Genomic DNA, 112,610 nt, shown 5'->3' on the forward strand with positions numbered 1-112,610 from the left:
TGGTCTTTGCCGAGATGACCTGCCCCTCGGCCGATGGCCGCATCACGCCGGGCTGCCCTGGCCTCTACACCGACGAGCAGGGCCTGGCTTGGCAGCGCATCGTGGATTTTGTGCACACGCACAGCAGCGCCAAGATCGCCATGCAGCTGGGCCATGCCGGCGCCAAGGGCTCGACCCGGCGCGGCTGGGAGGGCATCGACCAGCCGCTGGAAACCGGCAACTGGCCCTTGATCTCGGCCTCGCCCCAACAGTACCTGGCCGGCGTGAGCCAGACCTCGCGCGCCATGGACCGCGCCGATATGGACCGGGTGCGCGATGACTTTGTCGCCGCCGCCCGCCGCGCGGCCGCGGCCGGTTTCGACTGGCTGGAGCTGCACTGCGCCCACGGCTATCTGCTGTCCAGCTTCCTCTCGCCGCTGACCAACCACCGCGAGGACGAATACGGCGGTTCGCTGGAGAACCGCCTGCGCTATCCGCTCGAGGTCTTCCGCGCCTTGCGTGCGGTCTGGCCGGAGGAGCGGCCGATGTCGGTGCGCATCTCCGCCCATGACTGGGTGCCCGGCGGCAACACGCCGGAAGACGCGGTGCTGATCGCGGCGGCCTTCAAGGCGGCCGGCGCCGACCTGATCGATGTGTCCTCGGGCCAGGTCAGCAAGCAGGAGAAGCCCACCTACGGCCGCATGTGGCAGACCCCGTTCTCGGAAAGCATCCGCAACCGCGTCGGCATCGCCACCATGGCCGTGGGCGCCATCTCCGAGGCCGACCATGTCAACAGCATCATCGCTGCCGGCCGAGCCGACCTCTGCGCCATCGCCCGCCCGCATCTGGCCAACCCGGCCTGGACGCTCAGCGAAGCGGCCCGCATCGGCTACCAAGCGGGGCCCGGCCTCGACTGGCCGCGCGCCTACCTCTCGGCCAAGCCGCAGCTGGAAAAAGAGTTCGAGCGCCAGCGCGCGCAAGCCTCGGCCAGCGCGGGCTTGAGCGCACAAGAGCAGGCCAACAAGGCCTTGGGGGTCTGAGCCATGGCTGGCAACTTTCCGCCTCTGGTCCAGGAGCCTTTGCCAGGCCTGCATGCCGTGGTCACCGGCGGTGGCAGCGGCATCGGCGCGGCCATTGCGCAAAGCCTGCTGCAAGCCGGCGCCCGCGTTACCTTGATGGGCCGCAACCGCGAGCGCCTGCAGGTGCAGCAGCTGGCCCTGGCGGCCCTGGGTGAGGTGGGGTTTCAGATCGTCGATGTCGGGGATGAGGTCAGTGTGCAGCGCGGCTTCGCCGCCGCTACGGCGTTGGCGCCGGTGGACATCCTGGTCAACAACGCGGGGCAGGTGGAAACCGCGCCGATCTCGCGCACCTCGCTGGAGCTCTGGCAGCGCATGCTGCAGGTCAATCTGACCGGTACGTTTTTGTGCAGCCGCGAGGTCTTGCCGGTGATGACGGCGCGCGGCTTCGGCCGCATCATCAATGTGGCCAGCACCGCTGCGCTGACCGGTTATGCCTATGTGGCGGCCTACTGCGCCGCCAAGCATGGCGTGCTGGGCCTGACCCGCGCCATGGCCCAGGAAACAGCCAAGAAGGGCGTCACCGTCAACGCCGTCTGCCCCGGCTACACCGAGACCGACATCGTCGACCGGGCGGTGCAGACCATCATGCAAAAGACCGGCCGCAGCGCTGAAGAGGCCCGCGCCGAGCTGGCCGCCGGCAACCCGCTGGGCCGCCTGATCCAGCCGCAGGAAGTGGCGGCCACGGTGCTCTGGCTGTCGCGGCGCGACAGCGCGGCCATCAACGGCCAGGCGATCTCGGTCTGCGGGGGCGAGCTGCCATGACAAGCATGACAAGCGCCCTCGGTCCGGCCGAGCTGGACCCGGGCCTGGACCTGGGGCCGGACCTGGAATCGCGGGTGATCGACGACCACCACCAGGCGCTCAAGCTCTGGCTGCGCCTGCTGGCCTGCACCAACCGGGTGGAGGGGGTGATCCGCAAGCGCCTGAGCCAGGACTTCGCCACCACCTTGCCGCGCTTCGACCTGCTGGCCCAGCTGGAGCGTCACCCCGAAGGCCTGGCCATGCGCGAGCTCTCGCAGCGCCTGATGGTGACCGGTGGCAACATCACCGGCATCACCGACCAGCTCGAATCCGAAGGCCTGGTGGTGCGTGAGGCCCACCCCAGCGACCGTCGCTCCTTCACTGTCAAGCTCACGCCGCAAGGCCGGCGCCAGTTCAAGCGCATGGCGGCCACGCATGAGCAATGGGTGGTGGAGCTGCTGGGCGGCTGGTCGGCCGAGCAGAAGACGGAGCTCTACGGCCTGATGGCCGTCTTGAAAAATCACCTGGGGGCGCTGGACGCCGCCTCGGCTGCGACCACCGCGGCCACCAGCCCCGTGAGCAAGGAGAAAAAGAAATGACGGAACGCGCCATGAGCGAACACCTGCGCGAGGGCAACCGCCAGAGCCTGCAGGGCTACACGCCCCAACACTTCAGCTGGGCCCAGCACGGCGATGTGGGCCTGATCACCCTGAACCGGCCCGAGCGCAAGAACCCGCTGACCTTCGAGAGCTATGCCGAGCTGCGGGATCTGTTCCGCCGCCTGAGCTATGTCGATGAGGTGCGCGCCATCGTCGTGCAGGGCGCTGGCGACAACTTCTGCAGCGGCGGCGATGTGCACGAGATCATCGGCCCGCTGACCCAAATGAGCATGCCCGACCTGCTGGCCTTCACCCGCATGACGGGCGATCTGGTCAAGGCCATGCGCGCCTGCCCGCAGCCGGTGATCGCTGCCATCGACGGCGTCTGCGCCGGTGCCGGCGCCATCATGGCCATGGCCTCGGACCTGCGCGTCGGCACGGCGCGCAGCAAGACCGCGTTCCTGTTCACCCGCGTCGGCCTGGCCGGCTGCGATATGGGCGCCTGCTCCATCCTGCCGCGCATCGTCGGCCAGGGTCGCGCCTCGGACCTGCTCTACAGCGGCCGCAGCCTCGGTGGCGAGGAGGGCTTGAGCTGGGGCTTCATGAACCGCCTGGTCGAGCCCGAGCGTCTGCTGCCCGAGGCCCTGGAATGGGCGCAGCAGATCGCCGGTGGCCCGGCCTTTGCCCACGCCATGACCAAGAAGATGCTGCACCAGGAATGGGCCATGGGCGTGGACGAGGCCATCGAGGCCGAAGCCCAGGCCCAGGCCATTTGCATGATGACGCAAGACTTCCACCGCGCGTATCACGCCTTCGTGGCCAAGCAGCGGCCCGAGTTTCAGGGAGACTGAGCGATGAGCGAGCCCATGATGAACCCGGCCCTCAAGCATCTGGAGTGGCCATTTTTTGAACCGCGCCACCGCGAGCTGGCGGCGCATCTGGACGCCTGGTGCGCCGAATTTCTGCACAGCGGCCATGGTGCCGATGTGGATGCCGAGTGCATCAGCCTGGTGCGCGCGCTGGGCCAGGGTGGCTGGCTGCGCCATGCGGTGGCCGGCACGGCGCTCGGTGGCGCGGCCGAGGTGATCGACACCCGCGCCATCTGCCTGCTGCGTGAAACCTTGGCTCGCTACAACGGCCTGGCCGATTTCGCCTTTGCCATGCAGGGCCTGGGCTCAGGCGCGATCTCGCTGGCGGGCACGCCCGAGCAAAGAGAGCGTTATCTGCCGGCCGTGGCGCGCGGCGAGAAGCTGGCGGCCTTTGCCCTGTCCGAGCCGCAAGCCGGCTCCGATGTGGCGGCCCTGCAGTGCAGCGCTCGGCTGGACGGTGACAGCTATGTCTTGAACGGTGAGAAGACCTGGATCTCCAACGGGGGCATTGCCGATTTCTACGTGGTGTTTGCTCGCACCGGCGAAGCGCTGGGTTCGCGCGGCATCAGCGCCTTCATCGTCGATGCTGGCACGCCGGGCTTCGAGATTGCCGAGCGCATCGAGGTGATCGCGCCGCACCCGCTGGCGCGGCTGAAATTCAGCGACTGCCGCATCCCGGCCAGCCAGCGCATCGGCGCGCCGGCCGAAGGCTTCAAGATCGCCATGCGAACGCTCGACGTCTTCCGCACCTCGGTGGCTGCCGCCGCCCTGGGCTTTGCGCGGCGCGGCCTGCAAGAGGGCCTGGCCCAGGCCAAAAGCCGGGCCATGTTCGGTGCCCATCTGGCCGATCTGCCCCTGGCCCAGGCCAAGCTGGCCGAGATGGCCTGCACGGTGGACAGCTCGGCCTTGCTGGTCTACCGCGCCGCCTGGCAGCGCGACCAGGGTCAGACAGTCACGCGCGAGGCGGCGATGGCCAAGCTCATGGCCACCGAGGGCGCGCAGCAGGTGATCGATGCCGCGCTGCAACTGCATGGCGGCCGCGGCGTGCGCAGCGGCGAAATCGTGGAATCGCTGTACCGGGAAATCCGTGCCCTGCGCATTTACGAGGGCGCGAGCGAGGTGCAGCAGCTGATCATCGGACGGGACTTGCTGAAATGAACGCTTCTGCCTCCAGCACTGCCATGACCTACACCTCGCACCAGGATCGCTTTGCCTTCGAGCACCTGCCGCCGCGCGAGCAGTGGCCCGAGCTGATCTTCGAGCTGCCCGAGCTGCAGTTCCCCGAACGCCTGAACTGCGCGCATGAGCTGCTGGACGCCTGGGTCGAGCGCGGCCAGGGCGAGCGCCTTTGCGTGCAAGGCCTGGGTGTCGGCGGTGAGCCGCTGCGCTGGAGCTATGCCCAGCTGCAGGCCGAGGCCAACCGCATCGCCCATGTGCTGGTCGATGAGCTGGGCGTGGTGCCGGGCAACCGGGTGCTGCTGCGCGGTGCCAACACGCCGGCCATGGCGGCCTGCTGGTTCGCGGTGATGAAGGTGGGCGCCATCGCCGTGGCCACCATGCCCCTGCTGCGCGCGGTGGAGCTGGAACAGATCATCCAGAAAGCCGAGATCCGCCACGCCCTGTGCGACGAGCGCCTGGCCGAGGAACTGAGCCTGGCGCGCGAGCGCTGCCCGGGTCTGACCCAGGCCCTGCTGTTCCACAGCGCAGCGCCTGAAGGCCTGGAGGCGCGCGCCGCGGCCAAGCCGGCGCAGTTCAGCCACCGTGGACACCGCCGCCGAGGACTGCTGCATCATCGCCTTCACCTCGGGCACCACCGGCCAGCCCAAAGGCACCATGCATTTCCACCGCGATGTGATGGCCATCTGCCGCTGCTGGCCGCCGCATCTGCTGCGCCCGCAGGCCGACGATGTCTTCATCGGCAGCCCGCCGCTGGCCTTCACCTTTGGCCTGGGCGGCCTGCTGCTGTTCCCGATGACGGTCGGCGCCTCGACCGTGCTGCTGGAAAAAGCCTCGCCCGAGGCCTTGCTGCCGGCCGTGGCCCGCTACGGCGCCACCGTCTTGTTCACCGCGCCCACGTCTTACCGGGTGATGGCCCCTCTGTTGGGCGAGTATGAGCTGAGCAGCCTGCGCAAATGCGTCAGCGCCGGCGAGGCCTTGCCCGCTGCCACGCGCCAGCTCTGGAAAGAAGCGACCCGCGGCCGCACAGCAGCGGGCGAGGGCGGCATCGAGCTGATCGACGGCATTGGTGCCACCGAGCTGCTGCATATTTTTATCTCGCACGACGAGGCCACGGCCCGGCCCGGTGCCACCGGTCGGCCCGTGCCGGGTTACCGCGCCTGCGTGCTGGGCGAGGAGGGTCAGGTCTTGCCTCCCGGTCAGGTGGGTCGTCTGGCCGTCAAGGGCCCGACCGGCTGCCGCTACCTGGCCGACGAGCGCCAGAAGAACTATGTGCTGAACGGCTGGAACCTGACCGGCGATGCCTACCTCGTCGACGAGCAGGGTTTCTTCGTCTACCAGGCGCGCACCGACGACATGATCATCTCCGGCGGCTACAACATCGCCGGCCCCGAAGTGGAAGCGGCCCTGCTGCTGCATCCGGCCGTGGCCGAGTGCGGGGTGGTGGGGCAGGCCGATGAAGAGCGCGGCCAGATCGTCAAGGCCGTGGTGGTGCTGCGCCCCGGCTTCGAGGCCGGGCCCGAGCTGTGCAAGACCTTGCAGGATTTCGTCAAGGCCACCATTGCCCCGTACAAATACCCGCGCGCCATCGAGTTCCGCGAGCGCCTGCCGCGGACCGAGACCGGCAAGCTGCAACGCTTCCGCCTGCGCCAACCGGCCTAGAGCTTGTGAATTTTCTACTGCGCGACTGCCATGCGTCGTTGGTCCGGTGCTCGGAATCCTCACGTACAGGAAGTACGTTCCGGTTCCTGCGCTCCGTCCGCCTAGCCTGACAGCCGCTCGCTACGAAAATTCCCAAGCTAACAGTTCCATTCCTCGTGTTGTGATTTGCTGATTGCCCCATTCACCCCCGCCCTGGAGACCCTTGCCATGAAGACCAAGCGCTCAATGATGATGAAGCTCGTGCCCGCCGCCTTGAACTCAGCTGCGATGGCTTGCGTGTTGCTCGGCGCCAGCGGCTCCGCTTTGGCGGCCGACAAGGTCAAGGTCGGCCTGCTCAGCACCTTGTCCGGCCCCGGCGCTGGCCTGGGCGTGGACATCCGCGATGGCTTTCAGCTGGGGCTCAAGCATGCGGGCGGCAAGTTCGGCGGCCTGCCGGTCGAGCTGATCACGGCGGACGACCAGCAGAACCCCGAGGTCGCCAAGCAGACCTCGGACCGCCTGATCAAGCGCGACAAGGTCGACTTCATGACCGGCATCGTGTTTTCCAACCTGATGCTGGCCGTGGGCCCCAGCGTGTTCGAGAGCAAGACGCCCTACATCAGCGCCAATGCCGGCCCCTCGCAATACGCCGGTGAGCAGTGCAACCCATTCTTCTTCAACGTGGCCTGGCAGAACGACAACCTGCATGAGGCCGTGGGCAAGACGGTGATGGACAAGGGCTTCAAGAAGCTGGTGCTGCTGGCGCCCAACTACCCGGCCGGCAAGGATGCGCTGACCGGCTTCAAGCGCTTCTACAAGGGCGCGGTGGTCGAGGAGATCTACACCAAGCTCGGCCAGCTGGACTACGCCGCCGAGCTGGCGCAGGCGCGCGCCGCCAAGCCCGATGCCATGTACATCTTCCTGCCCGGCGGCATGGGCATCAACTTCATCAAGCAGTTTGTCGGCGCCGGCCTGTCCAAGGACGTGACGCTGTTCGGCCCCGGCTTCTCGGCCGACGAGGATGTGATCAAGGCCGTGGGTGAGCCCATGCTGGGCATGTTCAACAGCTCGCACTGGGCGCATGACATGGACAACGCCGCCAACAAGAAGTTCGTGGCCGACTTCCAGAAAGACTATGGCCGCCTGCCTTCGCTCTACGCCAGCCAGGGCTATGACGCGGCCTTGCTGATGAATGCCGCGGTGCGCGATGTGAAGGGCAAGATCGAGGACAAGGATGCCGTGCTCAAGGCCATCAAGGCCGCCAAGTTCGAGTCCGTGCGCGGTGCCTTCAAGTTCAACAACAACCAGTACCCGATTCAGGACTACTACCTGCGTGTGATCGGCAAGGACGCCCAGGGCCGCGTCACCAACAAGACCCTGGGCAAGATCTTCAGCAACCATGCAGACGCCTACGCGGCGTCTTGCAAGATGAAGTGAGTGGTGTGAATGGTGAATGGTGAATGGTGAATGGTGAATGGTGAATGGTGAATCGAGGGGCATGGTTTTTCCACGCGTTCATGGCACACGGTGCTTGGCAAGTCGACGGTTGAGGTGCGTATGCAGCGAGGACATCGAGATCTGCTGGCGTGGCAAGAGGCCATGAAGCTGGTTGAGGCTGTGTATGCCCTCGATTTGCCCAAGGAGGAGCGATTTGGTTTGCTTGGGCAGATGCGCCGCGCTGCGGTCTCGGTGCCATCAAACATCGCCGAAGGTGCCGCCAAGGGCAGTACGCGAGAGTTCTACAGATCCTTGAATATCTCGAGAGGCTCACTGGCCGAACTGGACACTCAAATCGAGCTCGCAGCGAGGATTTATCAGGTGGACTGCACGGCAACACGGTTACAGCTAGAACGCGTCGCCAAACTCGTTTCGGCATTGACCCTCTCCATCCGCTCAAAGCTCAATCCCCCAGCCACCTAAGCCACCCGCCACCACTCACCGGTCACGACTCACGACTCACGATTCACTCCAACACCCACCCATGTCCCCCATCCTCCTCGCAGAACAAGCCCTCAACGGCCTGCAGTTCGGACTCATGCTGTTTTTGCTGGCCGCCGGGCTGACCCTGGTGTTCGGCATCATGGACATGATCAATCTGGCCCATGGCTCGCTGTACATGGTGGGCGCCTACCTGGCGGCCGCCGTGGCGCAGGCCACGGGTTCCTTCGGCCTGGCGGTGCTGGGTTCGCTCTTGGGCACGGCGGTGTTCGGCATGCTGCTCGAGATGAGCGTGCTGCGCCGGCTCTATGCGCGCGACCATCTGTCCCAGGTGCTGGCGACCTTTGCCCTGATCCTGATCTGCAACGAGGGCGTGCGCATGATCTGGGGCGAGCAGCCGGTGATGCTGAACACGCCGGCGGCGCTGTCCGGGCCGGTGGAGCTGCTGCCGGGCCTTTATTACCCGGCCTACCGCCTGCTCATCATCGGTGTCGGTCTGGCCGTGGCACTGTTGCTCTACGTGCTGGTGACGCGCAGCCGCATCGGCATGTGGGTGCGGGCCGGCGCCTCGAACCGGCCCATGGCCACGGCCTTGGGCGTGAACATCCGCTGGTTGTTCACGGCGGTGTTCGGCTTCGGCGCGGCGCTGTGCGCGCTGGCCGGCTCGCTGCTGGGCCCGCTGCTGGCGGTGCAGGTGGGCATGGGCGAGAGCATCCTGATCCTGGCCTTTGTGGTGGTGGTGATCGGTGGCATCGGCTCTATCCGCGGTGCCCTGGTCGGCGCGCTCTTGGTGGGCGTGGTGGACACCTGCAGCCGCAGCCTGCTGCCCGCCGCCTTGCGCCAGCTGGCCTCGCCCGAACTGGCCGCCAATCTGGGCCCGGCGCTGGCCTCCATCCTGATCTATGTCTTGATGGCGGCCGTGCTGTTCTGGAAACCGCAGGGCCTGTTCCCGGCGCGCGGTTGAGATGCGATGCGGACCCACAGGCACAATTCCATGAAGCACAACAGCACCGTCTCTGCAGCGCCCGCGCTCAGCCGCCTGGACCACCGCGGCCTTGGGCCTTGGGCCTGGCCGCTGCTGGCGGCCCTGGCCGCCTTGCCGCCGCTGCTCACAGCCCTGGGCCTGGAGTTCTACACCGGCGTGGCCAGCCGGGCGCTGATCTTTGTGATCGCAGCGTCCAGCCTGAACCTGATCCTCGGTTTCGGCGGCATGGTCAGCTTTGGCCACGCGGCCTTTGTCGGCCTGGGTGCGTACACCGTGGGCATCTTGATGGACGCGGGCATCAGCTCGGCCTGGATCGCCTGGCCGGTGGCCATGTTGGTCAGCGGCCTGGCGGCGGGCTTGATTGGCGCCATCAGCCTGCGCACACGCGGGGTCTACTTCATCATGATCACGCTGGCCTTCGCGCAGATGTTCTATTACCTGGCCGTGTCCTTGAAGGCCTACGGCGGCGAGGACGGCCTGCCACTGGTCCAGCGCTCGCAGCTCAGCGGCCTGGTCAATTTGCAGAACGATGCGCAGATGTACTGGCTGCTGCTGGCCTTGGCGGCGGCGGTGATGTGGGGCTTGCAGCGCCTGATCAACTCGCCCTTTGGCCACCTGCTGCAGGGCATCAAGGAGAACGAGGCACGCATGCATGCCCTGGGCGCGCGGGTGTTTGCCCTGCAGTGGCAGGCCTTTGTGCTGGCCGGGGCGATCGCCGGCCTGGCCGGGGCGCTGCTGGCGAACCTGAACGGCCTGGTCACGCCGCACACCTTGCACTGGTCGCAGTCGGGCCAGCTGATGATCATGGTCATCATCGGCGGCGCCGGCTCGCTCTGGGGCGGGGCCCTGGGTGCTGTGGTGCTCTTGCTGCTAGAGGAACTGCTCAGCGGCTACACCTTGCATTGGCAGATGGCCCTGGGCCTGCTGCTGCTGGCCGTGGTGATGCTGGCGCCGCAAGGCCTGGCCGGCCTGGCCGCACGCTGGAGGGCACGGGCATGAGCGCGGAACTGCAGAACACCGGGCCCATGCTGCAGGTCGAGCGCCTGTGCAAGCGCTTCGGCGCCCTGGCTGCCACGGATGAAGCCAGCTTTGCACTGCACCGCGGCGAGATCCATGCCTTGATCGGCCCCAATGGCGCCGGGAAGACCACGTTGATCCACCAGCTCTCGGGCGCGTTGCGGCCGGACAGCGGCCGGGTGCTGCTCGATGGGCAAGACCTGACCCCATTGGGCATGGCCGGCCGCGTCGCCGCCGGCCTGGTGCGCTCCTTCCAGATCACCAGCATCTTCAAACGCCTGAGCGTGCGCGACAACATCGCCCTGGGCTTGCAGGCGCGTCGGCCCGGCTTGCCCAACCTCTGGCGCCGCGCCTCGGCCGAGCGGGCCTTGCAGGAGCAGGCGGCCGCCTTGCTGGAGCTGTGCGGCCTGGCGGCGCGGGCCGACGAGCTGGCGGGCAGCCTGGCCCATGGCGAGCAGCGGCAGCTGGAGGTGGGCCTGGCCCTGGCGGCGCAGCCGCGCCTGCTGCTGCTGGACGAGCCCATGGCCGGCATGGGCCCCGATGAATCCGAGCGCATGGTGCTGCTGCTGCAGCGCCTGCGTGCCGAGCAAGGCCTGACCCTGCTGCTGGTGGAGCATGACATGGACGCGGTGTTCCGCCTGGCCGACCGCATCTCCACCCTGGTGTTCGGCCGCATCATCGCCAGCGGCACGCCGCAGGAGATTCGCGAACACCCCGAGGTGCGCCGCGCCTATCTGGGCGACGAGGCCAGTGACGAGATGGAGGCCGCGCTGTGAGCACAGGAACTGGCGTGCAAGCCTCGGGCGGCGAAGCCCTCTTGGAAGTGAGCGGTCTGCAGGCCGCTTACGGCAGCAGCCAGGTGCTGTTCGGCCTGGACCTGCGTTTGCAGGCCGGCGAGGTGCTGACCCTGCTGGGCCGCAATGGCATGGGCAAGAGCACGACGCTGCGCTGCCTGTGCGGATGGATGGCGCCCACGGCCGGGCGCATTCGCTTCTGTGGCGAGGACGTGACCGGCTGGTCGGCCGACCGCATCGCCCGCCTGGGCCTGGGCCTGGTGCCGGAAGGGCGGCAGATCTTCCCCAACCTCAGCGTGCGCGAGAACCTCACGGCCTTTGCCGCCAACCGCTGCGCCGCGCGCGAGCCCTGGACCGAGGAGCGGGTGTTCCACCTGTTCCCACGCCTGCAGGAGCGCGCCGCCAATATGGGCAACCAGCTCTCGGGCGGCGAGCAGCAGATGCTGGCGATTGCGCGCGCCCTGATGGGCAACCCGCGCCTCTTGGTGCTGGATGAGGCCAGCGAGGGCCTGGCGCCCCTGGTGCGCGAGGAGATCTGGCGCTGCCTCGATCACCTGCGCGCGGCGGGGCAGACGATTCTGGTGGTGGACAAATACGTGCGGCGCCTGATCCGCCTGGCCGACCGGCACCACATCCTGGAGCGCGGCCGCATGGTCTGGTCGGGCGACTCGGCCGAGCTGGCCGCGCAGCCCGAGCTCTGGCAGCGTTATCTTGGGGTGTGATTGGTGAGCACGAATATGAACGCAAACATGAATCTCAGCGAGCCCGCCCCCCGCTGGGTGTTCGAGCGCCGCGAGCGGGTGCGTTTCGGCCATTGCGACCCGGCCGGCATCGTCTTCTACCCGCGCTATTTCGAGATGCTCAACGCCTTGATCGAAGACTGGGTCAGCGAGGGCCTGGGCGTCGATTTTTCGCAGCTGCTGGGCCCGCGCCGCGTGGGCCTGCCGACCGTGCACCTGGCCACCGATTTCCGGCGCATCAGCCGCATGGGCGACACTCTGATCCAGCGCATCGCCATCACCCGGCTGGGCCGCAGCTCGCTGGGGCTGACGGTGCATTTTGAGGGTGAGGGTGATGATGAGGGCAGGGCGCCTGAGTCGAGTGAGCCCCATCCCGGCCCTCGCGTGGTGTTTCAGCAGGTGCTGGTCTGCACCTCGCTGGACACCCACCGCCCCCAAGCCTTTCCCGATGATTTGCGCGCAGCCTTGACTTTGGCCTTGACGCTGCGCGCGCCAGGCCCGCAAGACGGGCCCAAGGAGTGAACTCACCATGAGCAGTACCGATCACAACCAGAACCCGTCATCGCTCGACAAACAAATTCTGCAACCGGCCGGCTGGGCCGCGCCACGCGGCTATGCCAATGGCGTGGCGGCCACGGGCCGCCAGGTCTTTGTGGCCGGCCAGATCGGCTGGAACGCGCAATGCCAGTTCGAGAGCGATGACTTCATCGCCCAGGTGCGCCAGTCGCTGATCAACATCAAGGCCGTGCTGGCCGAGGCCGGCGCCACGCCCGCCCACATCACCCGCATGACCTGGTACCTGCTGGACAAGCGCGAGTACCTGGCCCGCGGCCGCGAGGTGGGCCAGGCCTACCGCGAGGTGCTGGGGCATGAGTACCAGATCGCCATGTCGGCGGTGCAGGTGGCGGGCCTGATGGAAGACCGGGCCAAGGTCGAGATCGAGGTCACCGCCGTCATACCTTGAACGCCAACCCGGACTTTGCGCTGCCTCAGCCGGGCTGAGGTTCCGGCTGGTTACAGTGGCGTTACTTGCAATGGCCTGGGCCGCAGGCCGCGATGAGATCCACAAGCGCGGCCGGTGCCAACCGGCCGCACTTTCAGAGACCACGAACGAAGAAAACAGATCGAGAGACACACCATGAGCAAGAGCAACAAGGCACCTTCTCCTTCATTCCACTGGGACGACCCCCTGCTGCTGAACGAGCAGCTCAGCGACGACGAGCGCATGGTGCGCGACGCCGCGGCGGCCTACTGCCAGGAGCGGCTGGCGCCGCGCGTGCTCGAGGCCTTCCGCCATGAGCGCACCGATCTGGCCATCTTCCGCGAGATGGGCGAGATCGGCCTCTTGGGCCCCACCATCGCGCCCGAGTACGGCGGCCCTGGCCTCAACTACGTGGCTTACGGCTTGATCGCCCGCGAGGTGGAGCGCGTGGATTCGGGCTACCGCTCGATGATGAGCGTGCAGAGCTCGCTGGTCATGGTGCCGATCAACGACTTCGGCAACGAAGCCACCAAGCAGAAATACCTGCCCAAGCTGGCCACCGGCGAATGGATCGGCTGCTTCGGCTTGACCGAACCGAACCACGGCTCCGACCCGGGCTCCATGGTCACCCGCGCCAAGAAGGTGGACGGCGGCTACAGCCTGACGGGATCCAAGATGTGGATCACCAACAGCCCGGTGGCCGATGTCTTCGTGGTCTGGGCCAAGGACGACGAAGGCGCCATCCGCGGCTTCGTGCTGGAGAAGGGCTGGAAGGGTCTGAGCGCCCCGGCCATCCACGGCAAGGTCGGCCTGCGTGCGTCGATCACCGGCGAAATCGTCATGGACGGCGTGTTCTGCCCCGAAGAAAACGCCTTCCCCGAGGTGCGCGGCCTGAAAGGCCCCTTCACCTGCCTGAACAGCGCCCGCTACGGCATCGCCTGGGGCGCGCTGGGCGCGGCCGAAGACTGCTGGCACACCGCCCGCCAGTACGTGCTGGACCGCCAGCAGTTCGGCAAGCCCCTGGCCGCCAACCAGCTGATCCAGAAAAAGCTGGCCGATATGCAGACCGAGATCACCCTGGGCCTGCAAGGCTGCCTGCGCCTGGGCCGCATGAAGGACGAGGGCACGGCCGCAGTGGAGATCACCTCCATCATGAAACGCAACAGCTGCGGCAAGAGCCTGGACATCGCCCGCATGGCCCGCGACATGCTGGGCGGCAACGGCATCAGCGATGAATTCGGCATCGCCCGCCATCTGGTGAACCTCGAGGTGGTCAACACCTATGAAGGCACCCACGACATCCACGCCCTGATCCTGGGCCGGGCGCAGACGGGGATTGCTGCGTTTTGAGCCGCCCGCGGGTCGCCGCCGCACCTACTCAGCCTTTGGAGCGCGAGTCTTGGGGCGCGAGTAGGGTCAATGTTGCAAAGCCGGCTTGTGAATAGGAAGGCGGTACTTTGCCTGCGGCTCGCGCAGCAGGCGAGGCAGGCTGTCTACCGGGCTGCGCACCGCGCCACCGCCGACATTGAGAACATGGGTGTAAATCATCGTGGTGGCCACGTCCGCGTGGCCCAGTAAGTCCTGGACGGTGCGGATGTCATAGCCTGCCTGCAGCAGGTGTGTGGCGAAGGAGTGTCGCAGGGTGTGGGGCGTGGCCGGCCGTTGGATTCCGGCTTCGAACACCGCCTTTTTGAAGGCGCGTTGGAACGTTTGGTCGTACATGTGATGCCGACGGATCAGCCCACTGCGAGGATCTATGGAGTGCGTGGACTGCGGAAACACCCAGAACCATGCCCAGGTGTGACCGGCTCTCGGATACTTGCGCTCCAAAGCGTCAGGCATCTCCACCCCACCTTTGCCCTGGGCTTGATCTGCAGCCCACCACTGATGTGAGCGTGCCAGTTGTTCGCGCAGTGCGGGTATCAAACTCTCGGGCAGCATCAAGAGACGGTCCTTGCCTCCCTTGCCGGCGCGCACGATCAAACTGCGATGCGCAAAGTCCACATCCTTCACGCGCAGTTGCAGGCCTTCGGTCAGCCGCATGCCGGTGCCATAGAGCAGTTGAGCGAACAGGCGCTGTTCGCCCTGTAGCCGCAACAGGATTTGCGCGACCTCATCCTTCGAGAGCACCACGGGCAATCGCCTGTTCGCTTTGGGCCGGCCAATTTCCTTCAACCATGGCAGCGAGACACCCAAGACCTTGCCGTAGAAAAACAGCAGGGCTGACAAGGCTTGCTTGTGCGTAGATGCTGCCACCGAACGTTCGCAGGCCAGCCAGGTGAGAAAGGCCTCGACTTCGGCCTGACCCATGTCTGTCGGGTGCCGTAGCTTGTGAAAGCGGATGTAGGCCTTGCACCAATGAACGTAGCTTTCCTCTGTTCGCCGGCTGTAATGCAAAAAACGAATACGCTCCCGTAACTGGTCAATCACTTTGACCGATTTGAGCGGCGGTAAAGCTGGCGCCGCAACGGGAGGCCGCAGGGCAGAGCGGGGAGGTCGTGCGCCAACATGGTTGTTGTCAGAAACGGTTGCGGCCATGACAGGCTCCTGAAACAGCAACAAGTCCCCGTTTCAGCATCTGACTGTGACGCTTGCCAAGGCTTGAACGGCCCGGCAAAGTGCGGCTCACGGGGAGTGCCGCTTTTGTCGGCAATTTAATACTGTATGTATAAACAGTCAATTGATCTTTGCGGCAATGTTCTAGAGGACTTAGGCGAGTACTCGCAGCCAGAGTTGGGGCGACAGCTGCTAGAGTTCGGGCGCAGTTTTGTCGCTCCAAATTAACGCTATGCAGCAGGCTAAGAAAATCTCGAAGATCCGTTTTCGGTTCCGCGTTCGCGGCGGCCACGCGGTGCAACGGACCGAGGTTTTCTCGTGTTCGGGCTGGGCGCGAACGGCACCAGCTTTCGGTTGCGAGGATCTTGCCGGTTCAAGCCAAGCTGGCCGTACGCTTTCCTCGGTTCGCAGCCTGCCGCATGATGCGGATGCAGCCTGTCGCCTCAGCCGCCTGCGGCGTGGGTACCGCTTCGGTATGCTCTCGGCCACCTCCACCGCACTGCCTCCGAAGGTGGCTCTGCATAGCCGGTCGTTGCAGCGGACCGCCTGCGGCGTCCGCTGACCTTTACGTTATAGCGCTCGCCATGAGTGAAGAGTCCTTCCCTTGCCCAAGCTGCGGGTTCCTCGTCTTTGGCGAGCCGCCTGGCAGTTACGAGATCTGCGATTTGTGCGGCTGGGAAGATGATCACGTGCAGCTTGCCCACCCGGCAATGGGCGGCGGAGCTAACAAGCAAAGCCTCGTCCAAAGCCAGTTGCTTGCTCTTCAAAGATTTCCCGTGGGTGTTTCCGTTGTCGGCACCATCCTTCGCGCTCCGGGCTGGCGGCCATTGCGCCCCGAAGAGATCGAGCCTGCGCAATCACCAGCGAATGGGCTTGCATACTTCGACGCCGCTGCGGGCGATGCCAAAAACTACTACTGGGTTCGCGATGCAGCGCTATAACCTTTTGGTCAAGCGGACCTGCGCCAGCTACGCTGGCTGGTCCGCTTACCGCCAACGTTAGGCTCCGCAAGTGAGAGTCAGAGTTGTCCATATCGTAGTTCTCGCGGGAATTGCTACCCTGTTGACCGCTGCAGTCGTTTTGAATCGGCGCCCGGCCCCTCAACAGACCTTCGCCTGTGTGGAATCCCATTCATGCCGTCCAAGTTATGCGAACACCAGCATTTGCGAGGCACTGCCCGTCGGCTCAAATGAACGCGAATTGCTCGTCCGGTTGGGGCAGCCAGTTCGCAGGAATGGCGCCTCGCTCTATTTCCAAGCGAGCCCCACCGAGCGAGGTCCTGTGGAAGTCGAACTGGATGAATCCCGGAACGCGAGACGGTTCTTCTGTCGCGGCCGCGCCTAACCACTCCATCGAGGGGACAAACAACGGCGGCCCAGGTTCTGGCTCCTCGCCCACGCCTGTGCCGCCGTCGTTTGCCCCTCATGTCAAACGTTAGGCCTCAACTGCTATGCCGATGTTCGAGTCTGAGCAAGATCTCATGCTGGCACTGGATCGACACGATGATCTAGTGCGGCAATGCGTTTCAGGGACCATTTCATTCGATAAGTTCTGCGCGGAATACAAAGACTTCTATGCCTTCTATGCCTTCTATGCTCTCGATGGGCACGAATCCGACCTGGATGAGCAGACACTCTTCGAGAAGCATGAACAAAGAATTCAACCTCACGAATTCATCGCGTACCAAATACTTGGTCGCGTATGCGCTGACGCCGATGCTGAGCTCGAAAGCTACAAGAAGGCTGGCCGCTTTGGTTCGCGAGTGGCAATCGAGATGCTCGCCCGGGTCGAGTTCCCTGGCAATGCGTAGGCTAAGGCCTAACCATTCGCTCGAGTGGACCTCCGCCAGCTGGCCGCGCTATGCTGCCTGTATATTTTCAGCTCCGCGCGGCCAGCTGGCTGCGGCCCCTCAGCTCGAACGTTATGGCGCAATATGATTCAGCGCGAGATCATTCTTGAGAACATTGCAGAAGCAAGGCAGCAACTCGAGGCGATCGAGAAGTCAATGCTCGACGCCCAGTACGAGGAATGCGAGTTGAGGCTTGATCTGGAGCATGCGTATCACCACATAAACTACGCTTGGAATATTCGCAACGAATCTGACGCTGCGCTTGTTCGGCACTCAGACGAGGATTTCGTTAAATGGTCGAAGTACCCAGTCGGCGAGATCCGAGAGTATGAATAGCAACGAGCGCCATAACCAGTCGCTCAACCGGACCTGCAACGGCACGCCGCCTTCGGGCCTCATTTCATTCTGGCCCTTCGGCGTCCTGCCGTCGCGGGCCGGTTAGCTCGAACGTTAGGCCTCACAAATGAGACCTTCGCGCTCTTCAACCGCTGCGCTCTTGTTCGCAGCATTCGCCCTAAAGACTATGGCAGAAGACCTCTCAACACCGGAAACTGCACTTCGCTCCCTGGAAGCAGCCTATTCGCAAAAGAACATAGAGGCTGCTGTTGCGGCGAGAGACTTCAAGTTCGAAGCGAGAGAACTTCTAGTGAATTTGAAAGGTATCAAAGATCCTGAACAGAACCTCGTTGATGAGACGTCGCACGTGCTCGAATTGAGTTTCAGAAAGCAGATGCGGGATTCTGGATTTCCGAACTTTAGCTATCTTAGTTGCGTAGTCGTCGCAAAGAAGGTGCTGAGAGAGGACCTCGTGGAACTCATAGAAGAGTGTGTGTTCCCGGACGGCGGAAAGTCGCGGGATACCGTGCATGCGGCCAAATCTCCAGCGGGCTGGCGCATAGTGATTCTCCCCCAGTGAGGCCTAACCCTGCGCTCGAGTGGACCTTCGCCAGCTGGCCGCGCTACGCTGCCTGTATATTTTCAGCTCCGCGCGGCCAGCTGGCTCCGGCCCCTCAGCTTCAACGTTCAACCGCAAGAGGCCATGCCGTAGGCAGCATCGCGCTATGAAACCACTAGTCATTCCCCCTGCCGCGCAGCGTGATGAGAATTCCGTGCAAATGCTTAGCGCATGGATTGCCGAGCGAGGGCTACATTGCACCTTGAACATCGGTTTTTTTGAAGCCGCAGGGCACACAGAGGCGAAAGCTTGGGGGATCCTTCTGGCCGATCTCGTAAGGCACATTGGCAATGCCGTCGCGGAAGAGCGCGGCACGCCAGCGAATGAAACGGTCACGGCTGTCTTCGCCGCGATTCATTCAGAGCTGGACATGCCTACATCGAACGCCGTTGGCGAATTTCATGTGGGTCACGCTTAATCCTGCATCGCCCTCGCCGCACGCCTTGCGGTTGAACCAGTCATTGGAGCGGACCGCCTTCGGCGTCCGCTCACTTTCACGTTATGCATGAGGAACGACAAGGAAGGATGGGCGATGGATTTGAGTAACGCGAACGGATCGAGAACGTTGAGGTACTGTTTGTCCGTTCTTATCTTCGTTGCGATAGTCTCGACAGTAATTTTTGGCGAGTACCTCCCGAAATGGGTGTTCGTTCTGATTGTTCTTGCAGGAATATTCGGTGGGTGGGCGAGCTTCTTCTTGGCCCTTGGTGAGATCAAGGAACGCAAGCGGCTTGCAGCCACGAAGACGGAAACCACAGCCGGCGACGAGAGCGCTGAGCTGGGGCGAGATCATGCATAACCAGTCGCTCGAGTGGACCTCTGCCAGCTGGCCGCGCTATGCTGTCTTTCCATTTTCAGCTCCGCGCGGCCAGCTGGCTCCGGCCCCTCAGCTTCAACGTTATGCCTCGCCATGAATCTCCGGCAGTCTGAGTATTCCGAGAACCGGCTTTCTGCACATTGGCTGGACAAAGCGCGCGCCAAGAACGCATACGATTACGCACTTCAGTTCAGTGCCAAGACCCATTACGGCCTGAGCAGTACGACCGTCAGTCAGATCGAGCATCTCGACATTGAGAGCTACTCCGTGGCGGACGCATGGCTGAAGGACCGGATTTCGGCCGAATGGACCGTTCAAATTGTCTACGGTGACAACGACGTTTGCGTGCTTCCAGCCAACGAGTTCCTGGCGAAGTGGCAAGACATCTTCGTACCTGCCAGGGATGACGCTGTTGTGCTGCACAACCTGAGCCCCGATGTGCTCTTCTACTGCCACGAGGAGGAACTAGAGTATGGCCAGCGCAAGGCATAACCCTACGCTCGATCCGACTCGCAACGGCTGGTCACTACAGGCCCGCCATTTCATTCTGGGCCTTCCGTACCCAGCCGCCGCTCGCGGCTCAGCTTGAACGTTAGACGCCTCCGAATGCCCCGTACCCAAGCGTCAGATTCAGGCGAGCAAAAGCTGCTGGATGACATCCGCGCCTTCGGATGGCATTGCTTGAGTGTTTCCGGAGACGCCGAACACGAGCCGTTCTCCTACACGGTCGGACTATTTCAGACCTACGGCTGTCCGGAGCTCTTGATCTACGGCCTCCGGCGAGACACCGCCCACTCAGTCCTATGCATCGCCGCTGCCGCTGCGGCCCGCGGCCAACCCTTGAAGCCTGACGAACCAACGGATGAGCTGCTCGAAGGCTATGCCTGCGTGGTTGTGCCGGTCCCTAGGGGGGAGTACCAAGAGCATTTTGGCTTCGCAATTTGGTACTACGAAGGCTATGACTTCCCTGTCCAACAGATCGTTTGGCCGTCACGTGCAGGGCATCTTCCATGGCACGCAGAAGCGACCGATTCATTTCGAGCAGCACAACCCGTACTTGGTCAGCATGAAAGAGGCGCCTAACCGGTCGCTCGAGTGGACCTCCGCCAGCTAGCCGCGCTACGCTGCCTGTATATTTTCAGCTTCGCGCGGCCAGCTGGCTCCGGCCCCTCAGCTTCAACGTTATCCCGCATGGCTAAGCTGATTCTCCGCCTAGCATTTGGTCTAGTCGTCGCCACAGCATTTTTGGCCGCCGCTGGGTCGATGGCGCTCTACTGGCTTGGACTCGGCGCAATTGATACCCTGCCAATTCCGCCATCTGCGGTCGCGACTACAGAGCAGCAAGCCCTATCCTGGCAACGTGTGCGAGGTGTAGGAACGCCAAAGGTCCCGAGGCTCAATCCCTACTCGTATCTCTTGTCTACGGTCCGGGGTGCACCGCAAGATCCAGGAGTGCTTGCCGCGTGGCAAGTTGCTTCGGGCCATCTCCTGGTTCATCGACGTACGTCGGGCATGTTCTGGTGGCACCTTTCAGGTGCTGCGCTCACAATCTGGATAACCCGTAATTGGTCAGTCCAGCAGATACTGAGCCAATCAAGCGAACACGGGGTGCGCGGTGCGGGATAACCAGTCGCTCAACCGGACCCGCAACGGTATGCCGCCTACGGGCCTCATTTCATTCTGGCCCTCCGGCAGCATGCCGTCGCGGGCCAGTTAGCTTCAACGCTATGCAGCAGGCTAAGCAAATCTCGAAGATCCGTTTTCGGTTGCGCGTTCGCTGCGATCACGCTGGGCAATGGGCTGAGGCTTTCTCGTGTTCGGGCTGGGCGCAAGCAGCCCCAGCTTTCGGTCGCCGTGATCTTGCCGGGTCAAGCCAAGCTGGCCTTTCGCTTTCCTCAGTTCTCCGCCTGCCGCATGGTACGGATGCAGCCTGTCGCCTCAGCCGACTGCAGCGTGGGTACAGCTTCGGTATGCTCTCGGCCACTTTCACCGCAGTGCCTCCGAAGGTGGCTCTGCATAGCCGGTCGTTGCAGCGGACCGCCTGCGGCGTCCGCTGACCTTTACGCTATGCAGCAGGCTAAGCAAATCTCGAAGATCCGTTTTCGGTTGCGCGTTCGCTGCGATCACGCTGGGCAATGGGCTGAGGCTTTCTCGTGTTCGGGCTGGGCGCAAGCAGCCCCAGCTTTCGGTCGCCGTGATCTTGCCGGGTCAAGCCAAGCTGGCCTTTCGCTTTCCTCAGTTCTCCGCCTGCCGCATGGTACGGATGCAGCCTGTCGCCTCAGCCGACTGCAGCGTGGGTACAGCTTCGGTATGCTCTCGGCCACTTTCACCGCAGTGCCTCCGAAGGTGGCTCTGCATAGCCGGTCGTTGCAGCGGACCGCCTGCGGCGTCCGCTGACCTTTACGTTATGCAGCAAGCTAAGAAGCGCTTGAAGGCCCGTTGTCGGTCTGGCGACCGCCACGAATGCGCTGCGCGTTGCGCCGTGATTTTCTCGGAGGCAGGGGCTTCCCGCATATTGCCAGCCTCCGGCCGCCGTGATCTCGCCGGTCTTGGCCAGGCTGCTCGTACTCTCTTCTTGGTTCGCTGGCGGCCCGCAGAAGAACAACGCGCTTGCCGCCTCAGCCGTGCGCCTCATGGGTACAGCTTCGGTATGCTGTCGGCCACCTCCACCGCAGTGCCTTCGAAATGGCTCTGCATAACTGGTCGCTCGAGCCGATCGCCTGCGGCTCCGGCTCAGCTTCAACGTTAGGCCTTTCATTCAACTCCCATGAAACTGCTGCTCAAACTTGCCGACGAGACGCTGGGATTCGCGGAGACCGCGGAAGCGCTTACTGATCCACCGATGGGATGTGGTGACGTTGCGTTTCAGCCATTGGATGCGTACTCGACGGTCGAGAGTCTCTTTAGAAGTCGAAGCGTTTGTATCGGTGGACTCGGCGACCAAGGCACAGAATCCCTGGAAACTATTGATCGCAAGTTGTCCGAATTTAACTTGGTCCTCGTCGCAGAAACTGGCGAGCCACTGGACATCATGGGATTCTCCATTCAGGACTTCAGACCTGAGTTTCCTGAAGAGGGATTGCACCTTGAATTTGTCGGAATGCACCAGGAGCAGTTTGGGCGGCTCTTTCCCGGGCACTATGCAAAATACGAGGCTGCTTGTGCATCCAAGGCCTAACCGGTCGCTCAACCTGACCCGCAACGGCAAGCCGCCTTCGGGCCTCATTTCATTCTGGCCCTGCGGTGTCCTGCCGTCGCGGGCCGGTTAGCTTCAACGTTAGACCGCAATGAGGAAGTCCTGTGCTTGATCCCAACGTCGTACTCGCCGGAGCCCGAACTACGGTCAGTTTTCAACCTGCGTCGATGGTACGGGAGTTGATGGCTTATGGTGAATTTGAAGCAGCCGAGCAAATCATGCAGCTCGACTCTCAGGCTATTGCGGCTATCGGCGTTCTCGCTTCTCAGCACTATTCGACTCCATCTAGCCCAATGCTCGACACGGCAATCTGCATGGGTGTCGTCGAGTTCTTGGAGGAGAAGTCACGTCCTCTTAAGCGTAGGCGACGCAGCTACAGGGAATGGGAGAGGATGAATGCGGTCTAACCTGTCGCTCGAGTGGACCTTCACCAGCTGGCCGCGCTACGCTGCCTGTATATTTTCAGCTCCGCGCGGCCAGCTGGCTCCGGCCCCTCAGCTTCAACGTTAGGCCTCACAAATGAGACCTTCGCGCTCTTCAACCGCTGCGCTCTTGTTCGCAGCATTCGCCCTAAAGACTATGGCAGCAGACCTCTCAACACCGGAAACTGCACTTCGCTCCCTGGAAGCAGCCTATTCGCAAAAGAACATAGAGGCTGCTGTTGCGGCGAGAGACTTCAAGTTCGAAGCGAGAGAACTTCTAGTGAATTTGAAAGGTATCAAAGATCCTGAACAGAACCTCGTTGATGAGACGTCGCACGTGCTCGAATTGAGTTTCAGAAAGCAGATGCGGGATTCTGGATTTCCGAACTTTAGCTATCTTAGTTGCGTAGTCGTCGCAAAGAAGGTGCTGAGAGAGGACCTCGTGGAACTCATAGAAGAGTGTGTGTTCCCGGACGGCGGAAAGTCGCGGGATACCGTGCATGCGGCCAAATCTCCAGCGGGCTGGCGCATAGTGATTCTCCCCCAGTGAGGCCTAACCCTGCGCTCGAGTGGACCTTCGCCAGCTGGCCGCGCTACGCTGCCTGTATATTTTCAGCTCCGCGCGGCCAGCTGGCTCCGGCCCCTCAGCTTCAACGTTATGCATGAGGAACGACAAGGAAGGATGGGCGATGGATTTGAGTAACGCGAACGGATCGAGAACGTTGAGGTACTGTTTGTCCGTTCTTATCTTCGTTGCGATAGTCTCGACAGTAATTTTTGGCGAGTACCTCCCGAAATGGGTGTTCGTTCTGATTGTTCTTGCAGGAATATTCGGTGGGTGGGCGAGCTTCTTCTTGGCCCTTGGTGAGATCAAGGAACGCAAGCGGCTTGCAGCCACGAAGACGGAAACCACAGCCGGCGACGAGAGCGCTGAGCTGGGGCGAGATCATGCATAACCAGTCGCTCGAGTGGACCTCTGCCAGCTGGCCGCGCTATGCTGTCTTTCCATTTTCAGCTCCGCGCGGCCAGCTGGCTCCGGCCCCTCAGCTTCAACGTTATGCCTCGCCATGAATCTCCGGCAGTCTGAGTATTCCGAGAACCGGCTTTCTGCACATTGGCTGGACAAAGCGCGCGCCAAGAACGCATACGATTACGCACTTCAGTTCAGTGCCAAGACCCATTACGGCCTGAGCAGTACGACCGTCAGTCAGATCGAGCATCTCGACATTGAGAGCTACTCCGTGGCGGACGCATGGCTGAAGGACCGGATTTCGGCCGAATGGACCGTTCAAATTGTCTACGGTGACAACGACGTTTGCGTGCTTCCAGCCAACGAGTTCCTGGCGAAGTGGCAAGACATCTTCGTACCTGCCAGGGATGACGCTGTTGTGCTGCACAACCTGAGCCCCGATGTGCTCTTCTACTGCCACGAGGAGGAACTAGAGTATGGCCAGCGCAAGGCATAACCCTACGCTCGATCCGACTCGCAACGGCTGGTCACTACAGGCCCGCCATTTCATTCTGGGCCTTCCGTACCCAGCCGCCGCTCGCGGCTCAGCTTGAACGTTAGGCCTCAAGAATGAAGATCGCATTGACGCATCGATTGATTCATGGCGTTGGTATAGCCGGGATGTTGGCTCTGCTGCAGAGCTGCGCATTCGTGTCGCATGCGGTCGACCCGGAAGTCGTCGCGTGTATTGACGAAAAGGGCAAGGTGCATCTGATGGTCCAGAACGTCGAAACAGTGAGAGGAAGCCTCCACACTCCGTTCGACTATGGGAACAAGTCTGTGCACCGGATTGCATATGAGGTGGTTGTTCCGTTGGCTAACGGTCAATGGACCGAGGTAGATATCGAAGTTTTTGCTGCCAAGTTTCGGCAGGAGAAGAAGCGAGGAACTGTGACCATCTCGAAGAACGACTTGGCATTCGATCTTTACGTTGCGGCTCGCGATTTACCGAACTACTCGCTGGTGCCGATTCAGGGCGTGGCATCAGGTCGTGGAGAGGCCTACCTTCGGTCAGCGCCGCTGTGCGCTGCTGGCACGTGAGGCCTAACAGGTCGCTCGAGTGGACCTACGCCAGCTGGCCGCGCTACGCTGCCTGTATATTTTCAGCTCCGCGCGGCCAACTGGCTCCGGCCCCTCAGCTTCAACGTTAGGCATCTGCAAATGAAGCGAATCGGTTTACCGATGGCGGTAGCTGCGTTGGCCGGGGTCACTTGTGTTTATGCCTTCCCGCCTAGTTGGCTCGCGCCAGTCTCGGCCGCAGCGGCCGTGATCGGCATAGTCTTTTGCATCATTGTGCGTGTTGGCACAAAGACTGAACCGAATGCCAATCCGGCAGTAGGGCTCTTGCTTTCAGTGGCAAACCTGCCTGAGCAGCCGCTTGCGGAAGCCAAGCCTTGTTGGGCGTTAACCGGCTTCCTAGCGTCAGCGTCATTTCTTGTGGCGCTCGGCTTAGCAGTAATGGCGCGAGCATATGCCTAACCTGTCGCTCGAGTGGACCTCCGCCAGCTGGCCGCGCTATGCTGCCAGCTTATTTTCAGCTCCGCGCGGCCAGCTGGCTCTGGCCCCTCAGCTTCAACGTTAACCCGCACAATAATGAGCGCTGCCTTTCCGCTTCGGGGCTTGCCTCCATTCATCTTCGGGATGCGCCGAGATGAGGTGCTTTCTGCGGCGGGCGAACCGGACGCTATTGAAGCGATTGAGTCTGAGTTCACTGGCGCCGCAGAACGGTGGATCTATCTAGACCGCGGCATACAAATATCGTTCGGCGAAGAGGAACAATGGCGGTTGGAGGCAATCGACGTTGAGGATCTCAGCGTGACTATTGAAGGTGTTCGGCTTCTGGGAGTAGAGGCCATCAAGCTTGCTCAGCATGCTGCGCACATGGGCATTCCAGATGTACACGTGACCGACGACCACGGAGAGTTCGGCAAGTGCTACGAAAGCACCAGAGCTGGCTTGCTCTTTTGGGCGGTAGATGGCGTCATCGTCAACTTCACCATGTTTCCGGAGTACGACGAAGGCGGGGAGGTCGTGCTTTGGCCTGGCACACAGTGAGTGGTATCCCTGGCATGAGGTTTCAAGCAGTGTGCACTGCGGAGCGGGTTAACCAGTCGCTGGAGTGGACCTACGCCAGCTGGCCGCGCTACGCTGCCTGTATATTTTCAGCTCCGCGCGGCCAGCTGGCTGCGGCCCCTCAGCTCGAACGTTAGCCATCAAATGAATCAGCCGCGCTGGCTCGTAGAGATTACGGGCGACAAGTTCCACCTCGAGGATCTTCCGGCGTACTTTCCAGACGGAGACATGTACGTCGTGTTGGAGGGCGAGCGGTACTACATTGTTGGCTCCGCGCTAGAGGTGACAGCCGACCACGCGGAAGTTCGCGCGCTAGCCCTGGCTCGGCTAGAAATCTTTGCAGCGGCGATGAAGCTTATCTTCGGCCACTACAAGACTCCTGCTCTTGCTGGAACTTACAGGGAGCATCCCGATGGAAGGCGTGATGCTTTTGCATCCGGCGTGGTCGCTGAACTGACAATCGTCTCGAAAATTCGGGCCAATCTGGACGGAGTTGCTGGTCCCACGCAGGCGCAAATGCTAGCGACAGCCTCAATGAAGAATAGGGCGCTCACAACCGCAATGATCCTGTGGGCAGACGAGGCCAGAACCTGGCCTCGTCTGTATCGCATACTTGATGAGGTTGAAGAGGGCCTCGGGAATACGGTGAGCAACCTTGACCTTTGTTCGGACAATCAGCGAGAGCGCTTCATGCGCTCGGCAAATAGCCCGTCTGTTGCTGGGCTTGACGCACGGCATTCCGCCGGTAACAAGATTCCGCCGGCAAAGCCCATGACGCTCGTCGAGGCCACGAAGTTCATGCAAGGCGTAATGCTGAAAGCCCTTTCTTCGGCTAGCAGTCGGGGCGCTGATGGCTAACCAGTCGCTCGAGCCGACTCGCGTCGGCAAGCCGCCGCTCGCGGCTCAGCTTCAACGTTATGCCTCATGATCTTCGTCGTAGAAACTCAAGAGCGCGCAATTTACGTCTTCTCTGACGAGAACGAGGCCATTGCACACTGCGAAGGCTTGGACGTTGAAGCTGCGGTTTGGCTGTTCTGGGATGACGCAGGGCGTCCGCTTGAACCTCACTTCACCGTCCCAAATCAACGTGGATTCTTTGGTTCAAAGAATGGTGTCTACACCCTTGTGCCCTCATCGACAGACCACCATGCCGTCCTCGACGAAGCGTTAGAAGAGATACTCAATTTCGAGGGCAAGGCGCCGCTCAACTCCTTGGCTGGTGTGCGGGCGCACATCAACTCTAGTGCTCGTGCCGGAAATGATGCATAACCTTTCGCTGAACTGGACCTGCAACGGCATCCCGCCTTCGGGCCTCATTTCATTCTGGCCCTTCGGCGTCCTGCCGTCGCGGGCCAGTTAGCTCGAACGTTAGACCTCAGTCCATGCCAATCGATCTTCGCGAGTTTTGGGGAACCAATTACTACAACCATCCGCCGCTGACGGACGAAATGGTTGCTATCGCAGAGGCCAGGCTGGGTGTGACACTCCCGGTCCTTCTTGTTGACCTTCTTCGTATGCAGAACGGCGGGTACACAAAGGGCTTCGCACATCCAATGACCGAGCGAACGACTTGGTCTGACGATCATGTCCCGCTTGACGACCTTGCCGGGATAGTCATCGGAGCAGCGGCAGGGACACCCCAGAATCTACTGCACTCGGAAACCATGAGAGCTGAGTGGGGCATACCGCCGAAGCAGGTATTGCTATCTGGCGACGGGCACTACTGGCTAACGTTGGATTACCGATCAGGTCCTGCCCCTGTAGTTTCATGGATCGACGTTGAGTGCGGTGAAGATCTGCGGGTTGCAAGTTCGTTTGAAGAGTTTGTCAATGGGCTAGTGCCAGCGGAGAGCTATGAGGTCTAACCGGTCGCTCGAGTGGACCTCCGCCAGCTGGCCGCGCTACGCTGCCTGTATATTTTCAGCTCCGCGCGGCCAGCTGGCTGCGGCCCCTCAGCTCGAACGTTAGGTGTCACAGGACGAGTCACATGCCACTTCCACTAATCCCGATCATCTCAGCACTTGCCGCCGGCGGTACTCTGGTCCCACATGCAGCCGGCGGAATGATCGTGACCTCCGCGGCGGGGTATGTTGCAGGCACGTACCTGAGCACCATGACTATTACCGCACTTCTCGTGGGCGGTGCCACGGCTCTAGGGACCGGGGCTGCCGTTGTCTCTGGTGCTGCAGCTGCAGTAATTGGAAGTGCAGGAATCTTCGGAACAACGATTGGCGCCTCAGGCATCACAGGAATGCTCATGTCTGCCGGCCTAATCGCCTCCACCCCTGTTTGGGCCCCAGTGGGCGTCGCGGGAGCGGGGATCGGTGTCGGGTATGGAGCCTTTCGCTATTACAAGCTGCGCAAGAAACTGGTTGCTACGCCAGAGGGAGAGGAGGCGCAGTTTTCTGAAGGTGAAGCAAAAGTAGTTGAGTGGCTGCTTCGCAGAATTGCCAAGACCTCGAGTGGGCAATGACACCTAACCTTTCGCTCGAGTGGACCTCCGCCAGCTGGCCGCGCTGCGCTGCCTGTATATTTTCAGCTCCACGCGGCCAGCTGGCTGCGACCCCTCAGCTCGAACGTTCAACCGCAAGAGGCCATGCCGTAGGCAGCATCGCGCTATGAAACCACTAGTCATTCCCCCTGCCGCGCAGCGTGATGAGAATTCCGTGCAAATGCTTAGCGCATGGATTGCCGAGCGAGGGCTACATTGCACCTTGAACATCGGTTTTTTTGAAGCCGCAGGGCACACAGAGGCGAAAGCTTGGGGGATCCTTCTGGCCGATCTCGTAAGGCACATTGGCAATGCCGTCGCGGAAGAGCGCGGCACGCCAGCGAATGAAACGGTCACGGCTGTCTTCGCCGCGATTCATTCAGAGCTGGACATGCCTACATCGAACGCCGTTGGCGAATTTCATGTGGGTCACGCTTAATCCTGCATCGCCCTCGCCGCACGCCTTGCGGTTGAACCAGTCATTGGAGCGGACCGCCTTCGGCGTCCGCTCACTTTCACGTTGGACGTCAATACAGCCGCTGCAATGACGCTCAGCTCACCGATTCCATTGCCGTTCGTCCCCGAGTCTGTAGCTCGGGTCTTGGCCTGGGGCGCATCGCCTGATGCCGCGCCGTATTCGCACAAGCAGATCGCTGAATGGTGCGATGCGTTCTGGTGTTGCTACTTAGAAGTTGACGCGCCGGCGGAGATCGAGCGCCTGCTGCCGCTGCTCACGGACGTCGAAACTCAATGGGACTTGTACCTTGCGAACACCTATTCGTTGGATCAGCTTCGGACTCGTTCTTTCGAGAGCGAGCGGATGCCAACAGAGTGGTTTGAAGAGTGGCTCAAGGCGCTGGAGGCTCAGTCGTGACGTCCAACCAGTCATTGCAGCGGACGCCTTCGGCGCCCGCTGAACTCGCACGTTAGAGCGCAATGTCAGCAGATTAACAGCGAGCCATCATGCAAGCACCCGTAACGTCTGGCGCTGTCCTCTACGCGAAAGACCTCGGCTTGGTCAGCGAGTTCTACTCTGCAGTCGTTGGACTTAAAGTCACTGAATCAGAATCTGGTCACGTAGCCTTGGAGGCCAATGGCTTCCAGTTGGTGATCGTTGCTGTTCCGCAGCACATTGCTGCAACCATTGAAATTCAATCACCTCCGGTCCGTCGCGAAGGCACGCCCATCAAGCTGGTCTTCTTTGTCCGCAGCATTGAAGACGCAGCATCCAAAGTAGCCCAGCTGGGTGGTCAAATGAACCCCGCCGAGCGATCGTGGCAGTTTCAAGATAGCGCCGTCCTCGACGGTCATGATCCTGAAGGTAATGTGTTTCAGCTTCGGCAAGGTGCGCTCTAACAGGTCGCTCGAGTGGACCTCCGCCAGCTGGCCGCGCTACGCTGCTTGTACATTTTCAGCTACGCGCGGCCAGCTGGCTGCGGCCCCTCAGCTCGAACGTTATGCAGCAAGCTAAGAAGCGCTTGAAGGCCCGTTGTCGGTCTGGCGACCGCCACGAATGCGCTGCGCGTTGCGCCGTGATTTTCTCGGAGGCAGGGGCTTCCCGCATATTGCCAGCCTCCGGCCGCCGTGATCTCGCCGGTCTTGGCCAGGCTGCTCGTACTCTCTTCTTGGTTCGCTGGCGGCCCGCAGAAGAACAACGCGCTTGCCGCCTCAGCCGTGCGCCTCATGGGTACAGCTTCGGTATGCTGTCGGCCACCTCCACCGCAGTGCCTTCGAAATGGCTCTGCATAACTGGTCGCTCGAGCCGATCGCCTGCGGCTCCGGCTCAGCTTCAACGTTGAGCGTCAAGCATGCAGTCGCTTTCAGAACTACTTCCGCGCTGGACGGCAGAGGCCGCTGAACCACTGCCGCCGCCACCTGCGGCGTCGGTAAGACAAGCCTTCGCCAAACTTGGCTCCATTGCCACCAGAGACGTTCTTTCCCTATACGGCGCGCTTGGTGGCATGCGCATGATGGACAACGAGTACTGGCGCTTGTGGTCGTTGAACGAAATTGAAGGACAAACGCCTTCCGAATTCGGTGTGCTGTTCTCCGACTACTGCATCTCGTGCTGGGTGTACCGGCTCAAACCAGTGAATTTGGAGCACAGCGCGGTTTACGTTGATTACTTCGACGGCTGCGCTCCCAAGCTGGTAGCAGCGACGCTTAAGGAGTTCTTTGAACGCTACACAACTTCAGCTCGGGCGCTCCTGGATGAAGGCTCGATCAGGGCAGAAGATGCCGCTCAACCCGTTGCTGCAGCGGACGGCTTCGCCGCCCGCTGAGCGCGAACGTTAGCCGTCAGCCCAATTGTCGCCATCACATGAAAGCGCAAAGGATGAGTCTTCCATCACTGCTCTTCGCGGCAGCATTCGTTTTTGTGGGCGTCTTTTTGCTAGCGTCAGCGATCAGCGGCCTCTTGCACGCGACCAAAGCGTCTGCGTGGCCGACGGTGCCAGCAGTTCTACAGTCCGTTGATTTGAAGCAGGAGTCCGACTCGGACGGCACGGTGTACCAGGCCGCGGTCAGCTACAGCTACCGAGTGAGCGGATCTACGTACACCGGCTCAACGGTATCTTTCGGCTACATGGCCACCAGTGGCAAAGAAGCTCACCAAGAGATCTTTAAGAAGCTCAAGTCGGCCAAGATCGTCGAAGCCCGTTACAACCCCGGAGACCCAGGCGAATCGTGCCTTGCATACGGGATAAGTCGATCGCACCAGATTCACATGGCCTTCGCCGTGACGTGGGTGCTCTTCGCATTTGGCTTCTTTGCGACGACCTTCCTGTTTGGGCAAAGTGATTCTCGTCTGCTCAATCGTATCGTTGTAGTTGAGAAAGCCGGCTAACCATTCATTCGAGCCGACGCCTTTCGGCGCGGCTCAATTCAAACGTTAGACATCGAATACACCGATGACAGTTCTTCGATTTCCGCCTGACTTCCCTCCGACGGACCGTTGGGGCAAGCTCTTCATTGGGGTTCGCTGGCTGGGGCCCGATCTTTCATTTTTCAAGGAACTCAAGAATCTCCAAGCGCGTAGACCGCAAACGGCAATGGCGCAGTGGGGAGGCGGTGAGCGGCAGGTGCTTGCCGAGGCTATCGCTGAAGTGCTTGCTATTCAACTACAGTGGAAGTCAAAGGTATTCCTTCCAGACGACGCGGCCATGGCTGCATTTCACGGACCGAGTTTTGACTTCAGTGATCCTGTAGGCGCATTCGATGCCGTTGTTGAACTTGTAGGCCGCGACTTCGGCATTCAAGTGTCGGCAGCGTTCTGGCAGTCGCACGGCGACAGCTTGATGGGCGCGCTGGTTGATGCGCTGCTTCGGAGCCGCGATGTCTAACCGGTCGCTCGAATGGACCTCCGCCAGCTGGCCGCGCTACGCTGCCTGTATATTTTCAGCTCCGCGCAGCCAGCTGGCTCCGGCCACTCAGCTTCAACGTTATGCCGCATGAACCAAGCCCCCGCTACCTCATCGAAATTCCGACGCACCTGGCTAGCAATCGTCGTCGGAACAGTCGGGCTGATAGTCTTATTCTTGTCCTCGGTCGTGGCAGAGCCATATCTGATTGCACTAGCAAGTGATACCAAGATTGCTGAGCCGAGGTCAAGCGCTGGCGGCTGGGCAAACAGCAATACATGGCTGATTGCTACTCTCGCTTGTTGCATCGCCTTAGCGCTGATAGGTTGGATCGCAAATCGCCTTAGTCCAAGGCGGTCACGACTTGCCGTGCTTTCAGTGTTCGCAATGGTTGTCGGGTACATCGTCTTTGCGCAGTTCCCGGCCACGAGATCGCTGGCTCGCATAGGGTTTTGGGCCGTTGGGCTGCCAGCGAGTATGGCCATTGGCGCTTGGCTGGAATCTCGGTGTCAAAATGCGGCATAACCGGTCGTTCGAGCCGACTCGCAACGGCTGGTCACTCCAGGCCCCCATTTCATTCTGGGCCTTCCGTACCCAGCCGCCGCTCGCGGCTCAACTTCGACGTTAACCAGCATGCAAATTCGCCCGGTGCTTATCCACGTTGTGTTTGCCGCGCTCGTCGGAGCGGCGATTTCCGCCTTCACCCCAGCACGTTGGTTGGCTGCATCGCTATGGGTGTCCGCTGCAATGTTGTTGAATGGCGCTGCTGCCACCGTTGAAGATTCCCAGCCGGGCGCCCTAGACAACCCAGATGGATCTATTCCGCGGCCTGGTTTGGGCGTGCTCGCGGCCAAGCTCGTCGCTGTCGCGATTGGGCTGACGTGCCTCGGCTTCTGGGTCCAGTTCGCTTGGCACGCGTCGGCATGATGGTTAACCGGTCGCTCGAGCGGACCTCCGCTAGCTGGCCGCGCTATGCTGCCTTTGTATTCTCAGCTCCGCGCGGCCAGCTAGCTGCGGCCCCTCAGCTTCAACGTTAGGCCTCACAGCACCACTTTTTGCAGCACTCCCAGGGAAACTAGCGTCTTATGGTCCTCGATCAATGCCCGCACTGCGGCGTACGCCACGTACAAACGACTCATGTATTCGATCAACCGCTAAAGGCGGGGGATGGCGCCCGCTTCTGGTACGTCGAGCGATGTCAGAATCACCAGTGTCAGAAGCTCGTGCTGGTCTCCCTTCGCAACGGAGGCGGCGTGGATTACATCTACCCCTTTGCAAACTACGAACTTGACAGTACGGCGCCTGTACCTGATGCCGTACGGGAAGATTTCAGAGAGGCAGGCATCTGCTTAGGCGCATCGTGCCACAAGGCGAGCCTAGTCATGAGCCGCCGAGTCTTGCAACGTTGCCTGGCCGACCAAGGGTGTGCACAGAACAAACTTGTTGATGCCATCAACGCGGCGATTGCCGGTGGGATCCTGCGAAAAGCATTCCATCCGCTCGCGGAAGAGATTCGGCAGTACGGCAACCTCGGTGCCCACCCAGACGATGACAACCTTGCAGCAGCCAATCAAGAGACCGCGCTTCAGGTTCTAGAGTTTGCTCGTTTGCTCATTCATGAGTTCTACGAACTTCCGGCGTCTGCAGCCGCGCTGAGAACGCTACGCAAGAAGTGAGTCGAGTGAGGCCTAACCCCTCGTTCGAGGCGAGGCCCAACGGCAAACCACCAGGCCCGGCTCCTGGTGATGGTTATCATCCCTCCGCCGGGCCTGGCGCTTTACCGTCGGTCCCGCCTCAACTCGAACGTTATGCAGCAGGCTAAGCAAAGCTCGAAGTTTCTTTTCTGGATGCTCGCTCGGGGCAAGCTACCGGGTCAACTCGCCTCGCCGAAAGTTGCACCAGGCCGAGCGCCAGCGGTTTCAGGCTCCGGCCACCATGATCTTGCCTGTCTTAGCGAAGGCTACGTTTTGCCTTCCTCGGTTCGCGCCGAGCCGCATGGCAAAGAATCAGCCTGCCGCCTTAGCCAGCCGAGCGCCGAAAGAGTACAGCGTCGGGTTGCTATCGGCCACTGCCACGTTAGTGCCTTCGAGGCGGCTCTGCATAACCGGTCGCTCGAGTGGACCTCCGCCAGCTGGCCGCGCTATGCTGGCTCTGTATTTTCAGCTCCGCGCGGCCAGCTGGCTGCGGCCCCTCAGCTCGAACGCTATGCAGCAGGCTAAGAAAATCTCGAAGATCCGTTTTCGGTTCCGCGTTCGCGGCGGCCACGCGGTGCAACGGACCGAGGTTTTCTCGTGTTCGGGCTGGGCGCGAACGGCACCAGCTTTCGGTTGCGAGGATCTTGCCGGTTCAAGCCAAGCTGGCCGTACGCTTTCCTCGGTTCGCAGCCTGCCGCATGATGCGGATGCAGCCTGTCGCCTCAGCCGCCTGCGGCGTGGGTACCGCTTCGGTATGCTCTCGGCCACCTCCACCGCACTGCCTCCGAAGGTGGCTCTGCATAGCCGGTCGTTGCAGCGGACCGCCTGCGGCGTCCGCTGACCTTTACGTTATGCAGCAGGCTAAACAGAACTCCATCGCTCGCTTCAGGCAGGGCTTGTGCGGCGGGCATGCCGCGAAGGCGGCCTTGGCGCTTGCAGCGAAGTCTGGCGAGCACGTTGCGGCGCCAGGTCTTGCCAGCGCCCAGGTTTCGGGTTTGCGCCGCGCTGCGGTTGCGGCTAGTCCAGCAAGCCTGCTCGCCTCAGCCTTCGGCGGCCTTCAGCTTCGGCAGCGCTGCGCTGCCGCCGTCGCCGTGGCTTCGAAAAACGAGGCTCGGCATAACCGGTCGCTCCAGCGGACGGCTTCGCCGCCCGCTGAGCTTTCACGTTAGCCATCGCAAAGACATGCGCCTCATCATCCTTTCTCTTGCTCTTGCTTCAACGCTCTGCGCTGCGGAGCCAAGACCCGCGCCGGATCGTGGGTACGTGCCGCCCAGCGGAATGGTGCCGGATGCGGAGACAGCAATTGCGATCGCGGTGGCCATCTGGAAGCCGATCTACGGCGCCGAAGAAATTCAGGCGCAACGCCCGTTCAAAGCCAAGCTCACCAAGGGGGTCTGGCACGTAGAGGGCTCACTTCCGCCTGGCATTCCAGGAGGAGTGGCGGAGGCGAGAATCTCAAAGACGGACGGTAGAGTCCTCTACGTACTTCACGGCCAATGAGCACCACGATGGCTAACCGGTCGCTCGAGCGGACCTACGCCAGCTGGCCGCGCTACGCTGCCTGTATATTTTCAGCTCCGCGCGGCCAGCTGGCTGCGGCCCCTCAGCTCGAACGTTGGGCGTCATGTCGTTGCGTTCCTTCCTAAGTAAAGAGCGCTCTCGTGATCGCACGCTGTTCGTCGCTTGTGGCATCGGCTTCGTCGCCTACGCTGCCTGGCACTTTTGGCGTGGTAGCTGGGGTGTTGCTTGCTTTCTTGGGGGCTTCGGCTTGCTCTCCCTTGCCGCTGGCGCATTGCTGAGCGAACAGCGCCTCAATACACTGGCCACGGTACTCTTGCTCATCAATTTCGTAGCTGCCGCGGCAGCACTTGTCGCAGGAGTGGGCGTCCAATGAGGCCTTGTATGTACCGAGTCGCGATGACGCCCAACCAGTCGCTCGAGTGGACCTCCGCCAGCTGGCCGCGCTACGCTGCCTGTATATTTTCAGCTCCGCGCGGCCAGCTGGCTCCGGCCCCTCAGCTTCAACGTTAGGCGTCAGAAAGCATGCACCCCTTCGAAGGCTTCCTAGACCGCGTCCGGCGCGATGGCGGCACTATCGTCGCCCGCATCGTTACTGGCGGTTTCGATCCAAAACCCGATATCCATCCGGTGCTCCTTGTCACGGTGGAGGAGCCAGTTGAAGTGGAGGCTCTCTATGCAGAGCTTCTCCGTGCCAAGGACCTCGATGACGGTTGCCACTTCGCCCTGAATTCTGGTACGGAAGCAGTGCTCACCACCGATCATGGCAACGAGATCGTCCTGCGCGGCGTCAGAGTGACGGTCATGGAATGTCAATACGACGAAAATGATTTTGAACGCCTTGCCAAGCAGAACCACGAGTGGGGCATGTCTCAGCACAAAGCCCTCGCAAAGGAGTCCGCGCGCCTGCTAAGGGTTCGTCAGTTGCTTCAGGATCAGCATTCGCGCATATCGGTCAAGATCCAAGGGCACGAGGCGGGCACAACGGCCCATACACTCTATGAACAGCATCTTTCGTTCTTGGCTCGGGTTCTCGCAGAACCTGACGCCTAACCCGTCGCTCGAGTGGACCTCCGCCAGCTGGCCGCGCTACGCTGCTTGTGTATTTTCAGCTCCGCGCGGCCAGCTGGCTCCGGCCCCTCAGCTCCAACGTTAGCCGTCACATGAAGCGCTTTCTCGCTGTCCTCGTCTCCTTGCTCTCCCTTTCTGCCTCGTCGGCTGAAATCACGGAGTGGGCAACCGCCGTCTCCAAGCAACAGGGTACCGATCGCACAATCGTGTTTCGCTACGCCAAGTCGTTCCGTCAGGGGTTTCAGCGGTCGGCCTTCCCTGACCGAGTGATCATCGTGTGGAAGTACAAATCCGATTCGGGCATGCCGGTGCCCAAAGAGCGGGAAGCGATGGACCGCATGGAAGACCTACTTGAACCACTCGTCGAGAAGTCTGGAGCCAGCGTTCTTGCGCTCGTGTCAACCGGCGAAAACCTGCGCGAATGGACGTTCTATTCGAAATCGGAGGAAGCCTTCTTTGCCGCGCTCAACGAGGCTCTCGCAGGTCAGCCTCGGTTCCCAATTGAAATCCACGCTGGCCCTGACGCCGCATGGTCTACATATGAGCAATTTCGCAAAGGCGTTCGCGAGTGAATGCGACGGCTAACCCCTCCGTCAAGGTGACGCCTTGCGGCAAGCCGCAAGCCGCCCCTTACGTCGAACGTTCAACCGCAAGAGGCCATGCCGTAGGCAGCATCGCGCTATGAAACCACTAGTCATTCCCCCTGCCGCGCAGCGTGATGAGAATTCCGTGCAAATGCTTAGCGCATGGATTGCCGAGCGAGGGCTACATTGCACCTTGAACATCGGTTTTTTTGAAGCCGCAGGGCACACAGAGGCGAAAGCTTGGGGGATCCTTCTGGCCGATCTCGTAAGGCACATTGGCAATGCCGTCGCGGAAGAGCGCGGCACGCCAGCGAATGAAACGGTCACGGCTGTCTTCGCCGCGATTCATTCAGAGCTGGACATGCCTACATCGAACGCCGTTGGCGAATTTCATGTGGGTCACGCTTAATCCTGCATCGCCCTCGCCGCACGCCTTGCGGTTGAACCAGTCATTGGAGCGGACCGCCTTCGGCGTCCGCTCACTTTCACGTTATGCCGCTTGAAAACTTTCACCATGGATGAAGCCAGTCTCAAATACTTCGGGGAATTCCTCGCCGAGTTTCAGAAAGAGTCGGACCGCGGCGCTGCCCTCGTCGGCGCGGCACTTCTAGACACCCGGCTTGAGCGTCTACTTATCTCGCACATGCTGCCTGGGAAGGTCACCAATGACTTGGTTCTAGGCGGCAACGCGCCGTTGGGAACGTTTTCCTCTCGAATCAACGTATGCCTTTCGCTTGGCCTAATCACATCTGCAGAGCGGCATGACATCAATCTTGTTAGAAGCATTCGCAATGAGTTCGCGCATCGCGAGCACGGATTGACGTTCGAGGACGAACGAATTGCTGGCCTGTGTAGCTCCTTGACGTCTCGGAGGCCGCCAGAAATGGTCGCCGACCGCGGCTACCCTCCGAGGCAAAGGTTCAACGATGCCGTCACATTCAACGCACTTCAGCTCTGGTATCGCCCTGAACATGCTGCCGCCCTTAAAGCCAAAGAAAGGACGTGGCCATACTAGCCTGCGGCCTAACCCTTCCATGGAGGGGACGGCCAACGGCGGGCATGGTTTATGCTGTTTGCCAAAAGTGTTGCCGCCCCTGTCCGCCCCTCATGTCAAACGTTATAGCGCTCGCCATGAATGAAGCGTCTTTCCCTTGCCCAAGCTGCGGATTTCTCGTCTTCGGCGAGCCGCCTGGCAGCTATGAGATTTGCGAATTGTGCGGCTGGGAAGATGATCATGTACAACTCGCAAACCCAGCAATGGGCGGCGGGGCGAACAAGCGGAGCCTGGTCCAAAGCCAGTTGCTTGCTCTTCAGAGATTTCCCGCAGGCGTTTCCGTTTGCGGCAGCATTCTTCGCGCTCCAGGGTGGCGACCATTGAGGACCGAAGAAGTTGAGCCCGCGAGATCACCAGCGAATGGTTCCGAATACTTCGTCGCCGCTGCGGGTGAGGCCCCCAGCTACTACTGGACTCTCGATGAAGCGCCATAACATTTTGGTCAAGCGGACCTGCGCCAGCTACGCTGGCTGGCCCGCTTACCGCACACGTTAACCAGCATGCAAATTCGCCCGGTGCTCATCCACGTTGTGTTTGCCTCGTTTGTCGGGGCGGCGATTTCCGCCTTCACCCCAGCACGCTGGTTGGCAGCATCGCTGTGGGTGTCCGCTGCAATGTTGTTGAACGGCGCTGCTGCCACCGTTGAAGATTCCCAACCAGGCGCCTTAGACAACCCAGATGGATCTATTCCGCAGCCTGATTTTGGCGTGCTCGCGGCCAAGCTCGCTGCTATTGCGCTTGGGCTGGCGTCTCTCGGCTTCTGGGTCCAATTCATTTGGCTCGCGACGGCATGATGGTTAACCGGTCGCTCGAGCGGACCTCCGCCAGCTGGCCGCGCTGCGCTGCCTGTCTATTTTCAGTTGCGCGCGGCCAGCTGGCTGCGGCCGTTCAGCTCGAACGTTAGGGCACAAGAATGAGCGTTTCCACAGAAGCCTTGCAAATCATCGGAGCCGTCACGGTTGCAATGATCGCGGGTCTTGCGTCCTTTATCGTCACAATTCTCACCAAGGAGCAGAAGACCTCCGAGTTCCGTCAGTCGTGGATAGATTCCTTGCGCCAAGAGCTGTCTGACTTTGCAGCCATCTTGATTTCAATTGCTGATGCAATTCAAATCAGGTCAGAACGAGGTGAATCCGGGCGAGAGATCTCTGACCAAATTCACAATGAGCGCTTTGGCGACATCAGGCAACTTGAGGGGTTACGGGTCCGCATTCTTTTGCGGCTGAATCCGGACGAGCATCAGGATCTCATTGCACTCGTTGACAAGGCCTATCTCTATAACCAAACCATCCGAACCCAGGATGAGGATGGCGGCAGTCTTATCAAGTCCTTTACGTCGGAGTCGCAGCGGGTTCTCAAAGAGGAGTGGCGCCGCGTTAAGCGTGGCGAACTAGCCTTTCTTCTTACCAAGTGGGGCTCATTTGGCTTCTTCATGGCTGCGACCGCTGTCACTGTTGTCTACGCAACCGGGCATCTCTATGTGGCCTATGTGCCCTAGCCGGTCGCTTGAGCGGACGTCCCTCAGCAAGCCTCGGTCCGCCGCACAGCTTCAACGTTAGACATCAAAGACAAATGCCTCGTATCACTGGCGGTCAAGTCCTCTCTTTCCTCGGCTTCCTTGTGCTCGTTGGGGTTTGGACGATCATCGACCGCGTCTTTGGTCAGCGCGAGGCTTTTCGCTTTTGGGGTCTCATGCTCCTGGTCACATCTCTGGCGTTCACATTCATGAAGCGCATCCCGGTAACGGTCGGGAACACCGAGCTGAAGCCGCTCGAGGGCTGGCGGAAGGCCTACGTCCTGATTCCGACCTATGCGATCGGACTGGCCGTGACCACCTTCCCGCACGAGGTCGCTTGCGCTGTCCATCTCAAGGGGTATGTGTGCGGCTGAGGTCTAACAGAACGGTCGACTCGGACACGTTGCGGCAAGGGACCGCACGGCGCCGTTGGAAATCGTGCGCCGTGCGGTCCCTTGCCTCAACGTGCCGGTCACCTTCACGTTAGCCCGCATGAGCCTACTTGTCCCCACATCCCGCGCAGAGGTCCTTCGAGCCAGTTGGATGTTTTTTCCATTCATGGTCATTCCGCCGGTCTTACTCATTAGTTTTTGGTGGAGTGTCTACTTCTCGATCGATGCGCATCGCCAAGCGGCACTTTTCGCGGTCGTTGCCAGTCTGCCCGGAATTTTTCTGCTGCACCGGCGGGTAACGAAACACGTCTCTCAGGGAATTCATCCGTACTTTCACAGTTCCCGTCGGATTTCTTTGGGAACGTATTTTTCTGGTTGGCTAGGTATCTTCCTGCTGCTGTATGGCTGGGTTCTTGTAATCTTTGCGCTTGCGTTGCTGCTATCTCGCAGTCAATCAACCGAGTACTCATACTTGGTGCTGGAGGCCGAGAGTTGCACCAAAAAGTGCCTGGGCTGTCCGTCCCGCGTCAAACTTTCAGGCTGGCCAGGGCTGTCCGAGTCAAGCCTCTGTGTTAGCGGCATGGAACCTTCTGTTCATGTAGGCCAACTCCTGCTTGTCCGGGGCTACTTCTCCAGCCACGCAATCTATGTCAAAGGCCTGCTTTACGTCAAAGCAGGCTAACCGGTATTTCGAGCGGACTGCCTTCGACGCCCGCTCGCTTTCGCCTTGTGCGTCATCGTGATCCGCGCACTGCTGTTCCTGGCCGTCTCCCCGAGTCCCGTGAACTGCTCGATCCCCATTCAAGCGCAAGTAGGATCGACTGGCGAGACAATCCGTCGAGTTTGAGAATAGAGAGCCTGAGCAAGCGATGGGACAAACTATTGGGAGTCAAGTATTCGGGCTCTGGTACGACGTGGCGGGTTGGGCTTTGGGTGCCGCCGTTTTCGCGTACTTCGCTGTTTGTGGACGCAACAACTTGCCTGAGCAACTCAAGGCGTCGCTTCCCGCGTTCTTGCAAGACCGTGTTGCGAATATCGTGTTGTCAGGGGCTTTCTTGCTGGCAGCGCTTGGAAAGCTGCTTCTGTGGTGGTGAGGCGTCCAGTGAAAATTGGCATAACCATTCACTCAAGCTGATATGGTGCGTCAGTTGGATTTTGGTATTCGTTTCGTTTTTTTGTTTTGTTTCAATCCACACCAAAAGTGGCCGACCCCAAGGCGCAGGTCAGCGCGAACCTTGCACGGCACACCGAAGCTCTCCCCCTGACTACCGTTCCAAATGCAAGTCGAACATCGCATCACCGTTTCTGCTTCACCTGAGGCGATCTTCCGTATCTATCAGGACGTTCAGAACTGGCACACCTGGGATCCGGACACGAAGCAAGCCAGTCTTGAAGGCCCGTTCGCGGTGGGAAGCAGGGGCCGGCTGACGCCGATGAAGGGCAACACGGTCCCCATGCTGCTGACGCAAGTGGTTCCGGGGCGGTGCTTCACGGTCGAGTCCAAGATTCCGCTCTTTCGCATGCTCTTCGAGCACGAGTTGATCCAAGGGTCAGAAGGCACGGAGGTGGTCCACAGAGTCACGTTCTCCGGTCTGCTGTCCGTCGTACTGGGGCCCATGCTTTCAAAGCAGTTGAACACGGGGCTTCCCATCACTCTGGCTCGGCTCAAGGCGCTGGCAGAAGAAGAACAAGAACAAGAAGAAAAACGCAGTGCGGCCTAGCCCGGCGTTCGCGCCCATTCGCTTCGGTGGGTCTTTCCAGGTTTGTTTTTCATTCTGGGCCTTCCGTGCCCAGCCGCCGCTGGCGGCTCAGCTTCAACTTCAGTCATCACAGGAGACTTCAGTGCCCCGAACCTTCATGCTTGTCGTCGCGTGCGCCGCATTCACCTGCTTGCCCGCAATTGCTTCTCAGCAATGCGAAGGCCCGCTCCAGCGAGATGCCACCGATTTCTCTGCTGTCGGGGACGGTTCACAGGTCTACGACAAGCGCACCCAGCTGATCTGGATGCGCTGCGTCGAGGATCAACGTTGGAATGGTTCGGTGTGTGTGGCCAATGACCCAGAGGCAGTCAACCCGGGCCCGCGACTGAGCTTTCAGCAAGCGAAGGCGCTCGCCGCGAGCAAGTCCACCAGTGAGGAGCAGTGGCGGCTTCCCACCCGCAAAGAGCTGCTCTCGCTGCGCGAGCCGAATTGCTACAACCCGTCGCTCAGCCTGACGGTGTTTCCAACGAAGCCAGCGTGGAGCTCCGATGGTGCGTTCTGGACGTCGACCCGGGAAGCCAAGGGCGTATCGCTGGTGTCGGCCATCGGTACGAGCGATGCGTGGGCGACCACGGACGAAGGGAACACGAATCATGTTCGTCTTGTTCGTACGCCTCCGAGGCCGAGCAAGAAGTAGGGTCTCGCCGTTATGAAGCGCCCGGCCGCTCGGCGGCTTGGAAAGTCAAACCGTCGACCTCAAAGGTAAGGACGCATGCCAAAGAAGACACGATTCGCGAGCTGGCTTTGCCGCTTGGCTACGTCGACGTCAAGGTTTGCGCGGTCACGGAAGTCGGGTCGGGGCTCAAGTTGGTGGTTCGCAAAGAGCTTCGCTGAGAATGCGGCTTGAGTCTTCCAAGTGGCAACTGCTCTCGTGTGCTCGCAGGCTTGGACCTTGAGTTCCCGAAGCCAGCCATTGGTGGACCTTGGCCTTTTATGCCGGGACTGAAGAGCCGCATGTCAAGGCCTCGCAAGATGTCTCGAGACACCTCACCACAGGACTTGAAAGCATGACGACGACCTACCTCGGAACCTGTCTTTGCGCGGCCGTGGCCTTGGAGGTGGAGGGCGGCATTGAGGCCATCATCCACTGCCATTGCTCCAAGTGCCGCAAGGCCAGCGGAACAGCTTTCGCCACCAATGGATTCATCCAGGCCAGCGGTCTGCGCATCACGCGCGGTGAGCAGAGCATTCGCACCTATGAATCCGCACCGGGGCGGCGGCGGCATTTTTGCGGCATCTGCGCGGCGCCGCTGTTCAGTTCGAACGCCAGCGACCCCAGCCGGCTGCGGCTTCGTCTCGGCATCCTGGATTCCGAGATCCGCGAGCGGCCCGTCTCGCACAACTTTGTCAGCTCCCGTGCCTCCTGGGAGGACCTGGATGCGACGCTGCCGCGCTACGAAGGCCATGAGCCGGGGCGCTGACGCCCCTGGGCCCGGCGCTGTGGGCGCCCGGGCTTCGTTCAATCGTTGACTTCGGCCTCGTCGGCGCCGGTGGCCGGGCGGGGGCGGCGCACGCCAGGCTTGGCGAGCAGCTCCACATAGAAGCTGTCGGCCTTCTCGGCCGCATAGGCATTGATGCGCTCGGTCAGGGCGGCCATGGGGATCACCTCGGCGGTGGCCGGGCTGCTGCCGAAGCGGCAGTCGAAGTCCCAAAAATCCACGCCGGCCGGGCGCGGCTTGTTTTGCTCGCGCTTGATGTATTTGCGGATTTCGTGCTTGGTGGCTTCGAGCAGGCGGTCGGGGTGCTTGCCTTCGACGTGGAGGGGGTAGGTCTTCTTCAAGAGGGCTTTCTGGGCAGTGGCGTCGGCGGGCGTGGCGCAGGGCGTCCAAGAAGGGACAAACAGCTGCGGCGCCGAAGGACGTAGGCGGCAATTATCGCCCCGATGGCGTCGGCACGGCGTCCGGCGGCCCCGCGCTGCTGGCTCGGGTGTCTGAGTCCGCCCTAAGTTTGGCCCGGGCTTTCCCCCTGAATTGCCCATTGGGCCGCCGCGTTTGGGTTGATACTGAGCTGTATATGGTCTGCCTCGTTGTCCGCTATCCCCAGGCTTTCGCCAGCGGCCGCGCGGCTTGGGCCGGGTTTGCGGACCGCAGGCGGCGGCAGCGGCAGGGATGCGGGCAATCCAGGTGCTTCGATGGGACGATGCATGGCCATAGGCGGTGACAGCTCAATGCGTGGGGCAGACAGGCTCGGCCAGCCAGGCCCGGCCCGTGTTGGGTCTGCTGAGAGCCGCTGGCGGGCCTTGTGCCCGCTGGCCTGCGTGTTCCTGACCTGGGCCGCCGCTGGATTTCAGGTGCATGCCCAGACCACGGCTGCGCTTGCGCCGCTGACTCCAGTGGCCTCCGCGGCTTCGGCCGCTGTCGTGCCTGATGTGTGGGCCCAGTTGGAGCGCATCGAGCGCGGTGGTGCCGCGCGGGCGGCTGCCAATCTGCTGGTGCTCGACACCTTGCTGCCGGCCAGCGCGCCGGGCAGTCTGGAGCGGCTGGAAATGCTGGCCTTGCGCGGCGCCGCCCTGGTTGAGCGCAATGAGGGCCCGGCCTTGCAGCGCTTGCTGGACAGCCTGCAGAACTGGCCGGACCCGCGCTTGCGCAGCGCCGCGCAGCTGGCCGAGGCCGTGGTCCGGGCTCAGCAGCTGACGCGTGAAGGCAAATCGGACCAGGCTTTCAAGGCCATGGCCGTGCTGCCGGCCCAGCTCAGCGCCGATATACCGCTGAGCCTGATGTTTCGCGCCCTGGTGCAGCTCTGCATCGCTGAGTCCGAGGCCGGGCGCGTGGAGTTGGCCTTGGGCCACGCCAATCAGGCCTTGCAACTGGCCGAGCGCTCGCAGGCTTCATGGCGCCGGGCTGCGGCGCTGTCGGTGCTGGCCTACGCCTTGCTGCGTGCCCAGCAATATGAGCGCGCGGCCAGTGCCATCGAGGAGGCGCTGCAGGAGGCCACACGCGACCCCGACCCCATGCTGCTCTACCGGGTCCACAACACGCGCGCTGTGATCCTGGGCGTCCTGAAGCGCTTTGACCGCGCCCAGGCTTCCATGCAGTTGGCCTTGAACGCGGCCCGCGACAGCGGCTCACCGACCCTGCAATCGCTGGCCCTGGCCAACTCGGCCGATTTCTATTTGCGCCAGGGCAATTTCGCCAAGGCGCGCCAGATGTCTGAAGAAGGGTTGGCCCTGGCCCGCCGGCATGGGGACAGCTCCAACGAAGCCTTGGCGCTGCACAACCTCGGCATCGCCCTGATCCAGCTGCGCCAGATCGAGTTGGGCAAGTCTCATGTGATGCAGTCCATCACCATGAGCCAGGCCGAGGGCTTGAACGGCCAGGTGGCGGACAGCTTCAATGAGCTCGGCGAAGCGCTCGAGCGCATGGGCGACCTGGCCGGGGCGGCGCGCGCGTTTCAGCAGTACCGGCGCATGATCGACCAGCAGCTGCGCGAGGAAACGCGCAGCGCGGTGCTGGAGTTGCAGGCCCAGTACGACGACGACCGGCGCGGCAAGGAGATGGCCTTGCTGGCCCGCGACCGCAGCCTGAAGCTGGAGCAGTTGCGTGCCCGCGACCTGCAGCTGCAGCTCTGGGCCGCCGTGGGCGCCTGTGTCGTGCTTTCGGCGCTGCTGCTGGGCCTGGCCTACCAGCGCATACGCAAAACCAACCAGGCGCTGGCGCACAGCAATGCGGCGCTCAAGGTCCAGGGCGAGCGCGACCCGCTCACCGGTCTGGCCAACCGGCGTCATTTCCAGTCGGCCATCGTGCGGCTGGCCGAACATGGCCGATTGCAAGCCTCGGTTTTCTTGATCGACATCGACCACTTCAAGCGCATCAATGACAGCCACGGCCATGCGGTCGGGGATGCGGTGCTGGTGGAGGTGGCGCAGCGCCTGCGCAGCTGCTTGCGCGACGAGGACTTGCTGGTGCGCTGGGGCGGCGAGGAGTTCCTGATCGTCATCGACATCCGTCACCCGGCCCAGATCGAGAGCCTGGCCCAGCGCCTGCTCGATCAGATCGCGTCGACGCCGGTGCGGCACGGGCCGGCCGGCGCACAGGGCTTGAACGTCAGTGCCTCCATGGGCTTTTGCAGTTTTCCGGTCGCGCCCCATGGCTGGAGTGTCGATTGGGAGCGCGCCATCGCCCTGGTCGATACCTTGATGTACATGGCCAAGGCCCACGGCCGCAACCGCGCCTTCGGGCTCAAGGCCATGGCCCCGCATCAGGCCGAGCTGGACGCTGCGGCCTTCCTGGCGTTGAGCGAGCGCATGGAAGAGGCCTGGCGCGCCGGTGAGCTGGAGCTGGTGCAGCTGCAGGGGCCGGTGTGGGCGGCAGGCGAGGGTCGATCATGAGCGGCACGCGCATCCGGGTAGGCTGGCGCCGCTGCGCCGGGCTTTTGACTGTGGCGGCCGGGCTGGTCCACGCTCAGCCTCAGCCCACCGTGGCTGCAACAGCCGCCTCGGCCGCCCCGGCGCTGCCTGCTGTCGCCTGGCCGGTCGAGCGCAAGCTGAGCGAGCAGCTGGAGTTGCTGCTGCGCCAGGGCTTTGATCGCCCGGAGCAGGCCTTGCGCCGGCTGCGCGAGCAGCAGCAAACCGACCCGCCCGCGCCAGCTCTGCAGCTGCTGCTGGCTGAGGGCCGGCTGCTGGTGCTCAGCGGAGACTTCGAGCAGGCCGAACAGGTGGCCGAGCGCCTGGCGCGCCAGCCCGAGGCGCGCGACGCGGCGCTGCTGCTGCGCGCCGAACGGGCCGACCGCATGGGCGCCGGAGAGCAAGCTCAGAAGCTGGCGCATCAAGCCCTGGCCGGCCTGAGTCAGGCCTGTCCCAGCGCCGCCAGCTTGCAGGCCCAGACCCCCAGCACGCTGCCTGCGGCCTGCGACTTCCGCCTCGTCTGGGTGGCGCTGCGCCTGATCGAGCGCAGCCAGATCCGCGCCGGCACCTTGCCCCTGGCCGAGGCCTCGGCGCAGACAGCCCTGGCCTTGGCCCAGGCCGGCGGAGACCGCCATCTGGCGGCCAGCAGCCTCGGTTCCCTGGCCATGATCGCTCAGCTTCAGGAGCAGCCCGAGGCGGCCAGCCGCTGGTTGAGCCAGGCCCGCCAGCAGGCCCAGGGTGACACCTTGGCGCTCTTCAAGATCAAGAGCTACGAGGCCTATGTGGCTGGCCTGCGCCAGGACGGCCCGGCCAAGCTGCGCGCCATGGAGGAATGCGTGGAACTGGCCCGTCAGGCCGACGCACCGCGCTGGTTGGCGCAGTCGCAGAGCAATCTGGCTGACGCGTATTTGCAGCTCAAGCAACCGGGGCGGGCGCTGGACGTGGCACGCCAGGCCTTGCCGCTGTTCGAGCAGCGCGGCGATCTCCGCATCCAGCGTGCCATTCGCCACAATATGGCCGTGGCCTATGTGCAGCTGGGCGACTTCGAGCAGGCGCGGCGCGAAATCGCCCGCATCGAGCAGATGAGCCTGGGCCAGGTCGACCAGGGTTTGCGCACCCAGGAGCTGCGCGAGCTCGGCGAGGCCTGGACCGCCGCAGGCCAGTTCAAGGAGGGCCTGGCGGCCTACCACCTGGAGCGCCGCCTCAGCGCCGAGCTGGTCGAGCGCAACCGGGCCAGTGCCTTGCAGCAGTTGCAGCTCAAGTACGACAGCGAGCGCAAGCAGCGCGATCTGGAGCTGCTGCAGCGCGACCAGGCCCTGGTCGACCACCAGCTCGGCAACCGCCAGCGGGTGCAGCAGGTCGGCGTGGCCGTGGCCTTGCTGCTGGGGCTGTCCCTGCTGCTGGTGGCTTTGATGGTGCAGCGCGTGCGTGCCGCCCACAAGCGCTTGCGCGCCAACGAGCAGATGCTCAAGGCCCAGAGCGAGCGCGACCCCCTGACCGAGCTGGCCAATCGCCGCCATTTCCTGGCCGTGATGCAGCAGCAGCCTCGCGCCGAATTCAATGGGGCGCTGCTGATGGTGGACATCGACCACTTCAAGCATGTCAACGACCAGCATGGCCACGGCATCGGCGATGTGGTGATCTGCGAGGTGGCCCGACGTCTGAGCCTGGCGGTGCGCGCCGAGGACCTGGTGGTGCGCTGGGGCGGCGAGGAGTTCCTGGTGTTTGCGCCGGATATTGCACCGGAGCGGCTGCTGCAGCTGGCCGAGCGCATCTTGTTCGGCATCGGCGGCGAGCCGGTGCCCGGCAGCGATGGCCCGCTGCGCGTCACCGTGTCCATCGGCTGTGCCCATTTCCCGTTGCAGCCCAGCGCCTTGCCCCAGCATTGGGAGCAGGCGGTCAACTGGGCCGATATGGCGCTCTACACGGCCAAGGCGCGCGGCCGCAACCGGGCCGCTGCCATCGTCACCGTCAAGGCCGGCGACCGTCAGGCCCTGCAGCAGATCGAGGCCGATTTCGACGCGGCCTGTTCCAGCGAGCGGGTGCAGCTGCAGCAGGTGCTGGGCCCGGGCGTTTGACGCTGGTCCGGCGCGATCACTGGTACAGCTTGAGGATGGTGGCCAAGCGGCCCGATTTGTGCAAATGCTCCATGGCCCGGCGCAGCGCGCGTACCTGATCTTCCGGCAGATCGCGGCGGGCGTAGAGGCTGTAGTTCTTTTCGTTCACGACAAAGGGCGGTGCGAAGGCTTGCGGATCGATGCCGGTTTGCCGCAGGGCGTAGCTGAGCAGGTAGTCCGAGGAGATCACCGCATCCAGGCGGTCGACGGCCAACATGCGCACGCCCTGGAAGGGGTCGGCCATGGGGAATTTCTGGATCGCCTCGTCCTTGTTGATGCTGTCGTCATAGAAGGCGCCTCGGGCCACGCCGAGCAGGCGGCCGCGCAGCTGGCTGACCTGGCTGATGCCGGCGGCTTTGCGCGTCAGCACCACGAACTTGAAGCTGTGAAAGGGTGCCACCCGCTGGGCCAGCGCGTCCAGCTCCGGCCCTTCGACACCCACCACCAGGTCGGCGCTGCCGTCCTTCAGCCCCATGGCCAGGCGCACGTAAACGGCCGAGTTCAGGCTGACGGCCAGCTCGGCCTGTTGGGCCAAGGCGTTCATGATCTCGATGTGCATGCCCGGGCGCTGAGCCTCGCCGCGCAAGGTGTAGGGCGCGACATCGTTGATCAGCACGCGCAAGGGCGCGGCGGTGGAGCCGGGCGTAGAAGTTTGCGCCGCTGCACCGGCGCCGGCCCAGAGCAAGCAAAGCGCCAGCAGCGTGGCCGGCCATGAGGGTCGCAAGACAAGCATGCGGCAGTTTAGTGCCGCCGCCGTATCGAGCCTTGGCGCCTACTCGCTCAGCAGCAGCACGCTGGCCCGAACCGGCAGCTGCAGGCGCAGGCGGTGGCCGCCGTCCAGCGTCTCGAAGGCGGCGGGACCGTGGCCGGGCTGCAAGCCGCGCCATTGCTGCACCTGCAGGGGCAGCTGCCAGACGGGCAGGTCCAGGCTCAGGGCCTGGTCGCCGCGGTTCACGGCCACGACCGTGGCTTCCCAATCGGTGTAGCGTGCAAATACCAGGGCCTGCTCGCTCACGGCCAGGGTCTGCACCGCGCCGTGGCGCCATTCGCCGCGGCTCTGGCGCAGCGCGATCAGCTCGCGGTAGTGCTGGAACAGGGGCTGCTTCCACTGCGCGCGGTCCCAGGGGAAGGGGCGGCGGCAGTCGGGGTCCTGGCCGCCGGGCAGGCCGATCTCGTCACCGTAATAGACGCAGGGCGCGCCTGGGCTGGTGAAGAGCAGGGTGGCGGCCAGGGCCATGCGGGCCGTGTCTTCGCCGAGCAGGGTGAAAAAGCGCGAGGTGTCGTGGCTGTCCAGCAGATTGAGCTGGGCCAGCTGGTTGGCGTAGGGAATGGTGGCGCGGCCGCGCGCCAGCCAGCGCTCGAAAGCCGCGGTGCTCAGGCGGATCGGCTGGTAGGCCACGTCCAGGCCGGCCAACCAGGCGCGCACCGGGTGGGCGAAGCCGTAGTAGTTCATGGCCCCGTCTTCCTGGTCGCCCTGCAGCCAGCGCGTGGCTTCCGAGAAATGCTCGCCCAGCACATAGGCCTGGCCGTTCTCCTGCTTGATGGCCTGGCGGAACTCGCGCACGAACTGGGCGTTGTTGCGCGCGCCCGGGCCTTCGCCCAGCATGTGGATGACGTCGAGGCGCCAGCCGTCGACGGCATAGGGTGGGCGCAGCCAGTGGCGCAGCACCGCGTTCGGCCCGGCATAGATGGCTTCGCGCAGCGGCGCCGAGCTGAAATCCAGCACCGGCAGGGAGTCATAACCCTTCCAGCCCAGCGGCCGGCCCTGGCCGTCGAAGGCATAGAAGCTGCGGTAGGGCGAGTGGATCGACTGCGCCGCGCCCAGCTCCGCATGCACGCCGGTCTGGTTGAACCAGGGGTGGTTGACGCCGGTGTGGTTGACCACCGCATCCAGCACCAGCCTCATGCCGCGCGCGGCGGTGGCCTCGCGCAGCTCGACCAGGGCGCGGTTGCCGCCCAGCTGCGCGTCGACCTGGAAGTAGTCGTCGCAGTCGTATTTGTGGTTGCTGCCCGAGCTGAAGATGGGGTTCAGGTAGAGGGCGCTGATGCCCAGCTCCTGCTGCAGATAGTCGAGCTTTTCGGTGATGCCAGGCAGGTCGCCGCCGTAAAAGCTGTTGGCCGCATGGGCCGGGTCCACTGGCTCATGCCAGGCCGGCTCCACGACCGTGCGGCCGGCCTGGCCGGGCAAGACCTGACCCTGGCGGCTGGGTGGCCGCGGGCTGTGCTCGGCGGCATGAAAACGGTCGGGGAAGATTTGGTAGAAGACCTGCTCGCGCACCCAGTCGGGCGGTTGGTGCTGGCGATTCAGGCGGAAGTGCAGGCTCTCCGGCGGCAGGTGCTCATGCAGGCCGTCGGCCGCCAGCCAATGCTGGTTGCCGTTCACCAGCACTTTGAAGGCGTAGAGCGTCAGCGCATTGCCATGGTCCCAGGGCAGCCAAGCCTGCCAGCGGTGCAGCTGGCCCTGGCGGCCGACGTAGCGCATGGTGATCAGCTGCTCTTCATTGTCGGGTTGGCTGCGCAGATAGACCTGGTCCAGCTGCTCGCGCTCGCTGAGCAGGCTGATCTCGCTGCCTTCGGGCTGGCGCTGCAGCCAGGGGGCGATTTGCGGGTGGATCAGCAGCAGCGGCGATGGCGCGGCGCCGTCGGTCGCTGGGGCCTGGTGAGCTGGGGCGGTGGCGGGCTGTGCGTGCATCGGATCTCCAAGTCTGGCGTGGCCGGCATTCTGCTCAGCGGGCGGCGCTGAAATCATCCGCCCCGGGGGTTGAATCGGGGGTGGAGGCCGCGGCCTTCAGCGCCGCGCTGAGCGGGCTCTTTGAAGTGCTTCCTCGCGCGAGCTGATGTGCAGTTTGGCGTAGAGGCGGTTGATATGGGTCTTGACCGTGGCCAGGGAGACGAAGAGCTGGGCGGCGATCTGTTCATTGCTCAGCTCATCGCCGATCAGGCACAGCACCTGCCATTCGCGCGGTGTGAGGCCAAAAGGTGACGGCGCGGCTCGGCCGGAGGCTTGCGTGATGGTCGTGGCCTCGGCAGGAGCCGTCCGGTTCGACATGGGCGGCGTTTCGTTTCGCAAGGCCTGCAGCCAGCGCCTGGCGTTCTGGCGCGCCAGCGGGTGGTGAACGATGGCGGGCTGAGCCAGCAAGGCCGCCAGCGGCCCGACCAGCTTGGGCGCGAGCAGGCGCACGCGCTCCAGGCCGTCCTCCAACTGGCGCGGGCCAGTCAGCTGCTGCAGGCTGTCGCGCAAGCCCTCGAACCCGAGCAGGGGGCTGCTGCTCAGCGCGTGCAGCAGCTTTTGCTGCCAGGCCAGGCGCCGCAGGCCGCGCGCCTGCATGGCCTCGGACCAGGCGCGCAAGCGTGCTTCCGGCCAGGGCCGGGCGGCCAAGAGGGCGGCGCAGCCCTGCAGCCAGGCGCGTTCGAAATCGCAGAGCTGGGTGGCTGGGGAGGGCGTCACCGCAGCGGCATCGTCCGACTCGGCCGCGTCGTCGTTCAGCGCCGCCCAGTGCAGCAGGCGCGCTGTCTGGTGCTGCAGCGAGGCGAGGTGGATCTGCGCCTGCAGCAGGCGGTTGCGCCAGCGGTAGCAATAGAAGGTCTGGCTCTCGCGCTGGCTCAGGCCTTCGATCTGGCGGGCGGCCGCCTCGATCTGCCCTGCATTCAGGCCGGCCTGTGCCTCGGCCACCAGCTGGGGGAAGGCGTAGTAGTGCTCGGTTGGCAAGGGCCCGGCCACCAGGCCCAGCGTCTGCCGCAAGCCCTGGGCTTCCGCGCTGAAAAAGCGGGCGGTCTCGCCGGCTTCGGCACCGGACTCGCTGTCCAGTTCCAGGTGCACGTCGGCCAAGGCCTCCAGCGCTTCGATTTGCAGCAGGGCGCAGTCGTCGCGTCGGGCGCCTTTGAGGGCCGCGGTCAGCGGCGCCAGCGCTGCCTGTGGGTGGCCGGCAGCCAGCCAGGCGCGGCCCAAGGTGGCGCGTGCCAGCAGGGCGGGAGGTTCGAGATCGTGCGGAAAGGCGTCGATGGCGGTTTGGGCGGCCTCGACCGCGCGCGTCGCCTGGTCAAAGGCCAGGGCAATGCGGGCCTGCAGCGTGGCCTTGAGCCCGATGCTCAGGCCTGGGGCCTCGGCCAGCTGGCGCTCGACCGTGTGCGGCTCGCCCAGGGCTTCGATGGTCCAGGCCAGGCGCAGGGCCAAGAGCTCGCCCTGCTGCAAGGCCGGCTGCAAGAGATTGGGTTTCAAGAGGCGCCCGGTCAGGGCCTGGGCGGGGCTCAGCAGCAAGCTCCAGCCGGCGCGCTCCAGCACCTGCAGCTGCAGGGCCGCCCAGCCGAACTCAAGCGCCAGCTCGGCCGCCAGCACCGCCTGCCGACTGCCCAGCAGCAACTCGACCGCTCGGCCCAGCATGGCGTCGAAGCCCTGCGGGTCGGTCTGGCGCCACTGCGCGACGGCGGCTCGTGCAGCGTCGCTGCCCTGGGCCTCGGGGCCGAGTCGCTGCAATTCGCGCGGCGCACAGGCCAGAGCCGCCGCCACGATCGCCATGTCCTGCACGCCCAGCAGGGCCTGCAAGGCCAGGCGCTGGCGGCCCAGAGCCAGGTCGTCGGCCGGGGGCTCGCGCAGCGGCAGTGCAGCGAATTCGGGGTGCAAGTCGAGGGGATGGCTCACGAAGGGGCGGGGTGCGCGCTGCGGGCTGTGCATCAATTCCACTCCGGGGGTGGATGCTCTGCGGCAAGGCTGTGGCAACAATGGGGTGCCCGCAGTCTACGTTCATTCGCCTCGCTCTCTCCCTTCGTTCCGTGCCCCACAACGCCGCCACACCCGATCAGCCGCCGCCGGCGCTGCGCCCCGCTCGCTCCCTCCGCCCCCAGCCGCGCCTGCTCAGCCTCGCCTGGCCCCTGTTCACGGAGCTGGGCTTGGGCATCGCCCTGGGCCTGGTGGGCATGGCTCTGGCTGCGGCGATCTCGGATTCGGCCGGTGCCGCTTTCGCCCTGGCCAACCATGTGTCGGCCATGCTCTTCATCCTGTTCCGCATCATTGGCGCCGGGGCCAGCGTGGTGCTGACCCAGAGCCTGGGCGCTGGCCGGCGCGATGCCGCCGATGCCGTGGCCCGGGCGGTGCTGGGCGCCAGCAGCTGGATCGGCCTGATCACGGCCCTGGCAGCCTGGTTCCTGGCCGCACCCTTGTTGCGCCTGCTCAATGCTCCGCCCGAGGTCTTGCCCCTGGCCCAGCCTTTTTTGCAGGCCCTGGCGCCGGCGCTGCTGCTCGATGCCTGGAACGCCTCGATGAGCAGCGTCATGCGTGCCCATTTGCGCAGCCGCGAGGCCTTGGGCGTGGTGGTGCTCATGCACACCGTGCACCTTTTGCTGGCCTGGCCGCTGATGCAAGGCTGGGGGCCTTTGCCGGCGCTGGGGCTGCCGGGCTTTGCCGTGGCGCTGGGTTTGAGCCGCGCCGTGGGCTTGAGCCTGCATCTGCTGCTGTGGCGTGCGCGTCTGGGCCTGCGGCCGCAGCGCAGCGACTGGTGGCGGCTGCCGCGCGCCGAGCTGGCGGCGGTGCTGCACATCGGCCTGCCGGGGGCGGCTGAGAACATCGCCTATCGCCTCGCCTTCATGGTCAGCGTGGCGGTGGCGGCACTCTGGGGCGCCGGCGCCCTGGCCACCCATGCGTATGTGTCGCAGCTGATGTACGGGGTGCTGCTGTTTGGACTGGCCACCGGGTTTGCGGTGGAAATTGTGGTCGGCCACCTGATCGGCGCGGGCCAGTTGCATGCGGCGAACCGCATCGTGCGGCGGGCCCTGGCGCGCGGCCTGGTGGTCAGCGTGCTGGTGGCCCTGAGTGCGGCGCTGGCCGGGCCCTGGCTGCTGGGCCGATTCACGGCGGACGCGCAGATCATCCAGGCCGGCACCCAGCTGCTCTGGCTGACCGTGCTGCTGGAGCCCGGGCGGACCTTCAATCTGGTCGTCATCAATGCCTTGCGGGCGGCCGGCGACGCACGCTACCCGGTGCTGGCCGGTGCCGCCTCCATGGTGTTGGTGCTGGCCGGCGGCGCCTGGTTTTTGGGGGCCTTCTGCGGCCTGGGCCTGCCCGGGATCTGGCTGGCCTATGCACTGGACGAGTGGATTCGCGGCCTGCTGATGTGGCGGCGTTGGAACACTTTGGCCTGGGTGCCCATGGCGCGGGCCGCGCACCGGAGGCTGCGAGCGGCATGATTTGACGCTGGCGCAAGATCCAGGTCTTGCGCGGGCAGGCCTGCTGCGATACTCAGCTCGATGAGCCCGAAGTTCGAATTCAGCGCTGTTTCCACCGCTCTTTGTGCCGCTCTTTCTGGCGCGCTTGATGTCGCGCTTGATGTTGGTTTAGTGGCCGGGCTGCTCATGGCCGCAGGCCTGCAGCCGAGCTCAGCCCAGGCCCAACAAGCACCGCTTGTCGTCGCGCCGGCAGCAGCCGCTTCGGCTGCGGCGGTCGCCGCTGAACCCGACCTGGAAGAGTTGCTGCGCCAGCAACTGCGCGAGGTGCCGCGCGAAGTCGAGGTGTCTGCCGCCTCACGCTTTGCACAGAGTGCCGCCCAGGCCCCAGCCGTCACCTATGTGGTCACGGCGGCCGAAATCCAGCGCTACGGCATGCGCAGCCTGGCCGAGATCTTGCGCGCCATGCCCGGCGTGCACATCAGCTTCGACGGTGTATTCAGCTATATCGGCGCGCGTGGTCTGGGCCGTCCGGCCGATTTCAACAGCCGCCTGCTGGTGCTGCTGGATGGCATGCGGATCAACGAGAACATCTACGACGCAGCCCTGATCGACGGCGACTTCTTTGCTGAAGTCGACCTGATCGACCGGGTCGAGTACGCGCCCGGGCCGGGCTCGGCGGTTTACGGCAACAACGCCTTTCTCGGCGTGGTCAACGTCATCACCAAGCGGGTCGACAAGCTGCGCGGCGGCCAAGTTCGCGCCAGCCTCAATTCCGAAGGCCAGCAGCGCGCGCGCGCCAGCTGGGGTTGGCGCGGCGAGTCGGGCTGGGAGGGCTGGCTGTCCGGCAGCCAGATGCGTCATGCCAAGCGCCCCTTGCTGAGCGAGGTGCCGCCCGAGCACGAAGCGGCCCTGCGCGAGCTCCGATGGAGCCGGGAAAAGCGCCTGATCGGCGGCCTCAGCGGCCAGGGTTTGAGCGTGCGCGTCGGCTTCAGCGATGTGCAGGAGGGCTTCCCCTATTTCCTGACCGAGGACACTTGGCAGTTGGGGCAGTACAAGAGCCGCGGCGTCAACAATTTCCTGGCGCTGGACTACGAGCGCAGCCTGGGTGAGAACTGGGACTTGGCCTTGCACCTGTCCAGCAAGCGGGTCGACTTTCAGAAGCACTCGCCCTTTCTCGAAGACCCTGAAACCATCCTGAATTACAACGAGCGCGCGCTGGGTCGCTGGGTCAATGGCGATCTGCGCCTGAGCAGCCAGGCCTGGGCCGGGCACAAGCTGATGCTGGGGCTGGAGTACCAGCGCGACCTGGTCCAACGCGTGTCCAGCAATGCCGACACCTACGGCGATCTCTATGTTTTCACCGGTGACAACCGCCGCAACGGCTTGTTCATTCAGGACGACTGGCGCCTCAATGACAGCCACCGCCTGATTCTTGGCCTGCGCCAGGACCGGGCGCAAATCGGTGGCAGCAGCTGGAACCCGCGCCTGGCCTGGGTCTGGAACGTCCGCTCGGATGCCACGTTCAAGCTGCTCTACGGCAGTGCGTTCCGAGCCGCCAATTTGTTCGAATTCCAGGTCAACGAGCCGCGCTCCCTGCCCACGCCCAGCCCCGAGCGCGTGCGCACGCTGGAGGCGGCCTGGGACCAGGCGCTGAGCCCGCAGCTGCAGCTGCGGGCTTCGGTCTATACCTCGCGCCTGGTCGACCTGATCAGCCTGGATGATTCGCCCGATCCCTATTTCATCAACAGCCCCAAGCTGAACAACCAGGGCCTGGAACTGGGCCTGGAGCGTCGCTGGGACCAGGGTGCGCAGCTGCGTGCGTCGCTCTCGCTGCAACGCACCCGTGATGCCCAGGGCAAGGGTTTGAGCAACTCGCCACATGCCCTGGTCAAGCTGCATTACAGCCAGCCGCTGCTGGGTGACCGCCTGCAACTGGGCTGGCAGCTGCTGGGTGTCAGCCGGCGCAGCACCGATGGTGAGGACCTGCCCGGTTATGTCACCAACAACCTGAGCCTGCTGTGGCGGCCCCTGGCGGGTCATGAGTGGAGCCTGGGGCTTTACAACGTGGGCAAGACCCGCTACTTCGACCGACCCGCGGTGCAGAGCTATCCCGTGCCGCAAGCCGGCCGGGTGCTGCAGCTGAGCTGGACCTGGAGCATGGATCCATGAGCGTTCCGGCCCGGCTGATCGGGGGCTGGAAGAAGCTGTTGGGCTTGATGAGCGCCTGGCTGCTGGCGCTGGCGCCGGCCAGCGCCGGCCTGGGGCTGGACGAGGCGCAGCTGAAGGCCGCCTTCATCTACCGTTTTGCCCAGTTCACCCAGTGGCCCGGCCCGGCCGCGGCCGAATTCAGCTACTGTGTGGTGGGCAGCCCGGTGCTGCGCGAAGCCATGGCCTCGCTGGCGCAAAAGCCCCATCTGGCCAGCGTCGTGCGCGTGCGCTCGGTCAGTGAGCCGGCGCAGGCGCAGGGCTGCCAGGTGTTGGTGCTGGGCCTCAGTGAACGCAGCGAACTGCTGCGCTGGCAGCTGGCCCTGGGCGCTGAGCCGGTGCTGGTCGTGGGTGACAGCGCCGAGGCCTTTCGCGCCGGGGTCTGCATCGCCTTGATGGTGGAGCCCAATGGCCTGGCCTTTCGCATCAACCACAGCGAGGCCAAGCGCCGCGGCCTGAACCTGAGCTCGCAGATGCTCAAGCTGGCGCGTGAGGTGAAGTAGGGCGCTAGGGCGCCGCGAGTCGTCCGGGATGGCGGTCTTGCGCCATGGGCCGTTTGCATCATGGGCGCTTCATGGCTGCGTCACCCCGCGCTTGAAGAATGTGCCGCATTCGCAGGATGTCCCTGCGTGTGAGGAGTCTTCGTCATGAAATCAAAAACACCGGCGCTGCGCCTGCTGGCCGCTTTGGGCTGTGTTGCCCTGTCCCTGCCCGCTGCTGCGCAGCTGAACACCCTGGTCGGCTGGGCCAAGATGCCGGCCAACACCTTCGCGGACGGTCCGACCTCGGGCCAATTCGCCTCGGGCGCCGGTGGCAACCCGCTGCCCTTGCTGAACAAGCAGCCGGTGCAAGGCTTCTCGGCCGTGCTGAACGGTCCGAGCGCCGGCAGCTTCCTCTACATGCCGGACAACGGCTTCGGCACCCAAGGCAATTCCGGCGACACCTTGCTGCGCATGTACGCCGTCACGCCTGATTTCAAGACCGCCCTGGGCGGCAGCGGCACCGTGTCGGCCGCGAACTACCAGACCGGCAGCAGCCTGCCGGCCTTCAATGCCGACAGCCGCATCAACCTGGCCGATCCCGACCGCAAGCTCGGCTTCAAGATCCAGGCCGACTACACGAACTACTACAACAACGCCGCCAACCCCCTGGTCGATGCCAGCATCCGCTCGGGCCGTTTGCTCACTGGTGCCGATTTCGACATCGAGTCGGTGCGCAAGGACAAGAACGGCAATCTCTGGTTCGGGGATGAGTTCGGCCCCTTTCTGGTCAAGGCCGATGCCACGGGCAAGGTGCTGCGCGCCGAAGTCGGCCTGCCTGGCGTGATGGCACCGCAGAACCCGCACCTCAACGGCGGTGTGGCCAATCTGCCGGGTTCGGGCGGCTTCGAAGGCATGGCCATCAATCCGGCCGGCGACAAGCTCTACACCTTGCTGGAAAAGAGCGTGGCCGGCGATGCAGCCGGCACGCTGCGCATCAATGAGTTCAGCATCGACAGCGAGAGCTACACCGGCGCCAGCTTCCGCTACAAGCTCGATGCTGCAGGCGTGGCCATCGGCGACATGACGGCGCTGAACGACCATGAGTTCATCATCATCGAGCGCAACAACGCCACCGCCACCGGCGGCGGCACACCATTCAAGAAGCTGTTTCGCATCGACATCAATCGCGTCGATGCCCAGGGTTATGTCAGCAAGACCGAGTTGGTCGACCTGATGAACATCGCCGACCCGAACGACTTGAACGGTGATGGCAAGACCAGCTTCACCTTCCCCTTTGTCACCATCGAAAGCGTGCTGGTGCTGGACGCCAACACCTTGTTGATCGCCAATGACAACAACTACCCTGGCACGGGCGGCCGTGATCTGGGCTCGGACAACACCGAGTTCCTGAAGATCCAGCTGGCCAACCCGGTGCCGGAGCCGAGCAGCTACGCCATGCTGCTGGGTGGCCTGGGCCTGATGGGGGCCTGGCTGCGCCGCCGCAAGGCGGCTTGATCGGACCAAGCCCTAGCGACGATGAAAAACAGGCCGGGTGACCGGCCTGTTTTTATGCTTGGAGTCAAGCGGGCTGCAGGTCCAGGCTGGGCCACTGCTCGGGCTTGATCTCGAAGCGCGGGTACCAGTCCGAGGGCAGGGCGCCGGCCCAGACGCGGTTGTGGTGGGGCTGCAAGCGCTTTTTGCCGAAGGTCAGGCGGGCGTCGGCCAGCGACAGCAGGCTGTGCGCGCTCCAGTCCGAGCCGGCCGGGCTGGCGGCGGCTCCCAGGGAAATCGTCAGCGGCGCCGGCCCAGCCAGACCGGCGAATTCGGCCTGCACGGCGCTGCGCAGGGCCTCGGCTTTTTCTGCGGCGGCCGGCAGGTCGGTGGCCGGCAGCAGCATCACGAATTCATCGCCGCCCAGGTGTACCAGGCTGGCGCCGCTGGGCTGGTGCGCCTTCAGCAGGCCGGCCACGCGCAGCAGCACGGCTTGCGCCTGGGCCTGGCCCTGGTCTTCCAGATAGACCTTGAAATGGTCGAGGTCCATGGTCAGCACCGCCAGCGGTTGGCCCGCGGCGCGCGCGGCCGCGGCCGCCTGATCCAAATGACCTTGCAGGGCCTGGCGGTCCAGCAAGCCGTTCAACTCCAGTTTGTCGGCAATGAGATTGGGCATATCAGCGCTCTCCGGTCTAAGGAACGACCCCATCCTAAGCAGGGGCCCGAACCCGGAGCATGCTCCTTTTCCCGCGGGTTGCCAGCGGCCAGTGCGCCCTTTTCTTGTGCCAGATCAGCGGCTGTGCGAGGTCAGACGGGCCAGCGGCGCGGCCAAGCTGACACCGGGCGCGGCGCGGCGGGCGCCGCTGCGTGCAGTTGGGCTCGCAGCGTCGGCGGCGGATTCCTCCAGCGAATCCTGTGGGCTGGCGGCGATCAGACTGGCCGGGTCGCGCTGCATGGCCACCCCGACCGCCAGGATGTCGATCACCAGCAGGTGCAGGATGCGGCTGACCATGGGCAGGTGGGTGGAGACATCCTCGACATGGTCAATGATCAGGGCGACATCGGCCTTGCGGGCCAGCGGCGATTGGCCGGCTGTGATGGCCACCACATAGGCGCCGCGCGCCTTGGCCTTTTCCACCACCTCGAGCAGCTCGGGCAAGCGCCCGCTGTTGCTGATGACCACGGCCACATCTCCGGGCTTGAGCACATTGGCGGCCAGCAGCTGCAAGCGCGGGTCGGTGTAGGAGCAGCTGGACATGCCGAAGCGCAGGAACTTGAATTCCGCGTCCTGCGCCACCACGCCGTAATGGCCAACGGCATAGAACTCGATGCGGCCGGCCTTGAGCAGCAGGGCGACCGCCCGGTCGATCATGTCGCGGTTGAGCTGGCTGCGCACCTGCAGGATGGCCGAGGCCGTGTTGCCCAGTACCTTGGCGCCCAGCTCCAACATGGAGTCATCGCCCTTGACCTGGGTGTGGGTGACGGGCACGGTGCCGGTCAGGCCCGAGGCCAGGCGCAGCTTGAAGTCGGACAGGCCCTCGCAGCCCAGGGTGCGGCAGAAGCGGATGACGGTGGGCTGGCTGACATTGGCGGCGCGGGCGATTTCGACGATGGGGTCGTTCAGGGCCGAGCGCGGGTGGGCCAGCACATGGTCGGCCACGCGCGCCTCGGCCGGTGACAGGCCCGGGCGGGCTCGGCGGATCTGGCCCAGCAGGCCGGCGCCGGGCGCTTCTTCCAGCGTGGCCAGCTGGGCTTGCAGAATCGCCGAGGCGCCCTTGAAGGTTGCGTGCTCGGCCGTGATGACAAAGGTCGGGATGCCGGCCACGTAGTCGCTGAAGCGGCCTTTGTCTTCGAAGCGGGCGCGGAAGCTGGAGCGGTCGAAAGCCTCACCCAGCCGCGGCACGATGCCGCCGCCGATGTAGACGCCGCCCAGGGCACCCAGGGTGACGGCCAGATTGGAGGCGGCCGTGCCCAGCAGGCCGCAGAAGACCTCCAGGGTTTCGACGCACAAGGGGTCGCTGGCGTCCAGGGCGCGCTGGGTGATCTTGGGCGCGTCCAGCTCCTCGGCCTCCTGGCCGGCATGCTCGGCCAGGGCGCGGTAGATCAGCTCCAGACCGGGTCCGGAGAGCAGGCGCTCAAAAGACACGTGGTCGTACTGCTTCCAGGCGTGGCGCAGGATGGCGATCTCGCGCTCGTCGCGCGGCGCGAAATTGGTATGGCCGCCTTCGGTACCCAGGGCGATCCAGCCGTCGCCGGCCGGGATCAGGCCCGACACACCCAGGCCCGAGCCCGAGCCCAGCAGGCCGATCACGCTGGGCATGCGGGCCTCGCCGCCGCCGACCTGGCGCACGTCCAGGGGCGAGAGCCGCGGCAAGGCCATGGCCAGGGCTGTGAAGTCATTGACCACCACCAGGGTGTCCAACTCCAGGCGCTGGCGCATCTCTTCGATCGAGAACTGCCAGTGGTAGTTGGTCATGCGCACCTGGTCACCCTCGACCGGGTTGGCGATGGCGATGGCCGCGTGGGCGATATGGGGCGTGCCCGTCAGGCCGCTCAGATAGGCGCGGACCGCGGCGTGGAAGTCGGCGTGCTCGGCGCAGCGCAAGGAGGCGATCTGGCTGAAATCGCCGGGTGCCGTTTCCAGGGCGAAGCGCGCGTAGGTGCCGCCAATGTCAGCAATCAGGCGGGGGGCTTCAAACGGGGGCAGGGCAGACATCGGCGTGGGCATCCAGGCAGTGATTCAGGGAACAGGCAATCCAACAGGCAAACAAGCAATCAATCAAACAAGCGCAGCCAGACAAGCGATGCCGGCGTTCGGGCGCGCGCCAGGCGCGCGGCCCTGGTGGCGCTGCATTATCGGGCGCAGCTCCGGGCCTCGGTAAGCCGGGCTGTCCCTGCCTTGCGCCGCTGGCTCTGCCTGTGCGCTGGGCGCCCAGATTGCGGAATCCGAACTCATTGATGGGTGCATGCGCGCTTCTGAATTTGTAGCTTGACTACTTTTTCTGTCGTGAGGTCGACAAGGGCCTGGCTGCAGTCTGAGCTGTGGTTCCAGTCTATTTTCATGGGTAAATTGAGGTACCTCTAGAAATTTGAGACCGATGCGGCTGAACTTCTCGGGAAGTTGCTCTTGTCATGCGAATGTAGTTTTGCTACCTTTTGCCTGTGCGTGCAACGGGCGGTCTGCTCGGGCACTCGGACACAGCAAAGCAATGCAGGGGCTCTCGGAGTGACCTGCATCGACCGGGGATCGAGGATGTGGCGAGCAAGAGTTGAGTTCAAGCCAGGGCAAGGTGGCGTGCTGTGAGTGCTGCACCTGAGCTTCTGCGGTCGGCTGCAACGCCGGAAAAGGGCGTGTCGGCGGCCGGCTACCCGAGCCTGGTGGCCGATGTGGGTGGCACCAATGCCCGATTTGGTTGGCTGGCCCATGCCGGCGCGGTGGTTGCTGATGTGCAGGTTTTGCCGGTGCGTGAGCATGGCAGCCCGCTGTCGGCAGTGCAGGCCTATCTGGCGCTGCAGCAGGCTCGGCTCGCTTCGTCGTATCGGGCGCCGCGCCGCCTGGCTTTTGCTCTGGCGACTTCGGTCGGCGGTGATCGCCTGGAGCTGACCAATGCGCACTGGAGCTTCTCGCGCAGCGAGCTGCAGCAGCAGCTGGGTCTGAGTAGCTTGCTGGTGCTCAATGACTTCGAGGCGCTGGCCTTGTCCCTGCCACGCCTCAGTGCAGCCCAGCTGCGCCAGTGGGGGGGTGTGGGCGGCTTGCCGGGTGGGCAGGGCGCGTTGGCGGTGATCGGGCCGGGTACCGGTCTGGGTGTCGCGGGCGTCTTGCCGTCACGCCATGGCTGGATGGCTCTGCCGGGTGAGGGTGGGCATATGACGCTGTCGCCGGCCGATGCCTTCGAGAGCGAGCTCCTGGCCCATGTGCGGACCGAGTTTGCCCATGTGTCGGCCGAGCGCCTGTTGTCGGGCATCGGCCTGCCGGTCTTGCATCAGGCGGTGTGCGTGGTCTCTGGTGTGCCTGATGCACCGGTTTTGACGACGGAGCAGATCGTCGAGCGCGGCCTCTCGGGCGCGGACTCTGTGTGTGAGCGCAGTCTGGCCAGCTTCTGTGCCTTGCTGGGTGGCTTTGCCGGCAATGTGGCCCTCGCGCTGGGTGCGCGCGGCGGGGTCTACATCGGCGGCGGCATCGTGCCGCGCCTGGGTGAGTACTTCTTTGCCTCTCAGTTTCGTGAGCGCTTCGAGGCCAAGGGGCGCTTCCGTGCCTACCTCCAGGACATCCCGGTGGCTCTGATCACGGACACCTTGGCGGCCCTCAGTGGGGCGGCCTTGGCGCTGGAGCAGCAAGACGGAGAGGTTCTGTAGTTTTATGTAGTTGAATTACATGACGCATGACTTTCGTGAGTGCTGTTGTGGATCAACTGGGATTGAAGTGGTATTAAAAATGCGCTAAATCCGCCGTTTTGCGAGAAAAAGACGTCTAAAAATGGTTGCTTGCACGCAAAACTAGGGTTTACGTTTGTTGGTCTGAAAATCTAGTTTTGATACAAACTAGCTCAGACATCAGGTTCGAGGCCAGGTGCCTCCAAAGCGCAAGCGGCGGGGCGGGGCGGCGAAGGGTTCGGTGGTTCGGTCGTTGATTAGCAGTCGAGATTCAGGAGACAAAAGATGAGTACTTCCGCAGAGAAGCGCAAGCAGGCCCTGGCAGTGCAGCGCGAGATTTTCAAAATCAATCCGGTGGCCGTGGGCTGCACCTTGTTGATGATGGCCACGGGTGCGTTTGCTCAGCAAACGCCGGCTCAGCTGGAAACCGTGCAGGTGACCGGTATCCGTAAGGGCATCGAAGACGCCATCTCGGTCAAGAAGAACAACGACTCCATCGTTGAAGCCATCTCGGCCGAAGACATCGGCAAGCTGCCCGATGCCAGCGTGGCTGAATCCATCTCGCGTCTGCCCGGCGTGACCGCCCAGCGCAACAAGTCCACCGGCAAGGCCTCCAGCATCAGCGTGCGCGGCATGTCGCCCGACTTCAACGGCGCCTTGCTGAACGGCCGCGAGCAAGCCTCCAGCGGCGACAGCCGCGGCGTCGAGTTCGATCTGTACCCGTCTGAGCTGCTCGGCTCCGTCGTGATCTACAAGACCCCCGACGGCGCCCTGGTCGGCCAAGGCCTGGCTTCCACCATCGACCTGCAGACCGTGCGCCCGCTGAACTTCGGCAAGCGCACCGTCGCTGTCAATTACCGCAAGCAGCGCACCGGCGTGGCTTCGGGCGCCGGCGAAGGCGACGGCGACCGCACTTCGCTGTCCTATGTCGACCAATTCGCTGACCGCACCATCGGTGTGGCCCTGGGCTTTGTGCGCTTCGATGAAAAGGGCGCCGACCAGCAGAAGTTCAATTCCTGGGGCGGCTGGACGCCTGACAACTGGGTGGTCTCGGGCGCGGCGGGCTCGCCGATGCGTACCCTGGGCAACTGCGATCCCAAGGACACCTCCAAGCCTTTGGATGCCTTGTGCAACAGCACCAAGTACAAGGTGCAGGGCGGCTTCACGGCCGACACCGAGACCAGCACCAACAAGCGCGATGGCGCCATGGCCACGTTCCAGTTCAAGCCCAACAAGAACTTTGAATCGACCCTGGACTTCTTCTACTCCAAGGGCAGCTTTGGCCTGAAGAAGACCGGCCTGGAAGGCGCCATCGGTGGCGACACCAACGGTGCATACGACCCCGCAGGCGTGATCACCAACTACACCCTGGCCAATGGCGTCGTCACCGCCGGCACCTTGAGCAACTACAAGGGCGTGGTGCGCAACCACGTCGAAGGTGGCGACGACAAGATGCAGTCCTTCGGCTGGAACAACAAGTTCAAGCTCGGTGACTGGCAAGCCACGGCCGACATCTCGCGCTCTAAGGTCACCCGCGACAGCTCGCGTTATGAAACCACGGCCGGCCAGGCTGGTGACAACAAGAACCTGGGCAGCATCAGCTGGACCGGTTTCGACGGCGGCAACTTCACCGACGTCAAGTACAGCACCGGCCTGAGCTATGCCGACCGCGCCGTGGCCAAGTTGACTGACGTCAACGGCTGGAGCGGTGGCGTGAGCTCGCCGCAGGCCGGCTATGTGGCCCTGCCGCATGTGGAAGACAAGGTCGACGCCATCCGTCTGGCGGCCAAGACCGACCTGTCCTTCGGTCCCCTGGTGGGCGGCGAGTTTGGCGCCAACTTCACCAAGCGCGACAAGCTGCGCAGCACGCAAGAAGGTCGTCTGGTCGTGAAGGGCGGCAACCCCTACGGCGTGGCCGATGTGCCTGGCGGCGCCACCAGCGCGGCCGGCACCACCGGCTTGCAAGTGGTGTCCTGGGACCCGCGCGGTTCGCTGGGCGGCATTTATGAGCTGGGCCAAAAGGTCGACGCCGACATCCTCAACAAGGACTGGACGGTCAAGGAAGAAGTCAACACCTTCTACTTCAAGGGTGACCTGGAAGGCGAACTGGCCGGCTTCAAGTACCGCGGCAATGTCGGCGCGCAATACGTGCACACCGACCAGAGCTCGACCGGCTTCAATGTGGACCGCGCCAAGTGCGTGGGCAACACCCCGGAAACCTGCCCCGGCGCCACCGTCGGCAAGGGCCGCACCTACTCTGACGTGCTGCCCAGCCTGAATGTGTCTTTCGATCTGGGTTCGGACCAGTACCTGCGTATGGCTGCGGCCAAGGTGTTGTCGCGCGCCAATATGGGTGATATGCGCGCCAGCCTGGGCTATTCGATCAACAGCAGCGGCGGCCAGCAGATCCTGACCGGCTCGGGCGGTAACCCCGATCTGGAACCGTTCCGCGCCAAGGCCCTGGACGTCTCCTACGAGAAGTACTTCGGCAACAAGGGCTATGTGTCGGTCGCCGGCTTCTACAAGAAGCTGGACAGCTACATCCTGCGCGTGCCCACCGTGTTCGACTTCAAGCCCTTCATCGGCGCAGGCGTTGTGCTGCCCCCGGGCGTGAGCACGGTCGGCCTGATCAACCAGCCGATCAACGGCCAGGGCGGCAATATCAAGGGCATCGAGCTGTCAGTGAACATCCCCTTGTCCATGGCTTCGTCCTGGCTCGACGGCTTCGGCGTGATGGTCAACCACTCGAGCACCAGCAGCTCGGTGGAACTGCCGACCGAAGGCTTCAGCGTCGAAAACGTCAGCGCGATCAAGATCCCGCTGCCGGGTCTGTCCAAGAAGGTCACCAATCTGCGCTTCTACTATGAGAAGAACGGCTTCCAGATCGCCGTGGCTCAGCGCAAGCGTTCGGACTTCCTCGGTGAAGTCAGTGACTTCCAGGACAACCGTCAGCTGACCTTCATCAAGGGCGAGTCCATCGTCGACCTGCAGGTCTCCTACGAGTTCCAGTCCGGCTGGCTCAAGGGCCTGTCGCTGCTGGCTCAGGGCAACAACATGACCAATGCCCTGTTCCAGCGCTACAACACCAGCCCGAGCGAGATCACGGACAAGATCAAGTACGGCAAGACCTACCTGTTCGGCGCCAACTACAAGTTCTGAAACTGAGCCGGGCGGCGGCTGCCGCCCGATTCAACAAAGGACTAACCCCAAGCCCTGCCGACGCCTGCGTCCGCAGGGCTTGTTTTATTCTGGGGTATGGCCGCTGCAGTGCGGCCTCTCCCCAAACAGCTATCAGCGCAGGTGCATGCCATGCAAGATCCCCACATCAAAACCATCGTCGTCGTCGGCGGTGGCACTTCGGGCTGGATGACGGCCGCGGCCCTGGCCACCACCTTGCGCGGCCGCTACCAGATCAAGCTGGTGGAGTCCGACGAAATCGGCATCGTCGGCGTCGGGGAGGCCACCATCCCCATGATCCAGCGCTTTAACAAGATCGTGGGCATCGACGAGAACGAGTTTCTGAAGGCCACGCAAGGCACCTTCAAGCTCGGCATCGAGTTCGTCAACTGGGGCCGCCAGGGCGACCGCTATATGCACGGCTTCGGCGTGCTGGGCCAGGACCTGTGGACGGTGCGCTTCGACCAGTACTGGCAGAAGCTGCGCGCCCAGGGGCGTGCCGCCGATCTGGGCGAGTACAGCATCACCCGCCGTGCTGCCCTGGCCAACAAGTTCATGCCGCCGCGCTTCGATGTGGCCAATTCGCCGTTGGCCGACATCGCCTATGCCTATCACTTCGATGCCAGCCTGTATGCGCGTTACTTGCGCGGGCTGTGCGAGGCGCGCGGCGTGCAGCGCATCGAGGGCAAGATCAGCCAGGTGCTGCAAAAGCAGGAGGGCCAGCGGGCCGGTGATGTCGCGGCCGTGCTGCTGGAAAACGGCCAGCGCATCGAGGGCGAGCTCTTCATCGATTGCTCGGGCTTCCGTGGCCTGCTGATCGAGCAGACGCTGAAAACCGGCTACGAGGACTGGACCCACTGGCTGCCCTGCGACCGCGCCCTGGCCGTGCCCTGTGCCTCGGCGCCCCGCCTCTTGCCCTACACCCGCTCCACCGCCCACCGCGCCGGTTGGCAATGGCGCATCCCGCTGCAGCACCGCATCGGCAATGGCCATGTCTACAGCAGCGCCCACATCAGCGACGACGAGGCCGCCAGCACCTTGCTGGCCAACCTGGACGGCCAGGCCCTGGCCGAGCCGCGCCAGATCAAGTTCAACACTGGCATGCGCCGCAAGGCCTGGAACCGCAATGTCGTGGCCATCGGCCTGTCCAGCGGCTTCATGGAACCCTTGGAATCGACCAGCATCCACCTGATCCAGTCGGCTGTGGCCCAGCTGATCGAGTTCTTCCCCGACCAGGGCTTCAACGCCACCGAGATCGACGAGTACAACCGCCGCAGCCGCTTTGACTACGAGCGCATCCGCGACTTCATCATCCTGCACTACCACCTCAACCAGCGCGACGATTCCACCTTCTGGCAGGACTGCGCCCATATGGCCATCCCGGACACGCTGCAGCACAAGCTCGATCTCTACCGCAACCGCGGCCGCTTGCTGCGGGTGGACAACGAGCTGTTCTCCGAGGTGGGCTGGCTGCAGGTCATGCAGGGGCAGAACCTGGTGCCCGAGCGCTACCACCCCCTGGTCGACCTGCAAAGCATGGACGACACCGCGGCCTATCTGGAGAGCGTGCGCCAGGTGATCGGCAAATGCGTGGACGTGATGCCCGAGCATGCGGCCTACATCGCCCAGCATTGCGCAGCGCCCAAGCTGGCGATGTGAGACACCAGCCGTGCTCCATGCAATGAAGCCCGCGCCCGGCCTGCAGCGCCGCCAGCTGCTGAGCGCCGCCGCCCTCTTGAGCCTGGGCTTGCCTGTTCCGGGCCTGGCCGCAGAGGAGGCTGCGGGCCCGGTGGATGCCGCCCGCTTCATCCGCCCTGCGCAGATGACCGGCGCCGTGCTCTCGCCCGATGGCCAGCGCCTGGCCCTGCGCACGACCGGCCCGCATGGCCGCTGGATGCTCAGCGTCTTGCAGCTGGACACCATGAAGCCGACCGTGGTGTACAGCAGCGAGGGCGCCGATGTCGGTCGTTTCTTGTGGGTCAACGCCGAGCGTCTGGTCTTCGATGTGCAGGACCGCGAGACCCCGGAGGGCCGGCTCGATGCCGGGCCGGGCCTGTTCGCCGTCGATCATGACGGCGGGCGATTCCGCCAGTTGGTCGAGCGCCAGCGTGTGCTCGCGCGCAACGGCAATGACAGCCAGAACCTGCAAGCCTGGAACACGTTCTTGCTGCATGGCGACACCCAGCGGCGCGGCGATGAGGTGCTGGTCGTCCGTCCCGAGGCCTTCAGCGACAAGGAGCTGGGGCATTTCAAGCTCTTGCGCCTGAACACGGTGTCGGGCCGCAGCAGTGAGGTGCTCAGCCCGCTGCATGCGCAGAGCTGGTGGTTCGACGCGGCCGGCAACTTGCGCCTGCTGCGCACGCAGGAGACCCCGACGGTCGCAGCAGGTGAGCGCCCGCCCGCGCCGCGTGGCCGCTACCTCTGGCGCGAGGTGGGTAGCGATGCCTGGCGCCCGATCGCCGAGTTCAACCCCATCACCGGCGAAGGCGATTTCCGCGTGCGCCACCTCGGCGCCGATGGCAAGCTCTATGTCAGCGCTCGCCGTCTGGGGGCCGACAAGATGGCCTGCTGGCTGCTCGATCCGGCCACCGGCCAATGGTCAGAGGCGCCGCTGGCTCAGCACGCGCAGTTCGACATCGATGCTGAGGTGATTGCTCGTCAGGACCGGGTGCTGGGCTTGCGTTTCAGCATCGACGCTGAAGTCACGCAGTGGATGGATGCGGACATGCAGGCGCTGCAGGCCCAGGTCGACAAGGTGCTGCCGCGCACCGCCAACCGCCTGTCGCTGCCTTGGAGCGGCGACGCGCCCTGGGTGCTGATCGAGGCTTCGGCCGACATCCAGCCCACGCTCTACTTCCTCTACAACCGCCAGACCCGCAAATACACCCGCCTGGGCAGCGAGCGGCCCGATGTCGAGGCCAAGCAGATGGCCGCCATGGACCTGCACCGCCTCAAGGCGCGTGACGGCCTGGAGCTGCCCGCCTGGCTGACCCTGCCCAAGGGCAAGAGCCTGGCCGACAAGCCGCGTCTGCCCCTGGTGGTGCTGATCCACGGCGGCCCCTGGGTGCGCGGCCCGGCCTGGGTCTGGGACCCCTATGTGCAGTTCCTGGCCGCGCGCGGTTATGCCGTGCTGCAGCCGCAGTTCCGCGGCACCCTGGGTTTCGGCCTCAAGCACGAGCGCGCCAGCTGGAAGCAGTGGGGCCAGGCCATGCAGGACGACATCAGCGACGCCACCCGCTGGGCCATTGAGCAGGGCGTGGCCGACCCCGCCCGTATCGCCCTGATGGGCGCCAGCTACGGCGGCTATTCGTCTCTGATGGGGCTGGTGCGTGAGCCGGCCTTGTACCGCTGCGCCGTGGCCTGGGTCGGGGTGACCGATCTGAACCTGCTCTACAGCGTCAGCTGGAGCGACACCTCGGATGCCATCAAACAGCACGGCATGCCCTTGCTGCTGGGCGATCCGGTGAAGGACGCGGCCATGCTGCGCGCCCAGTCGCCGCTCAGCCATGCGGCGGCCATCCGCCAGCCGCTCTTGCTGGCTTACGGCGAGAAAGACCGGCGCGTGCCCCTGATCCACGGCGAGGCCTTCCGCAAGGCCTTGCAGGCCGCGCCCGGTCGCGCGCCCGACAGCCTGGAGTGGCAGGTCTATGCCGACGAAGGCCATGGCTGGCGCGCGCCCGCCAATGACATCGATTTCTGGAGTCGTGCGGCGCGCTTTCTCGATCGCCATCTGAGCGCCTCGCCCTGAAAGGCTGTGCCATGGATTCACGCCAAACTCTGGCAGCGCACCCGGTCATTGCGCGACGCCCTCAAACCCAGGTTCATGCTGGCCGCGTCGGACCCGGTCGATCGGCCTGCGACGGCTTTCGACATGACTTGCGTTTGTGATCAGATCAAGCTTGTGCGCGCGAGACCGCCCAGGGCAAGGCCGATATCTGCGCGCATGTTTGGCTGATTGAGCGGCAGAACTGCTGAGTGACTCTCAAGAAACAGAATCCGAAGCACGAACGCAGAACCAACAGCCGAGGGACGCAGAGCGCGCAGAGGACATGGCTGTAGCCTCTTCTCTTTGCGTGTTCCGCGTCTCTTTGCGGGCTCTGTGCGCGTGTTTCTTCATTTGCGCCGGGCGCCGACAGGAGCCTTGGGTGCTCTGTGGCTGCAGGGCGGCCAGCTCGGGCGGATCGTCTGCGTTCAGGCACTCAGGCCGGTCCGCATGCCCGCATACATCCGCGGGATTCAATCCCTGATGCAGCGACCTGAGTGGGCGGGCATGCCTTTGCTGGCCTCGTCGATGCGGTTCAAGGTGGCGATTCGCGCTTCGCTCACCCGCGTGCACTTGCTGCCCTGTCTGATCAAGGTGGAGCTCAGTCCGTCGGTGGACGTCTGAATGATGACGGGCAAGGTGCCCGCTGCGTCTGCGACGGCCCATGCCAGGCCACGTCGCTCACTGTGGGCGCGCGGATCTTGGCGTACCTGATCTCGCAGTGTGGGCGGCTGCGGGCTGGAAGCGGAGGGTTCAGGCGCCAGGCTCAGCATGAGCCGCCGGGGCGTCTGGGCCGCCACTGCGGCTGACGAGCTTTCGAGTCCGGTTTCTGCCACAGCGGCCTGGACCGGGTGCTTGGCGGCGTGCTCGGCGGCGGGAGCCGCTGCAGCTTCAGTTGCAGCCAGGATCAAGGGCTGCGGGCGGCGCCCCCGCTGCTCCTTGGTGGCCGGCGCCGCCACTGGACGCGCGGGTGCAGGCGTTGCGGGGGTGAGCCAATGCAGCTCGATCAAGACCGAGGCGGGCTGTGGGTCTGCCGCTGGCTGCCGCTGGCTCCAGGCCCAAAGCGCCAGGCTGTGTGCCAGCAAAACCAGCAAGCCTCCTGCCCAGGTTCGGACAGTCGGACAGACTTGCAGGCTCATGGACGGAGTAGGGCGGTTCAAGGCCGGGATGCTAACCCAGGGCTGCCAGGCGGCCCGTCGTGCTCATGCACAAGCTCGGGTGGGTGTGGCGGCAGCGGGCTTGCAATCGGGCCGCAGCTGCCGGCCGTGGCCCTCGAATTGGCAGGCACTACAGTGTCGGCATGAGCAACGAGACTTCCGCCTTGCAGGCCCTGGCCGGCCGCCATTCCCAAGGGCCCAAATACATGGTCGCGCCGGCGCCGAGCCGGGCGCAGTGGCAGCAGGCGGCCGATCTGGCCTTGCGGGCGCCCGACCATGGTGGCTTGCGGCCGTTTCGCTTTGTGCTGGTGTCTGAAGAGCAGCGCGCACCGTTGGCCGAGCTCTTCGTCAATGCCGCCCGGCGCTGGGGTCAGAGCGAAGCCGAAGAGTTGCAGCGCGCCCATGAGCGCGCCTGGAACGGGCCCGGCCTGGCGGCCTTGATCGTGCGCCTGCGCGAAGGTGAGCCTGAGGTGCCGGCTCATGAGCAGCTGATCTGTGCCGGGGCGGGCCTGATGAACTTCCTCAATGCCCTGCATTTGATGGGTTATGCCGCCAAGACCTTGAGCGGCGCCGCCCTGCGCGACCCGGCGCTGCAAGCAGCGTTCTGCCGGCCCGGGGAGCAGCTGCTGGCCTGGGTGCTGGCCGGCACGCCGCTCAAGCCGGCCCTGCCGCGCGCGAGGCCCGTGGGCACGGCGCAAGCCCAGACACCGGCTCAGGCCGAGGTCTGTTCTGTCTGGGAACCGCCGGCTTCCTGAGCCCGCCCATTCTTGCTTCGGCTTTTCCGGCTTGTACGAAGTCAGGGCGCGGAGCGGAGTCGGGGTGAGGCGTGATGCGTGATGAACCTGGCCGGCGTGCTCGCGGCTGACCACGCCGACTTCAGACCCATGCGACGCATGCCGCCATGCGGAGACGAATAGGCGTGTCTTGCAGATCGAGCGCTTCGTCCTCGCCCTTGGACGTTTCGTCACAAAAGCGACCAAGGCGCCATGGTGAAACCCTAGCATCGGCCCGCTTTCTGCCTCAAGGCTTGCCACTGGAGCACTTGAACCGATGAAATCTCATTCACTGAACATCAATGGGCGCCTGCAGCGCGTCGCGGTTGAAGCCGACAAACCCTTGCTTTGGGTGCTGCGCGAAGACCTCGGTCTGAGCGGTACCAAGTTTGGCTGCGGCGCCGCACAGTGCGGCGCCTGCACTGTGCATCTGGACGGCGCAGCGGTGCGCTGCTGTGTGCTGCCGCTGCATGCAGCGGCTGGCAAGCGCGTGACCAGCATCGAGGGCTTGTCCGCGACTGAGATTGGCCGCGCTTTGCAGCGAGCCTGGCTCGAGCATCAGGTGCCGCAATGCGGCTACTGCCAGGGCGGCATGTTGATGGCGGCAGCAAGCCTGCTGGCCGAACACCCGCAGCCCAGCGATGGGCAGATTGATGCCGCAATCACCAATCTCTGCCGTTGCGGAACCTATCCACGGGTGCGTGCCGGCATTCATGCCGCGGCCGCAAGCCTGGCGGCCAAGGTGGCGGCATGAGGCGGCCCGAACTCCTCCGGCCCGCTCCCGCTCGGCCCGACCGGCGCACCTTCTTGCGCTCCAGCCTGGCGGCCGGTGTCTGGACCTTGACGCTCTCGCCGGTGGCGGCTGCAAGCTCGCCGACCGTGCCTGCGACCAGGCCGCTCGGCTTTGCCCGCGGCCTGCGCTTTGACTCGCGCGGCGGCTTGACCGTCCTCAGCCAGGTGGTGGAGATGGGGCAGGGCACACAGACTGCGATCTGCCAGATCGCGGCCGAGGAACTGGACCTGGCTTTGGATCGGGTCCAGGTGGCTCAGGCCCCTGTCACCCCCGAGTACGCAAGTGCGCAGATGCAGCCGCCCAACTACGCCAGTTTTGGCAGTCTGGGCTTGCCCCTGAGCATGGCCGAGGTGGGCGGCATCTGTGCTGCGGCCCGTGCATTGCTGCTTCAGGCGGGTGCTGTGCGCTGGGGTGTTCCTGTGGCGGCCTGCAGCACCCGTGACGGCCATGTCTGCCACGAAGACGGCCGGCCGCCGCTGGCCTATGCCGAGCTGCTGGCGGCTGCCGCCCAACTGCCGCCTCCTGCCAAGGCCAAGCGCAAGCCGCGTGCTCAGTGGCGCTTGCTGGGTCAGAGTGCGGCGCGCGTGGACCTGCCGGCCAAGGTGGACGGCAGTGCTCGTTTCGGCATCGATGCGAGGCGCCCCGGCATGCTGGTGGCCACGCTGATGCATGCGCCTCGCTTTGGTGCTGAACTGCTGGCAATGGACGAGCGGCCGGCCCGCGCGATTCGTGGTGTGCGCCGAGTGGTTCGCTTGCCTAGCGCAGTGGCGGTCGTGGCCGACAGCTATTGGCAGGCGCGTCGTGGCCTGCTGGCGCTGAGCCCTCAATGGAGTGCCGGCCCCCACGCCGAGACCGACACTGAGGCACTGCGCTTGCAGCTCCGGGCAGCCTGCCAGCAGGGGCAGGGCCTGAGCTTCAGCAAGGACGACGATCCCGCCATCGACCCGGCGGCCGTGGCGACAGAGCTGACGCGCGCGGCCCGCGTGCTGGATCTGAGCTATGACGTGCCCTATCTTGCCCACGCCACGCTGGAGCCCATGAATGCGCTGGCCGAAGTTGGCCCCGACCATGCCGAGCTGTGGCTCTCAACCCAAAGCGCGCAGGACACCCAGCATGGCGTGGCCCGTGCCCTGGGTTTACGGCCGGAGCAGGTCACCGTGCACCCGATGCTGATCGGCGGAGGCTTCGGGCGGCGGCTCGAACATGGCTTCGCGGTCGAGGCCGCGCTGCTGGCTCGGACCATGGGCCGGCCGGTTCAATTGATCTGGTCGCGCGAAACCGATATGCGGGCCGGCGGCTACCGTCCGGCTGCGGCCGCTCGGGTGCGCATGGCCCTGGGCGCCGACGGTTGGCCGCAAGCCCTGCGGGTGGACTGCGCCAGCCCCTCTGTCCTGGATCACAGCCAGCTGAGCAACGGCGAGCCCCGGCCGGCGCTGGATTGGACGGTCAGCATGGGCTGGCTGGGCCACGACTATGCCCTGGGCCCCAAGCACTTGGGCTGGACCCGTGTCGACCCCGGCGTGCCTTGCGGTTACTGGCGTTCGGTGGGGGCCTCGCAGAACACTTTTTTCATGGAGTGCTCGCTGGACCGTGCCGCTGCCTGGGCCGGCATCGACCCTCTGGCCTTTCGCCTGCGACTGCTCGCCGCCAAGCCACAGAGCCAGGCCCTGTTGAAGGCCCTGGCCGAGGCCGCGGGTTGGGGCCGCCCTTTGCCCCCTGGGCAGTTTCGCGGCCTGGCCATGAGCGCTGGCAATGCTGCGCGCAGCGCCCATATCGTTGAGATTTCAGTGCCCGCTCCGGGGCGCTTTCGCATCGAACGCATCGTCGCCGCGGTCGACGCCGGTGTGCTGATCAATCCTGGTGCGGTGCAGGCCCAGATGATGGGCGGGACCTTGTTTGGCCTCGCTGCGGCGCTGAGCGGCGAGATCACCCTGAAGCAGGGCGAGGTTCAGCAGAGCGGCTTTGACAGCTATTCCGTGCTCGGCCTGGCCCAGACGCCGCCGCTGCAGGTGCTGGCATTGGGGCTGGGCGAACAGCCGCAAGGCGTGGGTGAGGAGGGGCCGGCCTCGATCGGCCCGGCCCTGGCCAATGCCTTGTTTGCCGCCAGCGGCCAGCCGATCGAACGCCTGCCACTGAGCCGAAGTGGCTGGCAGCTTGCGGACTGAACTCAGACATCACCCTGGAGCTGAACCCATCATGACAAGACCAACACGCGCTCATGCCTTGCTGGCCCTGGCGCTGACTCTGAGCTTTGCCCAGCCGAGCTCGGCCATCGTGATTCGCCATGATGTCGACGCCTCTCGCTACCAGGCCAGTTCGACGGACTTCCCGCCTCTGGCCACGCTGTACCGGGTCGGTGCCCATGGCACCCTGATTCATCCGCAATGGGTCTTGACCGCCGCTCACACGGTGTTCTGCCTGGACAAAGGCCAGCCGATCCGTGTGGGAGAGGAGATCGTCGAGGTCGAAGCTCGCTACAGCCACCACCGCTACCAGCTGGATGGGCCGCATGACCTGGCCCTGATCAAACTGGCACGTCCGGTGCACTCGGTCGTGCCTGCTGAACCGTACACCGAGCGAGATGAGGCAGGCCGGCAGGTCTGGTTCATCGGCTCGGGTGGCAGCGGCACCGGTCTCAAGGGCCAGGCCAGCGGTAAACGCGATGGCCAGTTGCGGCGCGCCCAGAATCGGGTCGAGGCCGCAGACGGTGGGGATCTGGTCTTCCGTTTTGATCGAGGCGACCAAGCCGAACCCTTGGAAGGCGTCTCGGGCAATGGCGACAGCGGCGGACCGGCCTTTGTGCAGCAACAGGCCCACGGCCGTTATCGCTTGCTGGGTGTCAGTTCGCGCACCGACAGCTGGCTGCACCAGGTGGGCGAGTACGGGGTCAAGGAACGCTACACCCGCGTCTCCGCTTACCAGGAATGGCTGCGCACCGTGATGCAGGGCACGCCGGAGCAGGTCGCTGCCGTCAGCACGCAGCAGGCCTTTTTGCAGCCTCAGATGAAAGGGCGCGACATGGTGCAGCTGTGCCGTTCCTTGCGCGTCGAAGCCTCGAGTGCGGCTGCGGCCGCGCGCTGATGCAGGCGCTCAGCCGATGCACTAAGGGACGCTGATCAGCACCTGTCCGCTGCGCGCGGGCAGCTTCAGTGTCAGGGTCGCGCCGCTGGCGATCCGCTTGGCCTGCTGCGGATTGAGCGCGTCACGCCAGGCGCGACCTTGCAGAGCGGCCGGCAGGGTGAGTTGGATGCGGCGCGGCGTGGCCGCATTGTTCATGGCCGTGAGGGCCCAGGTTTCGCCGTCCTGGCGCGCCAGCACGATGACATTCGCATCCAGGTGCAGCGGCGCACTGAGGCTGCCGTGGCGCAGCACGGGCTCGGCATGGCGCAGGGCGGTCAGTCGCTTGAAGTCGGCCAACAGGGCCTGGTCGGGCCGGCCGCCTTCGTCGGCCCAGGGGTAGGGCGCGCGGTTGTAGGGGTCCTCACCGCCGCCCAGGCCGACTTCGTCGCCGTAGTAAATCGTCGGCGCGCCGGGGAAGACCATTTGGAAGAACACCGCCAGGCGCAGGCGCTGCTTGGCCAGGCTCAGGGCCTGGGCGCTGCGCTGCTGGGCGCTGGCTCCGGGCTCATCCGAATAGCCAAAGTGGTGCAGGGCGCGGGCCTGGTCGTGGCTGGAGAGCAGGTTCATCAGCGCATAAAAGGCCTGGGGCGGGTAGGCCTCGCGCATCAGCTCGATCTGGGCGTAGAGTGGCCTCGCATCACCACCGGCCGCGTACTCGAGCACGGCATTGCGGAAGATGTAGTTCATCGTCGAATCGAACATATCGCCGAGGAAATACTTGCTGGCATCGAACCAGGTCTCGGCCACGGTCAGCGCATCGGGCCGCGTCGCTTTCACCACCTGGCGCCATTCGCGCCAGAAATCGTCGGGCACCCAGGGCGCCACATCCATGCGCCAGCCGGCGGCGCCGAAGTCCAGCCATTGCCGGGTCACCGAGTCGGGTGCACGGTAGGCAAACTCGCGGAAAGCAGGCGAGTTCTTGTCCAGCTCGGGCAGGTCTTTCACCCCCGTCCAGCCCTGGTACTGATCCTCGGGCTTGGCCTGGTTGGGGTCGAGCTTGAACCAGCTGGCGTAGATCGAGTCGGGGTTGAGCCGGCCGCCGTCGAAGGCGCCGCCGGGCTTGAAGTTGTTGAAGCGGTTGAAGTAGGGCGAGTCGCTGCCGACGTGGTTGAGCGAGGTGTCCGGGATGACGCGCATGCCGCGCTTGGCGGCCTCCAACGTCAGGCGCTTGAAGTCCTCGTTGCTGCCGAAGGCCGGGTCGATCTGCTTGTAATCGCCGGTGTCGTACTTGTGGTTGCTGGCTGCGCGGAAGACCGGCGTCATGTAGATTGTGTTGGCACCGAGCTCGCGGATGTAGTCGAGCTTGTCGATGATGCCGGCCAGGTCGCCGCCGAAGAAATCGTTGTTGTAGACGCCGTCTGAACCGTCGCCGCTGCCCGGTTTGTAGGGCTTGCTCAGCCAACGGCTGTGGCGCTCCACGCCTTGGTTTTGGTAGTGCTCGCGGCCTGGCTGCGGGTCGTTGCTGCGGTCGCCGTTGCGGAAGCGCTCGGGGAAGATGTAGTAGTAGACGATGTCGCGCGCCCAGTCGGGCACTTTGAAATCGGCGGCGTAGACGGTCTGGCGGTAGCGGCGGATCTGACGCGGGTTCTCGGGCAGCGGGTCCACGCTGCCGGCGCCCATGCTGCCTTTTTCGCGGGTCCAGAACACCGGGTCGCGGTTGTTGTGGAACACATAGCTCTTGCCGGCGATCTCCACTTCGAAGTGGTAGCCGTAGATGGCCGGCTCCGCGAGCACCACCGTGCTGCTCCAGCGCTCACGGCCGGCTTCTGTTTTGCTTTCCTTTTGCAGAGTCAGGCGCTGCACCTCGCTGTACTCGAGCAGCTCCTGATTGCCCTCCAGCCGCCGCTTGGCGACTACGAGGCTGGCGCGCTGGACACCGGGCAGGGCGCTCAGACTCAGGCGCAGCGGCGTGCCGGGCGTGACGGCGCCAAACGGTGCTTTGTGCTGCAGATTGCGCGAATCAAAGCGCAGGCTCAGGGCCACCGGGTCACTGACGCTGACTGCGCTGCTGAGTTTGGGCGGCTTGCCGGCAAAGGGCTGGATGGCCAGGCTGCCGCTTTTGTCCTTCAATCGCAGCACCAGCTTGTGTCCGCCCTTGAAGCGCTCGTTCAGCGACTGGCCTTTCAGCTGCAGCTGACGGGCCTGGCCGCCGAAGTCGGCATCGGCCGACCAGTCCTCGTCGCCAATCTTGAAAGACTGCTCGCCTTGCAACTGGAGGTAGAGCTCATAGCGGTCACAGACATAGACAAAGCGATGGGCATCGCTCGCGCTCCAGTTGTTGAAGCTGCCGCGCAGAAACAGTTCGCGCGCGCCAAGCGGAGAAGGCTGGCAGTTCTTGTCGCCTGGGGTGATGGCGCTCGCAGCAGGCAGCAGCGCCAAGGCCGCAAGGTTGGCGGTCAGAAACTTCAGAGTGGGTGTCATTGAACGCGCTTGTAGCGGTTGTAGCCGCCCAGGTTCTTGGGGCGGGGCTGAAGCAGCAACACGCCTTGCGGCGGCAGCTCCACGGTGATGAAGCCGGGGCCGATGGCGATGGACGGCGCGGGCGAGACCAAGCCGAGCAGGTCGACCATGGGGGTGTCGTCCATCAGGTGGGCGTTGGGGATCAGCAGGCGCTCGCGCACCGGCTGGTCGCTGGGGTTGGCGATCACGATGCGGCTGTCCAGCACGCGGTCGGTGTGGCGCTCGAAAGCGAACAGGCGCTCGCTCTCGATGCGGCGGAAGTCCCCGATGCGCAGCGCCCGGTGGGCCTTGCGCAGCCCGATCAGCTGGCGCACCCAGGCCAGCTCGGAGTTGTCCTCGCGCATGAGATCCCAGCGCATGGGGCCGCGGTTCTCGGGGTCGGCACCACCGGTCATGCCCAGCTCAGCGCCGTAGTAGAGATTGGGCGCGCCGGGCAGGGTGAACTGCAGGGCCTGCACCAGGCGGCGCTGTGCGGTGTTGGGCAGCTGGGTGGCGATGCGCGGGATGTCGTGGTTGTCGATCACCACCCAGGACTTGAGCAGGGGCTCGATGCCCGCGTCCTGCACCAGGCGCTCCATCAGGCGTGCGGCGGTGGCCGGCGCGATCTCGCCTTTGCTCATGCCAAGGATCAGGTCGCGCAGCGTGAAGTTCATCACCGCATCGATCGATTTCAGCCACTGGTCGGGGTAGTTGGCGATTTCGCCGACGACCAGGGAGCCGGGCTTTTCCTGGTGGGCCGCGTCGGTCAGCTCGCGCAGATAGCGCTGGCCCAGCTCAAACGCCGTGTCCAGGCGCCAGCCGTCGGCGCCGTCGCGCAGGTAGGAGCGCACCACCGAGTCCTTGTCCAGCCACAGGTGGCGGCGCACGGCCGGGTTCTCCAGCCTGAGCTCGGGCAGGTTTTGGTAGCCGGTCCACACCAGGGCGCCGCCCTGGTACTGCGGGCCGATGGAGAACCAGTCGCGCCAGGGGCTTTTGGGGTTAGCCAGGGCCTGCTTGAAGATGGGCGCGTTGCGGCCCATGTGGTTGAACACACCGTCCAGCACCACCTTGAGGCCGCGTCGGTGAGCCTCGGCGGCCAGACGCTTGAAATCCTCGCGCGTGCCGTATTCGGGGCTGACCTGCTGGTAGTCGAAGGCGTCGTACTTGTGGTTGGTCCAGGCCAGGTGGATGGGGTTGAGGTAGAGCACATCGGCGCCCAGCTGCTGCACATGGTCCAGGCGTGTGCTCGCGCTGGCCAGGTCGCCGCCCCAGAAGTCCAGCTCATGGGCGGCCAGCTTCTGGTCTTCCAGATAGGGGCCGGGTTTGGGTGTTTCGCTCCAGGGCCGCAAGACCTTGGGCGCTGGGTAGAGCGCGCGCTTGGCCTCGAGATTGGCGCTGGGCACAAAGCGGTCGACGATGATCTGGTAGACCAAGGCGCCGTTGCGCCAGTCCTGCTCACGCCGCTCGAAAGTGCCGGCCTGGGCGGCGCTGGCCAGGGCCAGGCTGGCCAAAGTAGCCTGGAGCACGCGTGCTGACTTTGGCTTGCGCATGATCACCCCTTCACCCCACCGGCCGTCAGGCCCGAGACGATCCAGCGCTGGGCCAGCAGGAAGACTGCGGTGATCGGCAGGCCCGAAAGCACGGCCGCGGCGGCGAAATCGCCCCAGAGGAAGCGCTGGTCATGCAGAAAATACTTGGAGCCCACGGCCAGGGTCAGATTGCCTTCTTCGCGCAGCAGCACCGAGGCGACCGGGTACTCGATGATGGTGCCGATGAAGGCCAGCACAAAGACCACCATCAGGATGGGCAGGGCCATGGGCAAGAGCACCATGCGGAAGGCCTGCCAATGCGTGGCACCGTCGACCTTGGCGCATTCCTCGATCTCGACCGGGATGGTTTCGAAATAGCCCTTGATGGTCCAGATGTGGGTGGCCACGCCGCCGAGGTAGGCCAGCACCAGGCCGCCGTGGGTCTCCAGGCCCAGGGCCGGCACGAAGTTGCCCAGGGTTTCAAAGATCGCGTAGATCGCCACCAGGGCCAGCACCGGCGGGAACATCTGCAGCAGCAGCATGCTGTTGAGAATGGGCGTTTTGAAACGGAACTGCAGGCGGGCAAAGCCAAAGGCCGCGGTGGTGGAAATCGCTACGATCAGAAAGGCCGAGATGGTCGCCACCTTGACCGAGTTCCACAGCCATGTCAGCACCGGGAAGGGCGGCTGCACCAGGCTGCCATCGGCCGCCTGATAGGGGATGCCTAGAGCCAGCATCCAGTGCTCCAGGCTGATCTCGCTGGGGATCAGCTGGCCGGTGGCGAAATTGCCTGGGCGCAGCGAGATGCTGACGATGGCCAGCAGCGGGAACAGGGTCAGGGCCAGGAAGAGCCACATCAGCCCATGCGCGGCCCAGACCTGCCAGCGCGCTTTTTTGCCTCGAACGATGGCCATCAGCGGCTCCCCCAGACGACGGGTGTGTTTGTCATCATCATGATCATCATGAATTGGCTTTGCGCATCAGGCGCAGATTGATCAGGGACATGGCCGCCACCAGGAAGAAGATGAGGGTGGAGATGGCCGCGGCCAGGCCGAAGTCCGAGCCTGAGTCCTTGAAGGCGATGCGGTAGGTGTAGGACACCAGGATGTCGGTCTGCCCGGCCGGGATCTTGGTCGAGAGGAAGTCGGGCCGGCCGTCCGTCAAGAGCGCGATCAGCACGAAGTTGTTGAAGTTGAAGGCAAAGGCGCTGACCAGCAGGGGCGCCAGCGGCTTGATGACCAGGGGCGCGGTGATCTTGAAAAAGTTGGTCAGCGGGCCGGCGCCGGCAATCGCCGAGGCTTCGTACAAATCGGCAGGGATGCTCTTCAGCAGGCCGGCGCAGAGAATCATGATGTAGGGGTAGCCCAGCCAGACGTTGACGATCAGCAGCATCACCTTGGCCAGCAGCGGGTCGGCAAACCAAGCCGGCTTGATGCCGAGCAGGGCGTCGAGGATGGCGTTGATCTCGCCGAAGTTCTGGTTGAACAAACCCTTGAACACCAGGATGGAGATGAAGCCCGGCACCGCGTAGGGCAGGAAGAGCAGGGTGCGGTAGGTGCCGCGGAACTTGAGGTCGTCCCAGTTCAGCAACACGGCCAGCAGCATGCCGATGGCGGTGGCGCAGAGCACGGTCAGTGCCGAGAACAAGACGGTCCAGCTGAAGATGGCGAGAAAGGGGCCGCGGAACTCCGCGTCCATCACCATGCGGGTGTAGTTGCGCCAGCCCACCACGACCTTGAAGCCGGGTTGCTGCACCTCGCCGCTGGCGCTTTCGAAATAGCCGGTTTGCAGATTCGGGCTGAAGCGGGTCTGGTCGGCCAGGCGCAGCAGGCTGCCATCGTCCAGTGCCTGCCAATGGCGGCTGATGGCGCCGAACTCGCGCAGGCCCAGATAACGCAGCTCTTGCGCGGCGCCGGGCAGGCGCAGCTTGAGCTGCATCAGCGCCTCGCGGTGCTCGATCAGCTCGCGCAGGGGCAGGGCTTGCTGCAGCGGCGCGGTCAGCGGTTGCTGGGCGGATTGCGCGGGCAGCATGTCCACGCTCAGCTCCTGGCGGGTGGTCTTCAGGGCCAGGGCCGGCGAAACCCAGCTCGGGCTGCCGTCCTCGGCGCGCAGCACCAGGCGGAACTCCGGCCCATCGGCATGCAGGGTGAAGCCCTGGGTCTGGCCGGCCACCGCCTCGTGCTGGTCGAGCAGGTACTCACGCACCCGATCCTGGCTCAGCAAATGGGCCGAGGAGTAGTTGGTGAAGCCGATCTGCGCCGTGTAAATCAGCGGGAAGGCGATGAAGATCAGCATGCCGGCGATGCCGGGGAAGAGGTAGCGCAGGGCAAAGGCCGCCTGGCTGATGTAGATGTAGAACACCAGGACGAAGAAGCCCAGGGCGCCCAGGGCCAGCCAGGTCTGGCCGGCGGCATGCATCAGGAACACCAGGTAGAGCGAGGCCAGGCCGGCTGCGCCGGTCAGCGGCCAACGCAGGCGCTGGGCCAGGCGTTCCAGGCGGCTGGGCGGCAGGCGGGTGTAAACGCCGCGACCGAGCGGCAAGGCCGTGTGAGGTGACGATGGGTCCGGAGTCGGGAGGCTGGCGGGCATGTTCATGGACGGGCTCATTTGTTCAGCAACATGCGGCCCGCGGCGCCGTCGAGGGCGTCCTTGGGCGACTGCAGGCCATTGGTGATGGCTTCCAGTGCGGCGTCCATGGCGGTCCAGAAGCGGCCGACTTCGGGGATGTTGGGGATGGCTTCGCCAAGGCGGGCGTTCTCCATGCTGGCGCGGATCAGCGGGTTGACCGCCAGTTCCGCATAAAACGCTTTGTTGGCCGGCACGCCGATAGGCACATCGGCATCGAGCACCTTGAGCGCCTCGGGCCGCATCAGGTGGTTCTCGATGAACTCACGGGCCAGGTCTTTCTGGCGCGAGGGCGCGGCAATCATGCAGCCCAGAACGCCGACAAAGGGCTTGGAATACTGGCCGGCCTTCACGCCGGGAATCGGCGCCACGCCGAAATCGATCTTGGCCCGGCGTGCGTTGTCCCAGGCCCAGGGGCCGGAGATCATCATGGCCACCTCGCCGCGGGCAAAGCCACTTTCCATCTCGGCGTAGCGGGCGCCCTTGGGCATCTGGCCTTCGCGCAGCAGGCGGGCGATCATCTCGGCGCCGGCCAGGGCGCCGGCATTGTTGACGCCGACCTTGCTGCTGTCGAATTCACCTTGGGCATCGCGGCCAAAGATTTGCCCGCCCGCGCCGCCCAGCAGCGACCAGCTGAAAAAGCTCTTGTTGTAGTCCCAGAGGATGGCGTGCTTGCGGCCGCCGGATTCGGCCTGCAGGCGCTTGTCCAGGGCGATCACCTCGTCGAAGCTCTTGGGCGGTGTCGGCACCAGGGCCTTGTTGTAGATCAGGCCGGTGGTTTCGATGGCGATCGGATAGCCCCAGAGCTTGCCCTGGTAGGCGAAGGCCTTCCAGGCGCTGTCTTCCACCTCGTCGTAGAGCTTTTTGCCCGGGCGCAGCGGGGTCAGCAGGCCCGATTTGGCCCATTCGCCGACCCGGTCATGCGGCCAGCAGAACACATCGGGGCCCTTGCCGGCGCCGGCGGCTTGCTGGAACTTGTCGGTGGCGTCCACCGGGTGCTCGACCACGACCTTGACGCCGGAGGCCTTCTCGAAGGCGTCGCCGACTTTTTGCAGGCCGTTGTAGGCCTTGTCGCCATTGATCCAGACCAGCAGCTTGTGGTTCTTGGCCGCCAGCGCAGGCTGGCTGGCCAGCAAAGCAGCGGTCAGCAGCAAGAGTTTCGGGGCGCGCGTGTTGCTCATGTCGGCGATCCGCTCAGGCGTTGGAAGGCCTGGCCCTGGGCATCGAAGAGATAGCAGGCCTCGGGCGGCAGGCCCAGGCGGATGTCCTGGCCCGATTTGATGCGGGTGCGTCCGTCGAATTCACAGGTCAGCGCGTCCTCGACACCGGGGTAGGCGCAGTAGGCGTGGGTGGCGCTGCCCAGTGATTCGACAAAGGTGACGGTGGACTGGATTGCGTTGTCCTCAGCGCCGACCACAAAGTGCTCGGGTCGCAGACCCAGCGTCAGTTTGTCACCGGCTTGGGCGCGGGAGGCGTCGACGGTGGCGAGGATTTGGGTGCCGGAGGCGAGGCGGACCAGGGCTTCGGAATTGGTCCCCCGGACCAGTTCAGCCTCCAGGAAGTTCATCTTGGGCGAGCCGATGAAGCCGGCGACGAAGAGATTGCGCGGGTGTTCGTAGAGCTCCAGCGGCGTGCCCACCTGTTCGATCTTGCCGGCCGAGAGCACGACGATGCGGTCGGCCAGGGTCATGGCCTCCACCTGGTCGTGGGTCACGTAGACCATGGTGGTCTTGAGGTCCTCGTGCAGCTTGGCGAACTCGTAGCGCATGCGCACGCGCAGGGCGGCGTCGAGGTTGGACAGGGGCTCGTCGAACAGGAAGACCTCGGGCTTGCGCACGATGGCGCGGCCGATGGCCACGCGCTGGCGTTGGCCGCCGCTTAAGTCCTTGGGCTTGCGGTCCAGCAGGTGCTCGATGTGCAGGATGCGCGCGGCGTTCTTGACGGCGGCGTCGATCTCGGCCGGCGGCACCTTGGCCAGCTTGAGGCCGAAGGCCATGTTGTCGTAGAGATTCATATGCGGGTAGAGCGCATAACTCTGGAACACCATGGCAATGCCGCGCTCGGCCGGCGGCACCTCGTTGACCAAGCGGCCACCGATGCGCAGCTCGCCGCCGGTGATCTCTTCCAGGCCGGCGATGGTGCGCAGCAGGGTCGATTTGCCGCAACCCGAGGGGCCGACAAAGACCATGAATTCGCCGTCGCGGATCTCCAGATCAATGCCGTGCAGGATCTTGATGCTGCCGTAGGCCTTGCTCACGCCGCTGAGTTGAACGTCCGCCACTTGCTGTCTCCAGGGCGCGGCGAGGTGGCCGCGCTTGTGTGTCTTCTGCTTGTGTGTTCCTGGCTGGCAAAAGCTTGCCGCCCCAGGCTTGATTTGTAGACAATATACAGCTTCAAAACTTCTTGAACAACAGCGGTAACCCGATTGAATCAAGATCAAAACAAGTAAAAACAACGACTTGCGGAGATCATCGGGATAACCCGATGTAGTGAAACTACACAAAACTACGGGCGTCGGCGATACTTTTGTCAGCACTGCATCGCCCGCACATCGCGGCCTGCGATGTGGCTGCCTTGCATTCTTGCCCTGCCGCCCCTGTGGCGCACTGATGAACACCCGAACACCCATTTGGCCGCAGGCTTCGTTTGCGTCCTTTCAACCGATCGCCGTCATGCCTCAGCCCACCACTCTTGTTTCGCCCTCGCTGACCTCGCTTGCGAAAGCCGTGCCCATGAACGACTCTGCCTCCAGCGCCCTGACTTCCTCGGCCTCCCCCGAGCTGAGCGCCGCCTTTGCCGCCGCCTACCGGGAGGCGCAGCGCCAGAACCTGGGTCAAAGCTCGGCGTCTCTGGCCTTGCGTACGGCCGCCACGGCCTGCCGCCAGGTCTTGGCCGAGCGCTGGGCCCAGACTCAAGCGCAGGATGCGCAACGCCCGGTCGCTGGCGAGGCCGTGCGCCGCGTGCACTACCTGTCCATGGAGTTCCTGATGGGTCGCGCGCTGAGTAATGCCCTGGCCGCCCTGGGTCTGCAGGGTGATCTGCAAGCGCTGCTGGCGGCCGAGGGCCTGAGCCTGGGTGAGGTGCTGGAGCGCGAGCCCGATGCGGCGCTCGGCAATGGCGGCCTGGGTCGTTTGGCCGCCTGCTTTCTTGACTCCTTTGCCGAGCTGGGCCTGCCGTCTTTCGGCTACGGCCTGCGTTACCAGTACGGCATGTTTGCCCAGGCCATCCAGGACGGCCGCCAGGTCGAGGCGCCGGACGACTGGATGCGCCTCGGCGCACCCTGGGAGGTGCGCCGCGAGCAGGTCCGCTACACGGTCGGCTTCGGCGGCCGGGTCGAGCTGGATGCCGGAGGCCAACGCCGCTGGCTGCCAGCCGAGCTGCTGGAGGCCCAGGCCTTTGACTTCATCGTGCCGGCCCACCACAGCGAGCGCGTGTCCACCCTGCGCCAGTGGCAGGCCAGCGCCGTGGCGCCGATCGACTTCAAGGCCTTCTGCCAGGGTGACTACGCCGCGTCCGCGCGCCACCGTGTCGCCGCCGATGCGCTGAACTGGGTGCTCTACCCGGATGACAGCAGCGAAGCCGGCCGCGAGCTGCGCCTCAAGCAAGAGGCTTTCCTGGTTAGCGCCTCCTTGCAGGACTTGCTGGCCCGGCACCTGGCCGAAGGCGCGCCCCTGCATGAGCTGGGCCGCTGCAATGCCATCCATCTGAACGACACCCATCCCGCGCTGGCGCCGGCCGAGCTGATGCGCCTGCTGCTGGACGAGCAGGGCCTGGGCTGGGACGAGGCCTGGGCCATCACCCGCCAGGCGGTCTCCTACACCAACCACACCTTGATGCCCGAGGCGCTGGAGACCTGGCCGGTGCGTATGTTCGAGGCCTTGCTGCCGCGCCACTTGGAGATCATTTACGAGATCAACCACCGCTTCCTGAGCGAGTTGCGCCAGCGCTTCCCCGGCGACGAGGCTTTGCTGGCCCGCGTCTCGCTGATCGACGAAGGCAGCCCCTTCGGCGGTGAGCGCCGCGTGCGCATGGCAGCCCTGTCCATCGTCGCCTCGCATCGCGTCAACGGCGTGGCGGCCCTGCATTCCGAGCTGATGGTGCAGACCATTTTTGCGGACTACGCGGCCATCTTCCCCGAGCGTTTCCACAACGTCACCAACGGCGTCACACCGCGCCGCTGGCTGCAGCAGGCCAACCCGGCGCTGTCCAGCTTGATCGATGGCCGCATCGGCACGGCCTGGCGCCAGGACCTGGCAGGCCTGGCCCAGCTGAAGCCGGCCGCCGATGACGCCGAATTCGGCCGTCAGTTCATGGCCGTCAAGCGCGCCAACAAGCAGCGCCTGGCCGAGCGGGTGCGCGCGGAGCTGGGCCTGGTGATCAGCCCGGACAGCCTCTTCGATGTGCAGATCAAGCGCATCCACGAGTACAAGCGCCAGCTGCTCAACATCCTGCATGTGATCGCGCGCTACCAGGCCATCATCGCCAACCCGCAAGCCAACTGGACCCCGCGCACGGTGCTGATCGCCGGCAAGGCCGCATCGGCCTATGTGGCGGCCAAGTCCATCATCCAGCTGGCCCATGATGTCGGCCGCGTGGTCAACAGCGACCCGCGTGTGGGCGACAAGCTCAAGCTCGTGTTCTTGCCCAATTACGGCGTGTCGCTGGCCGAGACCATCATCCCGGCGGCCGATCTGTCCGAGCAGATTTCCACCGCCGGCACCGAGGCTTCGGGCACCGGCAATATGAAGTTCGCCCTCAACGGCGCGCTGACCATTGGCACCTGGGATGGTGCCAATATCGAGATGGCCGAGGCCTTCGGCCCGGAGAACATGTTCTGCTTCGGCCTGCGCACCGAAGCCGTGGCGCAGATGAAGGCCCTGGGCTACGACCCGCGCCTTTTCGTCGAAGAAAACCGCCAGTTGGCCCAGGTGATGGAAGCCATCGCCAGCGGTGCCTTCAGCGGCGGCGACCGCGAGCGCTACCGCGCCCTGGTCGACAGCCTGCTGGGCCGCGATGTCTACATGCTGATGGCCGACTTCAAGGACTATGTGGCCACCCAGGCCCGCGTCGACGCCTTGTTTGCTCAGCCTGAGGCCTGGGCCCGCCAGGCGGTGCTCAATGTGGCCGGCATGGGCTGGTTCTCGGCCGACCGCACGATCACCGAGTACGTGGATCGCGTCTGGTCTTTGAAGAGCTTGGGTTAAACACCAGTCACCGCTCAGCCATGGCATTGATCTCCGCGCAAGACCTGACCCTGCTGGCCCGCGGTGAACACCCGCGGCCGCAGGAGTTGTTGGGTGCCCATGTCGGGCGCCTGGGTCGCAAGCACGGCGTGCGCTTTGCCGTCTGGGCGCCCAATGCCAGCCGGGTCAGCGTGGTCGGCAGCTTCAACAGCTGGGACGGCGAGGCCGATCCCCTCGTCAAGGACGAGGCCTCGGGCGTGTGGCAGGGCTTCGCCACGGTCGCGCGCGTGGGCGATCTCTACAAATTCGAGATTCATGACCGCGCGGGGCAACTGCTGCCGCTGAAGGCCGACCCCTTCGCGCGCGCCGCAGAGCTGCGCCCGGCCACGGCCAGCATCGTGGCGCCGGCTTTGCCGGTGCTCAAGACCCGGCCGCGCCTGAGCCCGGAGCGCGCGATGGCCAATGCGCGGCAGGCGCCGGTGGCCATCTACGAGGTCCATGCCGCTTCCTGGCGCCGTGGCACTGGAGCCTTCCCGAGCTGGGACGAGCTGGCTGAGCAGCTGCCGGCCTATGCCGCCAGCCTGGGTTTCACCCACATCGAGCTGATGCCCATCAGCGAGCATCCCTTCGATGGCAGCTGGGGCTACCAGACCCTGGGTCTGTTCGCGCCCAGCGCGCGCTTCGGCCCGCCCGAGGGTTTTGCCCGTTTTGTTGAGGCCTGCCATGCGCAGGGCCTGGGTCTGCTGCTGGACTGGGTGCCTGCGCATTTCCCCATGGACCCGCATGGCCTGGCGAAGTTCGACGGCACGGCGCTGTTTGAATACGCCGACCCGCGCGAAGGTTTCCACCGCGACTGGAACACCGCCATCTACAACTTCGGCCGCTACGAGGTGCGCCAGTTCCTGGCCGGCAATGCGCTCTACTGGATGGAGCGCTGGGGCGTGGACGGCCTGCGTGTCGATGCGGTGGCCTCCATGCTTTACCGTGACTACTCCCGCCCGGCGGGCGAGTGGCTGCCCAATGTGGACGGCGGGCGCGAGAACTTGGAGGCCATCAGCCTGTTCAAGCGCATCAATGAGCTGCTTGGCCAGGAGGCGCTCGGCGCCATCACCGTGGCCGAGGAGTCGACCAGCTTTCCCGGGGTCAGCGCACCGACCTATGCCGGAGGCCTGGGCTTCCACTACAAATGGAATATGGGCTGGATGAACGATTGCCTGCGCTATATGCAGGAAGATCCCATCCACCGCCGCTGGCACCACGACAAGCTGACCTTCGGCCTGGTCTATGCCTTCAGCGAGAACTTTGTGCTGCCGATCTCGCACGACGAGGTGGTGCATGGCAAGGGCTCCATGCTGGGCAAGATGCCTGGCGACGCCTGGCAGAAGTTCGCCAATCTGCGCGCCTTCTACGGCTTTATGTGGGGCCATCCGGGCAAGAAGCTGCTCTTCATGGGCCAGGAGTTCGCTCAAGCGAGCGAGTGGAACCATGACGCCGAGTTGCCCTGGCATCTCCTGGACGATGCGCAGGGCCACCATGCCGGCATGCAGCGCCTGGTGCGCGACCTGAACCTGCTCTACCGCCGCGAGCCGGCCCTGCACCAACTGGACTGCGAAGCCCGTGGTTTCGAGTGGCTGCAGGCCGAGGACCGCGAGCAGTCGGTGCTGGCCTGGGCGCGGCATGAAGAAAGTGAAGAGGGCGAGCGCCGAACGGTGCTGGTGGTCTGCAACTTCACGCCGGTGCCGCGGCCCGGCTATCGCCTAGCGCTGCCGCCGGCCCTTGCAGCAGGTGGCCCGTGGCGCGAACTGCTCAACACCGATTCTGCCCACTACGGCGGCAGCAATCTGGGCAATCTCGATGCCGGCTTGCAGGCCGAGGCCGATGGCAGCCTGCTGCTGACCTTGCCGCCGCTGTCGGTGCTGTTCCTGGGGCAGGAGAAGTCATGACGCTGGGTTTGAATCGACGCGAGGCCATGATGAAGACGGGGGCGGTCTTGAGCGGCGCGGTGCTCGGCTCTGCCGCGTCGGCCGAGCCGATTCAAGCAAGCCCTGCGGCCCAGGTTCAGCTGGGTCGGCTGGAACGTTGGGCGCCGTTCCCCTCGCGCGCCGTGCCGCCGCGCCCGGTGGAGGTCTGGCTGCCGCCCGGCTACGACGGCCGCCGCCCGCATGCTGTGCTGTATATGCACGACGGCCAGATGCTGTTCGACCCGCGCAGCACCTGGAACGGCCAGGCCTGGAAGGTCGACCAGGTGGCCGCGCCCCTGATCGCCGCTGGCCAGCTGCGCGACTTCATCGTCGTCGGCATCTGGAACCGGCCCGAGTTTCGCCACGCCGAGTTCTTTCCGCAGGCCTACGACCAGGCTTTGAAAGATTCGCCCACGGCCCAGCGCTACCGCGCCGAGCGCATCAAGCATCCGGTGATGTCGGATGCCTACTTGCGTTTCATCGTCGAGGAACTCAAGCCCGCCGTGGATGCGCGTTATGCCACCGCGCCCGGCCGCGAGTCCACCTTTCTGATGGGCGCCAGCATGGGTGGCATGATCAGCGTCTATGGTCTGTGCGAATACCCCCAGGTCTTTGGCGCCGCGGCCGCGCTGAGCACGCACTGGATCGGCAGCTTCGAGCGCAACCGAGAGATCCCCGCGGCCGCGCTGGCCTATCTGCGCCGCAAGCTGCCGCCACCGGGTCAGCTGCGCCTCTACATGGATCGCGGCACGGCGGATCTGGATGCACAGTACGACGAGGCACAGGCCCAGGTCGATGCGCTGATGGCCGAGCTGGGCCAACGCGCCCCGCAGCTGCAGTCGCGGGTGTTTGAAGGCCAAGGCCACAATGAGTTGGCTTGGTCTGCCCGCTTCGCCCAGCCCCTGAGTTTCTTACTGGGCGCCAGCGCCTGAGCTTGATGATGATGACGACGAGCACTGCATTCCGTTTGCCCGAGGTGTTGGAGCCCGGCCGCCACGAGCCCTTGGGCGCCGAGGTTCGCGATGGCGGCATCAACTTCGCCGTGTTCTCCGAGCATGCGCAGGCCATCGAGCTTTGCGTTTTCGATGCCGCCGGCCAGCGCGAGCTGCGCCGCTACCGCCTGCAAGGCCCGCAGGACGGCATCTTCCAGGGCTTTCTGCCCGGCCTGGGTGCCGGCCTGGTCTACGGTCTGCGTGCCCACGGCCCGTATCAGCCCGAGGCCGGCCATCGTTTCAATGCCCACAAGCTGCTGCTCGACCCCTATGCCCGCGAGATCGTCGGTCACTTTGGCTGGCATGCCGAGCACCATGGTTATGAGCTGGGCCATCCGGATGGCGCGAGGTCGTTTGACCGCCGCGACAACGCCGCCCAGGCGCTGAAAGCGCGCGTGCCCGCGCCGCTGGCCGGGCCCAGCCCGCGCCGCTCGGCGCCGCGCCACGCGCTGCAGGATGTGGTGCTCTACGAGGTCCATGTCAAAGGCTTCTCGCAGCAAATGGCCGAGATCCCGGCCGAGCTGCGTGGCAGCTATGCCGCCCTGGCGCATCCGGCGGCGATTGCGCATTTCAAGGCCTTGGGCGTGACGACCCTGTCCCTGCTGCCGGTGCATTACGCGCTGGACGAGCCGCATCTGGCCAGCACCGGCCTGCGCAACTATTGGGGCTACAACTCCCTGGGCTTTTTCGCGCCCGACCCCCGCCTGGCCCAGCCGGCCCACCGTGAAGACGCCAGCGCCGTGGTGGCCGAGTTCCGCGCCATGGTGCAGGCTTTGCACGAAGCGGGGCTGGAGGTGGTGCTGGACGTGGTCTACAACCACACGCCCGAGGGCAATGAGTTCGGCCCGACGATTTCCTTCCGTGGCCTCGATCACAAGAGCTACTACCGCCTGGTGGCCGAAGACCTGAGCCGCTGCGAGAACCACAGCGCCTGCGGCAACACCCTCAACACCGCGCACCCGCGCGTGGCGCAGCTGGTGCTCGATTCCCTGCGCTTCTGGGTGCAGGAGATGGGGGTGGATGGCTTCCGCTTCGACCTGGCCCCAGTGCTGGGCCGCACCCGCCATGGTTTCGATGGCAATGCGGCCTTCTTCATGGCTTTGCGCCAGGACCCGGTGCTGGCTGGTGTGCACCTGATCGCCGAGCCCTGGGATGCGGGTTATGACGGCTACCAGCTGGGCCGTTTTCCTGGCCGCTTTCTGGAGTGGAACGACAAGTTCCGCGATGCCGTGCGCGGCTACTGGCTGGGCGCCGGCGGAGCCGGTGGCACGGGCCGGGGCGAGTTCGCGCGCCGCTTCACCGCCTCCAGCGATGTCTTTCACCATGGCCAGCGTAGCCCCTTGGCCTCCGTCAACTTTGTGGCCTGCCACGACGGCTACACGCTCAACGATCTGGTCAGCTACTCGCGCAAGCACAACGAGGCCAATGGCGAGAACAACCGCGATGGCCGCGACGGCGAGCTCTGCGCCAACTTCGGCGTCGAAGGACCGAGCGAGGACCCGCTTGTGCGCCGCCGCCGTGAGCGCGCCCGCCGCGCCATGCTGGCCAGCTTGCTGCTGGCCCAGGGCACGCCTATGCTCAATGCCGGCGACGAGATCGCCAACAGCCAGGGCGGCAACAACAACGCCTACTGCCAGGACAACGCCCTGGGCTGGCTGGACTGGCCGCACGCCGACCGCAGCCTGGCGGCCTTTGTGGGCCGCCTCACCGCTTTGCGCCGTGCGCACCCGCTGCTGCGCCAGCCGCATTGGTTCGGTGAGGCTGGCGCGTCCTGTGCGGCCAGCCTGCGCTGGCTGAGCCCGCATGGCCATGCCATGCAAGTGCAAGACTGGCACCATGGCGGCGAACCGGCCTTTGCCGGCCTGCTGCAAGGCGAAGCTCAAGCGCCTTTGTCGTTGCTGCTGCTCTTCAACCCGGCTGATGCGCTGCAAGCCTTTGCCTTGCCGCCCGGTCGCTGGTGCCTGCTGCTGGACAGCAGCGGCGAGCTGGCCGAGCATGGCGAACATCTCAGTACGCTGGCGGCGCCGGCCTGCAGCCTGCTCTTGCTGAGCCAGGCGCCGGAAGCCCCTCTTTCCTGACTCTCTTCTTTTTTGTTTCCCTACGAGAACCCACCCCATGGACCTCACCCAACGCAGCGCCGGTGTGCTGCTGCACATCACCTCCTTGCCCGGCCCGCATGGCATGGGCGATTTCGGACCCGATGCGTATGCCTACGTCGACTGGCTGGCCAGCGCCGGCCAGCGGCTGTGGCAGCTGCTGCCGACCACGCCCATCGGCCCTGGCGATTCACCCTACCAAGGCGTGTCGGCCTTTGCCGGCTGCCCCTGGATGGTGGCCTTCGAGCCCCTGGTGGCCAAGGGCTGGCTGGCCGCACCGGAGCTGCCGGCGGGCGGTTTCGATGCTCACAAGGTTGATTACGGTCGTGTCCTGCCCTGGCGCGAGCAGCAGCTGCGCCTGGCGGCCCAGGGCTTCTTTGCCCGCGCCAGCGCCGAGGACCGCGCCGCTTTTGCCGCCTGGTGCGCAGCCCCGGCCCAGGCCGACTGGCTGGACGACTACGCGCTCTTCATGGCCATCCGCTCGCCGCTGAACGGCCAGGCCTGGTGGACCTGGGCGCCGGCCCTGGCGCGCCGCGAACCGGCCGCGCTGGCGCAGGCGCGCGAGAGCCATGCCGAGGAGTTCCGCTTCTGGCAGTTCGTGCAGTGGTGTTTCGACAGCCAGGTCAGTGCGCTCAAGGCCTACGCCAACAGCAAGGGCGTGCATCTGATGGGCGACCTGCCCATCTTCGTGGCGCACGACAGCGCCGATTGCTGGTCGCGCCCGGACCTGTACGAACTGGACGAACACTTCCAGACCGCGGTGGTCGCCGGCGTGCCGCCCGACGCCATGTCGGCCGAGGGCCAGCGTTGGGGCAACCCGCTCTACCGCTGGGACCGCATGGCCGCTGAAAACTACGCCTGGTGGACGGCGCGCGTGCGCCGCGCGCTGAGCCAGGCCGATGTCTTCCGCATCGACCATTTCCGTGGCTTTGCCGGCTACTACGAAATCCCCGGCGACAGCCCCGACGCCCGCCGCGGCGAGTGGAAAACCGGCCCCGGCCAGGCTTTGTTCGATGCCATCGCTGCGGCCCTGGGCCCGCTGCCCATCGTGGCCGAGGATCTGGGCTTCATCACCGAGGACGTCCATGCCCTGCGCGAGGGTTGCGGCTTCCCGGGCATGAAGATCCTGCAATTCGGTTTCGGCGGCGATGGCAGCCACGAGTTCCTGCCGCATATGTGGCCGTGCGAGACGGTGGCCTACACCGGCACCCACGACAACGACACGGTGCACGGTTGGTGGCGCAGCGCCTCGGCGCGCGAGCGCGCTTATGCGGGCGCCTACCTGCCTTGCAATGCTCAGGATGTGCACTGGGCCATGATCCGCGCCTGCTGCAACTCGGTCGCCAATATCGCCGTCTTCCCCATGCAGGACGTGCTGGGCCTGGGCAGCGAGCACCGCATGAATGTGCCCGGCGTGCTGGGTGGCAACTGGGCCTGGCGCTTCAGCTGGGACATGGTGGGCAGCGAGCCCGCCCGGGTTTTGGGCTTGATCACTGCGGCCAGCGGCCGTACTGCGGTGGACAAGCTGGGTTTGCCGGCGTGAACCTGTTGCAGGTCGGTGTCAAGGGTTCTTTCTGATTGCGCGCTTAACATTTCGTGACTAATTTCATGCCTGCTAGGGGTGGGCAGCCCGGCCTTGGGCTGTCATGCTGCGCTGCAACACGCTCGGGTGCTTCTGGTGCCCGGCTGTTTGCTGTCAACCCATCTATCTATGCGAGGTACTGCATGAAATTCAAAACCACGGCTGTCGCCGTCTTCGGTCTGCTGGCGGCCCTGTCCGCCCAGGCTGCAGAGGTCGACTACGGCGCTTTCAAGGTCAATTACGACGCCAGCACGGTCTTCGGTTCGCCGTCGCTGAGCTTCAGTTCCTCCGGCAATGTGGTGGGCTTTGGCTGGACCGTACCCACCGATGTCCAGGTGGTCAGCCTGGGTTCTTTGGTAACTGCCAGTTTCGACCTGCCTTCCTTCACCATCACCGCGAACAGCGGTTGGGCGTTGAGCGGCGGGGTCAATGGTTTCCTGGGCAATCTGGTCTACAACGAGCTCGGTGGCAGCACCGCAGCTTCGGTGACCGGTTCGGTGGTGGTGGACGGCTCGCCGGCTTTCCCCTTCGGCGGCGCCCTGGACAAAGTGGTGTTGAGCTCGACCGGTGGCCTGTCGACCGGCTACTACTCGGGTTCCTATTCGGCGCCGGTGGGTGCGTTCAACAGCTTCAGCTTCAGCGGTGGCAGCCTGTCCCTGCAGGCTTCGGGCGGTTTGTTCTCGTCCATCATCGGCCAGCCGCAGAACGAGCTGCGAGTCAGCCTGGTGGCGATGCCGGTACCTGAGCCGGAAACCTATGCCATGTTGCTGGCCGGCTTGGGCGTGATGGCCCTGCTGTTCAGCCGTCGTCGCCAGAACAGCTGAACCCATCAGACGCGATAACAGGTAGGAGCAGAGAAGGGGGCCGCAAGGCTCCCTTTTTTGTGGGCGATTGACGGCTGCTTCGGGCCCTGTTTCAGGCTTGTGCCAGGGCTGGCACCGAGATACGAAGCCATGCCGCAAACATACGATGGCGACATCGTTCTCCGGTGCGAGTGGTGTCCAGTTGCGGATGCTGCCGCACCACTTTTTTTGCAGCCATGAACACGACCGAAATTTTCCTGATCGCCATGCTCATCATCCTGAGCGTGCCCTACCTCGTATGGCGGCTGTTCAGGACCGACCATTTCGCGCCCCTGGTGGTGGTGCAGATCATTGCCGGCATCTTGCTGGGCCCCGGCGTGCTCGGTGCGGCATTTCCTGAGTACTACCAATTCGTCTTCAACCCGGCGGTGATCCAGTCGCTCAACGGCATTGCCTGGTGGGCGGTGATGCTGTTCGTCTGGATCGCCGGCATCGAGCTCGATCTCAAAGCCGCCTGGCAGCACCGGCGCGAGAGCGGCATCACGGCCGGCCTGGCGCTGGGCATGCCCTTGCTTTTCGGCTGCGGCGCGGCCCTGGTCATGCTGGCGGGCTCGGGCTGGATCGGCCCCAAGGCCCTGGACTGGCAGTTCGTGCTGGGCGTGGGCATGGCCTGTGCCGTGACGGCTCTGCCCATCCTGATCCTGCTGATGGAGAAAATGGACATCCTGCGCCAGCCCCTGGGCCAGCGCATCCTGCGCTACGCCAGCGTGGACGATGTGGCAATCTGGGGCGTGCTGGCCCTGATCCTGATGGACTGGCAGCGCGTCGGCAAGCAACTCGCCTTTGTGCTGGCCTTCATCGTCGTGGGCGCCTTGTTCCGCCGCCTGATGGCGCGCCTGAGCGCCAGCGACCGCTGGTTCGTCAGCCTGATCTGGCTGGCCTTGTGCGGCTTCGGGGCCGACTGGTCGGGCCTGCATTACATGGTCGGCGCCTTCCTGGCCGGCGCCATCATGGACGCCGATTGGTTCGATCAGCAGCAGCTCGACAGCCTGCGTCACCATGTGCTGCTGGTCATCATGCCGGTGTTCTTCCTGAGCACGGGCCTGCGCACCAACTGGGGCGTGGGCGGCAGCATGGTGTTCCTGGCGGCTGCTGGGCTTTTGCTCGCCTCGGTCGCGGGCAAGCTGATCGGCGTGCACATGGCCGGGCGCATCCTGCGCTGGCAGCCGGGTGAGGCCTCGCTGATCGGCTGGCTGCTGCAGACCAAGGCGCTGATCATGATCATCTTCGCCAACATCCTGCTGGACAAACAGATCATCACGCAGGAGAGCTTCACCGCCTTGCTGCTGATGGCGGTGGGCAGCACCATGCTGACCACGCCGGTGGTCAAGCCCAAGCTGGCGCGCATGGCGGCGCTGCTGGGGCGCAGCAGCTGAGGCCTTTGTGCCTCAGCGCCTCAGACCATCAGCGCAATTCCAGCAGCAAGGCCGAACGGGCCGGCAGCTCCAGGCTTTCGCTCCAGCGCAGCGTCTGGCCGCCGAGCACATCGCGGCCCTCGCTGTGGCTGCCCAGGGCTTCGCGGAAGCGCGTCATGTCGACCCGGCGCGGCTCTTTGGCCTTGTTCAGCATCAGCATCACCGTCTGCCCTCCGCCCTGGCGGAACAGGGCATAGACCTGGTCCATGGGGGCGTAATGCAGGCTGCGTCCGCCGTGCAGGGCCGGGGCGCTCTTGCGCCAGTTGAAGAGCCGGCGCACCAGGGCCTGGGCTTCTTGCTGCTCGGCACTCAGGCCCTGGCCGGTGAAACCATTGGCCGCATCACCGGCCCAGCCGCCGGGGAAGTCGGCGCGCACCCGGCCGTCGTCGCGCTGCGCGGGGCTGGTGAGCAAGAGCTCATCGCCGTAGAAGAACTGAGGGATGCGCGGCGCGGTGGCCAGGTAGAGCAGGGCCATCTTCCACAGGGCCAGGTCTTGCCCTAGCACGCTGAACAAGCGGGGTGTGTCGTGGTTGCCCTCGAACAGCACCAGGCGCTGCGGGTCGGGGTAGAGGAAATCGTGGGCCAGGGCTTCGTAGAGCTTGGTCAGGCCGCTGTCGTGGCCGTCGTCTTCCTTGAGGCCGGCGAGCAGGGCGCCGTGCAAAGGGAAGTCCATCATGCTGGGCATGTGGGAGGCGTAGCTGTCGTGGTTGCGCTTGCCGCGCTGCCAGTAGGCCACCACGGCCGGGTGCGGGCTCCATTCCTCGCCCACCAGGTTCAGGCGCGGGTACTCCTGCATCAGGCGCCGTGACCAGTCGGCGAGAAAGCCGCGGTCGGAGTAGGAGTAGGTGTCGGTGCGCAGGCCCGAGAGCCCAGCGTACTCCACCCACCAGATGCTCATCTGCGTCAGGTAGCGGGCCACGCGCGGGTTGCGTTGGTTCAGATCGGGCATGCCGGGTGTAAACCAGCCGCTGACAAAGCGCTCACGGTCGCTGGCGGCGGCATGCGGGTCGTGCAGGCTCAGGCGCGCATGGTGGGTCTCGGTGTAGCCCGGCCACTGGTTGAGCCAGTCGGGCTCGGGCAACTGGCGCATCCAGCGGTGGCCGGCGCCGATGTGGTTGAGCACGATGTCCTGGATCACGCCCAGGCCGCGTTGCCGCGCCGCAGCCGCCAGATCGCGGTAGTCCTCATTGCGGCCGAAGCGCGGGTCGATGCGGTAGAAATCGGTCGCCGCATAGCCGTGGTAGCTGTAGCTGGCGCTGTTGTTCTCGACCAGGGGTGTGGGCCAGATCTGGGTGAAGCCCAGGCCAGCGATGTAGTCCAGGTGCTGGCGCAGGCCGGCGAGGTTGCCGCCGTGGCGGCCGCCGGGCTGGCTGCGGTCTTCGGCCTCCAGCATCTCGGCGTTCGAGACGCTCTCGCCCGCCTTGGCGAAACGATCGGGCACCAGCAGGTAGATCGCATCCTGCGGGCCAAAGCCCTGGCGCAGGGCCGAGCCGGGCGCGCGCGCCTGCAGGGCATAGCTCAGGCGCTGGGCGACGCGGCCGTTGGGCTTCAGCAGCTCGATCTGCAGCGTGCCCGGCTGGGCGGTGGGGGCGATGTGCAGGTTCAGAAACAGGTAGTCCGGGCTGGCCACACGCTCGGGCGGCAGCAGGCGCACGCCGGCATGGGGCGTGTGGAGCCGCGGGCGCAGGCTGCCGATCTGCGAGCCCTGCAGCATCAGCTGCAGGCGCGGCTCCTTCATGCCGGCCCACCAGCTGGGTGGCTCGATCTGCTCAACAGACTGCGCATGGCTGCGGCTGGCGGGCAGCAGGGCGGCGGCGAGGAAGAGGGCGGCGAGCTGCAAGCGTTTCATGGCCGGCCTTTCTTGGATAGATCCAAACGCCAGACCTGCACGGACCGGGCGGGCGCCCGCAGCAGGGCCTGGCCTTGCGCGTCGCTGCCAAGGCTTGCTTGGGCTGGGTAGGCCTGCTGCAACAGGGCGCCCGCGGGCAGGCCGCTCACCGCCTGCGTGGTGGCCTGCTCGCCATAGTTGATCAGCACCAGGCTCAGCTCATCGCCGAGCCGCCGCTGAAAGCTCAAGACCTGAGCCTCGGCCTGGGCCTTGCGGAGGTCTCCGCGGGCGATTGAGGGCAGCTGGCGGCGCAGGGCGATCATGGCTTTGTAGAAGTTCAGCAGCGAGCCGGGATCGCGCGCTTGTGCGGCGGCGTTGTGGCTGGCGGCGTTGGGCGAGAGCGGGCGGTAGGGCGTGGCGCTGGAAGTGAAGCCGCTGATGTCAGCCGTCCAGCTCATGGGGGCCCGCAGGGGCTCGTCGCCGGGCAGCTGCGAGACGCCGGCCATGCCGATCTCTTCGCCGTAATAGATGAAGGGCGTGCCCGGCGCGAGCAGGTAGCTGGCGGCCGCCAGCTTGTAGCGCGCTTCGTCGCCGGCCAGCTGATCCCAGACGCGCGCGCCGGCAAAGATGTCGTGGTTGGCCAGCACATTGGCCATGGTGCTCGGGGCCTGGCTCAGGATGCGGGCGATCTCGCCCACGGCAGCGGTCTCGCCGCGCGCGGCCTTGATCATCTGCGCCTCCAGGCCGAAGGCAAAGGCGCTGCCGCAGACCTCGGGGCTGGCGTACTGCTGCGGGTTGGCCGTGGCTTCGCAAACCACATGGCGGCGCGGGTACTGCTTGATCAGGGTTTGCAGTTCTCGGGTCAGGCGGCGGCTCTCGGGCTGGTCGTTCCAGTCGACGGCGTTGTTCTCGATCAGGTGCGGTACGGCGTCGAGTCGGAAGCCGTCCAGGCCACGGTTCAGCCAGAAGCGCAGGCTGCTGCGGTGGTAGTCGAGCACGGCGGGGTGGCGCAGATTGAAATCTGGCATGTGCGGGCCGAAGGTGCCGAAGTAGGCGCCAAGGTTGTTGTTGCTGTTGCTGCTGCCGTCGGCGCTGGGTTTGACGGTGGTCCAGGGGTTCTTGCCCCAGATGTCCCAGCCTTCGGGGGCTTGGTCTTGCCAGACAAACCAATCGCGGTAGGGGCTGCGGCGGTCTTTCAGCGCCTGCTGGAACAGCGGGTGTTCGTGCGAGGCGTGGTTGATCACATAGTCGATGATGACGCCGATGCCGCGCCGGTGGGCTTGGCGGATGAGTTCATCAAAATCGCGCAGGCTGCCGTACTGGGGCTCGATGTGGCGGAAGTCGGTGGTGGCGTAGCCGTGGTCGTGGTCGGCGCTGGCGGTGATGGGCATCAGCCAGATGCCGCTGACGCCCAAGTCCTTGAGATAGTCCAGGCGCTGAATCAGGCCGCGCAGGTCGCCGATGCCATCGCCGTCGCTGTCCTGGTAGCCGCGCACGAAGATTTCCATGAAGGCGCCATGCTCCCAGCCCGGGGGCAGGGTGCTGGCCTTGGGGCGGGCGGGCACGGGCGACAGATCCACCGGCGGGGCGGCGAGGCTGGCGCCGCTGATCAGGGCGGCGCCGAGTGCCAGGCCGGGGAGCAGGCGTCTCAGCCCTGGAAGGTGGCCTTCTGATTCTGTAATTGAATTACGTTTCATGGCGTGCCTCGGCATAATTTCAATAGTGAAAAGCTTAGATGCTTTGTGAGGATCATGGAATCCGTGCTGTTGCTATTGATGTAGTTTTGCTACTATTTTGAGATCGGGGCTGCGGATCATGTGGGCGCAGCGACTTCACACCTTGCACCGAACGGATCGCTGTCGATGACTTCCCTCTCTTCCTCCCGACTTGGCCTGATCCTTGCGCTGAACTTGCTGTCGAGTGCCGCCTGGGCCGCGATGGCCTCGGCGTCACCTGCTGAGCTGCGTGCCGCCTGCGACAGCGCCGATGCAGCCACCGTCTTGCAGCCGGCCGCCATGGCCGCGCCCGAGGCCCGCGCCTTTGCCCTGAGCCCCGCTTTGCTGCAATGGCCGGGCCAGAGCCTGGTGCCCGGCGAGCGTGTGGCTCTGCTGGCCAGCGCGCGCGGCGGTGCGCAGGTCAAGGTCGGTGCGGCAGCCCAGGGCGTGGAACAGCGCGTCGAGCTGCTGCCCAGCACAGCCCCGCTCGCACCCGAGCTGGCGCAGCGCTTCAAGTACCTCGAATCCTTCGGCCCCGGCTTACGCCTGGCTTTGAATTCGGCCGACCAAGCCCGCTTGCCCCAACTTTTGCGCGGCGAGCTCTTGCTGGTCAAGGAAGACGCAGCAGGTCAGGTGCTGGCGGTCACCGGCTTGCAGACGCCCGGTGCTCTTGATGCGCTCTACGCCGACGCGGCCGAAGCGGCGGGCGAGCTGGGCGCGGTGGTGAAGCAGGGCCGGCAGACGGAATTCAAGCTCTGGGCGCCGACCGCGCAGCAGGTCTACCTCTGCCGCTACGCCGGGCCTGAGAGCCCGGCGCAGGCCGTGGAAGCGTTGGGCTTCGATCCGCGCAGCGGCTTGTGGCAGCAGGGCCTGCCCGCCAATTTGAGCGGCAGCTACTACCGCTATCTGGTCGAGGTCTGGGTGCCAGGCCTGGGTCTGGTGCGCAACCGGGTGACCGATCCCTATTCGCTGAGTCTGAGCGCCGATTCGGCGCGCAGCATGGTGGTCGATTGGGCCGATCCGCGTCTGCAGCCGCGCGGCTGGCAAGACCGCCGTGCGCACAGCCAGGCCTCAGCCCGCGTGCGGCAGTCCACCGATATGGTGATTTACGAGCTCCATGTGCGCGACTTCTCCATCGGCGACGCCAGCGTGCCGCCGGCGCAGCGCGGCAAGTACTTGGCCTTCACGCAGGCAGGCTCGCAAGGCATGCGCCACTTGCGCGCCCTGGCTCAGGCCGGCCTGACCGATGTGCATCTGCTGCCGGTGTTCGACCTGGCCAGCGTGCCCGAGCAAGGCTGCCTGACACCCCAGGTGCCGGAGGCGGCCGCTGACAGCCCGGCCCAGCAGGCCGTGGTGATGAAGCTGGCCGACCAGGATTGCTTCAACTGGGGTTACGACCCCTGGCACTACAGCGCGCCGGAGGGCAGCTATGCCAGCGATGCGCAGCACGGCGAGCGCCGCATCCGCGAGTTCCGCCAGATGGTGCAGGCCCTGCACCGGGCGGGCCTGCGCGTGGGCATGGACGTGGTCTACAACCACACGGCCGCCAGCGGCCAGGGCCGCCACTCGGTGCTTGATCGCATCGTGCCCGGCTACTACCAGCGCCTCGATGCCAAGGGCCAGGTCGAGCGCTCGACCTGCTGCGACAACACGGCCACCGAGCAGCGCATGATGGCCAAGCTGATGATCGATTCGGTGGCCATGTGGGCGCGCGAGTACCGCATCGATTCCTTCCGCTTTGACCTGATGGCCCACCAGCCACGCGCGGTGATGGAGGCGCTGCAGCAGCGCGTCAACGCCGCCGCCGGCCAGCCGGTGCAGCTGATCGGCGAGGGCTGGAACTTTGGCGAGGTGGCCAACGGCGCCCGTTTCGTTCAAGCCTCTCAGCTCTCGCTCAATGGCAGCGGCATCGGCACCTTCAGCGACCGCGCCCGCGACGCCGCCCGCGGCGGCAGTGCCGGCGACAACGGCCTCGATGTACTGAAGAACCAGGGCTGGCTCAATGGCCTGGGCTTTGCGCCCAACCGCCACGTCAGCACGCCTGCAGCGGCCACGCAGCTGATGGCCAGCGCCGACCTGCTGCGCGTGGGCCTGGCCGGCTCGCTGCGCAACTTCGAGCTGGACACCTGGCGCGGCCCGCGCCTGCCCGCGGACCAGATCGCCTACGGCGACCAGCCGGCTGGCTACGTCTCCGAGCCCGGCGAGGTGGTCAATTACGTGGACAACCACGACAACCAGACCCTGTTTGACATCAATGTGCTCAAGCTGCCCCAGGACACGCCGCGCGCCGAGCGGGCGCGCGTGCAGCTGCTGGGCGCGGCGCTGACGGCCTTCAGCCAGGGCGTGGCCTACTTCCACGCCGGCATCGATGTGCTGCGCTCCAAATCGCTGGACCGCAACAGCTACGACTCGGGCGACTGGTTCAATCGTCTGGACTGGAGCTACCAGCGCAACTTCTTTGGCACCGGCCTGCCGCCGGCCGCCGACAACCAGGCCATGTACCCCTGGCTGGCGCCTTTGCTGGCCGACCCGGGCATTGCCCCCGGCCCGGCCGAGATCACCTGGATGCGCGATGGCTTTCGGGACCTGCTGAAGATCCGCGCCAGCAGCCGCCTGCTGCGCCTGAGCAGCGCCGCCGAAATCCGCCAGCGCCTGCGTTTTCTCAACACCGGCCCGTCACAGAACCCGCTGGTGTTGGCCGCTGAAATCGACGGCCAGGGCCTGAAGGACGCGGGTTTTGCCCGCCTGGCCTATTTCCTCAACACCAGCCCTGAGGCCCAGGTGTTGCAGCTGCCTGAGTTGGCCGGACGGCGCTATGCGCTGCACCCGGTCCATCTGGCGCCGGGAGCGGCGGACCCGCGGCCGAAGCGGGAGTTCGCGTTTGATGCCGCCAGCGGCCGGGTCAAGGTGCCGGGGCGCACGGCCCTGGTGCTGGTCGAGCGCTGAGAGCTTGTGAATTTTTTGCTGCGCGACTGCCATGCGTCGTTGGTCCGGTGCTCAGAATCCTCACGTACAGCTAGTACGTTCCGGTTCCTGCGCTCCGTCCGCCTCGCCTGACAGCCGCTCGCTACAAAAATTCTCAAGCTCTGAGTCGGCTCGCTTTCAGCCCAGCTGAGCCCAGCGCTCCAGCATCAGCCGGGCGCCGGCCGTGTTGGTGGCGCAGGGCACGTTGTGCACGTCGCAGGCGCGCACCAGGGCATTGATGTCGGGCTCGTGCGGCTGCGGCGTCATCGGGTCGCGCAGAAAGATCACAGCGTCGACCCCACCGACAGCCAGGCGCGCGCCGATCTGCAAATCGCCACCATGCGGGCCGCTGAGCAGGCGCTCCACGCTCAGGCCCAGCTCGGCGACGAGGCGGCCGCCGGTGGTGCCGGTGGCCATCAGCTGGCAGCCCTGCAGAAAGGCCTTGAACTCGGCCGCCAGGGCGACCATCTCGTTTTTCTTGCCGTCGTGGGCGATCAGTGCGAGTTTCATGGCGGGCATCTTAGTGAGTCCGGCCTGGCGGGACACAATCAATCGGGTTACCAAACCGCTTGCTGCCCGGACCTGCCATGCCCCGCTTTGCTGCCAACCTGTCCATGCTCTACACCGAGCTGGATTTCCTCGACCGCTTTGCCGCCGCCGCGCGCGATGGCTTTCAGGCGGTCGAGTTCCTGTTCCCTTATGCCTTTGCGCCCGAGGAGTTGGCAGCCCGCCTGCAAGAGCATGGTCTGCAGCAGGTGCTCTTCAACGCCCCTCCGGGTGATTGGGATGCGGGCGAGCGGGGGCTGGCTTGTCTGCCCGGCCGCGAGGCCGAGTTCCGGGCTGGCATCCACCAAGCCCTGGCCTATGCCCAGGCACTGGCTTGCTCGCGCATTCATGTGATGGCGGGTGTGCTGCCCCCGAATCAGAGGCTGGAGGACTGCCATTCCACCTACCTGGAGAATCTGCGTTATGCCGCGGCGGCAGCGGCCGGGCAGGGCGAGCAGATCATGATCGAGCCGATCAATGAGCGAGACATGCCCGGCTATTTCCTGAACCGGCAGGCGCAAGCCCACGCCCTGCTGGACGAAATCGGCTCGCCCTATGTCATGGTGCAGATGGACCTGTACCACCTGCAGGTCAGCGAGGGCGATCTGGCCAGCAAGATCCGCCACTACCTGCCCGGTGGCCGCATCGGCCACATCCAGGTGGCCGGCGTGCCCGAGCGTCATGAGCCCGATGTCGGTGAGCTGAACTACCGCTACCTGTTTCAGCTGCTGGACCAGCTGGGCTACCCGGGCTGGATCGGCTGTGAGTACCGGCCTGCGCGCGGCCAGCGGCCCCACGCCACCTCAGAGGGCCTCGGCTGGTTGCAAGCCTGGCTGTGAATCGGGGCTGCGTGCAGCCAGAAGTCATGGGTATTCATCTGGGGCTGCGAGCGCTAGTTTGATGACTACACTTTGAAGCGCAGGACCCTGCCGTTCGGTGGGGTCTGGCCTTGTGAGGCCTCGTGCGGCCTTGCTTGGTTTGGGGAAGGAAGAGCCATGAACATGCTTGCCTTGCGTACGCTTTCAGTCTTGCTGTGCACCCTGCTGCTGGGGGCTTGCGCCACGGTCGCACCGCCGCCGCACGCGCCCTTGCAGGAGCTGTTCCATGACCAGCTCTTCAAGCCCAGCAGCAAGAACATGGACCCGGAGCAGGTCTTCGCCCTGAGCCCGGCCATGCGCGACTATCTGGACCGCGAGATTGCCTTCCAGATCCGCAACCGCGGTCCACGCGATGCCTTGCTGGATTCGCTCTACACCAAGGGGCAGCTGCAGCTCGAGTACGACTCGGACCGAACCCGCAATGCTGCCGAGGCCTTCGCCCAGCGGCGCGGCAACTGCCTGTCCCTAGTGATCATGACCGGCGCGTTTGCCAAGCACCTGCAGTTGCCGGTGCGCTACCAAAGCGTCTATGTCGAGGATTTCTGGTCGCGGCACGGCGACATTTATTTCCTGACCGGACATGTCAACCTGACCCTGGCGCGCCGTAAGCCCGAGGTCCATGCCTTCACTACCATGGAGGCTGATCAGCTGACCATCGATTTCCTGCCTGGCGCCGATATCCGCGGCCAGCGCAGCCGGGAGATCGATGAGCAGACCGTGATCGGCATGTATATGAACAACCGCGCCGCTGAAAGCCTGGCCGCCGGCGCCATCGACGATGCCTACTGGTGGGTGCGTGCTTCGCTCAAGGCCGACCCGCGCATGATGGCGGCCTACAACACACTCGGCGTGATCTACCGGCGCCGCGGTCTGCCTGAGCTGGCGCAGGCCAGCTTCCGCCACGTCTTGCGCCAGGAGCCGGACAACACCCAGGCCTTGTCCAATCTGGTGCTGGTGCTGGACGATGGCGGCCCCGGCTCGGAGTCGGCCCTGCTGACGGCCAAGCTGCGGGATCTGCAACCGCATCCGCCCTACAAGTTCTTTGACCAGGGCGTGGCGGCGATGCGTCGGGGCGAGTTCGAACAGGCCAAGGCCTTGTTTGACCGCGAGATTGCCCGCTCAGCCTTTTTTCATGAGTTTCACTTTTGGGCGGCTCTGGCCAGCTACGGGCTGGGCGACGTCAGGTCGGCCCACAAGCACATGACCCTGGCCCTGGAAAACAGCAGCAACGAGCGCGAGAAGCAGATGTATTCCGCCAAGCTCGACTGGTTGAGGACGCGCAAGTCCAGCTTGCACTGAGCCCTGCTGCGGCCTGGGTCAGATGGGCTCAGGGCAGCGGTGGCAGCCCATGCCGCGCTCTGGCTCTGGCGCAGGCCTCATCACCGATACCCATGGGCGCGCGCAGCCCGAATTCCCGGCAGGGGCCGGGCCGCCATTCATAGATGCCGCAGCCTGCCGCCTGGCCCACCGTGCCGACCAAGGCGGCGCAGCGCGGCCGGGCGTGGTCGGTCCCGCGCATGCGAGCCAGGGTGTCGGTCAGTTCGATCGCCAAGCCGTCGGGCACGCAGCCGCCCTCGCTTTGCAGTTCCTCGCGAGCGAAGTCCACGCGAAAACTGGCGCAGCAGGCGCCGCATGGAATGCAGGGGTTGTTCGTGGCTTCTGGGGCAGTCATGCTTGGGTGTCCGTTCAGGCCTCGGCGCCAGCCGGCTCGCGCACCACGGTGACCGAGCATTCCGACTGTGTCACCACCTGGGCCGAGACGCTGCCCAGATAGCGTCGCAAGGCCGAAGCGCCGCGGGCGCCCATGACGATGTGGTCGGCGCCATTCTTGGCCGCGAATTCGATGATGGCCGTGGCCGCGTCGGGCGCTTCCAGCACATGGAAGGTCAGGCGGCCGTCCTCCAGATTCAGCGCCTTGCTGATCGGCCTCGCCCAATGCTTGAGGGCGATCAGCTGCTTCACATGCACGCTCTTGCCGTCCTTGTCGGTCAGCTCGTCCATGCCGATGCGGGCCGTCTTCATCACGCTGACGCAGGCCAGGCGGGCGCCCGGCTCGGTCTGGACGATACGGCGCACGGTCTCGCGCAACTGGTCGAGCAGGGCCGGTGTGGCGTGCTGGGTGTCGACGGCGGCCATGATGATGGGGCTGCGCGTCACCTGGTTGCTGACGGTGGCCTGCGGTGCCGGCTCCGAGCCGAGGGCGAAGAACCAGCGCTTCAGGGTCTTGAGGCTGCTGCTGCCGGTCATCTTCTCGGCGCGGCGGGTCAGGCTCACGCCCTCGGGTTGTTGCAGATCCAGAACCAGCTGGGCCGCGCTTTGGTAGCGGCGCTCGGGCTTGACCTCGAGGCAATGCAAGACTACTTCCTGGAACCAAGGGGGCAGTTCGGGGTCGATGGCGCGCGGTGGCACCGGTTCGATGTAGAGCCGGCGCCGCAAGCCGCGCACCGAGCTCGGTTGGCCGAAGGGCCGCTCGCCGGTGGCCAGGTGATAAAGCATGACGCCCAGGGCAAACAGATCGCTGCGCGGATCGTTGCGCACGAACTGCACCTGCTCGGGCGACATGTACGGCCCCGTGCCCATGGGCAGGGAGAACTCTTCCTCCAGCAGGTCGGGCAGGTGGTCGTGGCGCGAAAGCCCGAAGTCGACCAACACGGCCAGCCCATCCGGCCGGAACATGATGTTGCTGGGCTTGATGTCCAGGTGCACCACATGCTGGCGGTGCAGGTCTTGCAGGGCGGTGGCCACGCGTATGCCGATGTCCACCACTTCGTCGAGCGGCAGCGGTGCCTCATCGAGGCGCGGGCGCAAGGACTGACCCTGCACCTGCTCCATGACGATATAGGCTTGTCGTGTCCAGTCGCCGCGCGCGACGAAGCGCGGCACATGCGGGCCTTTGAGCGCCGGCATCAGCATCTGCTCGACCTCGAAGCCGACGATGGTGGCCGGGTCCTCGCCGCCCTTGATGCGCGGCACCTTCATGATCAGCGGGAAGTCCTCACCGGGCTTGGGCTGCAGCCGCGTCACGCGCCAGATATGGGCCATGCCGCCCTGGTGCATGCGCTCCTCCAGCCTGAAACCGTCGAGCTCCATACCCGGCTCCAAGGGCCCCAGGGGTGGCGTAATGAACTGGGTGCTGAGGGGGCCGGAAGCGGAGCTGGGCATGGTGGAGAGAGTCCTGTTCGGTGGCCAGTGAGGGGTGCCGGGTACCGTGGTCCTGTCGGCCTGGGGTCAGGTCTTGCCTTTGGCCTTGATGCTACTCGCCCTGCAGCAGGCGGGCCGCCAGCCGTTCGGGCAGGCCGGCGGCGCGGATTTGCGCGGCGGCGGCTTCGGCGTCGTAGGCCACGCGCTGGAAGCTGAGCTCGCCGGCCGTACTGTCAAAGATGGCGTAGCAGGCCGCCGGATTGCCGTCACGTGGCTGGCCGCAGGAGCCCGGGATGGCCAGCCATTGGCGGTTCGGCAGCAAGGGGATGGTGACGCCTGCAGCGGGCGTGAACTCGCCCGCCTTGCCGGTCGAGCTCAGGTGGTACAGCATGGGCTCGTGCATGTGGCCGCAAAAGGTGTAGCGGCATTCGGTGGCATGCAGGCTGCGCATGGCTTCCAGCCGGCCTTGGATGTATTCGTAGCCGCCCGGGTCGAAGGCATTGGCATGGACGTAGAGGCGATCTTCGCGGGTGACGCTCATCGGTAACTTGGACAAGAAGTCGAGCTGCGCGGGGCTCAGGCGCGCATGGGTCCACTCCACCGCCAGGCGTGCGTCCTCGCGCATGCTGCTGGAGCTGCCTTGCACCACGGCGGCGTCGTGGTTGCCCATGACGGCCGCCGCACCTTGCTCGACCAAGTCGGCCACCTTGTCCAGCACCCAGGCTGGGTCGCCGCCGTAACCGACGAAATCGCCGAGCAAGGCGTAGTCGTTGACGCCCTGGGCCTGGGCATGCTCAAGCACCGCAGCAAACGCCTGCGCATTGGAATGAATGTCAGAGATAAGGGCAATTTTCATGGCGATGCTGAGCTTGCCATGAGCGGCTGACGGCAGGCTGAAGGCGGGGAGGCCAGAAGACGGACGGGGGAGGGCCGCCGAAATCGGGAGTGTCTGACTGCGCAACTTGCGCGGTCAGGTCACTTGCAGCTTGCCGCCTGTATGCGCAAACTTCAACGGGGATGACCCGCACGTGTAATCTCGCTGCAGCGACACGCACAGTCGCCAGATCGCGTAAGCTGTGGCCGATCCGTGGACGGGGCAGTCTCCCTGAGCAGGTTGTCCTGCGGGTCGTCAAATCGAGACGCGGCTCTCTCGATTTCGTGCGTGATGACTTCTCACAATTCTCAAAAGGTGCCTGATGTTGCGGTGGCCGTGGTGCGATGAAGTGTTGGAGTTCCAGCGGGCTTGTTCTGTTTGGCTGGCGGCGTTTGCCTTAGCGGCCATGCCTTGGAACGTCAGGGCCCAGCTTGTCTGCTCGCGCGACATTACCGTGCCGGTGGCACCGATCGGGCTCAGCGTCACGGTGACGGGAGAGGCCGTGGCGGGCGTCTACCCGGAGGTCTTGCGCAGCAGCGTGGCGCGGGAGGGCTGCCCGCTGAAGTTCTCTGTGGTGCCTCGGGCGCGGCAGGAACTGATGTTCGAGACCGGCCGCGCTGATCTGCTGGTGCCGGCGACGCGCACGCCCAAGCGGGACGAGTCAGGGGTGTTTGTGCCCATGGTCAGCAGCCGGGCGACCGTGATTTCTTTGAGTTCAGAGCGTGCGCCGCTGCGCAGTCTGGCTGAGTTGCAGGCCCGGCGCGAGATGCGCGTGGTACTGGTGCGGGGTTTTGATTACGGCGAGTCTTACCAGGCCTTGATCAAGGAGTTGGATCAGCAGGGGCGCTTGTCATTGGCAGCCGATGCGGTTTCGGTGGCACGAATGCTGGGCAATGGCATGGCCGAAGCCACGGTCATGGCGCCCAGCATCTTGGTGGGTGCTTTGCTGAGCGATGCGCGCGTGCGGCCTCTGCTGGAACAACTGCGCTACGAACCGGTGGACGAGCTGCCTTGGGGCGAGAGCGGCGTATACGTGTCCAAGACCGCCTTGTCGGAGGCCGACCGGCAGAATCTGCTGGCGCTGCTGGAACGTGCTGCCAAGTCGGGGCAGGTGTGGCGCGAGTTCGTCAAACACTACCCACCGGGGAGTCTGACGGGCAGCGTGCGGCCGCGGTGAGGGCAGCCAGGGGCGCTCCGGCTGGTCAGCCGATGCGACCCAGCAGGAGGTACTCCATGAGTGCCAGCCCTTGCGGACATGGGCTGGCCTTCGTCAGGCGTCAGACAGGCCGTCGGGCCTGTCTTCGGTCCTGACTCAGCCTTTTGCACGTTCATTCTGTTTTGGTGCGCACCCGCCGCTGGCGCGGCTTCACTTGGCTGGCGCCAAGTGAGTACGCCCCGAATCGCATGCAGCCCTGGCGGGCTTGGCTCACATCGGCTGGTCAGCCGATGCGACCCAGCAGAAGGTACTCCATGAGTGCCTTCTGCACATGCATGCGATTCTCCGCCTCATCCCAGACGACGGATTGGGGGCCGTCGATGACTTCGGCGGTCACCTCTTCGCCACGGTGGGCGGGCAGGCAGTGCATGAAGAGGGCGTCGGGCTTGGCCACGCCCATCATCTCGGCATCGACGCACCAGTCGGCAAAGGCCGCGCGGCGCTTGTCGTTCTCGGCTTCATAGCCCATGCTGGTCCAGACATCGGTGGTCACCAGGTCGGCGCCGCGGCAGGCGTCGAGCGGGTTCTTGAACACCTTGTAGCAATCGCTGTTCTGGATGCCGGCGACCTTGGCGTCCACCTCGTAGCCGCTGGGCGTGCTGACATGGACGGTGAAGCCCAGGATCTCCGCCGCCTGCAGCCAGGTGTTGGCCATATTGTTGCCGTCGCCGACCCAGGCCACGACCCGGCCCTTGAGGCAGTCGACATCGACGATGCCACGCTGGTTCATGCCGCGCGCTTCGATGAAGGTGAACAGATCGGCCAGGATCTGGCAGGGGTGGTACTCGTTGGTCAGGCCGTTGATCACGGGCACGCGCGAGTGCGCTGCGAAGCGTTCGATCTTGGTCTGCTCGAAGGTTCGGATCATCACCAGGTCGACCATGCGGCTGATCACGCGGGCGCTGTCCTCGATGGGCTCGGCGCGGCCCAGCTGGCTGTCGCCGGTGGTCAGGTGCACCACCGAGCCGCCCATCTGGTACATGCCGGCCTCGAAGCTGACGCGGGTGCGCGTGCTGGCCTTCTCGAAGATCATGGCCAGTGTGCGGTCGGCCAGGGGTTGGTAGCGCTCGTAGTTCTTGAAGCGGCGCTTGATGATGGCGGCGCGCTCAAACAGATGGGCGTATTCCTCGGCGCGGAAGTCCTTGAACTGAAGGTAGTGGCGCATCAGGCCTTGGCCGGGCTTCATGCCTTGGGCTCCGCCAGGAAGGCCTTGATCAAGGGCACGAGGATGGCGGCGATCTGGGCGGCTTCCTCGCTGCTCAGGATCAGGGCGGGCACCAGGCGCACCACGCGTTCGGCGGTGACGCTGATCATCAGGCCGGCATCGGCCGCGCGCTGTAGCAAGACACCGCAGGGGCGATCCAGGGCCACGCCCAGCATCAGGCCCTGACCGCGCACTTCGACGACACCAGGCACGCCTTCCAGGCCCGCTTTCAGGGCGGCCTTGAGCTCGCCGCCGACCTTCTCGGCATGCGCCAGCAGGCCGTCTTCTTCCATGATCTTCAGGGTTTCAACGCCGGCGCGCATGGCCAGCGGGTTGCCGCCGAAGGTGGTGCCGTGGTTGCCCGGCTGCATGATCTTGGCGGCGCGTGGGCCGCAAACCACGGCGCCGATGGGCACGCCCGAACCCAGGCCCTTGGCCAAGGGCATGACATCGGGGCGGATGCCGGCCCATTGATGGGCGAACCACTTGCCGGTGCGGCCGATGCCGCACTGAACTTCGTCCAGCATCAGCAGCAGATCGCGTTGGTCACAGATGCGGCGCAGGCCTTGCAGAAACTCGATGCGCGACTCGTTGATGCCGCCTTCGCCCTGAATGGTCTCCAGGAAGATGGCGGTGATGTTCGGATGGGCGTCCAGCGCCGCTTCAACGGCAGGCAGGTCATTCAGCGGCACGCGCACAAAGCCGGGCACCAAGGGGCCGAAGCCGGCATGGATCTTGGGGTTGGCGGTGGCGGAGAGGGTGGCGATCGAGCGGCCATGGAAGGCGCCCTCGAACACCATCACCTCGGGTGCATGGTTGCCGCGGTCGTTGCCGAATTTGCGGGCGATCTTGAGTGCCGCTTCGTTGGCCTCCAGGCCGCTGTTGCAGAAGAAGGCCACGTCCAGGCCGGACAGCTCGCACAGCTTGGCAGCCAGCTGCTCTTGCAAGGGCACGTGGTAGTAGTTGCTGCTGTGCATCAGCGTGGCCACCTGCGCCTGCAGGGCCGGCACCAGGCGCGGATGCGCATGGCCCAAGGTGTTGACGGCGATGCCGCCCAGCCCGTCCAGGTATCGTCGGCCGTTCACGTCCCAGACCCAGCAGCCTTCACCGCGCGCCAGGGCGATGGGCAGGCGGCCATAGGTTTGCATCACGTGAGGTTCGGACGGCACAACAGCAGACGGGACAACGGGGGCGTTCATCAACTCTCCATAGGTGGGGGACAAGCAAACAGGGTGGCGTTTCGGCGCGGCGGAACCTCGCCCAAACGTCGGCGGATTCTAAGGGCCAGGTCTTTCCCGAGGCCCTGACACGGGCCTGACGCGTGCGAATGTCCGGTCTTGCCGAGCTGCCTGTGCTGCGGCGCAACACATCCAAGGCACAATAGCGTCTGTCGTAAAACCGTCTATTTTCGCGGCCGCGGGGCTGGAACCCAGCCCGGCGTCGAAGTCGCCCACCCATGAGCCAGTCCCCCAAATCGCGCGAAGTATTCATCCAGGGCCTCACCCTGGAGGGCCGGACCTTCCGGCCGAGCGACTGGGCCGAGCGTCTGGCAGGCGCCATGTCCTGCTTCCGCCCTGGCGGCGCCCGCGGCGGTATCGGCGCCTACATCGGCTACTCGCCGCTGTGCGTGCCGCGGGTGATCAACGGCGTGAAGTGCGTGATCGTCAACGAAGAGTTGCGCCGCCTTGAGCCCATGGCCTGGGACTTCGTCATGAACTTCGCCCGCGACAACAGCCTGCAGGTGGCCGAGGCCTGCTTGTTGCCGGACAGCCCCAGCGCGGAAAAGCGCTCGGCGGACTGAGCCGCAGCCGGCGCGGACTGAGCTTCAGCGCTGTCGGCGCGCCCTTTGCAGGGCCAGCAATTCCAGGCTGCCGCCGAGCAGGCACATCAGCCAGATCATGCGACGACGCAGGCTGCCGACAAAGCCGGCGGGAAGGAAGTGGTCCGCATCGCTGCAGCGCTCGTTTTTGAGGGGTTGCATGGCGGGTAGGCTATGTTGGCTTCGTGACGATCTGATGACGCGCATATGAGGCGTTCAGCATGTGCTGCGGCCTGATGCTGGAGTCCGGCCGGGGCTGCGGCTATGCTTGCTGGCTTCGAGCCCAAACCCTTTTCTTCAGCGGATCTGATCCTGGTGTCTTCCTCTGTCTCTTTGCTGCCGGCCTTGCCCGAACTCGCTGAGCTGGAGTCGCTGCTGCGCCAGGCCGGGCCCTTGCTGCAACAACATGAACTCGGTCAGGTGGCGGTGGGCGGCGGCAGCTTGCCCTTGCTGGCTTTGACACTGGGCAATCCGGATCCTGCCGTGCCGGCGGTGGGCTTCTTTGGCGGCGTCCATGGCCTGGAGCGCATTGGCGCGGAGGTGGTCATGGCTTTTTTGGCCAGCCTGATCTCGCGGCTGCATTGGGACAGCAGCTTGCACCGCATGCTGGAGTCCTTGCGTGTCGTGTTTTTGCCGCTGGTCAACCCGGGCGGCATCTGGAACGGCACACGCGCCAATCCGCGTGGCGTGGACCTGATGCGCAATGCGCCGGTGGAGGCGGGCCCGGGGGTGTCGCCCTGGGTCGGAGGTCAGCGTCTGAGCCCCAGGCTGCCCTGGTATCGCGGTGTGGAAGCGGCAGGCATGGAAGCTGAAAGCCAGGCGCTGTGCGACTTGGTGGAGCGCGAGTTGCTGAGCCACAGGCAGTCGATCGCGGTGGACTGCCACTCGGGATTCGGCTTGGCCGATCGCATCTGGTTCCCTTATGCCCACA

At 64.7% G+C, this 112,610-nt stretch carries 104 protein-coding genes, 1 other RNA gene and 1 pseudogene (2 of these 106 cut by a window edge); 84 read left to right on the top strand and 22 right to left on the bottom strand.

The genetic code is table 11. The features are described from left to right. The 15 genes and pseudogenes from ACQY39_RS13020 to ACQY39_RS13090 all read left to right on the top strand — a co-directional run. Positions 1-1,019: the 3' portion of a bifunctional salicylyl-CoA 5-hydroxylase/oxidoreductase gene (locus ACQY39_RS13020; RefSeq protein WP_428506851.1), read on the top strand. 1,333 nt of this gene lie to the left of the window's left edge; 1,019 of the gene's 2,352 nt are visible here — the last part of the coding sequence; its start codon lies beyond the left edge, outside the window; its stop codon occupies positions 1,017-1,019. 3 nt (positions 1,020-1,022) lie between these two features. Next, positions 1,023-1,820 carry an SDR family NAD(P)-dependent oxidoreductase gene (locus tag ACQY39_RS13025; RefSeq protein WP_428506853.1) on the top strand — a complete coding sequence of 266 codons (798 nt, stop codon included), beginning with the start codon at positions 1,023-1,025 and terminating at the stop codon, positions 1,818-1,820. 5 nt (positions 1,821-1,825) lie between these two features. Continuing rightward, on the top strand, positions 1,826-2,398 hold the full coding sequence (locus ACQY39_RS13030; protein WP_428510803.1) for a MarR family winged helix-turn-helix transcriptional regulator: 573 nt from the start codon (positions 1,826-1,828) through the stop codon (positions 2,396-2,398). After that, positions 2,395-3,249: an enoyl-CoA hydratase family protein gene (locus ACQY39_RS13035; RefSeq protein ID WP_428506855.1), complete on the top strand. Its 855-nt coding sequence runs from the start codon at positions 2,395-2,397 to the stop codon at positions 3,247-3,249. Before ACQY39_RS13030 ends, ACQY39_RS13035 begins: the two co-directional genes overlap by 4 nt. Positions 3,250-3,252: 3 nt before the next feature. After that, positions 3,253-4,425 carry an acyl-CoA dehydrogenase family protein gene (locus tag ACQY39_RS13040; protein ID WP_428506857.1) on the top strand — a complete coding sequence of 391 codons (1,173 nt, stop codon included), beginning with the start codon at positions 3,253-3,255 and terminating at the stop codon, positions 4,423-4,425. Positions 4,426-4,448: 23 nt separating this feature from the next. Then, positions 4,449-6,105: pseudogene (locus tag ACQY39_RS13045) on the top strand (AMP-binding protein). 207 nt (positions 6,106-6,312) lie between these two features. Next, complete coding sequence (locus tag ACQY39_RS13050; RefSeq protein WP_428506859.1) at positions 6,313-7,521, top strand: ABC transporter substrate-binding protein; 1,209 nt, start codon at positions 6,313-6,315, stop codon at positions 7,519-7,521. Positions 7,522-7,641: 120 nt separating this feature from the next. Further along, positions 7,642-8,004, top strand: coding sequence for a four helix bundle protein (locus tag ACQY39_RS13055; protein WP_428510805.1), 363 nt, complete (start codon positions 7,642-7,644; stop codon positions 8,002-8,004). A gap of 61 nt (positions 8,005-8,065) precedes the next feature. Further along, entirely contained in the window at positions 8,066-8,986 is a 921-nt protein-coding gene (locus ACQY39_RS13060; RefSeq protein ID WP_102769993.1) for a branched-chain amino acid ABC transporter permease, read from the top strand. 30 nt (positions 8,987-9,016) lie between these two features. Then, positions 9,017-10,006 carry a branched-chain amino acid ABC transporter permease gene (locus ACQY39_RS13065; RefSeq protein ID WP_428506861.1) on the top strand — a complete coding sequence of 330 codons (990 nt, stop codon included), beginning with the start codon at positions 9,017-9,019 and terminating at the stop codon, positions 10,004-10,006. Beyond that, positions 10,003-10,800, top strand: a complete 798-nt coding sequence (locus ACQY39_RS13070; protein WP_428506863.1) for an ABC transporter ATP-binding protein — start codon at positions 10,003-10,005, stop codon at positions 10,798-10,800. Before ACQY39_RS13065 ends, ACQY39_RS13070 begins: the two co-directional genes overlap by 4 nt. 41 nt (positions 10,801-10,841) lie before the next feature. Continuing rightward, complete coding sequence (locus ACQY39_RS13075; protein ID WP_409994045.1) at positions 10,842-11,540, top strand: ABC transporter ATP-binding protein; 699 nt, start codon at positions 10,842-10,844, stop codon at positions 11,538-11,540. A 15-nt stretch (positions 11,541-11,555) separates the two neighbouring features. Beyond that, positions 11,556-12,080: an acyl-CoA thioesterase gene (locus ACQY39_RS13080; RefSeq protein WP_428506865.1), complete on the top strand. Its 525-nt coding sequence runs from the start codon at positions 11,556-11,558 to the stop codon at positions 12,078-12,080. 7 nt (positions 12,081-12,087) lie between these two features. Continuing rightward, positions 12,088-12,522 carry a RidA family protein gene (locus ACQY39_RS13085; RefSeq protein ID WP_428506867.1) on the top strand — a complete coding sequence of 145 codons (435 nt, stop codon included), beginning with the start codon at positions 12,088-12,090 and terminating at the stop codon, positions 12,520-12,522. Between the two features lie 174 nt (positions 12,523-12,696). Continuing rightward, on the top strand, positions 12,697-13,890 hold the full coding sequence (locus ACQY39_RS13090) for an acyl-CoA dehydrogenase (protein WP_102769998.1): 1,194 nt from the start codon (positions 12,697-12,699) through the stop codon (positions 13,888-13,890). Between the two features lie 66 nt (positions 13,891-13,956). On the opposite strand, the gene ACQY39_RS13095 is transcribed toward ACQY39_RS13090, so the two are convergent. Further along, a complete protein-coding gene (locus tag ACQY39_RS13095; RefSeq protein WP_428506869.1) occupies positions 13,957-15,078 on the bottom strand; it encodes an integron integrase in 1,122 nt (373 codons plus the stop codon). A gap of 602 nt (positions 15,079-15,680) precedes the next feature. Here ACQY39_RS13095 and ACQY39_RS13100 point away from each other — a divergent pair. From ACQY39_RS13100 to ACQY39_RS13295, 40 genes are all read left to right on the top strand, one after another. After that, on the top strand, positions 15,681-16,037 hold the full coding sequence (locus ACQY39_RS13100) for a CPCC family cysteine-rich protein (protein ID WP_428506871.1): 357 nt from the start codon (positions 15,681-15,683) through the stop codon (positions 16,035-16,037). A 539-nt stretch (positions 16,038-16,576) separates the two neighbouring features. Continuing rightward, the gene (locus ACQY39_RS13105; protein ID WP_428506873.1) at positions 16,577-16,906 is read left to right on the top strand and encodes a hypothetical protein; all 330 of its coding nucleotides are present in this window, start codon (positions 16,577-16,579) and stop codon (positions 16,904-16,906) included. 123 nt (positions 16,907-17,029) lie between these two features. Continuing rightward, positions 17,030-17,281: a hypothetical protein gene (locus ACQY39_RS13110; protein ID WP_428506875.1), complete on the top strand. Its 252-nt coding sequence runs from the start codon at positions 17,030-17,032 to the stop codon at positions 17,279-17,281. Between the two features lie 160 nt (positions 17,282-17,441). After that, positions 17,442-17,861 (top strand): hypothetical protein, encoded by a 420-nt coding sequence (locus tag ACQY39_RS13115; protein WP_428506877.1) that lies wholly within the window; start codon positions 17,442-17,444, stop codon positions 17,859-17,861. A 145-nt stretch (positions 17,862-18,006) separates the two neighbouring features. Next, a complete protein-coding gene (locus ACQY39_RS13120; protein WP_263539125.1) occupies positions 18,007-18,318 on the top strand; it encodes a DUF5076 domain-containing protein in 312 nt (103 codons plus the stop codon). An 87-nt stretch (positions 18,319-18,405) separates the two neighbouring features. Continuing rightward, the gene (locus ACQY39_RS13125) at positions 18,406-18,699 is read left to right on the top strand and encodes a hypothetical protein (RefSeq protein ID WP_428506879.1); all 294 of its coding nucleotides are present in this window, start codon (positions 18,406-18,408) and stop codon (positions 18,697-18,699) included. Positions 18,700-18,810: 111 nt separating this feature from the next. Further along, positions 18,811-19,209 (top strand): hypothetical protein, encoded by a 399-nt coding sequence (locus ACQY39_RS13130; protein WP_428506881.1) that lies wholly within the window; start codon positions 18,811-18,813, stop codon positions 19,207-19,209. A 114-nt stretch (positions 19,210-19,323) separates the two neighbouring features. Beyond that, positions 19,324-19,800 carry a DUF4262 domain-containing protein gene (locus tag ACQY39_RS13135; protein ID WP_428506883.1) on the top strand — a complete coding sequence of 159 codons (477 nt, stop codon included), beginning with the start codon at positions 19,324-19,326 and terminating at the stop codon, positions 19,798-19,800. Positions 19,801-21,484: 1,684 nt separating this feature from the next. Next, complete coding sequence (locus ACQY39_RS13140; protein WP_428506885.1) at positions 21,485-21,895, top strand: hypothetical protein; 411 nt, start codon at positions 21,485-21,487, stop codon at positions 21,893-21,895. 570 nt (positions 21,896-22,465) lie between these two features. Next, positions 22,466-22,885 (top strand): hypothetical protein, encoded by a 420-nt coding sequence (locus ACQY39_RS13145; RefSeq protein ID WP_428506887.1) that lies wholly within the window; start codon positions 22,466-22,468, stop codon positions 22,883-22,885. 112 nt (positions 22,886-22,997) lie between these two features. Beyond that, the gene (locus ACQY39_RS13150; protein ID WP_428506879.1) at positions 22,998-23,291 is read left to right on the top strand and encodes a hypothetical protein; all 294 of its coding nucleotides are present in this window, start codon (positions 22,998-23,000) and stop codon (positions 23,289-23,291) included. Positions 23,292-23,402: 111 nt separating this feature from the next. Then, positions 23,403-23,801, top strand: a complete 399-nt coding sequence (locus ACQY39_RS13155; RefSeq protein WP_428506881.1) for a hypothetical protein — start codon at positions 23,403-23,405, stop codon at positions 23,799-23,801. Positions 23,802-23,914: 113 nt separating this feature from the next. Continuing rightward, on the top strand, positions 23,915-24,385 hold the full coding sequence (locus ACQY39_RS13160; RefSeq protein WP_428506889.1) for a hypothetical protein: 471 nt from the start codon (positions 23,915-23,917) through the stop codon (positions 24,383-24,385). Positions 24,386-24,937: 552 nt separating this feature from the next. After that, the gene (locus ACQY39_RS13165) at positions 24,938-25,399 is read left to right on the top strand and encodes a hypothetical protein (RefSeq protein WP_428506891.1); all 462 of its coding nucleotides are present in this window, start codon (positions 24,938-24,940) and stop codon (positions 25,397-25,399) included. A gap of 162 nt (positions 25,400-25,561) precedes the next feature. After that, positions 25,562-26,275 (top strand): hypothetical protein, encoded by a 714-nt coding sequence (locus tag ACQY39_RS13170; protein ID WP_428506892.1) that lies wholly within the window; start codon positions 25,562-25,564, stop codon positions 26,273-26,275. Between the two features lie 66 nt (positions 26,276-26,341). After that, on the top strand, positions 26,342-26,686 hold the full coding sequence (locus ACQY39_RS13175) for a hypothetical protein (RefSeq protein ID WP_428506894.1): 345 nt from the start codon (positions 26,342-26,344) through the stop codon (positions 26,684-26,686). A 113-nt stretch (positions 26,687-26,799) separates the two neighbouring features. Then, the gene (locus tag ACQY39_RS13180; RefSeq protein WP_428506896.1) at positions 26,800-27,282 is read left to right on the top strand and encodes an SMI1/KNR4 family protein; all 483 of its coding nucleotides are present in this window, start codon (positions 26,800-26,802) and stop codon (positions 27,280-27,282) included. A 197-nt stretch (positions 27,283-27,479) separates the two neighbouring features. Then, complete coding sequence (locus ACQY39_RS13185) at positions 27,480-27,890, top strand: hypothetical protein (RefSeq protein WP_428506898.1); 411 nt, start codon at positions 27,480-27,482, stop codon at positions 27,888-27,890. A gap of 145 nt (positions 27,891-28,035) precedes the next feature. Then, positions 28,036-28,347: a DUF5076 domain-containing protein gene (locus tag ACQY39_RS13190; protein ID WP_263539125.1), complete on the top strand. Its 312-nt coding sequence runs from the start codon at positions 28,036-28,038 to the stop codon at positions 28,345-28,347. A gap of 105 nt (positions 28,348-28,452) precedes the next feature. After that, positions 28,453-28,782: a hypothetical protein gene (locus tag ACQY39_RS13195; RefSeq protein ID WP_428506900.1), complete on the top strand. Its 330-nt coding sequence runs from the start codon at positions 28,453-28,455 to the stop codon at positions 28,780-28,782. An 89-nt stretch (positions 28,783-28,871) separates the two neighbouring features. Next, positions 28,872-29,264 carry a VOC family protein gene (locus ACQY39_RS13200; protein ID WP_428506902.1) on the top strand — a complete coding sequence of 131 codons (393 nt, stop codon included), beginning with the start codon at positions 28,872-28,874 and terminating at the stop codon, positions 29,262-29,264. Positions 29,265-29,716: 452 nt separating this feature from the next. Further along, the gene (locus ACQY39_RS13205) at positions 29,717-30,190 is read left to right on the top strand and encodes a hypothetical protein (protein WP_428506904.1); all 474 of its coding nucleotides are present in this window, start codon (positions 29,717-29,719) and stop codon (positions 30,188-30,190) included. Between the two features lie 53 nt (positions 30,191-30,243). Further along, complete coding sequence (locus ACQY39_RS13210; protein ID WP_428506906.1) at positions 30,244-30,753, top strand: DUF3592 domain-containing protein; 510 nt, start codon at positions 30,244-30,246, stop codon at positions 30,751-30,753. 64 nt (positions 30,754-30,817) lie between these two features. Beyond that, positions 30,818-31,249, top strand: a complete 432-nt coding sequence (locus ACQY39_RS13215; RefSeq protein ID WP_428506908.1) for a hypothetical protein — start codon at positions 30,818-30,820, stop codon at positions 31,247-31,249. Between the two features lie 651 nt (positions 31,250-31,900). After that, positions 31,901-32,194: a hypothetical protein gene (locus ACQY39_RS13220; RefSeq protein WP_428506910.1), complete on the top strand. Its 294-nt coding sequence runs from the start codon at positions 31,901-31,903 to the stop codon at positions 32,192-32,194. A gap of 326 nt (positions 32,195-32,520) precedes the next feature. Beyond that, a complete protein-coding gene (locus tag ACQY39_RS13225; protein ID WP_428506912.1) occupies positions 32,521-32,943 on the top strand; it encodes a DUF4145 domain-containing protein in 423 nt (140 codons plus the stop codon). A 1,296-nt stretch (positions 32,944-34,239) separates the two neighbouring features. Next, positions 34,240-34,461 (top strand): NTF2 fold immunity protein, encoded by a 222-nt coding sequence (locus tag ACQY39_RS13230; protein WP_428510807.1) that lies wholly within the window; start codon positions 34,240-34,242, stop codon positions 34,459-34,461. Positions 34,462-34,585: 124 nt separating this feature from the next. Further along, a complete protein-coding gene (locus tag ACQY39_RS13235) occupies positions 34,586-34,855 on the top strand; it encodes a hypothetical protein (RefSeq protein WP_263517181.1) in 270 nt (89 codons plus the stop codon). 149 nt (positions 34,856-35,004) lie between these two features. Then, positions 35,005-35,532, top strand: coding sequence for a hypothetical protein (locus ACQY39_RS13240; protein WP_428506914.1), 528 nt, complete (start codon positions 35,005-35,007; stop codon positions 35,530-35,532). A gap of 110 nt (positions 35,533-35,642) precedes the next feature. Then, positions 35,643-36,122, top strand: coding sequence for a DUF695 domain-containing protein (locus ACQY39_RS13245; protein ID WP_428506916.1), 480 nt, complete (start codon positions 35,643-35,645; stop codon positions 36,120-36,122). Between the two features lie 109 nt (positions 36,123-36,231). Continuing rightward, on the top strand, positions 36,232-36,543 hold the full coding sequence (locus ACQY39_RS13250) for a DUF5076 domain-containing protein (RefSeq protein ID WP_263539125.1): 312 nt from the start codon (positions 36,232-36,234) through the stop codon (positions 36,541-36,543). Positions 36,544-36,633: 90 nt separating this feature from the next. Next, entirely contained in the window at positions 36,634-37,149 is a 516-nt protein-coding gene (locus ACQY39_RS13255) for an MltR family transcriptional regulator (protein WP_428506918.1), read from the top strand. A 116-nt stretch (positions 37,150-37,265) separates the two neighbouring features. Continuing rightward, positions 37,266-37,622 carry a CPCC family cysteine-rich protein gene (locus ACQY39_RS13260; RefSeq protein WP_428506920.1) on the top strand — a complete coding sequence of 119 codons (357 nt, stop codon included), beginning with the start codon at positions 37,266-37,268 and terminating at the stop codon, positions 37,620-37,622. 66 nt (positions 37,623-37,688) lie between these two features. After that, positions 37,689-37,982 carry a hypothetical protein gene (locus ACQY39_RS13265; RefSeq protein WP_428506922.1) on the top strand — a complete coding sequence of 98 codons (294 nt, stop codon included), beginning with the start codon at positions 37,689-37,691 and terminating at the stop codon, positions 37,980-37,982. 119 nt (positions 37,983-38,101) lie between these two features. Continuing rightward, positions 38,102-38,686 carry a hypothetical protein gene (locus ACQY39_RS13270; protein WP_428506924.1) on the top strand — a complete coding sequence of 195 codons (585 nt, stop codon included), beginning with the start codon at positions 38,102-38,104 and terminating at the stop codon, positions 38,684-38,686. A gap of 74 nt (positions 38,687-38,760) precedes the next feature. Beyond that, a complete protein-coding gene (locus ACQY39_RS13275; protein ID WP_428506926.1) occupies positions 38,761-39,078 on the top strand; it encodes a hypothetical protein in 318 nt (105 codons plus the stop codon). Positions 39,079-39,247: 169 nt separating this feature from the next. Next, the gene (locus ACQY39_RS13280) at positions 39,248-39,778 is read left to right on the top strand and encodes a hypothetical protein (RefSeq protein ID WP_428506928.1); all 531 of its coding nucleotides are present in this window, start codon (positions 39,248-39,250) and stop codon (positions 39,776-39,778) included. A gap of 595 nt (positions 39,779-40,373) precedes the next feature. Then, entirely contained in the window at positions 40,374-40,817 is a 444-nt protein-coding gene (locus ACQY39_RS13285) for an SRPBCC family protein (protein WP_428506930.1), read from the top strand. Between the two features lie 121 nt (positions 40,818-40,938). Beyond that, entirely contained in the window at positions 40,939-41,493 is a 555-nt protein-coding gene (locus ACQY39_RS13290; protein WP_428506932.1) for a DUF1566 domain-containing protein, read from the top strand. A gap of 370 nt (positions 41,494-41,863) precedes the next feature. Continuing rightward, entirely contained in the window at positions 41,864-42,277 is a 414-nt protein-coding gene (locus tag ACQY39_RS13295; RefSeq protein WP_428506934.1) for a GFA family protein, read from the top strand. A gap of 38 nt (positions 42,278-42,315) precedes the next feature. Here ACQY39_RS13295 and ACQY39_RS13300 read toward each other — a convergent pair whose 3' ends face one another. After that, on the bottom strand, positions 42,316-42,636 hold the full coding sequence (locus ACQY39_RS13300; RefSeq protein WP_428506936.1) for a DUF6172 family protein: 321 nt from the start codon (positions 42,634-42,636) through the stop codon (positions 42,316-42,318). A 477-nt stretch (positions 42,637-43,113) separates the two neighbouring features. On the opposite strand from ACQY39_RS13300, the gene ACQY39_RS13305 reads away from it, so the two are divergent. Together ACQY39_RS13305 and ACQY39_RS13310 are read left to right on the top strand one after the other, a co-directional pair. Then, positions 43,114-45,183: a diguanylate cyclase domain-containing protein gene (locus tag ACQY39_RS13305; RefSeq protein ID WP_428506938.1), complete on the top strand. Its 2,070-nt coding sequence runs from the start codon at positions 43,114-43,116 to the stop codon at positions 45,181-45,183. Continuing rightward, a complete protein-coding gene (locus ACQY39_RS13310) occupies positions 45,180-47,276 on the top strand; it encodes a diguanylate cyclase (protein WP_428506940.1) in 2,097 nt (698 codons plus the stop codon). Before ACQY39_RS13305 ends, ACQY39_RS13310 begins: the two co-directional genes overlap by 4 nt. Positions 47,277-47,292: 16 nt before the next feature. Here the strand turns inward: ACQY39_RS13310 and ACQY39_RS13315 are convergent, their stop codons facing one another. From ACQY39_RS13315 to ACQY39_RS13325, 3 genes are all read right to left on the bottom strand, one after another. Further along, positions 47,293-48,048: a substrate-binding periplasmic protein gene (locus ACQY39_RS13315; protein ID WP_428506942.1), complete on the bottom strand. Its 756-nt coding sequence runs from the start codon at positions 48,046-48,048 to the stop codon at positions 47,293-47,295. 39 nt (positions 48,049-48,087) lie between these two features. Continuing rightward, positions 48,088-50,007, bottom strand: coding sequence for a maltodextrin glucosidase (gene malZ, locus ACQY39_RS13320; RefSeq protein ID WP_428506944.1), 1,920 nt, complete (start codon positions 50,005-50,007; stop codon positions 48,088-48,090). Between the two features lie 96 nt (positions 50,008-50,103). Then, positions 50,104-51,954 (bottom strand): response regulator transcription factor, encoded by a 1,851-nt coding sequence (locus ACQY39_RS13325; protein ID WP_428506946.1) that lies wholly within the window; start codon positions 51,952-51,954, stop codon positions 50,104-50,106. Between the two features lie 131 nt (positions 51,955-52,085). Between ACQY39_RS13325 and ACQY39_RS13330 the strand changes: the two genes are divergently transcribed. From ACQY39_RS13330 to ACQY39_RS13345, 4 genes are all read left to right on the top strand, one after another. Beyond that, positions 52,086-53,495, top strand: a complete 1,410-nt coding sequence (locus tag ACQY39_RS13330; protein ID WP_428506948.1) for an MATE family efflux transporter — start codon at positions 52,086-52,088, stop codon at positions 53,493-53,495. Positions 53,496-53,660: 165 nt separating this feature from the next. Then, positions 53,661-55,643 carry a TonB-dependent receptor plug domain-containing protein gene (locus ACQY39_RS13335; RefSeq protein ID WP_428506950.1) on the top strand — a complete coding sequence of 661 codons (1,983 nt, stop codon included), beginning with the start codon at positions 53,661-53,663 and terminating at the stop codon, positions 55,641-55,643. After that, on the top strand, positions 55,640-56,182 hold the full coding sequence (locus ACQY39_RS13340) for a YfiR family protein (RefSeq protein ID WP_428506952.1): 543 nt from the start codon (positions 55,640-55,642) through the stop codon (positions 56,180-56,182). The genes ACQY39_RS13335 and ACQY39_RS13340 overlap by 4 nt, the downstream gene beginning before the upstream one ends. 144 nt (positions 56,183-56,326) lie before the next feature. Continuing rightward, on the top strand, positions 56,327-57,676 hold the full coding sequence (locus ACQY39_RS13345) for an esterase-like activity of phytase family protein (protein ID WP_428506954.1): 1,350 nt from the start codon (positions 56,327-56,329) through the stop codon (positions 57,674-57,676). A gap of 64 nt (positions 57,677-57,740) precedes the next feature. Here ACQY39_RS13345 and ACQY39_RS13350 read toward each other — a convergent pair whose 3' ends face one another. Both ACQY39_RS13350 and ACQY39_RS13355 read right to left on the bottom strand, forming a co-directional pair. Further along, positions 57,741-58,328: a GGDEF domain-containing protein gene (locus ACQY39_RS13350; protein ID WP_428506956.1), complete on the bottom strand. Its 588-nt coding sequence runs from the start codon at positions 58,326-58,328 to the stop codon at positions 57,741-57,743. Positions 58,329-58,442: 114 nt separating this feature from the next. Further along, positions 58,443-60,368, bottom strand: a complete 1,926-nt coding sequence (locus ACQY39_RS13355) for a glucokinase (RefSeq protein ID WP_428506958.1) — start codon at positions 60,366-60,368, stop codon at positions 58,443-58,445. Positions 60,369-60,952: 584 nt separating this feature from the next. Between ACQY39_RS13355 and glk the strand changes: the two genes are divergently transcribed. The 9 genes from glk (at position 60,953) to ACQY39_RS13400 (ending at position 74,770) form a co-directional block, all read left to right on the top strand. Further along, positions 60,953-62,008, top strand: a complete 1,056-nt coding sequence (gene glk, locus ACQY39_RS13360; RefSeq protein WP_428506960.1) for a glucokinase — start codon at positions 60,953-60,955, stop codon at positions 62,006-62,008. Positions 62,009-62,311: 303 nt separating this feature from the next. Then, positions 62,312-65,185 carry a TonB-dependent receptor gene (locus ACQY39_RS13365; RefSeq protein WP_428506962.1) on the top strand — a complete coding sequence of 958 codons (2,874 nt, stop codon included), beginning with the start codon at positions 62,312-62,314 and terminating at the stop codon, positions 65,183-65,185. 150 nt (positions 65,186-65,335) lie between these two features. Then, the gene (locus tag ACQY39_RS13370) at positions 65,336-66,862 is read left to right on the top strand and encodes a tryptophan halogenase family protein (protein ID WP_428506964.1); all 1,527 of its coding nucleotides are present in this window, start codon (positions 65,336-65,338) and stop codon (positions 66,860-66,862) included. 10 nt (positions 66,863-66,872) lie between these two features. Then, on the top strand, positions 66,873-68,951 hold the full coding sequence (locus ACQY39_RS13375) for an alpha/beta hydrolase family protein (RefSeq protein ID WP_428506966.1): 2,079 nt from the start codon (positions 66,873-66,875) through the stop codon (positions 68,949-68,951). A 465-nt stretch (positions 68,952-69,416) separates the two neighbouring features. Next, on the top strand, positions 69,417-69,590 hold the full coding sequence (locus tag ACQY39_RS13380; protein ID WP_428506968.1) for a hypothetical protein: 174 nt from the start codon (positions 69,417-69,419) through the stop codon (positions 69,588-69,590). Between the two features lie 676 nt (positions 69,591-70,266). Next, positions 70,267-70,878: a nitroreductase family protein gene (locus ACQY39_RS13385; protein WP_428506970.1), complete on the top strand. Its 612-nt coding sequence runs from the start codon at positions 70,267-70,269 to the stop codon at positions 70,876-70,878. Positions 70,879-71,173: 295 nt separating this feature from the next. Then, positions 71,174-71,650 carry a (2Fe-2S)-binding protein gene (locus ACQY39_RS13390; protein ID WP_428506972.1) on the top strand — a complete coding sequence of 159 codons (477 nt, stop codon included), beginning with the start codon at positions 71,174-71,176 and terminating at the stop codon, positions 71,648-71,650. Positions 71,651-71,703: 53 nt separating this feature from the next. Continuing rightward, positions 71,704-73,854, top strand: a complete 2,151-nt coding sequence (locus tag ACQY39_RS13395) for a molybdopterin cofactor-binding domain-containing protein (RefSeq protein ID WP_428506974.1) — start codon at positions 71,704-71,706, stop codon at positions 73,852-73,854. Between the two features lie 31 nt (positions 73,855-73,885). Beyond that, the gene (locus tag ACQY39_RS13400) at positions 73,886-74,770 is read left to right on the top strand and encodes a S1 family peptidase (RefSeq protein ID WP_428506976.1); all 885 of its coding nucleotides are present in this window, start codon (positions 73,886-73,888) and stop codon (positions 74,768-74,770) included. Positions 74,771-74,791: 21 nt separating this feature from the next. On the opposite strand, the gene ACQY39_RS13405 is transcribed toward ACQY39_RS13400, so the two are convergent. Genes ACQY39_RS13405 through ACQY39_RS13430 form a run of 6 tightly spaced genes read right to left on the bottom strand, consistent with a single transcriptional unit; the run spans position 74,792 to position 83,683 of the window. Beyond that, complete coding sequence (locus tag ACQY39_RS13405; protein ID WP_428506978.1) at positions 74,792-77,230, bottom strand: alpha-amylase family glycosyl hydrolase; 2,439 nt, start codon at positions 77,228-77,230, stop codon at positions 74,792-74,794. Further along, positions 77,227-78,798, bottom strand: a complete 1,572-nt coding sequence (locus ACQY39_RS13410) for a glycoside hydrolase family 13 protein (protein WP_428506980.1) — start codon at positions 78,796-78,798, stop codon at positions 77,227-77,229. The genes ACQY39_RS13405 and ACQY39_RS13410 overlap by 4 nt, the downstream gene beginning before the upstream one ends. A 2-nt stretch (positions 78,799-78,800) precedes the next feature. Further along, positions 78,801-79,691, bottom strand: coding sequence for a maltose ABC transporter permease MalG (malG, locus tag ACQY39_RS13415; RefSeq protein ID WP_428506982.1), 891 nt, complete (start codon positions 79,689-79,691; stop codon positions 78,801-78,803). Between the two features lie 46 nt (positions 79,692-79,737). Beyond that, entirely contained in the window at positions 79,738-81,372 is a 1,635-nt protein-coding gene (malF, locus tag ACQY39_RS13420; RefSeq protein ID WP_428506984.1) for a maltose ABC transporter permease MalF, read from the bottom strand. Between the two features lie 8 nt (positions 81,373-81,380). Further along, the gene (gene malE, locus ACQY39_RS13425) at positions 81,381-82,583 is read right to left on the bottom strand and encodes a maltose/maltodextrin ABC transporter substrate-binding protein MalE (protein WP_428506986.1); all 1,203 of its coding nucleotides are present in this window, start codon (positions 82,581-82,583) and stop codon (positions 81,381-81,383) included. Beyond that, positions 82,580-83,683 (bottom strand): ABC transporter ATP-binding protein, encoded by a 1,104-nt coding sequence (locus tag ACQY39_RS13430; RefSeq protein WP_428506988.1) that lies wholly within the window; start codon positions 83,681-83,683, stop codon positions 82,580-82,582. Before ACQY39_RS13430 ends, malE begins: the two co-directional genes overlap by 4 nt. Positions 83,684-84,134: 451 nt before the next feature. Between ACQY39_RS13430 and ACQY39_RS13435 the strand changes: the two genes are divergently transcribed. The 7 genes from ACQY39_RS13435 to ACQY39_RS13465 all read left to right on the top strand — a co-directional run bounded on the left by ACQY39_RS13435 (position 84,135) and on the right by ACQY39_RS13465 (position 95,455). Further along, positions 84,135-86,606, top strand: a complete 2,472-nt coding sequence (locus tag ACQY39_RS13435) for a glycogen/starch/alpha-glucan phosphorylase (protein WP_428506990.1) — start codon at positions 84,135-84,137, stop codon at positions 86,604-86,606. A 20-nt stretch (positions 86,607-86,626) separates the two neighbouring features. Next, positions 86,627-88,528: a 1,4-alpha-glucan branching protein GlgB gene (gene glgB / locus ACQY39_RS13440; RefSeq protein ID WP_428506992.1), complete on the top strand. Its 1,902-nt coding sequence runs from the start codon at positions 86,627-86,629 to the stop codon at positions 88,526-88,528. Next, on the top strand, positions 88,525-89,478 hold the full coding sequence (locus ACQY39_RS13445) for an alpha/beta hydrolase (protein ID WP_428506994.1): 954 nt from the start codon (positions 88,525-88,527) through the stop codon (positions 89,476-89,478). The genes glgB and ACQY39_RS13445 overlap by 4 nt, the downstream gene beginning before the upstream one ends. An 11-nt stretch (positions 89,479-89,489) precedes the next feature. Beyond that, entirely contained in the window at positions 89,490-91,616 is a 2,127-nt protein-coding gene (gene glgX / locus ACQY39_RS13450; RefSeq protein ID WP_428506996.1) for a glycogen debranching protein GlgX, read from the top strand. Between the two features lie 37 nt (positions 91,617-91,653). Next, positions 91,654-93,177 (top strand): 4-alpha-glucanotransferase, encoded by a 1,524-nt coding sequence (gene malQ / locus ACQY39_RS13455; RefSeq protein ID WP_428506998.1) that lies wholly within the window; start codon positions 91,654-91,656, stop codon positions 93,175-93,177. A 182-nt stretch (positions 93,178-93,359) separates the two neighbouring features. Next, positions 93,360-94,040, top strand: coding sequence for a PEP-CTERM sorting domain-containing protein (locus tag ACQY39_RS13460; RefSeq protein ID WP_428507000.1), 681 nt, complete (start codon positions 93,360-93,362; stop codon positions 94,038-94,040). Positions 94,041-94,255: 215 nt separating this feature from the next. Then, positions 94,256-95,455 (top strand): cation:proton antiporter, encoded by a 1,200-nt coding sequence (locus tag ACQY39_RS13465; protein WP_428507002.1) that lies wholly within the window; start codon positions 94,256-94,258, stop codon positions 95,453-95,455. A 28-nt stretch (positions 95,456-95,483) separates the two neighbouring features. On the opposite strand, the gene ACQY39_RS13470 is transcribed toward ACQY39_RS13465, so the two are convergent. Next, on the bottom strand, positions 95,484-97,343 hold the full coding sequence (locus ACQY39_RS13470) for a glycoside hydrolase family 13 protein (protein ID WP_428507004.1): 1,860 nt from the start codon (positions 97,341-97,343) through the stop codon (positions 95,484-95,486). Beyond that, complete coding sequence (locus ACQY39_RS13475; protein WP_428507006.1) at positions 97,340-99,019, bottom strand: alpha-amylase family glycosyl hydrolase; 1,680 nt, start codon at positions 99,017-99,019, stop codon at positions 97,340-97,342. Before ACQY39_RS13475 ends, ACQY39_RS13470 begins: the two co-directional genes overlap by 4 nt. Before the next feature lie 165 nt (positions 99,020-99,184). On the opposite strand from ACQY39_RS13475, the gene ACQY39_RS13480 reads away from it, so the two are divergent. Next, positions 99,185-101,983 carry an alpha-1,6-glucosidase domain-containing protein gene (locus ACQY39_RS13480; RefSeq protein ID WP_428507008.1) on the top strand — a complete coding sequence of 933 codons (2,799 nt, stop codon included), beginning with the start codon at positions 99,185-99,187 and terminating at the stop codon, positions 101,981-101,983. Between the two features lie 62 nt (positions 101,984-102,045). Beyond that, positions 102,046-102,134: non-coding RNA, sX9 sRNA (locus tag ACQY39_RS13485), on the top strand. Between the two features lie 5 nt (positions 102,135-102,139). Here the strand turns inward: ACQY39_RS13485 and ACQY39_RS13490 are convergent. Beyond that, entirely contained in the window at positions 102,140-102,520 is a 381-nt protein-coding gene (locus tag ACQY39_RS13490) for a methylglyoxal synthase (RefSeq protein ID WP_428507010.1), read from the bottom strand. 68 nt (positions 102,521-102,588) lie between these two features. Between ACQY39_RS13490 and otnI the strand changes: the two genes are divergently transcribed. Together otnI and ACQY39_RS13500 are read left to right on the top strand one after the other, a co-directional pair. Beyond that, the gene (otnI, locus tag ACQY39_RS13495) at positions 102,589-103,386 is read left to right on the top strand and encodes a 2-oxo-tetronate isomerase (protein ID WP_428507012.1); all 798 of its coding nucleotides are present in this window, start codon (positions 102,589-102,591) and stop codon (positions 103,384-103,386) included. A gap of 156 nt (positions 103,387-103,542) precedes the next feature. Beyond that, positions 103,543-104,724 (top strand): tetratricopeptide repeat protein, encoded by a 1,182-nt coding sequence (locus tag ACQY39_RS13500; RefSeq protein WP_428507014.1) that lies wholly within the window; start codon positions 103,543-103,545, stop codon positions 104,722-104,724. A gap of 28 nt (positions 104,725-104,752) precedes the next feature. On the opposite strand, the gene ACQY39_RS13505 is transcribed toward ACQY39_RS13500, so the two are convergent. From ACQY39_RS13505 to ACQY39_RS13515, 3 genes are all read right to left on the bottom strand, one after another. Further along, a complete protein-coding gene (locus tag ACQY39_RS13505; protein WP_428507016.1) occupies positions 104,753-105,097 on the bottom strand; it encodes a YkgJ family cysteine cluster protein in 345 nt (114 codons plus the stop codon). Between the two features lie 14 nt (positions 105,098-105,111). Next, a complete protein-coding gene (locus ACQY39_RS13510; protein ID WP_428507018.1) occupies positions 105,112-106,587 on the bottom strand; it encodes a bifunctional serine/threonine-protein kinase/universal stress protein in 1,476 nt (491 codons plus the stop codon). Between the two features lie 91 nt (positions 106,588-106,678). Continuing rightward, complete coding sequence (locus ACQY39_RS13515; protein WP_428507020.1) at positions 106,679-107,422, bottom strand: metallophosphoesterase family protein; 744 nt, start codon at positions 107,420-107,422, stop codon at positions 106,679-106,681. Between the two features lie 424 nt (positions 107,423-107,846). Here ACQY39_RS13515 and ACQY39_RS13520 point away from each other — a divergent pair, with 424 nt between their 5' ends. Then, on the top strand, positions 107,847-108,617 hold the full coding sequence (locus ACQY39_RS13520) for a substrate-binding periplasmic protein (RefSeq protein WP_428507022.1): 771 nt from the start codon (positions 107,847-107,849) through the stop codon (positions 108,615-108,617). 262 nt (positions 108,618-108,879) lie between these two features. On the opposite strand, the gene argF is transcribed toward ACQY39_RS13520, so the two are convergent. Next, positions 108,880-109,842: an ornithine carbamoyltransferase gene (gene argF, locus ACQY39_RS13525; protein WP_428507024.1), complete on the bottom strand. Its 963-nt coding sequence runs from the start codon at positions 109,840-109,842 to the stop codon at positions 108,880-108,882. Continuing rightward, positions 109,839-111,059, bottom strand: a complete 1,221-nt coding sequence (locus tag ACQY39_RS13530) for an aspartate aminotransferase family protein (protein ID WP_428507026.1) — start codon at positions 111,057-111,059, stop codon at positions 109,839-109,841. The genes argF and ACQY39_RS13530 overlap by 4 nt, the downstream gene beginning before the upstream one ends. Positions 111,060-111,316: 257 nt before the next feature. Between ACQY39_RS13530 and ACQY39_RS13535 the strand changes: the two genes are divergently transcribed. After that, positions 111,317-111,661: a DUF3579 domain-containing protein gene (locus ACQY39_RS13535; protein ID WP_263517596.1), complete on the top strand. Its 345-nt coding sequence runs from the start codon at positions 111,317-111,319 to the stop codon at positions 111,659-111,661. Between the two features lie 24 nt (positions 111,662-111,685). Here the strand turns inward: ACQY39_RS13535 and ACQY39_RS13540 are convergent, their stop codons facing one another. Continuing rightward, complete coding sequence (locus ACQY39_RS13540; protein ID WP_428507028.1) at positions 111,686-111,841, bottom strand: hypothetical protein; 156 nt, start codon at positions 111,839-111,841, stop codon at positions 111,686-111,688. A gap of 153 nt (positions 111,842-111,994) precedes the next feature. Between ACQY39_RS13540 and ACQY39_RS13545 the strand changes: the two genes are divergently transcribed. Next, on the top strand, positions 111,995-112,610 hold the 5' portion of the coding sequence (locus tag ACQY39_RS13545) for a M14 family zinc carboxypeptidase (protein WP_428507030.1). Its footprint extends 428 nt past the window's final position; 616 of the gene's 1,044 nt are visible here — the first part of the coding sequence; it begins with the start codon at positions 111,995-111,997; the stop codon falls past the right edge of the window.

This window comes from Roseateles sp. (genome assembly GCF_965262435.1).
Classification (GTDB): Bacteria; Pseudomonadota; Gammaproteobacteria; order Burkholderiales; family Burkholderiaceae_C; genus Paucibacter_A.

Excerpts from the sequence above, each read along its gene's own strand:
- ACQY39_RS13025 (WP_428506853.1), top strand. The coding sequence starts at position 1,023 with ATGGCTGGCAACTTTCCGCCTCTGGTCCAGGAGCCTTTGCCAGGCCTG.
- ACQY39_RS13030 (WP_428510803.1), top strand. The coding sequence starts at position 1,826 with ATGACAAGCGCCCTCGGTCCGGCCGAGCTGGACCCGGGCCTGGACCTG.
- ACQY39_RS13035 (WP_428506855.1), top strand. The coding sequence starts at position 2,395 with ATGACGGAACGCGCCATGAGCGAACACCTGCGCGAGGGCAACCGCCAG.
- ACQY39_RS13040 (WP_428506857.1), top strand. The coding sequence starts at position 3,253 with ATGAGCGAGCCCATGATGAACCCGGCCCTCAAGCATCTGGAGTGGCCA.
- ACQY39_RS13050 (WP_428506859.1), top strand. The coding sequence starts at position 6,313 with ATGAAGACCAAGCGCTCAATGATGATGAAGCTCGTGCCCGCCGCCTTG.
- ACQY39_RS13055 (WP_428510805.1), top strand. The coding sequence starts at position 7,642 with ATGCAGCGAGGACATCGAGATCTGCTGGCGTGGCAAGAGGCCATGAAG.
- ACQY39_RS13060 (WP_102769993.1), top strand. The coding sequence starts at position 8,066 with ATGTCCCCCATCCTCCTCGCAGAACAAGCCCTCAACGGCCTGCAGTTC.
- ACQY39_RS13065 (WP_428506861.1), top strand. The coding sequence starts at position 9,017 with ATGAAGCACAACAGCACCGTCTCTGCAGCGCCCGCGCTCAGCCGCCTG.
- ACQY39_RS13070 (WP_428506863.1), top strand. The coding sequence starts at position 10,003 with ATGAGCGCGGAACTGCAGAACACCGGGCCCATGCTGCAGGTCGAGCGC.
- ACQY39_RS13080 (WP_428506865.1), top strand. The coding sequence starts at position 11,556 with ATGAACGCAAACATGAATCTCAGCGAGCCCGCCCCCCGCTGGGTGTTC.
- ACQY39_RS13085 (WP_428506867.1), top strand. The coding sequence starts at position 12,088 with ATGAGCAGTACCGATCACAACCAGAACCCGTCATCGCTCGACAAACAA.
- ACQY39_RS13090 (WP_102769998.1), top strand. The coding sequence starts at position 12,697 with ATGAGCAAGAGCAACAAGGCACCTTCTCCTTCATTCCACTGGGACGAC.
- ACQY39_RS13095 (WP_428506869.1), bottom strand. The coding sequence starts at position 15,078 with ATGGCCGCAACCGTTTCTGACAACAACCATGTTGGCGCACGACCTCCC.
- ACQY39_RS13100 (WP_428506871.1), top strand. The coding sequence starts at position 15,681 with ATGAGTGAAGAGTCCTTCCCTTGCCCAAGCTGCGGGTTCCTCGTCTTT.
- ACQY39_RS13105 (WP_428506873.1), top strand. The coding sequence starts at position 16,577 with ATGCTGGCACTGGATCGACACGATGATCTAGTGCGGCAATGCGTTTCA.
- ACQY39_RS13110 (WP_428506875.1), top strand. The coding sequence starts at position 17,030 with ATGATTCAGCGCGAGATCATTCTTGAGAACATTGCAGAAGCAAGGCAG.
- ACQY39_RS13120 (WP_263539125.1), top strand. The coding sequence starts at position 18,007 with ATGAAACCACTAGTCATTCCCCCTGCCGCGCAGCGTGATGAGAATTCC.
- ACQY39_RS13125 (WP_428506879.1), top strand. The coding sequence starts at position 18,406 with ATGAGGAACGACAAGGAAGGATGGGCGATGGATTTGAGTAACGCGAAC.
- ACQY39_RS13130 (WP_428506881.1), top strand. The coding sequence starts at position 18,811 with ATGAATCTCCGGCAGTCTGAGTATTCCGAGAACCGGCTTTCTGCACAT.
- ACQY39_RS13135 (WP_428506883.1), top strand. The coding sequence starts at position 19,324 with ATGCCCCGTACCCAAGCGTCAGATTCAGGCGAGCAAAAGCTGCTGGAT.
- ACQY39_RS13140 (WP_428506885.1), top strand. The coding sequence starts at position 21,485 with ATGAAACTGCTGCTCAAACTTGCCGACGAGACGCTGGGATTCGCGGAG.
- ACQY39_RS13150 (WP_428506879.1), top strand. The coding sequence starts at position 22,998 with ATGAGGAACGACAAGGAAGGATGGGCGATGGATTTGAGTAACGCGAAC.
- ACQY39_RS13155 (WP_428506881.1), top strand. The coding sequence starts at position 23,403 with ATGAATCTCCGGCAGTCTGAGTATTCCGAGAACCGGCTTTCTGCACAT.
- ACQY39_RS13160 (WP_428506889.1), top strand. The coding sequence starts at position 23,915 with ATGAAGATCGCATTGACGCATCGATTGATTCATGGCGTTGGTATAGCC.
- ACQY39_RS13165 (WP_428506891.1), top strand. The coding sequence starts at position 24,938 with ATGAGCGCTGCCTTTCCGCTTCGGGGCTTGCCTCCATTCATCTTCGGG.
- ACQY39_RS13170 (WP_428506892.1), top strand. The coding sequence starts at position 25,562 with ATGAATCAGCCGCGCTGGCTCGTAGAGATTACGGGCGACAAGTTCCAC.
- ACQY39_RS13175 (WP_428506894.1), top strand. The coding sequence starts at position 26,342 with ATGATCTTCGTCGTAGAAACTCAAGAGCGCGCAATTTACGTCTTCTCT.
- ACQY39_RS13180 (WP_428506896.1), top strand. The coding sequence starts at position 26,800 with ATGCCAATCGATCTTCGCGAGTTTTGGGGAACCAATTACTACAACCAT.
- ACQY39_RS13185 (WP_428506898.1), top strand. The coding sequence starts at position 27,480 with ATGATCGTGACCTCCGCGGCGGGGTATGTTGCAGGCACGTACCTGAGC.
- ACQY39_RS13190 (WP_263539125.1), top strand. The coding sequence starts at position 28,036 with ATGAAACCACTAGTCATTCCCCCTGCCGCGCAGCGTGATGAGAATTCC.
- ACQY39_RS13195 (WP_428506900.1), top strand. The coding sequence starts at position 28,453 with ATGACGCTCAGCTCACCGATTCCATTGCCGTTCGTCCCCGAGTCTGTA.
- ACQY39_RS13200 (WP_428506902.1), top strand. The coding sequence starts at position 28,872 with ATGCAAGCACCCGTAACGTCTGGCGCTGTCCTCTACGCGAAAGACCTC.
- ACQY39_RS13205 (WP_428506904.1), top strand. The coding sequence starts at position 29,717 with ATGCAGTCGCTTTCAGAACTACTTCCGCGCTGGACGGCAGAGGCCGCT.
- ACQY39_RS13210 (WP_428506906.1), top strand. The coding sequence starts at position 30,244 with ATGAGTCTTCCATCACTGCTCTTCGCGGCAGCATTCGTTTTTGTGGGC.
- ACQY39_RS13215 (WP_428506908.1), top strand. The coding sequence starts at position 30,818 with ATGACAGTTCTTCGATTTCCGCCTGACTTCCCTCCGACGGACCGTTGG.
- ACQY39_RS13220 (WP_428506910.1), top strand. The coding sequence starts at position 31,901 with ATGCAAATTCGCCCGGTGCTTATCCACGTTGTGTTTGCCGCGCTCGTC.
- ACQY39_RS13230 (WP_428510807.1), top strand. The coding sequence starts at position 34,240 with ATGGTGCCGGATGCGGAGACAGCAATTGCGATCGCGGTGGCCATCTGG.
- ACQY39_RS13235 (WP_263517181.1), top strand. The coding sequence starts at position 34,586 with ATGTCGTTGCGTTCCTTCCTAAGTAAAGAGCGCTCTCGTGATCGCACG.
- ACQY39_RS13240 (WP_428506914.1), top strand. The coding sequence starts at position 35,005 with ATGCACCCCTTCGAAGGCTTCCTAGACCGCGTCCGGCGCGATGGCGGC.
- ACQY39_RS13245 (WP_428506916.1), top strand. The coding sequence starts at position 35,643 with ATGAAGCGCTTTCTCGCTGTCCTCGTCTCCTTGCTCTCCCTTTCTGCC.
- ACQY39_RS13250 (WP_263539125.1), top strand. The coding sequence starts at position 36,232 with ATGAAACCACTAGTCATTCCCCCTGCCGCGCAGCGTGATGAGAATTCC.
- ACQY39_RS13260 (WP_428506920.1), top strand. The coding sequence starts at position 37,266 with ATGAATGAAGCGTCTTTCCCTTGCCCAAGCTGCGGATTTCTCGTCTTC.
- ACQY39_RS13265 (WP_428506922.1), top strand. The coding sequence starts at position 37,689 with ATGCAAATTCGCCCGGTGCTCATCCACGTTGTGTTTGCCTCGTTTGTC.
- ACQY39_RS13270 (WP_428506924.1), top strand. The coding sequence starts at position 38,102 with ATGAGCGTTTCCACAGAAGCCTTGCAAATCATCGGAGCCGTCACGGTT.
- ACQY39_RS13275 (WP_428506926.1), top strand. The coding sequence starts at position 38,761 with ATGCCTCGTATCACTGGCGGTCAAGTCCTCTCTTTCCTCGGCTTCCTT.
- ACQY39_RS13280 (WP_428506928.1), top strand. The coding sequence starts at position 39,248 with ATGTTTTTTCCATTCATGGTCATTCCGCCGGTCTTACTCATTAGTTTT.
- ACQY39_RS13285 (WP_428506930.1), top strand. The coding sequence starts at position 40,374 with ATGCAAGTCGAACATCGCATCACCGTTTCTGCTTCACCTGAGGCGATC.
- ACQY39_RS13295 (WP_428506934.1), top strand. The coding sequence starts at position 41,864 with ATGACGACGACCTACCTCGGAACCTGTCTTTGCGCGGCCGTGGCCTTG.
- ACQY39_RS13310 (WP_428506940.1), top strand. The coding sequence starts at position 45,180 with ATGAGCGGCACGCGCATCCGGGTAGGCTGGCGCCGCTGCGCCGGGCTT.
- ACQY39_RS13315 (WP_428506942.1), bottom strand. The coding sequence starts at position 48,048 with ATGCTTGTCTTGCGACCCTCATGGCCGGCCACGCTGCTGGCGCTTTGC.
- malZ (WP_428506944.1), bottom strand. The coding sequence starts at position 50,007 with ATGCACGCACAGCCCGCCACCGCCCCAGCTCACCAGGCCCCAGCGACC.
- ACQY39_RS13335 (WP_428506950.1), top strand. The coding sequence starts at position 53,661 with ATGGCCGCAGGCCTGCAGCCGAGCTCAGCCCAGGCCCAACAAGCACCG.
- ACQY39_RS13340 (WP_428506952.1), top strand. The coding sequence starts at position 55,640 with ATGAGCGTTCCGGCCCGGCTGATCGGGGGCTGGAAGAAGCTGTTGGGC.
- ACQY39_RS13345 (WP_428506954.1), top strand. The coding sequence starts at position 56,327 with ATGAAATCAAAAACACCGGCGCTGCGCCTGCTGGCCGCTTTGGGCTGT.
- ACQY39_RS13350 (WP_428506956.1), bottom strand. The coding sequence starts at position 58,328 with ATGCCCAATCTCATTGCCGACAAACTGGAGTTGAACGGCTTGCTGGAC.
- ACQY39_RS13355 (WP_428506958.1), bottom strand. The coding sequence starts at position 60,368 with ATGTCTGCCCTGCCCCCGTTTGAAGCCCCCCGCCTGATTGCTGACATT.
- ACQY39_RS13365 (WP_428506962.1), top strand. The coding sequence starts at position 62,312 with ATGAGTACTTCCGCAGAGAAGCGCAAGCAGGCCCTGGCAGTGCAGCGC.
- ACQY39_RS13370 (WP_428506964.1), top strand. The coding sequence starts at position 65,336 with ATGCAAGATCCCCACATCAAAACCATCGTCGTCGTCGGCGGTGGCACT.
- ACQY39_RS13380 (WP_428506968.1), top strand. The coding sequence starts at position 69,417 with ATGCCCGCATACATCCGCGGGATTCAATCCCTGATGCAGCGACCTGAG.
- ACQY39_RS13385 (WP_428506970.1), top strand. The coding sequence starts at position 70,267 with ATGAGCAACGAGACTTCCGCCTTGCAGGCCCTGGCCGGCCGCCATTCC.
- ACQY39_RS13390 (WP_428506972.1), top strand. The coding sequence starts at position 71,174 with ATGAAATCTCATTCACTGAACATCAATGGGCGCCTGCAGCGCGTCGCG.
- ACQY39_RS13400 (WP_428506976.1), top strand. The coding sequence starts at position 73,886 with ATGACAAGACCAACACGCGCTCATGCCTTGCTGGCCCTGGCGCTGACT.
- ACQY39_RS13405 (WP_428506978.1), bottom strand. The coding sequence starts at position 77,230 with ATGACACCCACTCTGAAGTTTCTGACCGCCAACCTTGCGGCCTTGGCG.
- ACQY39_RS13410 (WP_428506980.1), bottom strand. The coding sequence starts at position 78,798 with ATGCGCAAGCCAAAGTCAGCACGCGTGCTCCAGGCTACTTTGGCCAGC.
- malG (WP_428506982.1), bottom strand. The coding sequence starts at position 79,691 with ATGGCCATCGTTCGAGGCAAAAAAGCGCGCTGGCAGGTCTGGGCCGCG.
- malF (WP_428506984.1), bottom strand. The coding sequence starts at position 81,372 with ATGAACATGCCCGCCAGCCTCCCGACTCCGGACCCATCGTCACCTCAC.
- malE (WP_428506986.1), bottom strand. The coding sequence starts at position 82,583 with ATGAGCAACACGCGCGCCCCGAAACTCTTGCTGCTGACCGCTGCTTTG.
- ACQY39_RS13435 (WP_428506990.1), top strand. The coding sequence starts at position 84,135 with ATGAACGACTCTGCCTCCAGCGCCCTGACTTCCTCGGCCTCCCCCGAG.
- glgB (WP_428506992.1), top strand. The coding sequence starts at position 86,627 with ATGGCATTGATCTCCGCGCAAGACCTGACCCTGCTGGCCCGCGGTGAA.
- ACQY39_RS13445 (WP_428506994.1), top strand. The coding sequence starts at position 88,525 with ATGACGCTGGGTTTGAATCGACGCGAGGCCATGATGAAGACGGGGGCG.
- glgX (WP_428506996.1), top strand. The coding sequence starts at position 89,490 with ATGACGACGAGCACTGCATTCCGTTTGCCCGAGGTGTTGGAGCCCGGC.
- malQ (WP_428506998.1), top strand. The coding sequence starts at position 91,654 with ATGGACCTCACCCAACGCAGCGCCGGTGTGCTGCTGCACATCACCTCC.
- ACQY39_RS13460 (WP_428507000.1), top strand. The coding sequence starts at position 93,360 with ATGAAATTCAAAACCACGGCTGTCGCCGTCTTCGGTCTGCTGGCGGCC.
- ACQY39_RS13465 (WP_428507002.1), top strand. The coding sequence starts at position 94,256 with ATGAACACGACCGAAATTTTCCTGATCGCCATGCTCATCATCCTGAGC.
- ACQY39_RS13470 (WP_428507004.1), bottom strand. The coding sequence starts at position 97,343 with ATGAAACGCTTGCAGCTCGCCGCCCTCTTCCTCGCCGCCGCCCTGCTG.
- ACQY39_RS13475 (WP_428507006.1), bottom strand. The coding sequence starts at position 99,019 with ATGAAACGTAATTCAATTACAGAATCAGAAGGCCACCTTCCAGGGCTG.
- ACQY39_RS13480 (WP_428507008.1), top strand. The coding sequence starts at position 99,185 with ATGACTTCCCTCTCTTCCTCCCGACTTGGCCTGATCCTTGCGCTGAAC.
- ACQY39_RS13490 (WP_428507010.1), bottom strand. The coding sequence starts at position 102,520 with ATGCCCGCCATGAAACTCGCACTGATCGCCCACGACGGCAAGAAAAAC.
- otnI (WP_428507012.1), top strand. The coding sequence starts at position 102,589 with ATGCCCCGCTTTGCTGCCAACCTGTCCATGCTCTACACCGAGCTGGAT.
- ACQY39_RS13500 (WP_428507014.1), top strand. The coding sequence starts at position 103,543 with ATGAACATGCTTGCCTTGCGTACGCTTTCAGTCTTGCTGTGCACCCTG.
- ACQY39_RS13505 (WP_428507016.1), bottom strand. The coding sequence starts at position 105,097 with ATGACTGCCCCAGAAGCCACGAACAACCCCTGCATTCCATGCGGCGCC.
- ACQY39_RS13510 (WP_428507018.1), bottom strand. The coding sequence starts at position 106,587 with ATGCCCAGCTCCGCTTCCGGCCCCCTCAGCACCCAGTTCATTACGCCA.
- ACQY39_RS13515 (WP_428507020.1), bottom strand. The coding sequence starts at position 107,422 with ATGAAAATTGCCCTTATCTCTGACATTCATTCCAATGCGCAGGCGTTT.
- ACQY39_RS13520 (WP_428507022.1), top strand. The coding sequence starts at position 107,847 with ATGCCTTGGAACGTCAGGGCCCAGCTTGTCTGCTCGCGCGACATTACC.
- argF (WP_428507024.1), bottom strand. The coding sequence starts at position 109,842 with ATGAAGCCCGGCCAAGGCCTGATGCGCCACTACCTTCAGTTCAAGGAC.
- ACQY39_RS13530 (WP_428507026.1), bottom strand. The coding sequence starts at position 111,059 with ATGAACGCCCCCGTTGTCCCGTCTGCTGTTGTGCCGTCCGAACCTCAC.
- ACQY39_RS13535 (WP_263517596.1), top strand. The coding sequence starts at position 111,317 with ATGAGCCAGTCCCCCAAATCGCGCGAAGTATTCATCCAGGGCCTCACC.
- ACQY39_RS13540 (WP_428507028.1), bottom strand. The coding sequence starts at position 111,841 with ATGCAACCCCTCAAAAACGAGCGCTGCAGCGATGCGGACCACTTCCTT.